This is a genomic window from Streptomyces sp. NPDC014995 (genome assembly GCF_043080745.1).
Classification (GTDB): Bacteria; Actinomycetota; Actinomycetes; order Streptomycetales; family Streptomycetaceae; genus Streptomyces.
In genome coordinates this window covers 57,091-172,433 of sequence record NZ_JBIBVX010000010.1, presented here as the reverse complement: position 1 = coordinate 172,433, position 115,343 = coordinate 57,091, and the positions used below count along the sequence as shown (strand labels likewise).

93 protein-coding genes and 2 pseudogenes (2 of these 95 only partly in view) are annotated in these 115,343 nt (G+C 73.7%); 51 read left to right on the top strand and 44 right to left on the bottom strand.

Going from position 1 to position 115,343, the window contains the following annotated elements:
• On the top strand, positions 1-482 hold the 3' end of the coding sequence (locus tag ACF1A1_RS21255; RefSeq protein ID WP_392001819.1) for an acyl-CoA synthetase. 1,072 nt of this gene lie to the left of the window's left edge; 482 of the gene's 1,554 nt are visible here — the last part of the coding sequence; its start codon lies beyond the left edge, outside the window; its stop codon occupies positions 480-482.
• Positions 483-485: 3 nt separating this feature from the next.
• Here the strand turns inward: ACF1A1_RS21255 and ACF1A1_RS21250 are convergent, their stop codons facing one another.
• Both ACF1A1_RS21250 and ACF1A1_RS21245 read right to left on the bottom strand, forming a co-directional pair.
• The gene (locus ACF1A1_RS21250) at positions 486-2,888 is read right to left on the bottom strand and encodes a penicillin acylase family protein (RefSeq protein ID WP_392001817.1); all 2,403 of its coding nucleotides are present in this window, start codon (positions 2,886-2,888) and stop codon (positions 486-488) included.
• A 96-nt stretch (positions 2,889-2,984) separates the two neighbouring features.
• Positions 2,985-3,341 (bottom strand): annotated as a pseudogene (locus tag ACF1A1_RS21245) (MarR family transcriptional regulator); the annotation flags it as partial.
• 322 nt (positions 3,342-3,663) lie between these two features.
• Between ACF1A1_RS21245 and ACF1A1_RS21240 the strand changes: the two are divergent.
• Positions 3,664-5,157, top strand: coding sequence for an acyl-CoA synthetase (locus ACF1A1_RS21240; protein WP_392001816.1), 1,494 nt, complete (start codon positions 3,664-3,666; stop codon positions 5,155-5,157).
• Positions 5,158-5,358: 201 nt separating this feature from the next.
• Here ACF1A1_RS21240 and ACF1A1_RS21235 read toward each other — a convergent pair whose 3' ends face one another.
• The 4 genes from ACF1A1_RS21235 to paaK form a co-directional block, all read right to left on the bottom strand.
• Complete coding sequence (locus tag ACF1A1_RS21235) at positions 5,359-5,835, bottom strand: carboxymuconolactone decarboxylase family protein (RefSeq protein WP_392001815.1); 477 nt, start codon at positions 5,833-5,835, stop codon at positions 5,359-5,361.
• Between the two features lie 214 nt (positions 5,836-6,049).
• Entirely contained in the window at positions 6,050-6,577 is a 528-nt protein-coding gene (locus ACF1A1_RS21230; RefSeq protein WP_392001814.1) for an aspartate carbamoyltransferase, read from the bottom strand.
• Positions 6,570-7,013, bottom strand: coding sequence for a MarR family winged helix-turn-helix transcriptional regulator (locus ACF1A1_RS21225; protein WP_392001813.1), 444 nt, complete (start codon positions 7,011-7,013; stop codon positions 6,570-6,572). Before ACF1A1_RS21225 ends, ACF1A1_RS21230 begins: the two co-directional genes overlap by 8 nt.
• 116 nt (positions 7,014-7,129) lie before the next feature.
• Positions 7,130-8,422 carry a phenylacetate--CoA ligase PaaK gene (gene paaK / locus ACF1A1_RS21220; protein WP_392001811.1) on the bottom strand — a complete coding sequence of 431 codons (1,293 nt, stop codon included), beginning with the start codon at positions 8,420-8,422 and terminating at the stop codon, positions 7,130-7,132.
• Positions 8,423-8,588: 166 nt separating this feature from the next.
• On the opposite strand from paaK, the gene ACF1A1_RS21215 reads away from it, so the two are divergent.
• Positions 8,589-9,467, top strand: coding sequence for an alpha/beta fold hydrolase (locus ACF1A1_RS21215; RefSeq protein WP_392001810.1), 879 nt, complete (start codon positions 8,589-8,591; stop codon positions 9,465-9,467).
• 380 nt (positions 9,468-9,847) lie between these two features.
• Here ACF1A1_RS21215 and ACF1A1_RS21210 read toward each other — a convergent pair whose 3' ends face one another.
• Entirely contained in the window at positions 9,848-11,470 is a 1,623-nt protein-coding gene (locus ACF1A1_RS21210) for an acyl-CoA synthetase (protein WP_392001808.1), read from the bottom strand.
• A gap of 177 nt (positions 11,471-11,647) precedes the next feature.
• Between ACF1A1_RS21210 and ACF1A1_RS21205 the strand changes: the two genes are divergently transcribed.
• The 7 genes from ACF1A1_RS21205 to ACF1A1_RS21175 all read left to right on the top strand — a co-directional run bounded on the left by ACF1A1_RS21205 (position 11,648) and on the right by ACF1A1_RS21175 (position 18,308).
• A complete protein-coding gene (locus ACF1A1_RS21205) occupies positions 11,648-12,448 on the top strand; it encodes a crotonase/enoyl-CoA hydratase family protein (RefSeq protein WP_392001807.1) in 801 nt (266 codons plus the stop codon).
• Positions 12,449-12,622: 174 nt separating this feature from the next.
• The gene (locus tag ACF1A1_RS21200) at positions 12,623-13,564 is read left to right on the top strand and encodes a Zn-ribbon domain-containing OB-fold protein (protein ID WP_392001806.1); all 942 of its coding nucleotides are present in this window, start codon (positions 12,623-12,625) and stop codon (positions 13,562-13,564) included.
• Positions 13,564-14,613, top strand: coding sequence for a thiolase domain-containing protein (locus ACF1A1_RS21195; protein WP_392001805.1), 1,050 nt, complete (start codon positions 13,564-13,566; stop codon positions 14,611-14,613). Before ACF1A1_RS21200 ends, ACF1A1_RS21195 begins: the two co-directional genes overlap by 1 nt.
• Entirely contained in the window at positions 14,610-15,776 is a 1,167-nt protein-coding gene (locus tag ACF1A1_RS21190; RefSeq protein WP_392001804.1) for a thiolase domain-containing protein, read from the top strand. Before ACF1A1_RS21195 ends, ACF1A1_RS21190 begins: the two co-directional genes overlap by 4 nt.
• Positions 15,777-15,858: 82 nt before the next feature.
• Positions 15,859-16,101, top strand: a complete 243-nt coding sequence (locus tag ACF1A1_RS21185) for a DUF397 domain-containing protein (RefSeq protein ID WP_392001803.1) — start codon at positions 15,859-15,861, stop codon at positions 16,099-16,101.
• Positions 16,102-16,255: 154 nt separating this feature from the next.
• Positions 16,256-17,161, top strand: a complete 906-nt coding sequence (locus ACF1A1_RS21180) for a universal stress protein (RefSeq protein WP_392001802.1) — start codon at positions 16,256-16,258, stop codon at positions 17,159-17,161.
• A gap of 649 nt (positions 17,162-17,810) precedes the next feature.
• The gene (locus tag ACF1A1_RS21175; protein ID WP_392001801.1) at positions 17,811-18,308 is read left to right on the top strand and encodes a hypothetical protein; all 498 of its coding nucleotides are present in this window, start codon (positions 17,811-17,813) and stop codon (positions 18,306-18,308) included.
• Positions 18,309-18,324: 16 nt separating this feature from the next.
• Here ACF1A1_RS21175 and ACF1A1_RS21170 read toward each other — a convergent pair whose 3' ends face one another.
• Complete coding sequence (locus ACF1A1_RS21170; RefSeq protein ID WP_392001799.1) at positions 18,325-20,289, bottom strand: N-acetylmuramoyl-L-alanine amidase; 1,965 nt, start codon at positions 20,287-20,289, stop codon at positions 18,325-18,327.
• Between the two features lie 280 nt (positions 20,290-20,569).
• The gene (locus tag ACF1A1_RS21165) at positions 20,570-21,709 is read right to left on the bottom strand and encodes an aminoglycoside phosphotransferase family protein (protein WP_392001798.1); all 1,140 of its coding nucleotides are present in this window, start codon (positions 21,707-21,709) and stop codon (positions 20,570-20,572) included.
• 232 nt (positions 21,710-21,941) lie between these two features.
• On the opposite strand from ACF1A1_RS21165, the gene ACF1A1_RS21160 reads away from it, so the two are divergent.
• Positions 21,942-23,441, top strand: a complete 1,500-nt coding sequence (locus ACF1A1_RS21160) for a hypothetical protein (RefSeq protein ID WP_392001796.1) — start codon at positions 21,942-21,944, stop codon at positions 23,439-23,441.
• Positions 23,442-23,520: 79 nt separating this feature from the next.
• Here the strand turns inward: ACF1A1_RS21160 and ACF1A1_RS21155 are convergent, their stop codons facing one another.
• Positions 23,521-24,936: a PP2C family protein-serine/threonine phosphatase gene (locus tag ACF1A1_RS21155; RefSeq protein ID WP_392001795.1), complete on the bottom strand. Its 1,416-nt coding sequence runs from the start codon at positions 24,934-24,936 to the stop codon at positions 23,521-23,523.
• A 419-nt stretch (positions 24,937-25,355) separates the two neighbouring features.
• Between ACF1A1_RS21155 and ACF1A1_RS21150 the strand changes: the two genes are divergently transcribed.
• Entirely contained in the window at positions 25,356-25,778 is a 423-nt protein-coding gene (locus tag ACF1A1_RS21150; RefSeq protein WP_392001794.1) for an SsgA family sporulation/cell division regulator, read from the top strand.
• A gap of 17 nt (positions 25,779-25,795) precedes the next feature.
• Here the strand turns inward: ACF1A1_RS21150 and ACF1A1_RS21145 are convergent, their stop codons facing one another.
• Both ACF1A1_RS21145 and ACF1A1_RS21140 read right to left on the bottom strand, forming a co-directional pair.
• Positions 25,796-26,809, bottom strand: coding sequence for a Gfo/Idh/MocA family protein (locus ACF1A1_RS21145; RefSeq protein WP_392001793.1), 1,014 nt, complete (start codon positions 26,807-26,809; stop codon positions 25,796-25,798).
• A gap of 73 nt (positions 26,810-26,882) precedes the next feature.
• Positions 26,883-27,977, bottom strand: a complete 1,095-nt coding sequence (locus ACF1A1_RS21140; RefSeq protein ID WP_392001792.1) for a chemotaxis protein — start codon at positions 27,975-27,977, stop codon at positions 26,883-26,885.
• A 310-nt stretch (positions 27,978-28,287) separates the two neighbouring features.
• On the opposite strand from ACF1A1_RS21140, the gene ACF1A1_RS21135 reads away from it, so the two are divergent.
• The 5 genes from ACF1A1_RS21135 to ACF1A1_RS21115 all read left to right on the top strand — a co-directional run bounded on the left by ACF1A1_RS21135 (position 28,288) and on the right by ACF1A1_RS21115 (position 49,287).
• Positions 28,288-30,054 (top strand): fatty acyl-AMP ligase, encoded by a 1,767-nt coding sequence (locus ACF1A1_RS21135; protein ID WP_392001791.1) that lies wholly within the window; start codon positions 28,288-28,290, stop codon positions 30,052-30,054.
• Between the two features lie 252 nt (positions 30,055-30,306).
• Positions 30,307-44,550 carry an SDR family NAD(P)-dependent oxidoreductase gene (locus ACF1A1_RS21130; protein WP_392001790.1) on the top strand — a complete coding sequence of 4,748 codons (14,244 nt, stop codon included), beginning with the start codon at positions 30,307-30,309 and terminating at the stop codon, positions 44,548-44,550.
• A gap of 60 nt (positions 44,551-44,610) precedes the next feature.
• Positions 44,611-47,310, top strand: a complete 2,700-nt coding sequence (locus tag ACF1A1_RS21125) for a thioester reductase domain-containing protein (protein ID WP_392001788.1) — start codon at positions 44,611-44,613, stop codon at positions 47,308-47,310.
• The gene (locus tag ACF1A1_RS21120) at positions 47,307-48,440 is read left to right on the top strand and encodes an alpha/beta hydrolase (protein ID WP_392001787.1); all 1,134 of its coding nucleotides are present in this window, start codon (positions 47,307-47,309) and stop codon (positions 48,438-48,440) included. Before ACF1A1_RS21125 ends, ACF1A1_RS21120 begins: the two co-directional genes overlap by 4 nt.
• 67 nt (positions 48,441-48,507) lie before the next feature.
• The gene (locus ACF1A1_RS21115; RefSeq protein WP_392001785.1) at positions 48,508-49,287 is read left to right on the top strand and encodes an alpha/beta fold hydrolase; all 780 of its coding nucleotides are present in this window, start codon (positions 48,508-48,510) and stop codon (positions 49,285-49,287) included.
• Here the strand turns inward: ACF1A1_RS21115 and ACF1A1_RS21110 are convergent.
• The gene (locus ACF1A1_RS21110) at positions 49,280-50,752 is read right to left on the bottom strand and encodes a glutamate synthase-related protein (RefSeq protein WP_392001784.1); all 1,473 of its coding nucleotides are present in this window, start codon (positions 50,750-50,752) and stop codon (positions 49,280-49,282) included. The two genes, ACF1A1_RS21115 and ACF1A1_RS21110, sit on opposite strands and share 8 nt — an antisense overlap.
• A complete protein-coding gene (locus tag ACF1A1_RS21105; RefSeq protein ID WP_392001782.1) occupies positions 50,753-52,351 on the bottom strand; it encodes an alpha/beta fold hydrolase in 1,599 nt (532 codons plus the stop codon).
• A gap of 294 nt (positions 52,352-52,645) precedes the next feature.
• Here ACF1A1_RS21105 and ACF1A1_RS21100 point away from each other — a divergent pair, with 294 nt between their 5' ends.
• Positions 52,646-53,305, top strand: a complete 660-nt coding sequence (locus ACF1A1_RS21100; protein WP_392001781.1) for a chaplin family protein — start codon at positions 52,646-52,648, stop codon at positions 53,303-53,305.
• Positions 53,306-53,357: 52 nt separating this feature from the next.
• On the opposite strand, the gene ACF1A1_RS21095 is transcribed toward ACF1A1_RS21100, so the two are convergent.
• A complete protein-coding gene (locus ACF1A1_RS21095; RefSeq protein ID WP_392001779.1) occupies positions 53,358-53,834 on the bottom strand; it encodes a nucleoside deaminase in 477 nt (158 codons plus the stop codon).
• A 244-nt stretch (positions 53,835-54,078) separates the two neighbouring features.
• On the opposite strand from ACF1A1_RS21095, the gene ACF1A1_RS21090 reads away from it, so the two are divergent.
• The gene (locus ACF1A1_RS21090) at positions 54,079-54,855 is read left to right on the top strand and encodes a GNAT family N-acetyltransferase (RefSeq protein ID WP_392001777.1); all 777 of its coding nucleotides are present in this window, start codon (positions 54,079-54,081) and stop codon (positions 54,853-54,855) included.
• 230 nt (positions 54,856-55,085) lie between these two features.
• Here ACF1A1_RS21090 and ACF1A1_RS21085 read toward each other — a convergent pair whose 3' ends face one another.
• Both ACF1A1_RS21085 and ACF1A1_RS21080 read right to left on the bottom strand, forming a co-directional pair.
• On the bottom strand, positions 55,086-55,526 hold the full coding sequence (locus tag ACF1A1_RS21085; protein ID WP_392001775.1) for an SPW repeat protein: 441 nt from the start codon (positions 55,524-55,526) through the stop codon (positions 55,086-55,088).
• A gap of 466 nt (positions 55,527-55,992) precedes the next feature.
• Positions 55,993-56,625 carry a sigma-70 family RNA polymerase sigma factor gene (locus ACF1A1_RS21080; protein ID WP_392001773.1) on the bottom strand — a complete coding sequence of 211 codons (633 nt, stop codon included), beginning with the start codon at positions 56,623-56,625 and terminating at the stop codon, positions 55,993-55,995.
• 134 nt (positions 56,626-56,759) lie between these two features.
• Between ACF1A1_RS21080 and ACF1A1_RS21075 the strand changes: the two genes are divergently transcribed.
• Positions 56,760-57,812 (top strand): MerR family transcriptional regulator, encoded by a 1,053-nt coding sequence (locus tag ACF1A1_RS21075; RefSeq protein ID WP_392001771.1) that lies wholly within the window; start codon positions 56,760-56,762, stop codon positions 57,810-57,812.
• Between the two features lie 182 nt (positions 57,813-57,994).
• Here ACF1A1_RS21075 and ACF1A1_RS21070 read toward each other — a convergent pair whose 3' ends face one another.
• On the bottom strand, positions 57,995-58,552 hold the full coding sequence (locus tag ACF1A1_RS21070) for a TetR/AcrR family transcriptional regulator (RefSeq protein ID WP_392001769.1): 558 nt from the start codon (positions 58,550-58,552) through the stop codon (positions 57,995-57,997).
• Positions 58,553-58,554: 2 nt separating this feature from the next.
• On the bottom strand, positions 58,555-59,250 hold the full coding sequence (locus ACF1A1_RS21065; protein ID WP_392001768.1) for a type 1 glutamine amidotransferase domain-containing protein: 696 nt from the start codon (positions 59,248-59,250) through the stop codon (positions 58,555-58,557).
• A gap of 152 nt (positions 59,251-59,402) precedes the next feature.
• On the opposite strand from ACF1A1_RS21065, the gene ACF1A1_RS21060 reads away from it, so the two are divergent.
• Both ACF1A1_RS21060 and ACF1A1_RS21055 read left to right on the top strand, forming a co-directional pair.
• The gene (locus ACF1A1_RS21060; RefSeq protein WP_392001766.1) at positions 59,403-60,311 is read left to right on the top strand and encodes a LysR family transcriptional regulator; all 909 of its coding nucleotides are present in this window, start codon (positions 59,403-59,405) and stop codon (positions 60,309-60,311) included.
• 89 nt (positions 60,312-60,400) lie between these two features.
• Positions 60,401-61,231: an SGNH/GDSL hydrolase family protein gene (locus ACF1A1_RS21055; RefSeq protein ID WP_392001765.1), complete on the top strand. Its 831-nt coding sequence runs from the start codon at positions 60,401-60,403 to the stop codon at positions 61,229-61,231.
• Between the two features lie 80 nt (positions 61,232-61,311).
• Here the strand turns inward: ACF1A1_RS21055 and ACF1A1_RS21050 are convergent, their stop codons facing one another.
• Together ACF1A1_RS21050 and ACF1A1_RS21045 are read right to left on the bottom strand one after the other, a co-directional pair.
• Positions 61,312-62,685 (bottom strand): cryptochrome/photolyase family protein, encoded by a 1,374-nt coding sequence (locus ACF1A1_RS21050; RefSeq protein WP_392001764.1) that lies wholly within the window; start codon positions 62,683-62,685, stop codon positions 61,312-61,314.
• Between the two features lie 313 nt (positions 62,686-62,998).
• Positions 62,999-64,519 carry an SDR family oxidoreductase gene (locus ACF1A1_RS21045; protein WP_392001762.1) on the bottom strand — a complete coding sequence of 507 codons (1,521 nt, stop codon included), beginning with the start codon at positions 64,517-64,519 and terminating at the stop codon, positions 62,999-63,001.
• A gap of 125 nt (positions 64,520-64,644) precedes the next feature.
• On the opposite strand from ACF1A1_RS21045, the gene ACF1A1_RS21040 reads away from it, so the two are divergent.
• The 4 genes and pseudogenes from ACF1A1_RS21040 to ACF1A1_RS21025 form a co-directional block, all read left to right on the top strand.
• A complete protein-coding gene (locus ACF1A1_RS21040) occupies positions 64,645-65,151 on the top strand; it encodes a MarR family winged helix-turn-helix transcriptional regulator (protein ID WP_392001760.1) in 507 nt (168 codons plus the stop codon).
• Positions 65,152-65,415: 264 nt separating this feature from the next.
• Positions 65,416-67,524 (top strand): MMPL family transporter, encoded by a 2,109-nt coding sequence (locus ACF1A1_RS21035; protein WP_392001759.1) that lies wholly within the window; start codon positions 65,416-65,418, stop codon positions 67,522-67,524.
• A 73-nt stretch (positions 67,525-67,597) separates the two neighbouring features.
• Positions 67,598-67,765, top strand: coding sequence for a hypothetical protein (locus ACF1A1_RS21030; RefSeq protein WP_392001758.1), 168 nt, complete (start codon positions 67,598-67,600; stop codon positions 67,763-67,765).
• A 34-nt stretch (positions 67,766-67,799) separates the two neighbouring features.
• A pseudogene (locus ACF1A1_RS21025) lies at positions 67,800-68,039 on the top strand (hypothetical protein); the annotation flags it as partial.
• Here ACF1A1_RS21025 and ACF1A1_RS21020 read toward each other — a convergent pair.
• Complete coding sequence (locus ACF1A1_RS21020; RefSeq protein WP_392001757.1) at positions 67,995-69,032, bottom strand: acyl-CoA dehydrogenase family protein; 1,038 nt, start codon at positions 69,030-69,032, stop codon at positions 67,995-67,997. The pseudogene ACF1A1_RS21025 and the gene ACF1A1_RS21020 sit on opposite strands and share 45 nt — an antisense overlap.
• Positions 69,033-69,443: 411 nt before the next feature.
• On the opposite strand from ACF1A1_RS21020, the gene ACF1A1_RS21015 reads away from it, so the two are divergent.
• From ACF1A1_RS21015 to ACF1A1_RS21000, 4 genes are all read left to right on the top strand, one after another.
• Positions 69,444-69,608 carry a hypothetical protein gene (locus ACF1A1_RS21015; RefSeq protein ID WP_392001756.1) on the top strand — a complete coding sequence of 55 codons (165 nt, stop codon included), beginning with the start codon at positions 69,444-69,446 and terminating at the stop codon, positions 69,606-69,608.
• Positions 69,605-70,171: an RNA polymerase sigma factor gene (locus tag ACF1A1_RS21010; RefSeq protein WP_392001754.1), complete on the top strand. Its 567-nt coding sequence runs from the start codon at positions 69,605-69,607 to the stop codon at positions 70,169-70,171. Before ACF1A1_RS21015 ends, ACF1A1_RS21010 begins: the two co-directional genes overlap by 4 nt.
• Positions 70,168-71,034 carry a hypothetical protein gene (locus ACF1A1_RS21005; protein WP_392001752.1) on the top strand — a complete coding sequence of 289 codons (867 nt, stop codon included), beginning with the start codon at positions 70,168-70,170 and terminating at the stop codon, positions 71,032-71,034. The genes ACF1A1_RS21010 and ACF1A1_RS21005 overlap by 4 nt, the downstream gene beginning before the upstream one ends.
• Before the next feature lie 331 nt (positions 71,035-71,365).
• Complete coding sequence (locus tag ACF1A1_RS21000) at positions 71,366-72,271, top strand: aldo/keto reductase (protein ID WP_392001751.1); 906 nt, start codon at positions 71,366-71,368, stop codon at positions 72,269-72,271.
• Positions 72,272-72,296: 25 nt separating this feature from the next.
• Here ACF1A1_RS21000 and ACF1A1_RS20995 read toward each other — a convergent pair whose 3' ends face one another.
• A complete protein-coding gene (locus ACF1A1_RS20995; RefSeq protein ID WP_392001749.1) occupies positions 72,297-72,755 on the bottom strand; it encodes a pyridoxamine 5'-phosphate oxidase family protein in 459 nt (152 codons plus the stop codon).
• Positions 72,756-73,103: 348 nt separating this feature from the next.
• Here ACF1A1_RS20995 and ACF1A1_RS20990 point away from each other — a divergent pair, with 348 nt between their 5' ends.
• Both ACF1A1_RS20990 and ACF1A1_RS20985 read left to right on the top strand, forming a co-directional pair.
• Entirely contained in the window at positions 73,104-73,499 is a 396-nt protein-coding gene (locus tag ACF1A1_RS20990; RefSeq protein WP_392001748.1) for a VOC family protein, read from the top strand.
• A gap of 54 nt (positions 73,500-73,553) precedes the next feature.
• Positions 73,554-74,624 (top strand): adenosine deaminase, encoded by a 1,071-nt coding sequence (locus tag ACF1A1_RS20985; RefSeq protein ID WP_392001746.1) that lies wholly within the window; start codon positions 73,554-73,556, stop codon positions 74,622-74,624.
• Here the strand turns inward: ACF1A1_RS20985 and ACF1A1_RS20980 are convergent.
• Positions 74,606-75,121, bottom strand: a complete 516-nt coding sequence (locus ACF1A1_RS20980; RefSeq protein ID WP_392001744.1) for a DUF664 domain-containing protein — start codon at positions 75,119-75,121, stop codon at positions 74,606-74,608. The genes ACF1A1_RS20985 and ACF1A1_RS20980 overlap by 19 nt on opposite strands.
• A gap of 51 nt (positions 75,122-75,172) precedes the next feature.
• Entirely contained in the window at positions 75,173-76,057 is an 885-nt protein-coding gene (locus ACF1A1_RS20975; RefSeq protein ID WP_392001743.1) for a LysR family transcriptional regulator, read from the bottom strand.
• Between the two features lie 125 nt (positions 76,058-76,182).
• Here ACF1A1_RS20975 and mgrA point away from each other — a divergent pair, with 125 nt between their 5' ends.
• A complete protein-coding gene (mgrA, locus tag ACF1A1_RS20970; protein WP_392001742.1) occupies positions 76,183-77,175 on the top strand; it encodes an L-glyceraldehyde 3-phosphate reductase in 993 nt (330 codons plus the stop codon).
• Between the two features lie 238 nt (positions 77,176-77,413).
• On the opposite strand, the gene ACF1A1_RS20965 is transcribed toward mgrA, so the two are convergent.
• Positions 77,414-77,797: a nuclear transport factor 2 family protein gene (locus tag ACF1A1_RS20965; protein WP_392001740.1), complete on the bottom strand. Its 384-nt coding sequence runs from the start codon at positions 77,795-77,797 to the stop codon at positions 77,414-77,416.
• Between the two features lie 305 nt (positions 77,798-78,102).
• On the opposite strand from ACF1A1_RS20965, the gene ACF1A1_RS20960 reads away from it, so the two are divergent.
• From ACF1A1_RS20960 to ACF1A1_RS20945, 4 genes are all read left to right on the top strand, one after another.
• Positions 78,103-78,513, top strand: coding sequence for a hypothetical protein (locus tag ACF1A1_RS20960; protein WP_392001738.1), 411 nt, complete (start codon positions 78,103-78,105; stop codon positions 78,511-78,513).
• A gap of 69 nt (positions 78,514-78,582) precedes the next feature.
• Complete coding sequence (locus ACF1A1_RS20955; protein WP_392001736.1) at positions 78,583-80,922, top strand: FHA domain-containing protein; 2,340 nt, start codon at positions 78,583-78,585, stop codon at positions 80,920-80,922.
• A 7-nt stretch (positions 80,923-80,929) separates the two neighbouring features.
• Complete coding sequence (locus ACF1A1_RS20950; protein WP_392001734.1) at positions 80,930-81,475, top strand: hypothetical protein; 546 nt, start codon at positions 80,930-80,932, stop codon at positions 81,473-81,475.
• On the top strand, positions 81,472-82,461 hold the full coding sequence (locus ACF1A1_RS20945) for a serine/threonine-protein kinase (protein ID WP_392001732.1): 990 nt from the start codon (positions 81,472-81,474) through the stop codon (positions 82,459-82,461). The genes ACF1A1_RS20950 and ACF1A1_RS20945 overlap by 4 nt, the downstream gene beginning before the upstream one ends.
• Before the next feature lie 97 nt (positions 82,462-82,558).
• On the opposite strand, the gene ACF1A1_RS20940 is transcribed toward ACF1A1_RS20945, so the two are convergent.
• On the bottom strand, positions 82,559-83,866 hold the full coding sequence (locus tag ACF1A1_RS20940; protein ID WP_392001730.1) for a streptophobe family protein: 1,308 nt from the start codon (positions 83,864-83,866) through the stop codon (positions 82,559-82,561).
• Between the two features lie 157 nt (positions 83,867-84,023).
• Between ACF1A1_RS20940 and ACF1A1_RS20935 the strand changes: the two genes are divergently transcribed.
• Both ACF1A1_RS20935 and ACF1A1_RS20930 read left to right on the top strand, forming a co-directional pair.
• Complete coding sequence (locus ACF1A1_RS20935; RefSeq protein ID WP_392001728.1) at positions 84,024-85,337, top strand: DUF6777 domain-containing protein; 1,314 nt, start codon at positions 84,024-84,026, stop codon at positions 85,335-85,337.
• 109 nt (positions 85,338-85,446) lie between these two features.
• Positions 85,447-85,902, top strand: coding sequence for an ATP-binding protein (locus ACF1A1_RS20930; protein WP_392001727.1), 456 nt, complete (start codon positions 85,447-85,449; stop codon positions 85,900-85,902).
• A 33-nt stretch (positions 85,903-85,935) separates the two neighbouring features.
• On the opposite strand, the gene ACF1A1_RS20925 is transcribed toward ACF1A1_RS20930, so the two are convergent.
• Positions 85,936-86,820: an RNA polymerase sigma factor SigF gene (locus ACF1A1_RS20925; protein ID WP_392001726.1), complete on the bottom strand. Its 885-nt coding sequence runs from the start codon at positions 86,818-86,820 to the stop codon at positions 85,936-85,938.
• A 575-nt stretch (positions 86,821-87,395) separates the two neighbouring features.
• On the opposite strand from ACF1A1_RS20925, the gene ACF1A1_RS20920 reads away from it, so the two are divergent.
• Positions 87,396-87,800, top strand: coding sequence for a helix-turn-helix domain-containing protein (locus ACF1A1_RS20920; protein ID WP_392001724.1), 405 nt, complete (start codon positions 87,396-87,398; stop codon positions 87,798-87,800).
• Positions 87,801-87,821: 21 nt separating this feature from the next.
• Here the strand turns inward: ACF1A1_RS20920 and ACF1A1_RS20915 are convergent, their stop codons facing one another.
• The gene (locus ACF1A1_RS20915) at positions 87,822-88,424 is read right to left on the bottom strand and encodes a ClpP family protease (RefSeq protein ID WP_392001723.1); all 603 of its coding nucleotides are present in this window, start codon (positions 88,422-88,424) and stop codon (positions 87,822-87,824) included.
• Position 88,425: 1 nt separating this feature from the next.
• Entirely contained in the window at positions 88,426-89,079 is a 654-nt protein-coding gene (locus ACF1A1_RS20910) for an ATP-dependent Clp protease proteolytic subunit (RefSeq protein WP_392001721.1), read from the bottom strand.
• Positions 89,080-89,348: 269 nt separating this feature from the next.
• On the opposite strand from ACF1A1_RS20910, the gene ACF1A1_RS20905 reads away from it, so the two are divergent.
• Positions 89,349-89,831, top strand: coding sequence for a VOC family protein (locus ACF1A1_RS20905; RefSeq protein WP_392001720.1), 483 nt, complete (start codon positions 89,349-89,351; stop codon positions 89,829-89,831).
• Positions 89,832-89,840: 9 nt separating this feature from the next.
• Here ACF1A1_RS20905 and ACF1A1_RS20900 read toward each other — a convergent pair whose 3' ends face one another.
• The 4 genes from ACF1A1_RS20900 to ACF1A1_RS20885 all read right to left on the bottom strand — a co-directional run bounded on the left by ACF1A1_RS20900 (position 89,841) and on the right by ACF1A1_RS20885 (position 94,283).
• Positions 89,841-90,734, bottom strand: a complete 894-nt coding sequence (locus tag ACF1A1_RS20900) for an aminoglycoside phosphotransferase family protein (RefSeq protein ID WP_392001718.1) — start codon at positions 90,732-90,734, stop codon at positions 89,841-89,843.
• A 96-nt stretch (positions 90,735-90,830) separates the two neighbouring features.
• Positions 90,831-91,709: a geranyl diphosphate 2-C-methyltransferase gene (locus tag ACF1A1_RS20895; protein WP_392001717.1), complete on the bottom strand. Its 879-nt coding sequence runs from the start codon at positions 91,707-91,709 to the stop codon at positions 90,831-90,833.
• 65 nt (positions 91,710-91,774) lie between these two features.
• Positions 91,775-92,827 carry a family 2 encapsulin nanocompartment cargo protein terpene cyclase gene (locus ACF1A1_RS20890; protein WP_392001715.1) on the bottom strand — a complete coding sequence of 351 codons (1,053 nt, stop codon included), beginning with the start codon at positions 92,825-92,827 and terminating at the stop codon, positions 91,775-91,777.
• Positions 92,828-92,843: 16 nt separating this feature from the next.
• Complete coding sequence (locus ACF1A1_RS20885) at positions 92,844-94,283, bottom strand: family 2B encapsulin nanocompartment shell protein (RefSeq protein WP_392001713.1); 1,440 nt, start codon at positions 94,281-94,283, stop codon at positions 92,844-92,846.
• A gap of 399 nt (positions 94,284-94,682) precedes the next feature.
• Here ACF1A1_RS20885 and ACF1A1_RS20880 point away from each other — a divergent pair, with 399 nt between their 5' ends.
• Together ACF1A1_RS20880 and ACF1A1_RS20875 are read left to right on the top strand one after the other, a co-directional pair.
• The gene (locus ACF1A1_RS20880; protein ID WP_392001711.1) at positions 94,683-95,480 is read left to right on the top strand and encodes a VOC family protein; all 798 of its coding nucleotides are present in this window, start codon (positions 94,683-94,685) and stop codon (positions 95,478-95,480) included.
• 40 nt (positions 95,481-95,520) lie between these two features.
• Positions 95,521-96,228, top strand: coding sequence for a ribonuclease H (locus tag ACF1A1_RS20875; RefSeq protein WP_392001709.1), 708 nt, complete (start codon positions 95,521-95,523; stop codon positions 96,226-96,228).
• A gap of 15 nt (positions 96,229-96,243) precedes the next feature.
• Here ACF1A1_RS20875 and ACF1A1_RS20870 read toward each other — a convergent pair whose 3' ends face one another.
• The 3 genes from ACF1A1_RS20870 to ACF1A1_RS20860 all read right to left on the bottom strand — a co-directional run bounded on the left by ACF1A1_RS20870 (position 96,244) and on the right by ACF1A1_RS20860 (position 98,059).
• The gene (locus tag ACF1A1_RS20870) at positions 96,244-96,696 is read right to left on the bottom strand and encodes an SRPBCC family protein (RefSeq protein WP_392001708.1); all 453 of its coding nucleotides are present in this window, start codon (positions 96,694-96,696) and stop codon (positions 96,244-96,246) included.
• A 74-nt stretch (positions 96,697-96,770) separates the two neighbouring features.
• Positions 96,771-97,595, bottom strand: a complete 825-nt coding sequence (locus ACF1A1_RS20865) for a tyrosinase family protein (RefSeq protein WP_392001706.1) — start codon at positions 97,593-97,595, stop codon at positions 96,771-96,773.
• Between the two features lie 32 nt (positions 97,596-97,627).
• A complete protein-coding gene (locus ACF1A1_RS20860; protein WP_392001704.1) occupies positions 97,628-98,059 on the bottom strand; it encodes a tyrosinase cofactor in 432 nt (143 codons plus the stop codon).
• Between the two features lie 355 nt (positions 98,060-98,414).
• On the opposite strand from ACF1A1_RS20860, the gene ACF1A1_RS20855 reads away from it, so the two are divergent.
• From ACF1A1_RS20855 to ACF1A1_RS20825, 7 genes are all read left to right on the top strand, one after another.
• Positions 98,415-99,626, top strand: a complete 1,212-nt coding sequence (locus ACF1A1_RS20855) for an FAD-dependent monooxygenase (protein ID WP_392001702.1) — start codon at positions 98,415-98,417, stop codon at positions 99,624-99,626.
• A 99-nt stretch (positions 99,627-99,725) separates the two neighbouring features.
• Complete coding sequence (locus ACF1A1_RS20850) at positions 99,726-101,222, top strand: MFS transporter (RefSeq protein ID WP_392001701.1); 1,497 nt, start codon at positions 99,726-99,728, stop codon at positions 101,220-101,222.
• Between the two features lie 86 nt (positions 101,223-101,308).
• The gene (locus tag ACF1A1_RS20845; protein ID WP_392002009.1) at positions 101,309-101,980 is read left to right on the top strand and encodes a TetR family transcriptional regulator; all 672 of its coding nucleotides are present in this window, start codon (positions 101,309-101,311) and stop codon (positions 101,978-101,980) included.
• A 220-nt stretch (positions 101,981-102,200) separates the two neighbouring features.
• Positions 102,201-103,565, top strand: coding sequence for an NB-ARC domain-containing protein (locus tag ACF1A1_RS20840; protein WP_392001700.1), 1,365 nt, complete (start codon positions 102,201-102,203; stop codon positions 103,563-103,565).
• Entirely contained in the window at positions 103,495-104,358 is an 864-nt protein-coding gene (locus ACF1A1_RS20835; protein ID WP_392001698.1) for a tetratricopeptide repeat protein, read from the top strand. The genes ACF1A1_RS20840 and ACF1A1_RS20835 overlap by 71 nt, the downstream gene beginning before the upstream one ends.
• Before the next feature lie 161 nt (positions 104,359-104,519).
• Complete coding sequence (locus ACF1A1_RS20830) at positions 104,520-105,503, top strand: aldo/keto reductase (RefSeq protein ID WP_392001696.1); 984 nt, start codon at positions 104,520-104,522, stop codon at positions 105,501-105,503.
• 161 nt (positions 105,504-105,664) lie between these two features.
• On the top strand, positions 105,665-106,090 hold the full coding sequence (locus ACF1A1_RS20825) for a DUF6328 family protein (protein WP_392002008.1): 426 nt from the start codon (positions 105,665-105,667) through the stop codon (positions 106,088-106,090).
• A 45-nt stretch (positions 106,091-106,135) separates the two neighbouring features.
• On the opposite strand, the gene ACF1A1_RS20820 is transcribed toward ACF1A1_RS20825, so the two are convergent.
• Entirely contained in the window at positions 106,136-107,182 is a 1,047-nt protein-coding gene (locus tag ACF1A1_RS20820; protein ID WP_392001694.1) for a hypothetical protein, read from the bottom strand.
• A 132-nt stretch (positions 107,183-107,314) separates the two neighbouring features.
• Complete coding sequence (locus ACF1A1_RS20815; protein ID WP_392001693.1) at positions 107,315-108,286, bottom strand: LLM class F420-dependent oxidoreductase; 972 nt, start codon at positions 108,284-108,286, stop codon at positions 107,315-107,317.
• Positions 108,287-108,381: 95 nt separating this feature from the next.
• Here ACF1A1_RS20815 and ACF1A1_RS20810 point away from each other — a divergent pair, with 95 nt between their 5' ends.
• Positions 108,382-109,827 carry a serine hydrolase domain-containing protein gene (locus tag ACF1A1_RS20810; RefSeq protein ID WP_392001691.1) on the top strand — a complete coding sequence of 482 codons (1,446 nt, stop codon included), beginning with the start codon at positions 108,382-108,384 and terminating at the stop codon, positions 109,825-109,827.
• 28 nt (positions 109,828-109,855) lie between these two features.
• On the opposite strand, the gene ACF1A1_RS20805 is transcribed toward ACF1A1_RS20810, so the two are convergent.
• From ACF1A1_RS20805 to ACF1A1_RS20785, 5 genes are all read right to left on the bottom strand, one after another.
• Complete coding sequence (locus ACF1A1_RS20805) at positions 109,856-111,517, bottom strand: serine/threonine protein kinase (protein ID WP_392001688.1); 1,662 nt, start codon at positions 111,515-111,517, stop codon at positions 109,856-109,858.
• A 334-nt stretch (positions 111,518-111,851) separates the two neighbouring features.
• Entirely contained in the window at positions 111,852-112,811 is a 960-nt protein-coding gene (locus tag ACF1A1_RS20800) for a threonine/serine dehydratase (RefSeq protein ID WP_392001686.1), read from the bottom strand.
• Positions 112,812-112,913: 102 nt separating this feature from the next.
• A complete protein-coding gene (locus ACF1A1_RS20795) occupies positions 112,914-113,996 on the bottom strand; it encodes a polyprenyl synthetase family protein (RefSeq protein ID WP_392001684.1) in 1,083 nt (360 codons plus the stop codon).
• On the bottom strand, positions 113,993-115,057 hold the full coding sequence (locus ACF1A1_RS20790) for a tetratricopeptide repeat protein (RefSeq protein WP_392001683.1): 1,065 nt from the start codon (positions 115,055-115,057) through the stop codon (positions 113,993-113,995). Before ACF1A1_RS20790 ends, ACF1A1_RS20795 begins: the two co-directional genes overlap by 4 nt.
• Positions 115,058-115,238: 181 nt before the next feature.
• Positions 115,239-115,343 carry the 3' portion of a CAP domain-containing protein gene (locus tag ACF1A1_RS20785; protein WP_392001681.1) on the bottom strand. 1,326 nt of this gene lie beyond the right edge of the window, so only the last 105 of its 1,431 coding nucleotides appear in the window; its start codon lies beyond the right edge, outside the window; its stop codon occupies positions 115,239-115,241.

The following is a 115,343-nucleotide window of genomic DNA, read 5'->3' as shown; positions in this document are numbered from 1 at the left end:
CCGTGTACATGAAGATGAGCACGGGCGGGTTCAGCTACCACAAGGACGAGAGCAAGACGCGGAAGAACCGCATCGGCGACTTCTTCACCGTCGGCGACCTCGGCCACCTCGACGAGGACGGCTACCTCTTCCTCCGTGACCGCAAGATCGACCTGATCATCTCCGGCGGTGTCAACATCTACCCGGCCGAGATCGAGTCCGCCCTGCTCGCCCACCCCGCCGTCGCCGACGCCGCCGCCTTCGGCATCCCGCACGACGACTGGGGCGAGGAGGTCAAGGCCGTCGTCGAACCGGCCCCCGGCCACGACGCCGGCCCCGGCCTCGCCGCCGCCCTCCTCGCCCACTGCGCCGACCGGCTGGCCGGCTACAAGCGGCCCAGGAGCATCGACTTCATCACCGAGATGCCCCGCGACCCCAACGGCAAGCTGTACAAGCGGCGGCTGCGGGAGCCGTACTGGGAGGGCCGCAGCCGGCCCGTGTGAGGGTCACCGGCGTTCACTCGCCCGCACCACCCTCAGCGCGGGCGACGCCAGGATGTCCTTCTCGCAGAACCGGGACGTCACCCACTTCTCCCCGGAGAACAACCGGGTCTGGTCGTCGAAGTGGGGGGAGCCGGGGTTCGAGGACTGCGAGTAGGCCAGCAGTGTCCGGGCCACCGGGCAGCGGCTGCCGTCCCAGCCGACGGCCTGGACGTAGCTGGAGCCGGTCGTCACCTCCGTGTAGCCGCCGCCCGCGGGGTTCCACACGGGCTCCACCTTGTTCCAGACGCCGAGTGACTCGGTGCCGCCCGGGACGGGGACGCGCCTGTCGTTCCGTACGACGAACTGGTGGTCGCCGAGCGGGGCGTCGAGCGGGATGCCGGCCGCGCGCAGCTCGGCGACCGCGTCCGCGAGGGCCGTGGTGAAGGCGGGGGCGTCCGTGTCGAGGGTGTTCGGGGTACGGACGGGGTCGGCCGCGGAGAAGGGCACCTTCCACTGCCGGGCCGCGGGGAACCTGCGCCAGAACCGGTCGAAGAGCAGTGCGCCCCGGCTGCCGGTGTCGGCTCTGCGGTCCCACGCCGCCAGCACCCCGCACGCCTCGCTCACGTCGACCACCCGGCCGCCGGTGCCGGTCGCCGTCCCGCCCGGCAGGCCGGCGCATGCCGCCGCCGCGTCCGCCGCGGCCAGACCGGCGGCGGGAACGCGGTTGGCGAACTGCTGCCGTTGCAGGTCCCGCACGGTCAGGCCACCCCGCCGGGCCAGCGCCGACACGTCCTCGATCGCACCCCTGGTGCGCAGCGAGCGCGCGGTGCCGATCGTGCCGAACACCCGCTCGTAGCCCGTCAGGGGCCGGTCGGCGTTGGCCAGCCAGGCGCTGTCGTTGGAGTTCTCCGCGTACGGGGCGTCCTGGAGGGTGGGCAGGTGGGCGGGTCCGAAGATGCCGGGTTCGACCGCGTCGGGGTCGCGGCCGAGGGCGCAGTCGCCGCGGGAGCCGTCGAGGACCGCCACCCCGGAGGCGGGATAGGTGGCCTCGCCGAGCGGGGTGGAGCAGCGCCGGGCCAGCGCGTCGGTGATGCGGGGCAGTACCTGGGACTGGGTGAACAGGGTGTGGCCACCGGAGTCCGCGGCGATCGTGTTCACCCAGGGCAGCCCCTGGGTGCGGCGGAGGGAGGCGAGAACGTCGGCCGTGCCACGGGCCTCGCCGAAGCCCAGCGAGGTGTCGGAGGCGCGGAGGTTGGTGGCGTTCGGGTCGTTGAGGGCGTACGCCGTCGTGGTCGTCCAGGGCAGGGCCAGGGTGGGGCCCAGGGCGGTGACGACCGGGCCGTGGCGCGTCCACCACTGGGTGCGGGTCACCGGGCTGCCGTCCCGCACCGCGACGGTGACGGTCCGCTTCGTCATGCGCTCCGGCCTGCCGTCCACCAGGTACACCGTCGGGTCGGCCGGGTCCAGCGTGAGCTGGTGCAGGCTGAGGGGGACGCCGGTGGCGACGGTGTGGCTCCAGGCGACGTGGGCGTTGTGACCGATGGACACGGTCGCCGTGCCGAGCAGGGCGGCGCCCGAGACGTTCAGCCTGCCCGGGATGGTCTGCTGCGACTGCCAGAAGCGGCGGCCGCCCTGCCAGGGGTAGTGCGGGTTGCCGAGCAGCAGACCCCGGCCGTTCGCCGTGGTGGCGCCGGCGAAGGCGACCGCGTTGGAGCCCATGCCGGCGGAGTCGGCGGCGAAGAGTTCGGCGGCGGCGCGGGCGGTGGCCCGGGCGTCGACCGACGTGCGGGAGGGCGTGGTGGGCGGCTGGGCGGCGGTGATGCCGTCGACGGCCCGGCCCTGGCCGCCGAGGACGGCGAGCGCGTAGCCCCGCGCGGCCACGTCGAGCGTGGTGACCGGCCGCACCCAGGCGGCTCCCTCGCAGGCGGGGTCGGTGATCCGGTTCTGCCGCAGCCAGGCGTTGTACCCGGCCGCGAAGCCCCGCATCAGCTCCTTGGCGGTACGGCTGGGGCCTGCGGGCGCCGGCCGCGCGAGCAGCTTCTCCACCGTGCCCGCCTCCCGCACCCCGCGGAAGTACAGGTCGCTGGAGAGGTTCCCGGTGGCCGAGGAGAGCGAGAAGTCGGACGCGGCGTCGGGCCCGAAGAACCGCGACCGCTCACCGCGCACGGTCACGAAACCGTCGGCGAGCGTGCACACCTGGTCGGCGGCCTGCGCCCAGCCGGTGCCGAAGCCGAGGTCCGCGTAGTCCTTCGCGAGGATGTGCGGAATGCCGTACTCGGTGTAGCGGATGACGGCGGACAGACCGCCGGCGGAGGGGTGGTCCCGGTGGGCCGGCTGGTCCTGGTACCCGGTCGCGGGAGGGGTGCCCGTGGCGGCGGTCAGCAGGGCGACGGCGGCGACGACGAGTCGTCTCAGACGGGTGCGCATCGTGCCTCCCAACATCGTCGGGGAACGAGCGGCCGAGCGTACCAGCGGGTATGTCCCGCGTCATGGGCCCCGGTCGGGGTTGAGCGGGATCCGGACTCACTCCCGTTCCGCGTCCACCGCGGCCTCGTACGCGAGCAACGTGTCGACGACCAGCCGTCGCTGAGCGGGCGTCAGCGGGGCGAGGGCGCTGCGCCAGGCCGCCGCTCCCGGGGCGAGCCAGGCCGAGATCGCCGGCTCGTGGTCGGCCGCGACCGCGACGATCCGGCGGCGCCGGTCCCGCTCGTTCTCCCGCCTCTCCAGGATGCCCTTCCGGCTCAGGTCGCCGATCAGCAGGCTCACCGTGGTCGGGGCGACCTCGAGGCGGGCGGCCAGTTCGTTGACGGTCATCGTCCCGTCGAACAGCAGCTACGCCAGCAGGGAGAGGTGGCGCGGAGCCAGGGAGAGGGAGCGCAGGAGTCGACCTGATCGGGCTGCCGAGGCACCGGCGGGGCGTCGGCGGCCTCCCGACGGACAGGGTCGCCCCGTCGGTCACCCTCAGCATGCGCGAGGCCGCCTGCCCACCACCTGCCGCAGGTCCCCGACGCCCCCGCCCGGCTGATCGGCGCCACGGCCGACGCGGTGGCGGCGGTGCTCGGGGAGAAGATCCGCGAGGAGACGATCGTGACCGTCGTCGGGTCCCGGACGGACGCCACGGAGTGGCCGGCGCGGTGGCCTGACGGTCCGGCCGGGGCGGTCGACTTGACCCGCCCCGGCCGCCGTCCGAGGATCATGCGTCATGACGCCCGGACACGGCAGCACAGTCGACGGGGTGCTGCGGCGCAGCGCCCGCCGCACCCCGGCACGCGTCGCGGTCGAGTACCGCGACCGCACCTGGACCTACGAGGAACTCGACGAGGCCGTCTCGCGCGCCGCGAGCGCCCTGCTCGGCCAGGGGCTCGCCCCCGGCGACCGGGTCGGCGCCTACGGCCACAACTCGGACGCCTACCTCATCGCGTTCCTCGCCTGCGCCCGCGCCGGCCTGGTGCACGTCCCCGTCAACCAGAACCTCACCGGCGACGACCTCGCGTACATCGTCGGCCAGTCGGGCAGCGCCCTCGTCCTGACCGACCCCGACCTGGCGGGCCGACTCCCCGACGGCGTACGCGCGTTGCCGCTGCGTGACACCGACGACTCGCTCCTCGCCCGGCTGGCCACGGCTCCTGCGTACGACGGCCCCGAGCCGCGCAGCGAGGACCTGGTCCAACTCCTCTACACCTCGGGCACGACGGCCCTGCCCAAGGGCGCGATGATGACCCACCGCGCCCTGGTGCACGAGTACCTGAGCGCGATCACCGCCCTCGATCTGAGCGCCGGGGACCGCCCCGCGCACTCGCTGCCGCTGTACCACTCGGCGCAGATGCACGTGTTCCTGCTGCCGTACCTCGCCGTCGGCGCCACGAACCTCATCCTGGACGCACCCGACGGCGACCGGCTGTTCGACCTGATCGAGGCGGACCGGGTCGACAGCGTCTTCGCCCCGCCCACCGTGTGGATCGGCCTGGCCAACCGCCCCGACTTCGCCACCCGCGACCTCAGCGGGCTGCGCAAGGCGTACTACGGGGCGTCCGTCATGCCGGTCCCGGTCCTGGAACGCCTGCGCGAACGCCTCCCGAAGCTGGCCTTCTACAACTGCTTCGGCCAGAGTGAGATCGGCCCGCTCGCCACCGTCCTGGCCCCCGACGAGCACAAGGGCCGCATGGACTCCTGCGGCCGTACGGTCCTGTTCGTGGACGCCCGGGTCGTCGACGAGAACGGCGAGGACGTCCCCGACGGCACACCCGGTGAAATCGTCTACCGCTCCCCGCAGTTGTGCGAGGGGTACTGGGACAAGCCCGAGGAGACCGCGGAGGCCTTCCGCGACGGCTGGTTCCACTCCGGCGACCTCGCCGTCCGCGACGCCCACGGCTACTTCACCATCGTCGACCGGGTGAAGGACGTCATCAACTCCGGTGGTGTGCTGGTCGCCTCCCGCCAGGTCGAGGACGCCCTCTACACCCACGAGGCCGTCGCCGAGGCGGCGGTCATCGGTCTGCCCGACGAGAAGTGGATCGAGGTGGTCACCGCGGTCGTCGTCCCCCGCGGCGAGGTCACGGAGGCCGAACTCGTCGCCCACGCCCGCGACACGCTCGCCGCCTTCAAGGCACCGAAGAAGGTGCTGTTCGTGGACGCGCTGCCGCGCAACGCCAGCGGCAAGATCCTCAAGCGGGAACTGCGGGAGCGGTTCGCCTGAACCGACGGAACGGAACGCCGGGGCCGCGAGGTCGAGGACCCGCCCCTCTGCGGAGCCGACGCGGCGACACGGACGGGCCCGGTCGGGGCCCGTCGGTGACGGACCGCCGGACGGACCGGAGCGACGCCCCGGGCTGCGGCGAGCGGTGTCCGGGGCTGCCGGTGGCCGATGACGCCGGCGGGCCCGGTCGGCTGCGCTCCGTCATCCGAACTGGCCGGGCCGGTAGTCGCCGGCGGGCTGCTGGACGATGACGTTCAGCCGGTTGACGGCGTTGATGAGGGCGATGAGCGACACCAGGGCGCCGAGCTGCTCCTCGTCGTAGTGCTTGGCGGCGTTCGCCCAGGCCTCGTCCGTGACCCCGCCGGCCCCGTCGGCGATGCGGGTGCCCTGCTCCGTCACCTCCAGGGCGGCGCGCTCGGCATCGGTGAACACCGTGGCCTCCCGCCAGGCCGCGACCAGGTTGAGGCGCGCCGAGGTCTCCCCGGCGTGCGCGGCGTCCTTGCTGTGCATGTCGGTGCAGAAGCCGCAGCCGTTGATCTGGCTGGCCCGGAGCATCACCAGGTCCTTCGTCGCGGTCGGCAGCGTCGAGTCGGTGACGATCACCTTGCTCGCGGAGGCGATGTGCCTGAGGGCCTTGGCCGCGAGCGGGCTGCCCAGGAGGTTCAAGCGGGCTTCCATGGTGTTCTCCCTGCCGTCGTCGGTGGATACACCTGAGTGACGGGACAGCCGGGGGAGATGTGACGGGGACGGAGGTGACGCACGCCGCGTTGTGCTCGTGGGCGCCGAGGCGGGGCGGCGGTCCGGTCACCGGCCCGCCGCCCTTGCGTCTTGCCTTCCGGGATCGGCGGCCCCGGGACGCACTGCCCTTCCCGCCGGACGTTCCCCGTGCGCGTCAATGGCCGGACTCGGCGTGCGCGCCGTGGTCGCCGAGCTGGGCCTCGAACCAGTGGTGCAGGGCGTCGACCAAAGCGGAATCCCGGGTGGTGTAGGTCAGGGTGGCCCCGTCGGGCCGGTCCTCGTAGTGCACCTCGATACGGTCGTGACCGTCCCGCAGTTCGGCGAGGCCGGGCATGCCGGTGCCGTGGATCCGGGCGGGGTCGGCGAAGTCCCCCCGGCCGAACGCCTCGGCCTCCTTGCGCAAATGAGCGCGTATCAGGTCGATCTGCTCGGTGTCGCCGCGCCGGTCGGCCACGACGTCCTGGGTGCCCCCCGTCGCCGTGGGGGTGAAGCGGTGGGTGGTCTGCTCGAGGTCGAAGGGCATCACGGTTCTGCCCCGCTCGGCCACCAGCTCCTGCCGCTCGGCCCGGCCCCCGCCCGGGTCCTTCGGTGAGCCGCCGGCCACCAGGGCGACAGCCGTCACCGCGCCGGCGGCCATCAAGCCCGCGCCCGCCATCACGGCCCGGCGACTGCTGCTATTCATCGAGTGCCTCCACCATCACCTCGAGGGCGTGGAGCACGCCCGCTCTCTCGTGGGCCGGGATCGCACCGAGCAGCCGTGAGAACCGCTCCCGCCGTGCTTCGGCCAGCTTCTGCGCAGCTCGCCGCCCCGCAGGGGTGAGCCGCAGGACGACGCCGCGTCCGTCGCCGGGGGCCGGAGCGCGTTCCACCCAGTCACGGGCGGACAGCTGTCCGACCAGCCGGCTCACGGTGCTCTTCTGCAGCCGCAGCCGACGGGTGAGTTCGACCTGCCGCAGCTCACCCTCCTGCGCCAGCTCGCTCAGGGCATGTGCCTCGGAGACCGAGATCGGCCGGCCGCAGGGGGTGGTTTCCGGTTGGTGCAGCCCGAAGGCGCGGACGAAGCTCCCCAGTGCCTCCTGGAGAACGGCCGGGTCATCAGCCCGTTGATCCCTGGACATGGTTCGACCGTACAACCAGATGGTTCGACGGTGCAACCAGATGGGCGGCAGATGGTTCGAACCTGCAACCAGGTTCGCCGTCCCATGGTGCTCGGTGCGCCGCTTCGTGGCCGGGCTCAGCGCGGTCGCAGGTCCACGATCCGCCGGATCTTCCCCACCGACCGCTCCAGCGCCTCCGGCTCCACGATCTCCACGCCGACCGAGACCCCGATGCCCTCCTTCACGGCCGCCGCGATGGAGCGCTCGGCCGCCTCCCGGGCCCCGGGGCCCGCGTCGGGGCGGGCCTCCGCCCGTACCGTCAGGGCGTCGAGGCGGCCCTCGCGGGTGAGCCGCAGCTGGAAGTGCGGGGCGACGCCGGGGGTGCGCAGCACGATCTCCTCGATCTGGGTGGGGAAGAGGTTCACCCCGCGCAGGATGACCATGTCGTCGCTGCGGCCGGTCACCTTCCGCATCCGGCGGAACACCCGCGCCGTACCCGGCAGCAGCCGCGTCAGGTCCCTCGTCCGGTAGCGGACCACGGGCATGGCCTCCTTGGTGAGCGAGGTGAAGACCAGTTCACCCTCCTCGCCGTCCGGCAGGACCTCGCCGGTGATCGGGTCGACGACCTCCGGATAGAAGTGGTCCTCCCAGATGTGCAGCCCGTCCTTCGTCTCCACGCACTCCTGGGCGACCCCCGGGCCGATCACCTCCGACAGCCCGTATATGTCGACGGCGTCGATCGCGAACCGCTCCTCGATCTCCCGGCGCATCTCCTCCGTCCACGGCTCGGCACCGAAGACGCCCACGCGCAGGGAGGTGCCGCGCGGATCGACGCCCTGCCGCTCGAACTCGTCGAGCAGGGTGAGCATGTAGGAGGGGGTCACCATGATGACGCCGGGCTCGAGGTCCCGGATCAGCCGGACCTGGCGGGACGTCATACCGCCGGACGCGGGGATCACCGTACAGCCGAGCCGTTCGGCGCCGTAGTGGGCGCCCAGGCCGCCCGTGAACAGGCCGTACCCGTACGCCACATGGACCGTGTCACCGGGACGGCCGCCCGCCGCCCGCAGCGAGCGGGCCACCAGGTCCGCCCACAGCGACAGGTCGTTGTCCGTGTAGCCGACGACCGTGGGGCGTCCGGTGGTGCCGCTGGAGGCGTGGATGCGGCGGACGCGCTCGCGGTCGACGGCGAACATGCCGTAGGGGTAGTGCTCGCGCAGGTCCGCCTTGGTGGTGAAGGGGAAGCGGGACAGGTCGGCGAGGTCGCGGCAGTCGTCCGGGTGGACGCCCGCCTTGTCGAAGGCCTCGCGGTAGAAGGGGACGTGGGCGTACGCGTGCCGCAGCGAGGCCCGCAGACGCTTTCGTTGCAGGGCGCGCAGCGCGTCCACGTCGAGCCGTTCGCCCTCGTCCAGCAAGTCCCGCGCAGCCATCACGGACGTCTCTCCCTCGCCACCGCGCCCACCGGGCGACCGATCATTCGGTCGACTTCGTCACGGTCAATGATCCAGGCCGACGGGGGGTCGGCAAGAGGGCGTGCATTCCGCACCGCCGAGAACTCCCTTGCGGCCGGGCGCGGGCCGCCCCGAGGATCGGCCCATGCCAAGCTTCTTCACCGCACCCGACGGAACCCGGCTGGCCCACCATGCCCGGGGCGAGGGCGACCCCCTCGTCGTCCTGCCCGGCGGACCCATGCAGGCCTCCGTCTACCTCGGGGACCTGGGCGGACTCACCGCCCACCGCCGGCTGGTCCTTCCCGACCCGCGCGGCACCGGCGACTCCGCGATCCCGGCGGACCCGGCGACGTACCGGTGCGACCGGCAGATCGAGGACGTGGAGGCACTCCGCGTCCACCTCGGGCTGGAGCGGATGGACCTCCTCGCGCACTCGGCGGGCGGCAGTCTGGCGATGCTGTACGCGGCACGGTATCCCCACCGGGTGGCGCGGCTCGTCCTCGTCACCGTCATCCCGTGGGCCCTGGGCCGGCCGGCCACCGGCGAGGACCGGCTGGCGGCCGCGCGCCTGCGCGAGGACGAGCCGTGGTTCGCGGCCGCCTTCCCGGTGTTCGAGGCATGGCTGACGGGGGCGCGGGAGGCCGGGGACGACGACTTCGCGGTCTTCGGCGGCTTCTTCTACGGCCGCTGGGACGACACCGCCCGCGCCCACGCGGCCGCCATGGACGAGCAGGCCAACGCGGAGGCGGAAGAGCGCTTCCACGGGCCCGGCGCCTACGACCCGCCCGCCCTCCGGGCAGCCCTCGGCCACGTCACCGCCCCGGTCCTCGTCCTCGCCGGTGAGGTGGACGGCGGGCCCCGCCCCGAACTCGCCCGCAGCGCCGCCGACGCCTTCCCGAACGCGGAGTTCGATGTCCAGCCCGGCGCCGGCCACTACCCGTGGCTGGACGACCCCGAGTGGTTCGTCCGCCGCACCGTCGCGTTCCTGGACGGTGCCGACTCCCCTCCGCCGTCGGCGGGGTAGGGTGCGGCGGCCGGTGGCCCGCGCGCACCGCGCCGACGCGGACGCCGCACCACGCACGGTCGGGGTGAACGGCATCCCCTCGTCCGGGCGGCCGGAACGCGGACACCCGGAACGCGGAGACCCGGAACGCGGACACCCGGAACGCGGAGACCCGGAACCCGGAACCCGGAGACCCGCGGCACCATCCGCGAACACCGTCCCGGCAGGGACCCGCTCGTCGGCGAGGGACCGAGCGGCGGTCTCCGGGTGGCCCCGTGGCCTTCCCCGTTCCCCGCCCCTTCCCCCGTTCGGCCCGCCCCTTCCCCGGTTCGGCCCACTCCTTCGCCGGCGACCGAAACGGATCCGGGTCACCGCCACTCGCTCGAAGCGACGGCCGGGGGTCAGTCGTCCGCCGTCACCGCCGCCGCCACCGCCACCTCCCGCGCCCACCGGTAGTCCGCCTTCCCGCTCGGCGACCGGCGGATGGCCTCCGTGACGACCAACTGGCGCGGGATCTTGTACCCGGCGAGACGACCGCGGCAGTGGCTCTGGATGTCCTCCAGGGAAGGCCGCGCCGCACCCGTGCGCACCTGCACCACGGCCGCCACATGGTTGCCCCACGTCGGATCCGGCACCCCGGCCACCAGGGCGTCGTACACGTCCGGATGCGCCTTCAGCGCCTGCTCGACCTCCTCGGGGTACACCTTCTCGCCGCCGGTGTTGATGCACTGCGAGCCTCGGCCGAGGACGATGACGACACCGTCCCCGTCCACCGTGGCCATGTCGCCCAGGAGCACCCAGCGCTCGCCGTCCTTCTCGAAGAACGTCTCGGCCGTCTTCACCGGGTCGTTGTAGTAGCCGAGCGGGACGTGACCGTGCTGGGCGACGCGGCCCACCTCGCCCGCCGCGACCGGCTCGTGGGTCACCGGATCCACCACGCGGGTACGGGAGTTGACGCGGACGCGGAAGCCGCGATCGGGTCCGGCGTCGTCCGTCGCCGTGCCGTTGAAGCCGGACTCCGAGGAGCCGAAGTTGTTCAGCAGCATCGCGTTCGGCAGCAGGGCCCGGAACTGCCGCCGGACCGTGTCCGACATGATCGCCCCCGATGAGGAGACGCTGAAGACGGACGAGCAGTCCGTGCCCTTCAGCGGGCCCCGGAGCGCGTCGATCAGCGGCCGCAGCATCGCGTCGCCCACCAGGGAGATGCTGGTGACCTTCTCCCTCTCGATCGTCCGCAGCACCTCCTCCGGCACGAACTTGCGGTGGATCACGACCCGTTGGCCGAAGTGGAAACCGATGAACGCGGTCAGGGTGGAGGTGCCGTGCATCAGAGGGGGAGTGGGGAAGAAGGTGATCCCCGACCCGCCGGCCGCCACCCGCTCCGCGACCTCCTCCGGCTTCTTCACCGGCTCCCCGGTCGGCGCCCCGCCGCCCAGCCCGGCGAAGAACAGGTCCTCCTGGCGCCACATCACGCCCTTGGGCAACCCGGTCGTGCCGCCGGTGTAGATGATGAACTGGTCGTCCCCCGAGCGCGCCGGGAACCCGCGCTGCGGGGAGCCGCTCGCCTCCGCCTCCGTGAAGGAGACGGCCGTGACCCCCTCGGCGTCCGCTCCCACCCGGATCAGGTGCCGCAGCGCCGGCGCCTGCGGCAGCGCTCCCGCCACCCGGTCCGTGAACTCCGCGTCGAAGACCAGGGCGACCAGGTCGGCGTCCCGGTAGAGGTAGACCAACTCCTCCTCCACATAACGGTAGTTGACGTTCACCGGCACGATCCGCGCCTTGAGGCAGCCGAGCACCGTCTGGAGGTACTCGACGCCGTTGTAGAGGTGGAGCCCGAGGTGCTCGCCGGGGCGGACGCCGCTGTCGAGGAGGTGGTGGCCGATGCGGTTGGCCGCCGCGTCCAGCTCCGCGTACGTCAGACGGCGCTCCGCACCCGTACCGGGATGGTCGACGTACACGAGCGCCTCGCGGTCCGGCACCACGTCGACGACCGACTCGAACAGGTCGGCAAGGTTGTACTCCACCGCTCCTCCTGACCTCGGACGGCCTGGCTCCCTGACGGTTCGCCGGTCATCAGAGCAAAGGGCGCCCCAAGTGTGAAGGGCTCGCGGCCAAGAAATCTGACTACCTGTCAGAAAACCCTTGAAGTGCCTCCTCGCCTCCTGCAACCTGTTCTCGTTCTGTCAGAGGGGAGATGGGCGATGGGTGGCACCGAACACCTCACCGTGCGGCGCGAAGGCGCCACACTCGTGCTCACGCTCAACAGGCCGGAGGCGAGGAACGCGCTCTCGCTCGGGATGCTCGTCGGCCTCCACGACGGCTGGGTGGAGGCCGACGAGGACGACGCGATCCGCTCGATCGTGCTCACCGGCGCCGGCGGCGCGTTCTGCGCCGGCATGGACCTCAAGGCCCTCGCCGGGAAGGGCATGGAGGGGGAGCGGCACCGCGACCGGCTCAAGGCCGACCCCGACCTGCACTGGAAGGCGATGCTGCGCCACCACCGCCCCCGCAAGCCCGTGATCGCCGCCGTCGAGGGGCACTGCGTCGCGGGCGGCACCGAAATGCTCCAGGGCACCGACATCCGCGTCGCGGGGGAGTCCGCCACCTTCGGCCTCTTCGAGGTCAGGCGCGGCCTGTTCCCGATCGGCGGCTCCACGGTCCGCCTGCAACGCCAGATCCCGCGCACCCACGCCCTGGAGATGCTGCTCACCGGACGGCCGTACAGCGCCCGCGAGGCGGCCGGCGTCGGCCTGATCGGACACGTCGTCCCGGACGGCACCGCGCTGGAGAAGGCCCTGGAGATCGCCGAACGCGTCAACGCCTGCGGGCCGTTGGCCGTCGAGGCCGTCAAGGCGTCGGTGTACGAGAGCGCGGAGATGACGGAGACCGACGGCCTCACCGCGGAACTGCAACGCGGCTGGCCGATCTTCGACACCGCCGACGCCAAGGAGGGCGCCCGCGCCTTCGCCGAGAAAAGGCCCCCCGTCTACCGGCGCGCGTGACGCCGGGCCGGAGGGGTGGACCGGACCGTGCGGGCCGTGAACGGCCGGTCGCGCCCGCGCGGCGGAGCCGCGGAAGTCACGGCCCCGCGCCCCTGGGCGACGCGACCACCCGTCCTTGTCCAGCCACCGTCCGGCCGACGCACACGCGCGGTCCCCGAAGGAGGCAAGCCCCCGATGCCCGATGTCCTCAAGGCCCCCCTCGTCGTCGAGTTCCCCTTCACCCGCTCCCTCGGCCCCGTGCAGAGCGCCTTCCTGACCGGCCTGCGCGAACGCGTCGTCCTCGGCGTGCGCACCACCGACGGCCGCACCCTCGTTCCGCCCGTCGAGTACGACCCCGTCACCGCCGAGGAGATCGGCGACCTCGTCGAGGTCGCCCCCACCGGCACGGTCACCACCTGGGCCTGGAACCACGCCCCCCGCCGCGGCCAGCCCCTCACCACCCCCTTCGCCTGGGTCCTGGTCCGCCTCGACGGCGCCGACACCGCCCTCCTGCACGCCCTGGACGCCCCCGGCCCCGAAGCCGTCCGCACCGGGATGCGGGTCCGCGTCCGCTGGTCAGAGGAACGCACCGGCGCCATCACCGACATCGCCTGCTTCGAGCCGTACGACGGCGAACCGCAGCAACCGACCGGCCACACCGGCGCGTTCGAGGACGACGTCACCGGCATCGTCGCCCCCGCCCGCCTCGACTACACCTACTCCCCGGGCCGCGCCCAGTCCGCCTACATCACCGCGCTGTCCGAGCGGCGCACGGTCGGCGAACGCTGCCCGTCCTGCCGCAAGGTCTACGTCCCACCCCGCGGCGCCTGCCCCACCTGCGGCGTCCCCACCGCCGAACAAGTAGAGGTGGGCCCGCGCGGCACCGTCACCACCTTCTGCATCGTCAACATCAAGGCGAAGAACCTCGACATCGAAGTCCCCTACGTCTACGCCCACATCGCCCTCGACGGCGCCGACCTCGCCCTGCACGGACGCATCGGCGGCATCCCCTACGACCAGGTGCGGATGGGCCTGCGGGTGGAGCCCGTGTGGACGCCGGGCGCCCGCCACCCCGACCACTACCGGCCGACCGGCGAACCCGACGCGGACTACGACACCTACAAGGAGCTGCTCTGATGACCCGGGACATCGCCGTCGTGGCCTTCGCGCAGACCGACGTCCTGCGCACCACCGACGAGCTCTCCGAGGTCGAGATGCTCATGCCGGTCCTGCACGAGGTCCTGGCGCGGACCGGCCTGAAGACCGCCGACATCGACTTCACCTGCTCCGGCTCCAGCGACTACCTCGCCGGCCGGGCCTTCTCCTTCACCCTGGCCCTCGACGGCGTCGGAGCCTGGCCGCCGATCTCGGAGTCCCACGTCGAGATGGACGGGGCGTGGGCCCTGTACGAGGCCTGGACCAAGCTGCTCACCGGCGACGCGGACACGGCGCTCGTCTACGCCTACGGCAAGTCCTCACCCGGCTCGGTCCGCGACGTCCTCACCCGTCAGCTCGACCCCTACTACCTCGCCCCCCTGTGGCCCGACTCCGTCGCCCTCGCCGCCCTCCAGGCCCAGGCCCTCATCGACGCGGGCGACGCCGACGAGCCGGCCCTCGCCGCGATCGCCACCCGCAACAGGACGGCGGCCACCGCCAACTCCCACGCCCAGCTCCGGGGGCCGACCCCACACGGTGAGTACGCCGTACGGCCGCTGCGCACCGGCGACTGCCCGCCCATCGGCGACGGAGCCGCCGCCGTGATCCTCGCGGCCGGGGAGCGGGCCCGCGAGCTGTGCGCACGCCCCGCCTGGATCAGGGGCGTCGACCACCGCATCGAGGCGCACGGACTCGGCGTACGCGACCTCACCGACTCGCCCTCCGCCCGCCTCGCCGCGGAGCGGGCCGGAGCCTTCGAACGCCCCGTCGACACCGCCGAGTTGCACGCCCCGTTCACCGCGCAGGAGGTCGTCCTGCGCAAGGCGCTGAAGCTCGGCGACGGCGTACGGGTCAACCCGTCGGGCGGCGCCCTCGCCGCCCACCCGATGATGGCCGCCGGACTCGTCCGCATCGGCGAGGCCGCCGCCCGCATCCACCGGGGCGAGTCCGACCGCGCCCTCGCCCACGCCACGTCCGGCCCGTGCCTGCAACAGAACCTGGTCGCCGTACTCGAAGGGGATCCGCGATGAGCAAGGAGCCCGTGGCCGTCGTCGGGATCGGCCAGACCAAGCACGTGGCCGCCCGGCGGGACGTGTCGATCGCCGGGCTGGTGCGCGAGGCCGCCCGACGCGCCCTCGACGACGCCGAGTTGACGTGGGCGGACATCGACGCCGTGGTCATCGGCAAGGCACCCGACTTCTTCGAGGGCGTCATGATGCCCGAGCTGTACCTCGCCGACGCCCTCGGCGCGGTCGGCAAGCCCATGCTGCGCGTGCACACGGCGGGCTCGGTCGGCGGATCCACCGCGCTCGTCGCCGCCAACCTGGTCGCCGCCCGCGTCCACCGCGCCGTACTGACGCTGGCCTTCGAAAAGCAGTCCGAGTCCAACGCCATGTGGGGCCTGTCCCTGCCGATCCCCTTCCAGCAGCCCCTGCTGGCCGGAGCCGGCGGGTTCTTCGCGCCGCACGTGCGCGCGTACATGCGGCGCAGCGGCGCACCCGACACCATCGGCTCGCTCGTCGCGTACAAGGACCGCCGCAACGCCCTCAAGAACCCCTACGCCCACCTGCACGAGCACGACATCACCCTGGAGAAGGTCCAGGCCTCACCCATGCTCTGGGACCCCATCCGCTACTCCGAGACCTGCCCCTCCTCCGACGGCGCCTGCGCCATGGTCCTCACCGACCGGGCCGGGGCGGCCCGTTCCCCGCGCCCGCCCGCCTGGATGCTCGGCGGCGCCATGCGCAGCGAACCGACGCTGTTCGCCGGGAAGGACTTCGTCTCCCCGCAGGCCGGCAAGGACTGCGCGGCCGACGTGTACCGGCAGGCCGGCATCGCCGACCCGCGCCGCGACATCGACGCCGTCGAGATGTACGTGCCGTTCTCCTGGTACGAACCCATGTGGCTGGAGAACCTCGGCTTCGCCGCCGAGGGCGAGGGCTGGAAACTCACCGAGTCCGGGGCGACCGAACTCGACGGCGACCTGCCCGTCAACATGTCGGGCGGCGTGCTGTCCACCAACCCCATCGGCGCCTCCGGCATGATCCGCTTCGCGGAGGCGGCCCTCCAGGTGCGCGGCCAGGCCGGGGAACACCAGGTGGACGGCGCCGGCAAGGTCCTCGGACACGCCTATGGCGGCGGCTCGCAGTTCTTCTCCATGTGGCTCGTGGGAGCGCGGCCACCCGAGTCCTGAAAGGTCCCGCTCACGTGCTCTGTCCGCGTCCGTGACCGATCGCTAGGCTGGCCGCGGACGACGAACCGGGAGGAGCACGGACGTGGCCGAGAGCACCATCCAGCAGCAGCCCTTCGCGGGCTGGGACAAGCCGGAGCTGGACCTCAGCAAGGCGGAATGGCAGTCCAGCAGCAGGGGCCTGGGGGATGTCCAGATCGCCTTCGTCGAGGGATTCGTCGCGATGCGCAACAGCGGCCGCCCCGAGAGCCCTTCCCTGATCTTCACGCCCGCGGAGTGGGGTGCCTTCGTGTCCGGCGCGCGGGAAGGGGAGTTCGACCTGACCTGACGCCCCGCGCAGCCGCCGGAACCGCCGCGGCGGGCCGAACCGGCGGTGTTCTCCCTGATTTTCCGGACACGCGACTTCGGGGACCCGGCCGGGGCGGCAGCCTGAGCCAGGCTGGCCCCAGCAGGACGAAGGTCGTATTCCGGAGGTGAGGACCATGAGCACCCTGCCGGTCGTCGCGGCGGTCGACGGTTCCGAGGACAGCTGGCGCGCCCTCGACTGGGCCCTGGACGCCGCGCGCAGGCGCGGGGCACCGCTGCGGGTGGCGCACGTACGCCAGTACGCCGCCTGGGTCCAGCCCGGCGCCCCCGTCGTCGTACCCCCGCCGCCGGACGAGGACCCGGTGCTCGCCGACGCCCGCGCCCGGCTGGCGGGGAGCGCGGGGACGACGGTCCTGGAGTACGTCGGCCTGGACGGCGCTCCGGGCGCCCTGCTGCCCGAACTGGGCGCGGAGGCCGAACTGCTCGTCCTCGGCTCCCGGGGACGCGGCGGCTTCACCCGCCTGCTGCTGGGCTCCAACGGCCTGACCGCCGCGCGGGACGCCGAGTGCCCGGTCGTGGTCGTACCCCGGCCCGGCCGCGAGGTCGACGGCCCGCGGCCCGCGCCCGCGCCCGGGCCCCGCGTGGTCGTGGGCCTCAAGGTGGACGGGCCCGACGAGGCCACCCTGGACTTCGCCTTCACCGAGGCCGCCCTGCGCGACGCCCGCCTCCAGGTGGTCGCCGCCTACCCCTGGCCCCTGCAGACCTGGGCCGCGCCCGGCGAGCTGATCGCGCCGGACGTCGACCAGGAAGCCGTCGAGCACGAGACGCGCACCCTCGCCGAGGGCTTCCTCGCCGCGCACCGGGAACGCCACCCCGGTGTGGGCGTCGAGGTCCGGCCGGCCTCCGGCGACGCGGCCGGCCATCTCGTCGCGGCCTCGAAGGACGCCGCCCTGGTCGTCGTGGGCCGCCACCGCCGCCGGCTGCTGGCCCCCGCCCGCATGCTGGGCTCCGTCACGCACGCCGTCCTGCTGCACGCGGCGAGCCCGGTGGCGGTCGTGCCACCCGCGCCCGGGGAGGAGTGAGCGGGCGGCTCCTCGATGCCGAGGCTCCCTCCTGTCCTCAGGCGCGCGGGACGCGAGACCCCGGCGACTCCCGCCTCACCCCCTACCCGGCACCGACCCTCCGGCACGACGGTCACGGCCGGCTCGCCGACGACCTGACCGACCCCGCCGGCCTCACCCCCTGGGTCCGCGCCCGCCCCGACGACGTCCCGGACGCCACCGGGTACAACCGCCGACGACACCGCCCGCGCCGACGTCCCCGACACGTGTGCCCCGTCCCGCCCTCTTCGCCCGCCCCTTCGCCCCGGCGAGCCCGCACCCACACCGTCCCCGCCCCGCGAGGGCCCGAGGACACCGGCGCCCAGCCGAACGGCGGCCCGTGCGCAACGGCGGCGACGTCACGGCCGCCCTCGCGCAGGCCGCCGGTCCTCCCGACGGGCCCCGGCCGGCCCCGGCTGCGCGCCCGCCACACCCCCGCTGCGTCCGCGCCTTCCGCAGGGACCACCACCCCCGCCGGGAGCGGTGCGGGAGTGGTGCACGCCGTCCCGCGGCAACCGCGTCCGGGGCCCGCCACCACGAGCGGCACCAGCCGGTCTCCTGGCCGCCGCACGGCGGGAGGATGGGGGCGCCCGCACGTCGCCGGGCGCCCCCGGACACGTACCATGGCGGCATGTCGTTCCTCCGCCGCCGCAGCGCCACACCCGCCGGGCCCGACTTCGACGTTCTGGCCATGGACCCGGGCGACTGGCCCGGCAATCTCGGCGCCGGCCTGCTGCCCGCCCCCGACGGAACCTGCCAGGGCGTCTTCCTGCGCTACGACCTCTTCGGCGGCCGAGGCCCCGCGATGATCATCGGCAACCTTCCCGAGGGTTCCCCGGCCCGCGAGACCGAGGAGGGCCAGGTGCCCTTCGAGGTCGCCCAGCTGCTGCTCGCGCTGGAGAACGACGAGGAGGTCACCGTCGTCGGCACCGAGGACATGCCGGTGATGCAGGGCGACAACCTCCTGATCGTGCGCCGCCTCAAGCTCTCCGAGAGCCGCATCTCCTGCGTGCAGTTCGACCGCAGCGACAACGTCCTGGTGACCATCGCCGCCTGGGACCGCCCCATCACGGACGACCTGTACGCCCTGCTGAAGCCGCTCCCGGCGGAGCTTTTCCAGCAGGGCTGAGCCGGCCGGCCCGGGTCTACGAGGCCGACACGCGTACGTCCGCCGCCCGGACGAACGCCACCCGGTGCCCGTATTGGACCTGGTAGTACAGGTCCTTGCCGACCACGACCTTGTGCGCGTCGGTGGCGAAGGTGACCGCGTGGTAGTACTCGCCCGGCACCTGGTCACCGACCACGTACTTCTGCCCCTTCGGCAGCCGGTACGGCAGCGGTGAGACCGCCTGCGCCGGGACGCCCGCCGGATAGGCCGACGCCTCCGGATAGGCGCGCCCGTAGAGGGGGACGCTGTCCACGCCGTCCTTCGGGGTGATCACACGGCCGGACGTGCGCACGGCCGTCGGCTGCTTCGCCGGGTTCCGGAACCAGGCCTTCTGGCCCAGGTACCAGATGGCCGTCCAGTCGCCCCACTGGCCGGCGACCGCGTACTGCTGGCCGGTGGAGACCCGCGACGAGATGTCGTTCACGCCCGTGGTCGGCGTCGTGCCCAGTCCGACGTCCTTGATCAGGGCGGAGGTCTCCGAGTGGTCGGAGTACAGCCGCACCGCGCCGGAGCCGTGCGCCGCGCACGGCTCACCCCTGGCCACGCAGTCCGTGTACACCGGCTGGTTGGCCGCGTAGTCCGGCAGGATCGTCACCAGCCCGCCGCTCTTGCCGGCCGTGGCCTCGAAGGGACGGCCCAGCAGCTCGAAGTAGTGCCGCCAGTCCCAGTACGGGCCGGGGTCCGTGTGCATTCCCGGCACGGTCCCCGCCGTCGGGCCGGGCACGTTGTCGTGGCCCAGGATGTGCTGCCGGTCCAGCGGGATGCCGTACTTCGCCGCCAGGTACGTCACCAGACGCGCCGACGACCGGTACATCGCCTCCGTGTACCAGGAGTCCGGGAAGGCGAGGAAGCCCTCGTGCTCCAGGCCGATCGACTTGGCGTTGACGTACCAGTTGCCCGCGTGCCACGCCACGTCCTTCGCCTTCACGTGCTGCGCGATGTGGCCGTCGGTGGAGCGCAGCGAGTAGTTCCAGGAGACGTAGGCGGGGTCCTGGACCAGGTTGACGACGCCTTCCCAGCCGCCCTCGGTGTCGTGCACGACGATGTACCTGATGGACTGGGACGCCGGGCGGTCGCCCAGGTCGTGGTTGCCGTAGTCGTTGTCGCCGAACTGCGCGTAGGGCGCCGGGATCCACTCGCAGGAGACGGTCGGCGGGCACTCGGTTCCCGCCGCGGAGGCCACGCGCAGACCGATGTGCCGCAACTGGGTCGTGTCGGCCGTCAGGCCGGACCGCGCGGGCAGGACGACCCGCTGCCCGGCGTCCGTGGTGCGCTCGACGCCGGTGCGGATCACGTCGTAGACGTCGTTGGCGTAGGCGGCGCCCGTCGCGGTGTCGTCGGCGCCCGAGAAGCGCGCCACCGCGCCATACCACTCCGCCGGATCGGTGCTCAGCGGCTCGCCCAGGTCGCGCTGGGCTGCGGCGAGCAGCGCGGCGCCGCCGGCCACGTTGGCCGCGGGGTCCGTGCGCAGCTTCTCGGGGCTCAGGCCGGTCAGCTCCGCCGCCTGGAGGAGCGTGGTCAGACGGGACGGGATCTCCGCGTCCTCCGGGAGCGCCGTCTCGGGGTGCCGGGGCGGGCGGGCGTCGTCACCGCGGGAGTCCTCCGTGCCCCCGCTGTGGTGCGGGGCCGTGGTGAGGGCGGTGCGGGCGTCGGTGAGGTGCATCGGGCCGTAGCCGCCGCTCACGCTCGGCGCTCCGCCGTGCGCGTCCCAGCGGGACTGGAGGTAGGAGACGCCCAGCAGCACGCTCTGCGGCACGCGGTACTCGGCGGCCGCGGCGGCGAACGCCCCCTGGAGGCCGGCCGCGGAGCCGCTCGTCGCGCCCGTGGACGGCGCGGCGCCGAACAGCGGCAGCAGGAGAGCCGCCGACGCGACGGCGCCGACGGCTCTGCGGGTGCGGGCAGGACCGGGGAGAGATCTGGGGTGGGTGACGGATCCTCGCAATGCGGCCTCCTGGGACGAACGAGCGGGGCGGGGCGTGCGGGGCCGGGCGTGAGGCTGTGGTACCCGGTTGCCGACGATCCGTCAATCATGCCCAGGCAGAGGGGCCTTCCCATGTCAACAGGGGTCCGGCGAGTTTCGTGGCGGCGGCCTTCCGGCCCGCGCGGCGTCAGCGGAGTACACCAATGGGCGACCCCCGGGCGGTGAGCGTGCCGCGGGCCCGGCGGACGGACGAAGGTCCGCGGTGCGCCGTCGCTCCGGCGTACCGCGGACCTCCCTCCCCTCAGCGAGTGCCGACCGCTGCCCGCACGGCACGGCGGGCCATCTGGCAGTCGTCGTGCAGCCGCCGCAGCAGCAGCCGCTGCTCCTCGCCGGACGGCGCGGCACCCGGGTGGGCGGCCCCCGGAGCCGTCGGGGCCGTGTCGTGCATCGAACGCTGCACGGCCGTCTCGTAGGTGCGGATCTCCCGGGTCAGCACCAGCATCAGGTTCACCAGGAACGCGTCACGCGAGGCCGGGCCCGCCGACTGCGCGATCTGGCTGATCTGACGGCGCTCCGCCGGCGCGTCGCCCAGCAGCGACCACAGCGTCGCCAGGTCGTAGCCCGGCAGGTACCACCCCGCGTGCTCCCAGTCCACCAGCACTGGACCGGCCGGTGACACAAGGATGTTCGACAGGAGGGCGTCGCCGTGGCAGAACTGGCCCATGCCCTGGCGTCCCGCGGCGGCCGCGATGCCGCGCAGCAGCTTCTGCAGGTCGCCCAGGTCCCGGTCGGTGAGCAGTCCCAGCTCGTGGTAGCGGGAGATCCGGGCCGCGTAGTCCAGCGGCGCGTCGAACGTGCCCGCCGGCGGCCGCCAGGCGTTGAGCCGGCAGATCGCGCCGAGCGCCGCCCTGATGTCGGCGCGCGGCGGGGCTTCGGCCGGGTGCCGCTGCAGGGCCGCCACCCGTCCCGGCATCCGTTCGACGACGAGTGTGCAGTTGTCGGGGTCCGCCGCGATCAGCCTCGGCACTCTGACGGGGGGGCGGTGCCGGACGAACGTGCGGTACGCGGCTATCTCGTGCCGGATCCGCTCGGACCAGACGGGGGAGTGGTCCAGTAAACACTTCGCGACGGCCGTGCTGCGTCCCGTCGTGCCGACCAGGAGCACGGAGCGGCCGCTGCGGCGCAGCACCTGCACCGGGGCGAACTCCGGGCAGATCCGGTGCACCGACGCGATCGCCGTGCGCAGCTGGGCGCCCTGGGGGCCGGACAAGTCGAGTCTCCCGCTGAGCGGTTGCGTTCCGACCCCCGCGGGACGCCGGCCGCGGCCCGCGCCGAGCGCGGGGGCCGCCGACCGCGTGGGGTCGAGGTAGGGGCCGCCGCCGCCCGGACGGGTGTGCAGCGACCGGGGCGGGGCGGACACGGAGGACGATGCTGCGTACATGGGCGAGACAGATCCCTTCGTGTGCCTGCGACGTCAAGCGCTGCCCGGCCCGGCCTCCCGGGTGCACCCTGGGGAATGTCCCTCGGCGACCGGGTCGGGGTGGCGCGTTCCTACCTGACACCCCTGGCCCAGTGGCACACCATCTGGCGGACCCTGGCGAAACCCTGGCGAATAGTCCCTCGGCAACTTTCACCGGGCTACTGTCAAGTCAGCCGAGAACCTGGGGGCTTACGTGAGCGGACAACCCAACACCCGGCTCGCGGACCTGTTCGGCCTGGCCGGCTGGTCCAAGGGCGAACTCGCGAGGCTGGTCAACCGGCAGGCGGCGGCCATGGGCCACCCCCAGCTGGCGACGGACACCTCCCGGGTGCGGCGGTGGATCGACATGGGAGAGATCCCGCGCGATCCGGTGCCGCGGGTGCTGGCGGCTCTGTTCACCGAGCGACTCGGCCGTGTCGTGACCATCGAGGACCTCGGTCTGGTCCGGCACGGGCGTACGGGGAAACGGCAGGGCGGCGGGAGCGCGGAACCTCCCGACGGCGTGCCGTGGGCGCCCGAACGGACCGCCGCGGTCCTCACCGAATTCACGGGAATGGACCTCATGCTCAACCGACGCGGCTTGGTGGGCGCGGGTGCCGCGCTCGCCGCGGGATCAGCACTCAGCAGCGCCATGCACGACTGGCTGCACACCGACCCCACCCTCTCCGCCGACGCTCCCGTCATCGACCATCCCCTCCTGCACGCCGACTCCGCCGGGTTCGACCGCTACGAGGCCGCCCCCATCGGGACGGAGGAGGTCGACGAACTGGAGCGCTCGGTCGAGGTGTTCCGAGCCTGGGACGCCGCCCGTGGCGGCGGGCTCCAGCGCAAGGCCGTGGTGGGCCAGCTCAACGAGGTGGGCGGCATCCTCGCCTACCATCACCCCTCACATCTCCAGCGGCGCCTGTGGGGCGTCGCCGCCAACCTCGCGGTCCTCGCGGGCTGGATGTCGCACGACGTCGGCCTGGAGCCCACGGCCCAGAAGTACTTCGTCATCGCCGCCCATGCCGCGAGAGAGGGCGGTGACCGGCCGCGGGCCGGGGAGGCACTCTCCCGGGCGGCCCGTCAGATGGTGCACCTCGGCCGGCCCGACGACGCCCTCGACCTGATGAAACTCGCCCAGTCGGGCTCCGGCGACGAGGTGCTGCCGCGGACCCGGGCGATGTTCCACACCATCGAGGCCTGGGCGCAGGCGTCGATGGGCAGGGGGCAGGCCATGCGCCGCACCCTGGGCCGGGCGGAGGACCTGTTCGTCTCCGACAAGGGCGACGTGGAACCGCCGTCCTGGATGCAGACCTTCAAGGACGAGGACCTGTACGGCATGCAGGCCCTGGCCTACCGCACCCTGGCCGAGTTCGAGCCCGGGGCGGCCGTGCACGCCCAGTACTACGCGGAGAAGGCCCTGGCGCTGCGCGTCGACGGGCGGGAACGGTCGAAGATCTTCGACCATCTGTCCATGGCGTCGGCCTGCTTCATCGCGGACGACCCCGAACAGGCGGACCGGTACGCCCGGCTGGCCCTGATGTCCATGGGGTCGAACTCCTCCCGCCGCACCTGGGACCGGCTGCGCCAGATGTACCGGCTCACCGCGGAGTACTCCAACTATCCGAGGATCAACGAGCTGCGGGAGGAGATCCGGCAGGCACTGCCGAAGCCGAAGGGAGGGCGGGGCGGGAACACCGCTCAGGCGTAGGTCCCTTGGTACGGGTCAGTCAGGCGTGGGCCCGGTGACGCCCGCCGGTCGGTGGGGCCGGTGAGGCGGTCTGCGTGCGTCACGGCATCACCCGGGCGACGAGCACACACGCGTCGTCCGCGCGGTCGCTCGTGCCGAACTCCTCCACGACCACCCGCACGCACTCCTGTGCGGTGTGCGCCGCGTCGAAGCGCGGGGCCAGGTCCAGCAGGGGAGCCGACTCGGCCGGGTCGGCCGGTTCGCCGTCGCGGGGCACCAGGGCGTCGGTGTGCAGCAGGAGCAGGTCGCCCGCCCGGAGGGTCTCCTCGGCCTGTCCGTAGACGGCGCCCGAGGTGGCACCGAGGAGGACGCCGTCCGGTGCGTGGAGCCGGCGTCCCGTCCCGTCGCGGAAGAGCAGCGGGGCGGGGTGTCCGGCCTGCGCCCACATCAGGGTGCGGGTCCGAGCCAGGTAGCGGCAGCAGACGGCGCCGGCGAGGGCGGGCTGGGCGCCCGCGTCCAGTAACTGGTTGAGCCAGGACATCAGCTGGGCCGGCTGGGTGCCGGCCATGGCCATGCCGCGCAGGGCGCCCAGTGTCATGGCCATGGTGGAGGTGACGGCCGGGCCGTGACCGGTGAGGCCGCCGACGCTCAACAGCGTGTCGCCGCCGGAGAGTTCGAGCGCGTCGTACCAGTCGCCGCCGATCGGTGAACTCGTGCGGGCGGGCAGATGACATGCGGCGATGTCGAGGTGGCGGGGGCCCTGGTGCGGGAGCCGCAGGGAGCCGCGCCGGGGTGGCAGCACGGCTTCCTGCAGCTCGACCGCGAGCCGGTGCTCGGTCTGTGCCCGGTACCGGTGGCGTTGCAGCGAGTCACGGGTCTCGCGCACCGCGCGCCGGCTGCGGCGCAGTTCGCTGACGTCGCGCAGCACGGCCCACATGGAGGCGGTGCTCCCGTCGGCGTCGAGCACGGGCTCGCCCATCATGTGCACGGTCCGGACCCCGCCGTCCGGCCGTACGACCTGGAACTCCCCGTCGATGGGCCGGGCGTCGACGAGACAGTCGGTGACCATCGCGGTGAGCTTCGGTCGGTCCTCCTCGACCACGAGCGAGGGCAGTTCGTCGAGGGTGAGCGCGGGTGCGGCCGGGTCGCGGCCGAGGAGCTGGTACAGCTCCGCGGACCAGACGGCCTCGTCCGTCAGCAGGTTCCACTCCGCGCTGCCGACCCGGCCGAGCAGCGCTCCGGGCGGGGCAGGGGGCGGAGCGGGCGCGTCCTGAGCCGCGGGCGGGCCGTCCCGCAGTTCGGCCAAGTGTGCGTGCAGGTCGTTGAGTTGGCGGAGCGCCAAGTCGTAGAGCGCGCGCTGCCAGCGTCCCCGCGGGTCCGTTCCGTCGTCCTGCGCGTCCCGTCGTACGGCGTCCACCTCGCCCGTGAGCCGGCGCGTCTGCGTGATCAGCGCGTCGACCGAGCCGCGTCCTGGCGGCTGGGCGGCTGGGCGGTCCGCAGAGAGATGGGACGGCATGACGCACTCCGATGCGGGGGACGGGACGACCAAAGGGCGACGGAAGGGCCGTTACGACTGTTGCACAGCCCGCGACGCCGTGTAAGGGATTTGGCAACACACGATACGGTGATGCGTCTGGCATATGCCACAGTCTTCACGGGGGCATTGCGCGGTGCGAATGACGTACGCCGGGAGGTCGGGCAAGTCGTAGGCGGTGTACGCGACTTGGGGGATTTCGGGGGACGCGCGACGGGGTTCATCCGGGTGTTCGACGGCTGTGTGTTCCATGGTGCGGCGCTCCTCGGGGTGCGACCGTGTACTCGTGACGCAGCTCACACCAATTCACGACCGCTTTTGCGTAATGCGAACGGCTCCTGCGAGGTCCTACAAGCAAGCACGCCGAAACGGCCGACCTCTCACCGCTGCGGAGACCGAGCATGGACCTCGCCCACGTCACCGTCCGACAGCCCGCCCGTGCCGACCTCATCACCACGGGGGAGCGGGAGCTCCCGGTGTCCGCCACGCTCCGCTACACCTCAGACGACCCACTCGCCGTGCACCTCGACTTCCCACCCGAGGCCTGCCTGCGGGGCGAGGCCGTCACCTGGACCTTCGGCCGCGCGCTGCTGGAGGAGGGGCTGCGCGGACCGGCCGGGAGCGGTGACGTGCAGCTCTGGCCGTGCGGGCGGACCCGTACGGTCATGGAACTGCACTCCCCGCTCGGGCTGGCCCTGCTCCAGTTCGACACGGCCGCCCTGCGCCGTTTCCTGCTGCGCAGTTACGCGGTGGTCGAGGCGGGGCGGGAGGACGTCGGCGCCGAGGTCGACCGGGGGCTGAACGCTCTCCTCGGCAACGTCTGAGCGCGCCGCCCCCGGCGTCAGCGGTACAGGTCCGGGCGCGGAGCGAGGTCGACGGCCACGCGCGTGCCGTCGTCCAGCGCCCGGACCCCGGCCTCGGCGACGACGGAGGCCGCGTAGCCGTCCCAGGCGCTCGGGCCGGTGACGCCGCCCCGGCGGGTGGCGTCGACCCACGCCTGCACCTCACGGTCGTAGGCGTCGACGAACCGGACCAGGTAGTCGCGGGGCACGTCGGTACCGGCGCGGCCGTGCGCGGTCAGCAGCATGCCGTGGTCGTCGCCGATGCGCGCGCTGCCCGCCTCGCACACGGCCTCGCACCGCACCTGGTAGCCGAAGCCGCAGTTGACGAAGACCTCCACGTCGACCAGGGCTCCGCCGTCCGTCTCGAAGATCACGAACTGCGGGTCGAGCAGACCCTGCGGCGCGCCGGACGAGGGGCGCGGCCGCACCACCGTGACCGCGGTCGGCTCCTGGCCCAGCAGCCAGCGGGCCGCGTCGATCTCGTGCGACACCGAGCTGTCGATCAGCATGGCGCTGGTGAAGCCCGGGGGTGAGGAGACGTTGCGGTGGGTGCAGTGCAGCATCAGCGGCCGGCCGAGCCGCCCGTCGTCCAGCAGTGCCTTCAGCCTGCGGTACTCGGTGTCGTAGCGCCGCATGAAGCCGATCTGCGTGAGCCGCCGTCCCAGCCGGGCCTCCGCCTCCAGTACGCGCAGCGCGCCGGCGGAGTCCGGCACCATGGGCTTCTCGCACAGCACCGGCAGACCGCGGGCGAAGGCCGCGAGCAGTGCCTCCTCGTGCGCGGGACCGGGCGAGGCGATCAGTACGGCCTCGACGCCGGGGGCGTCCAGGGCGGCCTCCACCTCCGTGTGGACCGAGACCCCCTCGATCCCGGCGACGGCCTCCTCGGCGCGGGCGGGGTCGAGGTCGGCCACGGCGGCGACCCTGGCCCCGCTCACCACGCGATCGAGGCGTCGTATGTGGTCGGCGCCCATGTGTCCGGCGCCCAGTACCGCCACGCCCAGCAGGTCGGCCACGTGTCCTCTCCCTCCCGGCCGGTGATCACGCCGTAGCGTACGCCGCCGGGGGGGAACGCCGGACAAGGCCGCCTCAGTAGCGCAGCACCCCCGCGATGCCGGCCGCCTCGCCCAGGCTGCCGTCCGGGACGAAGCGCACCTCGGCGCCCGTCTCCAGGCACTGCTCGACGATCTCGTCGACGATGTCGTCGCGGGCGTCCAGGTCGTCGCTCGCGGCCGGGACCAGGTGGTCGCCGTCGTCGCGTACCGCCACACGGTAGTTCTCCTCGACCGCCAGCAGCCGGATCCGGCCCTCGCGGGCGCTCTGCCAGACCTCGTCGACGCCGGCCGCGAAGGTCCGGTGGCCGCGGGCCGACTCCAGCTCCCGGGCCACGGCGTCGGTGTCCCGGCGGGACTCCGCGTCGTGCAGCGGGCGCACGGCCTGCCACACCGCCTCGGGGGTGGCATGGGTGAGGCCGCCGCGCGGGATGTGCACCGCGTCCCGGGTGACGCCGCCGAACTCGTCCAGCAGGGAGAGCGCGGCCTGCTCGCCGGTGACGTACAGCGGGCGCGGGTCCTCGCGCAGCAGCCGGGCCATGGCGGTCTCGGCGTCGCGCAGGAAGTGGCGGGTGCCCTCGTCGCGGAAGGTGCTCGGCAGGTCGCCGATGCGTTCCATGCGCTCGGCGTCGAAGTTCTCCCGGCTCCTGACCAGCGGGAAGCCGCCGGTGTGCGCCTCGGTGACCCGCTCGGCGCCGCCGTTCCACAGCGTGACGCGGTCGGGGGAGACCGACAGTACCCAGAACGGCCGCTCGGCGGCCTGCGCGGAGACCAGGTTGCGGGTGAGGAAGGTGTCGGAGAGGACGACGCGTTCGGGTACGGGGCGGGCCAGCGACCACACCTGGTGCTCGCCCGGCGCGGCGAAGATCACCAGGCCGTCCTCGGTGTGTGTCAGGTCGACCTCGGCCAGTGCCCGGTCGAGCTGCTCGGCGACGTCGACGCGCCGCTCGCGGGTGACCGACGGGTCGGCCTCCAGCTGTTTCTTGGCCTCGGTCACGGCATTGCGCAGTCGCACCCGGTCCTGGGCGTTGCCGGGTTCGCGGCGGTGTGTCGGGGTCAGCACGGACACCGCGGGATAGGGGCGCGGACGGCGCAGTTCGGAGAGGGTCGCGGGGCTGAGTGCGTGCTCCATATCAGCACGATAGGTCCGATTCGTTCCCGGGGCATGGCGTGCCCCGGGAACGCACATGCTTTAGAGTTCCAGATTCGTGCGGCTGTCCGTTCGACGGTGCCAACTCTGCTCGGCTACGCAGGGTTTACCCGAGTTCGACTCTCCGCACCGGCGGGCTTGTTAGGGTGTTACTCGTCGGTAGCAAATCCGGTGAGGGGATGGGGCCCGGTGGCGGAGCCGGGTGGGTCTCGCGTGTCCGAGTGGACGCGGGCGGTTGAATCTCGAACTCCAGTTCCCTCGCCTTGACTCCAGACAGGTGAGACTCCTCAACATGGCTCGTACCCTGGTCGATCTGCTCACCACGCACGCCACGCACCAGCCCGGCCGGATCGCCTACCGCTACCTCGTCACGGGGGATCCGGACGGAGAGGTCCAGGAGATCTCCTACGCCCGCCTCGCCACCCGCTCCCGTGCCATCGCCGCCTGGCTCCAGGACCGCGGGCTCGCCGGGTCCCGCGCGATGCTCCTCTACCCGCCGGGCCCGGAGTTCGTCTGCGCGTTCCTCGGCTGCCTCGCCGCCGGCGTCGTCGCCGTACCGGGCGTTCCCCCGCAGGGCCGCGCCGACAACCACCGGGCCCTGACCCGGATGAGACGCCTGATCGCCGACGCGGACGCCAAGGTCGTCCTGGGCGGCCGCGAGGTGGTCGCCGCGCTCGGCACGATGGCCGATCAGCTCCCCCAACTCGCCGAGATCACCTGCCTCGCCACCGAGGACGTGACCGACGAGGCCGCCGCGTCCTGGCGCGAACCCGACCTCACCGCCGACTCCGTCGCCTTCCTCCAGTACACGTCCGGCTCCACCTCGGCCCCGCGCGGCGTGGTGATCACCCACGGCAACCTGCTCGACAACGAGCGGGTCATCACCGAACGCATGGGCCACACCCCGGACGTGATCGAGGAGTACGGTCACGAACTGATCGTCAGCTGGCTGCCCGTGTACCACGACATGGGGCTCGTCGGTCCGGTGCTGAACACGGTCCACCTCGGTCTCACCACCACCCTCTTCTCCCCGCTGCACTTCCTGCAACGGCCCGACCGCTGGCTGCGGGCCGTCAGCCGCTACCGCCCGCACACCAGCGGCGGCCCCAACTTCGCCTACGAACTGTGTCTGAAGCACGCCACCCCCGAACTCGTCGACGACCTCGACCTCGGCTCGTGGAAGGTGGCCTTCAACGGCGCCGAACCGGTGCGGGCCGCCACCCTGCGGCGCTTCACCGACACCTTCGCCCCCGCCGGCTTCCGCCGTGAGGCCTTCTATCCCTGCTACGGGCTGGCCGAGGCCACCGTCATGGTCACCGGCGGCACGGTGGGCACGCCCCCCGTCCTCCTGGAGCCGGACGGCGGCGCCGCAGAGGTCGCCGACGCCGCCGCGGTCGGCTGCGGGCGGCCCGGCGAGGGCATGACCGTCGTCGTCGCCGACCCGGAGCGGCAGCGGGAACTGCCCGAGGGCGAGATCGGCGAGATCTGGGTGTCGGGCACGAGCGTCGCCAAGGGCTACTGGCGCAACGCCCTCGCCACCCGCGAGTCCTTCCGTGCCACCCTGCCCGGCCACGAGGGACGCTTCCTGCGCACCGGCGACCTCGGCTTCCTGCGCGGCGGCGAACTGTTCGTCACCGGCCGCCTGAAGGACCTGATGGTCATCGACGGCCGCAACCACTACCCGCAGGACCTGGAACTCTCCGCCGAGATGTCCCACCCCGCACTGCGCCCCGGCTGCACCGCCGCCTTCTCCGTGGACGGCGGCATGGACAGCGCTGTGGACGGCGTCGTGGACGGCGGCCTCGGCGGTGAACGGCCCGTCCTCGTCGCCGAGGTGGACCCCGGCGCCGCCGGCGAGGGCGAGGGCGAGGGCGAGAAGATCATCGATCTGGTCCGGGGCGCCATCGGCGAGGCCCACGGCCTGTCCGTGTACGACGTGGTCCTGGTCCACCCCGGCACGATCCCCAAGACCTCCAGCGGCAAGATCCAGCGCCGCGCCACCCGCGCGGCCTACCTCGACGGCACCCTGTCGGTGGTGGGCGCACCCGCCGCAGGGTGACAACGGCCGCCGCCGGCCCACCCGTTCGGGCCGACGGCGTCCTTCCCCGGACCGCCGTGTCCGACCCTTCTCTCCGGCCGCGCCTTCCACGGCGTACGGCATCCGCCGCGCACCCAGTTCACGAGGACTCCTTTCCAGATGCCTGCGAACGCGTCTCAGCCCCAGACGACCGAGCCGTCCGTGACGACCGCCGAGGATGTGACGACTGCGGATGTGACCGCTGCGGAGGATGTGACCGCTGCGGAGGATGCGATGGCCGTCGAGGGGGTGACGGGTGTCGAGGGGGTGACGGGCGTCGAGGACATGGTGACCGTGGAGGGTGTGCGTGCCTGGCTGGTGGCGGCCGTGGCCACGGCGGCCGGTTTGGACCCGCAGGCCGTCGACCCGCACCGTCCGATCGCCGAATTCGGGCTGGGATCACGCCAGTTGGTGGCTCTAGGCGTGGAACTCGGGGAGCGGACCGGCCGTACGCCGGAACCCTCCCTGGTCTTCAACCACCCCACGATCGCGGCGCTCGCCGACGCCCTCTTCGAGGAACGGCCCGCCGAGCGGGCGCCCCGACGGCAGGGTCCCGTCGGCGACGACGACATCGCCGTCATCTCCATGGCCTGTCGCTTCCCCGGCGGAGCCGACGACCCCGAGGCGCTGTGGCGGCTCCTCGACGCCGGGCAGGACGTCATCTCGGAGGTACCGGCGGGGCGTTGGGACACCCAGGGTCTCCTCGACCCCGACCCGGAGGCCACCGGCAAGGCCTACACCCTGCGTGGCGGCTTCCTCGACGGCATCGACCGCTTCGACGCCGCCTTCTTCGGCGTCTCCCCGCGCGAGGCCGCCGCCATGGACCCGCAGCAGCGGCTCCTGCTCCAGACCGCCTGGGAGACCCTCGAACACGCCGGCATCGTCCCGGACACCCTCAACGGCAGCTCCACGGGCGTCTACGTCGGCCTCTACGACAGCGGATACCTCGGCGCCGCCTCCCTCGGGCAGCTCGACGGGCACGTCGGCACCGGCTCGGCCGCGAGCGTGGCCTCCGGGCGGATCGCCTACACGCTCGGCCTTCAGGGACCCGCGGTCACCGTCGACACCGCCTGCTCCTCCTCGCTGGTCGCCCTGCACCTGGCGGCGCGGGCGCTCGTGGCCGGGGAGTGCGACCTCGCCCTGGCGGGCGGCGCGACCCTGCTGGTGACGCCGCGCGGGCACGTCGAGTTCAGCCGGTTGCGCGGACTGTCGCCGTCGGGGCGGTGCCGTCCGTTCTCCGCCGACGCGGACGGTGTGGTCTGGGCGGAGGGCTGCGGTCTGGTGCTGCTCAAGCGGCTGGGCGACGCGCGGCGGGACGGCGACCGGGTCCTCGCCGTCGTCAAGGGCTCGGCCCTCAACCAGGACGGCCGCAGCCAGGGGCTGAGCGCGCCCAACGGGCTCGCGCAGGAGCGGGTGCTGCGGGCCGCCCTGGACGCCGCCGGGCTGCGCCCGCAGGACATCGACTACGTCGAGGCCCACGGCACCGGCACCCGGCTCGGCGACCCGATCGAGGGCAACGCGCTCGCCGCCGTCTTCGGTCCCGGCCGCCCCGCCGAGCGGCCCCTCGGCATCGGCTCGCTGAAGTCGAACATCGGACACACCCAGGCCGCGGCGGGCATCGGCGGGGTCATCAAGACGGTGCTGGCCCTGCGCCACGAGCGGATCCCGGCCTCGCTGCACGCCGAGACGCCCACCGAGCACATCGGCTGGGACGGGAGCGGGCTGCGCGTGGTCACCGGCGCGCAGGCCTGGCCGCACCGCGCGGACCGCGTCCGGCGGGCCGGTGTGAGCGCCTTCGGGATCAGTGGTACGAACGCGCATGTGGTGCTGGAGGAGGCGCCCCGGGAGGAAGCGGGCCGCCGGGAGGAGGAGGCGGCGCCCTATGGCCGGGGGCACGGCGCGGGCCGGTCTCTGGCGGCCGGCAGGGGGCAGTCCTGGATGACCGGTGAGGGGCGGATCCTCGCGCCCGGTGGGGAACAGTCCTTGGTTCCCGGTGGAAGGCAGCCCTTGGTGGCTGGTGCGGGGCAGCCTGCGGTGGCCGACGCGGGACAGCCCTCGGTGGCTGGTGCGGGGCAGTTTGCGGTGGCCGACGCGGGACAGCCCTTGGTGGCTGATGCGGGACGGGACCTCGTGCCAGGCCCGGGAGAGTCCCTGGAGCCCGGTACGGAGCAGCTTCTCGTGCCCGGCGCGGAAGAGTCTCTCCAACCCGGCGCGGGAGAATTCCTCCTGGCCGGTCCGGGGCAGCCTCTCGTGCCCGGCGTGGAGGAGTCTCTCCAACCCGGCGCGGGAGAATCCCTCCTGCCGGGTCCGGGGCAGCCTCTCGTGCCCGGCGCGCGGCAGCCCCTGGTCGTCGGTGTGGTGGGCGTCGAGCCGCCGGGGCAGTTGCTCTTCCCGCTCTCCGCCCGCGGCCTTCCCGCCCTGCGGGGGCAGGCCGAACGGCTCGCCGTGGCCCTGCGGGAGCGCCCGGAGACGCCCCTGCCCGCCGTCGCGGCGACGCTCGCCCACCACCGCACCCACTTCGAGCACCGGGCCGTCGTCCAGGCGGCCGACCACGACGAACTCCTCGCCGCGCTCGCCGCGTTGGCCGGCGGACAGCCCGACCCCGACCGCACCACCGGCCCTCACCCGGCCCTCCCCACCGGCAAGGTGGCCTTCGTCTTCCCCGGCCAGGGCGCCCAGTGGCCCGGAATGGCCCGCGACCTGCTCGCGCACGACCCGGTGTTCGCGGACGAGCTCGACCGCTGCGACGCCGCCCTGCGCCCCTTCACCGAGTGGTCCGTCGCCGCCCTGCTGCGCGGCGACGCCGGCGCACCCTCACTCGACCGCGTCGACGTCGTCCAGCCGGCCCTGTTCGCGGTGATGGTGTCCCTGGCCGCCGTGTGGCGGGCCCGGGGCGTCCGCCCGGACGCGGTGATCGGGCACAGCCAGGGCGAGGTCGCCGCGGCCTGCGTCGCCGGGGCCCTCAGCCTCAACGACGCGGCCGCCGTGGTCGCCCTGCGCAGCCAGGCCCTGACCGCGCTGTCCGGCACCGGCACCATGGCCGTCGTCGCGCTGCCCCACACCGAGGTCGATGCGCGCCTCGCCGGCCTGAGCGGCCGGGTGTCCGTCGCCGCCGTCAACAGCGGCCGCTCCACGGTCGTCGCGGGCGAGGTGGAGCCGCTCCGGGCGCTCCTCGACGAACTGGACCGCGCGCAGGTGTTCGTCCGCCGGCTCGACGTCGACTACGCCTCGCACAGCGCCCAGGTGGAACCCGTCCGCACGGAGATCCTCGACGAACTCGACGGCGTGACCACGTACCCGACGTCCGTCGCCTGGTACTCCACCGTCACCGGTGAACCGGTCACCGAGGAGCTGGCGGCCGACTACTGGTACACCAACCTCCGCGAGCCGGTCCGCTTCGCGCCGACCGTGGCCCGCATGGCGGCCGACGGCTACCGCTTCTTCGTCGAACTCGGCCCCCACCCCTCCCTGTCGACCGCCCTGCGCACGATCGGCGAGGAGACCGGCCGGGACCTCGTGGCCGTCGCCTCGCTGCGCCGCGACGCGGACGGGCGCGCCTGCCTGGACCGGGCCGCGGCCGAACTCCACGTCCACGGGCGGGGCATCGCCTGGCACCGTCTGCTTCCCGCGACGTCCCCGGCCGAACTGCCCACGTACGCCTGGGACACGCAGCCGTACTGGACCGAACCCGAGGGCGCCACCGGCGGTGCCGGGCTGCTCGACCGCGCCGCGCACCCGCTGCTCGGCATCGAGCTCCGGTCGGCGGACGAGACCCGCTGGACCTTCCGCAACGAGTGGTCCCCGGCCACCGCCGACTGGCTGCCCGACCACGCCGTGTTCGGCCGTACCGTCGTCTCCGGCACCACCCTGCTCGAACTCTGCCGCGCCGCCCTCGCCGAGGCCCGGCCCGACGGATCCGCCGACGTCACCGGCCTGCTCCTGCTCGCCCCCCTCACCCTGCCCGCCTCCGGCACGGTCGAGGTGTCCGTGGAGGTGGTCGCCGACGGTCCCGCGGCGGAGGTCACCGTGCACAGCCGCCCGCGCGGCCAGGAGGCCTCGGGCTGGACCCTGCACGCCACCGCCTCCGGCTCCGGGCCGGCCGCGGAGCAGGCGGGCCGGCCCCCGGCCTGGCCCGAGGGCGCCGCCCCGGCCTGGACGCCGGACGCGTACGAGCGTCTGTCGGGGATCGGCCTCGGCTACGGACCCGCCTTCCGGGGCGTACGGGAGGCGGTGCCGACGGGGGACGGGGAACTGCTCGCCCGGCTGTCGCTGCCGTCCGCCGCCCGTGACGCGGCCGACCCCTACCCCGTCCACCCGGCGCTGCTGGACGCCGCGCTGCACGTCGCCGCCGCGCTCGACGCCTCCGACGACCGGGTGCTGCTGCCCGTCGCGGTGGGCCGCTGCACCCTGCCGCCGGGCGGAGCCACGGACCTGACCGCCTCCGTCCGCCGGACGGGAGCGACGGCCACCGACCTCACCCTCGACGTCACCCTGTGGGACGCCGACGGCTTCCCGGCCGGCCGCCTGGAGGACGTACGGCTCCGGGCGGCCACGCCGGCGGACCTGAGCGGCGGTTCGCGGAACGCGCGGCACCTGTACGAGGTGGCGTGGACGGCGGTGGACCCGACGGCGGACGCCCCGCGGGGTACGTGGGCCGTCGTCGGTGACCCGGACGCCGTGCGCGAACTGGAGGCGGCCGGGATCCGGGTGAGCGACACGGACGCCGACGTCGTCGTACGGTTCTGGCCGCGACCCGCGCCCGACGCCGATCCCGTCGCTGCGGCAGGGGAGTTGGCGGCGACCGGCCTGGCCGAGCTTCAGGCGCTCGTCGCCGCGCCGCCCGGGCGGGCGCCAGCCCGGACCGTCTGGGTGACGCGGGGCGCGGTCGCCGCCGGTGAGGGGGACGCCGTCGCGGGGCTCGCCCAGTCCGTGCTGTGGGGGCTGGCCCGCAGCGCGCGTTCCGAGCATCCGGACCTCGGGCTGACCCTGCTGGACCTCGGCGGCACCGACTGCGCGGACGCCCTCCGGGGCACCCTGGCATTGGTGGACGAGCCGGAACTCGCCCACCGCTTTGGCCGGTTGCTCGCCCCCCGGCTGATCCGCGCCCGGGCCACGGACAGCGGGACCCTGCCCACCGAGGGCACCGTCCTGATCACCGGCGGCCTGGGTGCCGTCGGCCGCCACATCGCCCGCCTGCTCGCCGAGCGAGGCGTCCCCCGACTGCTCCTGATGTCCCGTCAGGGACCTGCTGATCCACGAGCCGCGGGAACCGTCGCCGAACTGACCGCCCTCGGAGCCGAGGCCCACGTGGTCGCCTGCGACGTGGCGGACGCCGACGCCCTGGCCGGTGTCCTCGCCGACGCCGGGACGCCCCTGCGCGGAGTGGTCCACTGCGCCGGCGTCCTGGACGACGGGGTGATCGCCGAGCTGACCCCCGAGCGGCTAGCGCGGGTGCTGCGGCCCAAGGCCGACGGCGCCGCCCATCTGCACCGGCTCACCGCCGGGCAGCCGCTCGAGATGTTCCTGCTGGTCTCCTCGGCCGCGGGCGTCCTCGGCACCGCGGGCCAGGCCGACTACGCGGCCGCCAACGTCTTCCTCGACCAGCTCGCCCACCACCGGCGCGCCCAAGGTTTGCCCGGCACCTCCGTCTCCTTCGGCGCCTGGGCCGGTGAGGGCCTCGCCGCCGAGCACGCCGACCTGGCGCGCATGGCCCGCCTCGGCCACCGTGCCCTCACCCCCGGCCAGGGCCGCGACCTGGTGGAGCTCTCCCTGCGGCGCGGCACGCCCCACCTGGTCGCCTGCGCCCTCGACCTGCCGCGGCTGCGCGAGACGGTGGCCGACGGGGGAGGGGCCGCGCTGTGGCGCTCGCTGCTGCCCGCGCCCCGCACCACCGGCCGGGGCGGCGGTCTCGCCGCCCGGCTGGCCGCGCTGCCCGAGACCGAGCGCGCCGACCGCGTCCTCGCCCTCGTCCGCGAGGAGGCCTCCCGCGCCCTCGGTCTGCGCTCGGCGGAGTCCGTGCGGCCCGACCAGCCGCTGCGCGAGCTCGGCATGGACTCGGTGACCGCGGTCGAACTGCGCAACCGCCTCGCCGCCCGCCTCGCCGTCAAGCTCCCCGCCACCCTGCTGTTCGACCACCCCACCCCGGCCGGGCTCGCCCGCCACCTGCTCGGCACCGCGCTCGACGGCGGGACGCCCCGGGCGGCCGGCGTGCGACCGGCCCGCGCCACCGCACCGGCCGACGAGCCGATCGCCGTCGTGGCGATGGCCTGCCGGCTGCCCGGTGGCGTGAACGACCCGGACGACCTCTGGCGGCTCGTCGCGGACGGGCGGGACGCCGTCGGCCCCTTCCCGGCCGGACGCTGGGACGTGGAGTCCCTCTACGACCCCGACCCGGACGCCCCCGGCAAGTCCTACGCCCGGCACGGCGGCTTCCTCGACGACATCGAGTCCTTCGACGCGGGCTTCTTCGGCATCACCCCGAAGGAGGCCGCCGCCATGGACCCGCAGCAGCGGCTGCTGCTGGAGACGGCGTGGGAGGCGCTGGAGCGCGCCGGCATCGTGCCCACCGACCTCGCCGGCAGCACCACCGGCGTGTACGTCGGCATGTTCGGCAGCGACTACCTGGCCGGCACCCGCCTCGACCAGCTCGACGGATACGTCGGCACCGGCTCCGCGCTCAGCGTGGCCTCCGGCCGGCTCGCGTACACGCTCGGCCTGCACGGTCCCGCGCTCACCGTCGACACCGCCTGCTCGTCGTCCCTGGTCGCCACCCACCTCGCCGTCCAGGCCCTGCGGTCGGGCGAGTGCGACCTCGCGCTCGCCGGCGGGGTCACCCTGATGGTGACCCCGCAGACGTTCGTGGAGTTCAGCCGGCTGCGCGGGCTGTCCGCCACCGGCCGCTGCCGGTCCTTCTCCGACGACGCCGACGGCGCGATCTGGGCCGAGGGCGCGGGCATGCTCGTCCTGAAGCGGCTCGGCGACGCGCGGCGCGACGGCGACGAGGTGCTCGCGGTGCTGCGCGGCACGGCCGTCAACCAGGACGGCCGCAGCCAGGGCCTGTCCGCCCCGAACGGCCCCGCCCAGGAACAGGTCGTCCGGCGCGCCCTGGAACAGTCCGGGCTCGCGCCCGCCGACATCGACCACGTCGAGGCGCACGGCACCGGCACCACCCTCGGCGACCCGATCGAGGCGAACGCCCTGTCCGCGGTCTTCGGCGCCACCCGCCCCCCGGGCCGACCGCTCCACCTGGGCTCCCTGAAGTCCAACATCGGCCACACCCAGGCCGCTTCGGGCGTCGCCGGACTGATCAAGGTGGTGCAGTCGCTGCGCCACCGGACCCTCCCGGCCACCCTGCACGCGGACACCCCGAGCCGCCACGTCGACTGGGACGACAGCGGACTGCGGCTGCTGCACGAGGCACGGCCCTGGCCGGTGACGGGCGAGCGGATCCGGCGCGCCGGGGTGAGCGCCTTCGGCATCAGCGGCACCAACGCGCACGTGATCGTGGAGGAGGCGCCCGCGGCCGAGCCCCGGCCGGCGGCCGAAGTCACCGACGGCAAACGGCTGTTCGTGCTGTCCGGGCGCAGCGAGGCCGCCGTCCGCGGGCAGGCCGCGCGGCTGGCCGCCCACCTGACCGAGGACACCGCCCTGCCGGACCTCGCCCACACCCTCGCCCACCACCGCGGCCACTTCGAGCGGCGCGCGGCCGTCGTGGCCGGGGACCGGCACGAACTGCGCGCTCACCTCGACGCGTTGGCGTCCGGCCGGGCGCCCCTGGCCGCGCCCCGCGAGGAGCCGACCGGCAAGGTCGCCTTCGTGTTCGCCGGGCACGGCGGCCAATGGCCCGGCATGGGACTGGAGTCGCTCGCCGACTCCGAGGCGTTCCGGGAGGAGCTGACCGCGATCGACGAGGCCGTGCGGCGGCACGTCGGCTGGTCCGTGCTCAACGTCCTGCGCGCGCCAGAGGAGTTCTCCCCGCTGGAGCGCACCGAGTACCTCCAGCCGACGCTGTTCGCGGTCAACGCGGCACTGGCCGCCGCCTGGCGCGCACTCGGTGTCACCCCGGACGCCGTGGTCGGCCACAGCCTGGGCGAGATCGCCGCCGCCTACCACGCGGGCGCCCTCACCCTCGACGAGGCCGTGACCGTGGTGACCGGGCGCGCCCACGCCGTCGTCCCGCACGTCGGACACGGCGCCATGGTCGCCGTCGACCTCCCGCACACCGAGGTCCGGGAGTCGCTCGCGCCGTACGTGGGACGGCTGTTCGTCGGAGCGGTCAACAGCGCCGGCTCCACCGCTGTCTCCGGCGACACCGACGCCCTCGCCGAGCTGGGCCGCCGGCTTAAGGAGCGGGGCGTCACCGTCCGCCGGCTGTCGACGCCGTTCGCCTCGCACAGCCCGCTCATGGAACCGCTGCGCGAGGAACTCCTCGACCGCTTCTCCGGCGTGCGGGGCACACGGACGGACATTCCGCTGTACTCGGCGGTGCTGGCCGAACCCGTCGACGGGGAACGCCTCGACGCCGCGTACTGGTACGCCAACCTCCGGCAACCCGTCCGCTTCGCCGACACCGTCCGCCGGATGCTGGACGACGGCTACCGCCACTTCGTCGAGCTGAGCCCCCACCCCTCGCTCACCGCCGCCATCGAGGCCGTCGCCGCCGAGGCGGGCGTCGACGCCGTCGCCGTCGGCTCGCTGCGCCGCCGGCAGGACGGCCACGCCCTCCTGCTGCGCCGGGTCGGCGAGCTCTACACCGCCGGCCGCGCACCCGACTGGGCGACGCTGTTCCCGCAGGGCCGCCGTCTCGACCTGCCCACCTACGCCTTCGCCCGCGAACGCCACTGGCTCGCCCCCGCCCCGGCCACCTCGTCCGGCGCCTCCCCGCTGCTCGGCACACACGTCGAGGCCAGCGACGAACCCGGCCGGCACCTCTTCCAGACCGACCTCGACCCGCGCGACGGCCGCTTCGCGCACCTCACCGACCACAGGGTCAGCGGCGAGATCTGGCTGCCGGGCGCCGCCTTCCTGGACATGGCCCTGGCGGCCGCGGCCACCGTGGGCGACGACGGCGAGGTGCGCCTGGCGGACGTGCGGTTCGTCCAGCCGTTGCGCCTCGACGAGAACGGTCCGGTGCGGTTGCAGCTCGTGCTGCGGCCGGCCGGGGAGGACGGCACGCGGGAGTTCACCGTCTCCTCGGCGGCCGTCGGCGGCGGCCGGCGCTGGGAACGTCACGTCGACGGCCGCGTCGTCACCGACCGCGCACCCGTCCCCGGACCGCGCCTGGACGACATACGCCGGAGCTGCCCGGAGGCGATCGAACCGGCGGCCTTCTACGCCCGGCTGGGCGCCCTCGGCATCGAGTACGGGCCCGCCTTCCGCAACCTGGAGTCGGGTCACCGCGGTGCCACCGCCGCCGTCGGCCGGCTCGCCGAGCGGCCCGCCGCCGGACACCACGTCCACCCCGCCGTCCTCGACGCCGCCTTCCACACGGCCGCCCTGCCCGCGGACGCGCCCGACGGACGGGCGTTCGTGCCCGCCGGGTTCGGCCGGGTCCGCCGCACCGGACGCCGTACCGCGCCCGTCTGGGCGAGCTGCGAGCTGCGGTCGCTGACCGGCGACACCGCCACCGTCGACCTACGGCTGTGGGACGCCGACGAACAACTCCTCCTGGAGATCGAGGAGTTCCGGCTCACCGCCCTCTCCCCACTGGACGGCGCCCTCTACGAGACCCGCTGGCAGCCCCGCCCGGCCGCCCAGGAACCGCCCGCCGACGGCAGCTGGCTCATCCTCGCCGACGGGACCGGGACCGCCGAGGACCTCGTCGCCCGCCTCGACTCCGCCTCGATACCGCACGTCGTCGCACGCAGGGGAGCGCGGTTCGCCGCCGAGGGTCCCGGGCGGTACGTCCTCGACCCCGCCGGTCCCGGCCAGCCGGCCCGCCTGCTCGACGAGGCGTATCCCGACGCCCTGCCCGCCCGCGTCGTCCTGCTCACCGCGCTCGACGCCCCGGCCGTCGCCGACGAGCCGACCGCCACGGAGGCGGCCCGGCTGTGCTGCCTGAGCGCGCTGCACCTGGTGCGCGCGCTCGCCGACCGCCCGCGCGGCCGTGCCCCGCGCCTGTTCGTCGTCACCCGGGGCAGCCAGGCCGCCGGGGACAGTGAGCAGGTCGTGAACCCGCAGCAGGCCCTCGCCTGGGGATTCGGCCTCGCTGTCGCGCAGGAGCACCCCGAGCTGTCGGCCACGCTCGTCGACCTGCCGCCCACCGGCGGCGCCGACGCCCTGTGGACGCAGCTGCGGCACGCCGACGACGAACGCCTCGTCGCGCTGCGCGAGTCGGGCCGTCTCGTCCCGCGCCTGGCCCGCACCCGCCCCGACGGCGACGGCGAGGACGGCACCACCCCCGACGGCGTCCACCTCGTCACGGGCGGCCTCGGCGGCCTCGGCCGCGTCGCCGCCGAGCGGCTCGTGCGGCGCGGCGCCCGCCGCCTGGCCCTGATGAACCGGGGCACACCCGACCCGGACGCCCTGCGCTGGATCCGGGGCCTGGAGGAGCGCGGGGTCACCGTGCACCTCGCCCGCGCCGACGTGGCCGACCGCGACGGCCTGACGGCCGCCCTGGACGCCGTACGACGGGAAGCCGGACCCATCACCGGGATCGTGCACGCGGCCGGTGTCCTCGACGACGCGACCGTGGCCAACCTGACCGACGAGCGGGTCCTGCGGGTCCTCGCGCCCAAGGTGCTGGGCACCGCCCTGCTCACCGAACTCGCCCCGGAAGCCCGGAACCTGGTCCTGTTCGCCTCGGCGGCCGGTCTGCTCGGCTCGCCCGGACAGAGCCCCTACTCGGCGGCGAACGCCTTCCTCGACGCCTGGGCCCACCACCTCTCCCGCGCCGGGCGACGGGCGCTGAGCCTCGACTGGGGTGCCTGGTCCGGCGTGGGCATGGTCGCCGCGTCCGGTACCCGGGCCGCCGAGACCGGACGCTCGGGACTGGTCGCCTTCTCCCCGCAGGAGGGCGGCGAGCTGTTCGACCGCGTCCTGGGCACCTCCCGCCGCCAACTCGCCCCGATGGCCCTGGACCGGCAACTGCTCGCCCTCGCCCCGGACGCGGTCCGCACCCGCCCGCTCCTCGCCGACCTCCTCCCCGCCCCCACCGGCACCGGCGACGCGGACGGCCTGGCCAAGAAGGTGCTCGCCGCCACCACCGACGAGGACCGCCTCACCTGGCTGGAGGCGTATGTCCGCGCCCGCGTCGGCGAGGTCTCCGGCGGCGTCGTGGACCCGTCCGCGAGCACCGCGCTCAAGGAACTGGGCCTCGATTCCCTGATGCTGGTGCGGCTGCGCAACTCCTTCGCCCGCGAACTGGGCGTCGAACTGCCCACCGCCGAGATGTTCGCCGCCGCAGACATCCACGGCCTGGCCCGGACCCTGGCCGCCGCCCTGCCCGAAGGAGCGGTGGAACGCACGGCGGCGGAGCAGCCGCCCGCCGGCCCGGCCGGGGACGTACCGGAGACCGAGACGCACCCCGCCCCCCGCGACGTCGTACGCCTGCTGCGCAGCGCCCGCCCGGACATGCCGCAGGCCGCCCACGCCGTCGGTCTCGCCGTACGCCTCGCCACGCCGACCGACCGCGCGACGCTCACCGGCATCGTCACCCGCCTCGCCGCACGGCACGCCGCCCTGCGGACGGCCGTCGTGACCGGGGCCGAGGGGCGGGAGCTGAAGGTCGTCCGGGAGCCGGGGGAGCCGTTGCTGCGCTGGACGGCCGTGAGCGCGGAGCCCGACGCGGCCGAGCGGCTCCGGCAGCTGCTGGAACCGCCGTTCGACCTCGCGACCGCGCCCCTGTGGCGGTTCGAGCTGCTGGACGCGGGAGCGCAGGGACAGATCCTGCTCTTCGGCGCCCACCACGCGGTCGGCGACCTGCAGTCCCTGCTGCTCGTGGCGGGCGGGATCGACGCCGGACTCTCCGGCGCCCCGCTCGGCGGCGACCTCACCAACCGGGACGTCCACCTCTTGATCGAGGCCCAGCAGACCGGTACCCGGCAGACCGGTGCCCGGCAGACCGGTACTCGGCAGACCGGTACTCGGCGGAGCGGCGCCCCGCGGACCGGTGAGGGCACGGCGGCCGACGAGTGGCGCGAGGCCTTCGCCGGCGCCGAGCGGCTCGACCTCACGCTGACGAGCCCCCGTCCGGCCGAGCGGTCGTACCGCGCCGGCAGTGTCACCCTCCCGCTGCCCGACGGGCTCGTGGAACGCGTGTCGGCGGCCGCGAGCCGGCTCGCCGTCACTCCCGCCGCCTTCTGCCTCGGCACCCTCACCGTGCTGCTGGCGCGGAAGCGCGAGAAGGAACGGTTCGCGCTCGCCGTACCGGTGGACACCCGCATCCACGCCGACGCCTTCGACGCGGTGGGCTTCTTCGGCGTACCGGTGCCGTTCCCGGCCGAGGCGCGGGCCGCCGAACCGGTGGCGGACGTGCTGCGCCGCACCGACGGCCGGATGGAACGGCTGCTGACCAAGGGCGCGATGTTCTCGGACGTCCTGCCCACACTGGCCCGTCAGGGGCTGCACCGGACGAACGCGCCGCTGGTGGAGGTGTACTTCAACTACGTCCGCCACGCGGGCCGCCTCCAGCGGCTCGACGTCCTGCCGGCCGGGACGGGCTACTCCGACCTCGACCTGATGATCACCATGACCCCCGACGCGGGCCGGATCCGGCTCGACCACAGCCTCGACATCCTGGACGGACGGGCCACGGCCGGGCTGGGGGAGGAGTTCGTGCGGCTGCTGGGGGAGGTGGCGGACGATGCGTCGGTCCCGGTGGGTACGGCGCCGGTGTCCGCCGGGTCGCCGCCCGTGCGTACGGCCGCGGTGTCCGGCGAGCCGCCCCGCTCCCGTTCGCGTTCCCTCGCCCTCGCCGCCACCTTCGCCCTCGGCCACCTCCCGCTGATGTGCGAGACGGCCCTCGAGGACGGTCCGCACGGCGCCACGACGGTCGCCGAGGCCCCCTACCACCAGGTCCTCGCCGCCCTGCGCGATCCCTCGGGCGTCTTCGCCGACCCGGCGACGGCGGTGGCGGTCGTCCTCCTGCGCGCCCAGGACCTGGAACGGTTCGGCCCGGTGGACGACGCCCTCCTCGCCGAACTGCGCACGGAGTACCCGGCCGCGCTGCGTGCTCTCGCCGAACGGACCCGCAGACCGCTCGTCGTCGGCTTCCTGCCGTCCGCCCGCCCCGGCGAGCGCCTCACGAGGTGGGAGCGCGCAGTCGCCGACGAGCTGACCGGCCTGCCGGGCATCGCGGTGCTCGGACCCGACGACTGGACCCGCCACCACGTCGTCGAGGACCGCTTCGACGAGCGCACCGAGCGCCTCGCCCATCTCCCCTTCACCCCGCCGTTCCAGGCGGCGGTGGCCCTGTCCCTCGCCGACGTCGTGCGGGCGGTGCTGCGGCCCGCGCCGAAGGTGATCGCGGTCGACGGCGACGAGACGCTGTGGAGCGGGGTGGCCGGGGAACTCGGTCCCGAGGCCGTGGACCTGTCCGGGCCGCGGGCCGCGCTCGCGCGCCGGCTGCTGCGGTGGCGGGAGGCCGGGGCGCTGCTGGCGCTCGTCAGCAACAACGACGAGGAGACCGTCCGCGCCGTCCTCGACCGGCCCGACAGCCTCCTCAAGCCCGGGCACTTCAGCGTGCTCTCCGCCGCCTGGGAGCCGAAGCCGACCCGCCTGCGGGAGGCGGCCCGCACCCTCCACCTCGGTCCGGACAGCTTCCTGTTCCTGGACGACAACCCCGCCGAGATCGGCAGGATGCGTGCGGAGCTGCCCCAGGTGCTGTCGGTGACCTGCCCGCCGGAGGCCGAACTGGAGGAGTTCCTGCGCCGGTTGTGGCCGCTGGTCCCCGCCGCGGCCACGGCCGAGGACGCGCTGCGGGCCCGCTTCTACGACGAGGAGCGGGAGCGGGACGCCGTCCGCGAACAGGCCGGATTCGAGCAGTTCCTCGACCGGCTGGAACTCGAGGTCGACATCCGTGCCCTGGGGGAGGACGACGTGCCGCGGGCCGAGCAACTCGTGCGCCGTACCAACCAGTTCACCCTCCGCGCCCGGTCGGCCGACGGCGGCGACCTCGAGCGGTGGCGGCAGCGCGGGGGCGAGGTGTGGACGGCCGCCGCCCGGGACCGCTTCGGCGACTACGGCCAGATCGGCCTGCTCGCCGTCCGCGCCGACGGCGACCGACTCGACGTCCTGGCCTGGCTGATGAGCTGCCGTGCCCTCGGACGAGGCGTCGAGGAGCGGCTGTTGGGCTGGCTCGCGGACCGCGCCGAAGAACTGGGCTGTGCCAAGGTCCGGTTGACGGCCGAGCGTACCCCGCGCAACGCTCCGGCCCGCCGGATCGTGGCCGCGCTCGGCGGGGGAGACCAGGACGACGAACGGCTGGAGACCGTGGCCACACCGGAACACCTGCGGGCGTTCCGCTCCTGGGAGCGGTGACGACCGCGGGCTGTGGCACCGCGGTGGAGGAAAGGACCGTGCACACCATGAAGGGCTCTGATGCGTGACATGAACGAGGACGCGGGCGCGAACGCCGGGCAGCGGGCGACCGCCGAGGCGATCGAGCGGGGCGGGAGCGGGCTCAGCGTGACCGAGCTGCTGGCCAGGGTCCTGCCGGCCGGGGAGCCGACGGTGTCCGGGCCGGAGCCCGCGCCCGCCCGAGACCTGGACCCGGAGCCCCACCATGACGCGGCCGGGGCCCCCGAAGCCGCCGTCCCGGACGTGCACGCCCCGGCCACGGCCCCCGAAGCCGCCGTCCCGGACGTGCACGCCCTCGCCGCCACCATCGCCGCCGCGGCCGCCCACTACCTCCCCGAGGGCCGACTCGACCCGGACACCGACTTCTTCGACGCCGGGGGCAGCTCCGTGCACGCCGTCGAACTCGCGGCGGAGCTGGAGCGCGAGCTGGGCATGGAGCTGGACCTCGACGACGTGTTCGCCGACGCACGGCCCATCAGCCTGGCCCGGCGCCAACTGAAGACCACCGGCCACAAGCCCGCCCCGGCGGCCGGTCCGGCCACCACCGCCTCGCGCACTCCGTCCGCGTCCCCGGGTGCCTTCCTGCCCACCACGGCCGTCCCGGCCGCCGCCGCGCCCGCGGCGGCCATCACCGCCCCGCAGGCTCCGTCGGCGTCCGCGTCCCCGGGTGCCTTCCTGCCCACCACGGCCGTCCCGGCCGCCACCGCGCCCGCGGCGGCCACCACAGCCCCGCAGACGTCGTCCGCGCCCCCGCCCCCGGGCGCCCTCCCGACCACCGCCGGCCCCCACCCTGCCCCCGCCCCCGGCGCATCCCCCATCCCGTCCCCGCGCCCTCCGCAACCGAGCGTCACCCTCCCCCTCCCCGACTCCGGGAACGCCCCCCGCACCACCGCCCGCCCCGAGGACCTCGACCAGATCCTGGCCGACCTCGCCCTCGCCGACCGTCTCCCCTTCGTCCACTCGCCCGAGCCGCTGCCGCCCCGCCGGATCCTGCTCACCGGCGCGACCGGCTTCCTCGGCAGCCACATGCTGCTCGACCTGCTCCGGCACAGCGACGCCCACGTCCACTGCCTGGTCCGCGGCGCCGACGAGGAGGCGGCGACCGCCCGGCTGGCCGAGCAGTTGCGTGGCTACGGGCTGCCGTGGAACGCCGAGGTCCGCCGCCGGGTCACCGTCCTCCCCGGCGACATCCGCAGCCCCCGCCTCGGCCTGTCCGAGGAGCTGTGGCACACCCTCGCCCACGAACTGGACAGCATCGTGGGCGTGGCCGCGGCCGTGGACTTCCTGCGCGGTTACCGGTCGCTGCGGGCGAGCAACGTCCTCGGCACCCTCACCCTGGCCGAACTCGCCACCACCGGACGGCCGAAGCCGCTGCACCACATCTCCTCGATCGCGGTGTTCAACGAGGTCGGCATCGCCTCCATGGGCGAGAACGACCCGTTCGCCCACGCCGACCGGCTCGTCGCGGGCTACGACCAGTCCAAGTGGGCCGCCGAGGTCGCCCTGCGCCGCGCCCGCGACCACGGCCTGATCGTCTCCGCCCTGCGTCCCGGCGGCATCAGCGGCCACACCAGGACCGGCGCCCACAACCCCCGCGACCTCAGCAGCGGCCTGATCTCGGCGTTCGGCCGCTTCCGCACCGTCCCCGCGTTCCGCCACCTCAACGCCGCCCCCGTCGACTGGGTCAGCCGGGTCGCCGTGGCCGTCGTCTGCGAACCCGACGCCTGGGGCTTCGACTACCACCTCACCGGCGTCCCCAACACCCTCGACGACGTGGTCCGCCACATGGCCTTCGGCGGCATGCACGTCCGCGTCCAGGACTGGGACGAGTGGCGCGCCGACGCCCTCGCCCGCCTGGAGGCCGATCCGGTCCCCGAACTCGCCTTCCTCACCCGCGTGTTGCGGAGCCCCACCGCCCTGAAACTGTGCGAGGCCACCCTCACCGGCCCGGCCGCCACCGCCGAACGCACCGACGCCCTCGTCGACGCCCTCGGCCTGCCGGCCGCCGCCCGCTACGACGCGCGGGCCCAGCTGAAGACGTTCGAGAAGCTCGCCGGCGACGGACTCGCCCGGCTGCCGCGCAAGGACGACCAGCCGTACCTGTGGTTCTCCGAGAAGACCGAGGGCAGCGTGCGCACGGTCGACGACGGAACCGACGCCCCCTGCTCGATGGCCCTCACCCTCTCCCTCGCGAGCATGTACCAACTGGTGAGGGAACGCCGTGTGGACGTCACCGGCGAGGTCACCTGCCCGGCGATCCACGCCGAGCCCCTCACCGTCGTCCACGGCGACGTCTGGGTCCGCCCCGAGGAGGGCATCCCGCAGCGGCACGGCCTCGAGCACCAACTCCTGCGCTACCGGCTCCGGCTGCGTGACACCGACGGCGGGCTCTGGTGGCTGGAGGGCCACAAGTACGCCCGCGCGCGCCGCGACCTGTGGCGCCAGACCCGTACCCTCACGGTCGAACTCGGCCCCGAGGGCGAACCGGCCACCCTGACCGGCGAGGTCGTCGTCCCCGCCGACTCCTACGTCCGCGACCAGATCGACGGCATCCGGGTCGCCCCGCACCTCACGAGTCAGGAGAAGCGCGCCGCCAAGCTGACCTGGCTGGCCTGGTTCGGCCTGGAGATGGGCCGCGGCCTGCTCGGCCCCTTCGCCCGGGCCGCCGCGGACCTGCTCGACCTGCGCCGCACCCCGAACCTCACGGAGCACCACCGATGATCTTCAGGACGACCCCAGCCCCCCGCAGGCCGCTCCGCAGGGTCAGGACCACCGCCGTCCCGCGCCCCCTGCGCCACCGCCTGGACCCGGCCCGCGTCGAGGAGATCCCCCTCCACGCGCCCGACGGCGTCCGCCTCGGCCTCACCCGCGTCGACACCGGCGAGAGCGGCCGTCCCGCCGTCCTCCTCCTGCACGGCCACACCGCGTCCGCCGACATGTTCCTGCTCCCCGAGACCCGCAACCTCGTCGACGCCCTCCTCGACGACGGCTACGAGCCCTGGCTGCTGGACTGGCGGGGCAGCTGCCGGCTGCCGTACAACGAGACCGGACAGCGGTACACGTACGACGACGTGGCGCTGTACGACATCCCCGCCGCCGTCACCCGCGTCCGCGAACGCGTCGGCGACCGCCCCCTGTTCGTGGTCGCCCACTGCGTGGGCTCCCTCACCCTGTCCCTGTCGATGACCGCCGGACTCGTCCCGGGCCTCGCGGGCGTGGTCTCCCAGGGCGTGTTCCTCACGCCGAAGCTCGCCGGGCGCACCTCCCTGCGCATGTCCGTGGCCGGGGAACTGCTGAGGACGCGGATCGACCACATCCCGGTCGACTTCCGCAAGGTCGGCCTGTGGTCCAGGTACACGCCCCTGTTCGCCCTCGCCTCCCGCGGGGCGAGCTGCCCGGACCCCACCTGCCAGATCCTGCACAACTCGGCGTGGGGCACCGGTGCCTCCCTCTTCGTGCACGAGAACCTGTCCGAGGCCACCCACGACCGGCTCGCCGAGCTGCTCGGCCCGGCGCCGCTGTGGATCCTGCCCCACCTGCGCCGCATCGAGCTCGCCCGCAGCGTGGTCCGCTGGCACGACACCGACCACCGCTACCGGGCCCTGCCGCCCAACGCGCTCGACGCGGCCGCCCGTATCGACACGCCCGTCCTGCTGCTCGCCGGCAGCGAGAACGGTCTGTGGCTCGACTCCCAGAAGCTCTGCCACGCCGTCCTCGCCCACCGTCAGCCCCAGCTCGACGTCCGCTACACCGAGATACCGGGCTACGGCCACCTGGACACCTTCCTCGGCCGGGGCGCCGCCCTCGACGTCTTCGGCCACATCCTGGACTTCCTGGGCGAACGACGGTGACGGCGGCCCCGGCGGCCGGTTAACGTACCGGGCAGTAACCAGACGGCACGCACCGCAGGAGGCACCCATGCCGCAGCTCGAAGTCGACGGCGCGACACTGACGTACGACGACGAGGGCCCGCGCGACGGCGGCGGGGTACCCCTGGTGTTCGTCCACGGCTGGACGGCGAACCGGCACCGCTGGGACCACCAGGTGGCCCACTTCTCCCAAAGACGCAGGGTGATCCGGCTCGACCTGCGCGGGCACGGGGAGAGCCGTGGGGCGGGCGTGAAGACCGTCGACGCGCTGGCCGAGGACGTGCTCGCCCTCCTCGACCACCTGAAGATCGAGCGGTTCGTCCTCGTCGGCCACTCGATGGGCGGGATGATCTCGCAGACCATCGCCCTCGCCCACCCGGAGCGCGTCGAGCGGATGGTGCTGGTGAACTCCATCGGCCGCATGGCCTACAGCCGGGGCAGGGGCCTGCTGATGGCCGTCTCCACCCTCGTCCCCTTCAAACTGTTCGTCGCCGCCAACATCCAGCGCGCCTTCGCCCCCGGCTATCCGCGCGAGGAGATCCGCCAGTACGTGAAGTCCTCCGCGGACACCCCGCGCGAGGTGGTCATGACGCTGTACGGCGCCATGCGCGCCTTCGACGTGCTGGACCGGGTGGGGGAGATCCGCACCCCGACCCTGATGATCCACGGCTACCACGACATCCAGCTGCCGGTGCGGCAGATGCTCCGGATGGCCAAGGCCTATCCCGACGCCACCGTCCGCATCCTCGACGCGGGCCACGAACTGCCCGTGGAGAAGCCCGCCGAGCTGACGGCCGCGATCGACGCCTTCGTGACCCCGGCTAACTGAAGCCGTCCGGGTCCGCCGCCTTCCAGTCCGCCGCCCACGACTCCGGCGGCCCCGCGAGCAGCGCGCCCGGCTCCAGCCACTCGTACAGCTCCGCGTACGAGCGGACCGTCGTCGGCCCCGTCCGCCGCACCAGGTGGGCGGGGGTGAGCCCGCCCGGCTCCGGCACGCCCATCGCCGCCATGATCCGGACGGCGTCGCGGACCGTGGCCCGCTGGTAGTGGTGGACCCGCCGGGACCTGTCGTCCACATCCAGGGCGCGCGCCCGCAGCGGGTCCTGGGTGGTGACGCCGGCCGGGCAGGTGCCGGTGTGGCAGCGCCGGGCCTCGACACAGCCGAGCGCGAGCATCATCGCGCGGGCCGCGTTGGTGTAGTCGGCGCCCTGGACGAGGCGTGCGACGATGTCCGGGCCCGTGGCCACCCTCCCGCTCGCCCCGATCCGGATGCGCTCCCTCAGACCGGCGCCCACCAGCGCGTTGTGCACCGTGATCAGCCCTTCGGTGAGCGGCACGCCCAGCCGTCCCGCGGACGGCGCCGGTGCCGCACCCGTCCCGCCCTCCGCCCCGTCCACGACCACGAAGTCCGGCGTCACGCCCTCCGCCACCATCGCCCTGCACAGCGCGAGGAACTCCCGCCGCGACCCGACGCACAGCTTGAAGCCGACCGGCTTGCCGCCCGCCAGCTCCCGCATCCGGGCGAGGAACAGCACCAGTTCCCGCGGGGTGGAGAACACCCGGTGGCGCGGCGGCGACACCACCGTCTCGCCCGCCGGCACCCCGCGCTCGCGTGCGACCGCGGCGCTGACCTTCACCCCCGGCAGCTCGCCGCCGCCCCCGGGCGCGGCCCCCTGCGAGAGCTTGAGCGACACGCACCTCACCTCCGGCAGCGCCGCCTTGTCCGCGAACTCCCGCGCGTCGAAACCGCCGTCGTCGGTCCGGCAGCCGAAGTACCCCGTCCCGATCTCCCAGACGAGGTCCGCGCCCCCGCGCAGGTGGTACTCCGACAACCCGCCCTCCCCGGTGTCCTGCGCGAAACGCCCCAGCCGCGCCCCGCGGCCGAGCGCGAGGACCGCGCGCGGCGACAGCGCCCCGAGGCTCATCGCGGACACGTTCAGCAGCGCCATGTCGTACGGCTGCCGGCAGTCCGGCCCGCCCACCCGCACCACCGGCGGCTCCTCGGGCGGCTCGACCGGGCGCAGGGACGGCACCAGGAACTCGTGGCCGTCCGCGTACACGTCCACGTCCCCGGCGCGCTCCCGGACGACGGCGCGCCCGCCCCCCAGGCGACCGGCCAGGGGATGGGCGCGCAGCACCGCGTCCCGGCGCTGCACCAGGTCCCGGCAGCCCAGACCGGTCAGCGCCAGCAGCGGCCCGGCCGCGCACCACCACCAGGCGGACAGGGCGTACGAGGCGACCGTCGCTCCGGCCGCGCCGAGGGCGACGAGCAGCAGGGAGAGGTAGCGGCGCACTCAGCGCTCCTCGTCCGCCCCGCAGGAACTGCCGCTCGGCGGCAGGGAGCCGTACAGCAGGAAGTCGTCGACCTTGCGGTGCACGCACTTCGACGAGCCGTACCCGGTGTGCCCCTGGCTCCGGTTGTCGAGCACCACGGCCGACGGCCCGAGCCGCTCCGCCGTCTCCACGGTCCAGCGGTACGGCGTCGCCGGGTCGCCCCGGGTTCCGATGAGCAGCATCTTCGGCGTGTCGAGGTCCTTCACCCGCTCGCGGATGTAGTCGGTGCCCTTGGGGCGGCCGTAGCACATCAGGACCTGGATGAGCCGGTAGCGGCCGAAGACCGGCGACGCCTCCTCGTAGGCGGTGCGCAGCCGCTTCAGGTCGGCGGTGACCTGCTCGGCGGTGGGGCGGTCGGGGTCGTCCGCGCAGTTGATCGCCATCAGCGCCGCCGGCAGGTTGTCGAGCGGGATGTCCTCCTCGTCCACCAGGCCCCCGGTGGGATCGCCGCCGCCCGGGTCGCGAAACGGCAGCGCCAGCCCGCCGGTCGCGAACGCCATGACCCCGCTGGTGTCCCCGTGCTCGACGAGCTGCGCCAGCGCCCGCTCCAGGGACGGCCACAGTTCCTTGCTGTACAGCCCCTGCCCGATGGCGCCCACGAGGTCCTGCCCGGTGAACTCGTCGCCGAAGTCCGTCGCCACCGGGTCCTCGTCCAGCGAGCGGACGAGCCGTACGACCTCCTCCCGGGCCTTGCGCGGATCCTGCCCGAACGGGCAGGCGATGTCGTCGGTGCACCAGTCGACGAAGTCCTCCAGCGCCACCTGCTGCCCCCGGGCGCTCGCGATGCCCTGCTCGGCCAGCGGCTCGGTGAGCGTGTCGACGCCGTCCAGGACGAGCCGGCCCACCCGGTCGGGGAACTGGGCGGCGTACACCGCGCCGAGCCGGGTGCCGTAGGAGAACCCCAGGAAGTTGAGCTTGCTGTCGCCGAGCGCCTCGCGCATCACGTCCAGGTCCCGGGCCGCGTTGACGGTGCCTATGTGCGGCAGGACGGGCCCGGAGTGCTCGGCGCACGCGGCGGCGGCCTTCTTCAACCGGTCCAGCAGCACCCGTGGGTCGGTGACGTCGGCCGGGGTGTCGCCGAGGGCGGCGAACGCGTCGTCCTCGCCGTCCCCGCAACTGACCGGCGAGGACCGGCCGACGCCCCGCGGGTCGAAGGCCACCACGTCGTAGCCGTCGGTGAGGTCCATGAAGTCCTTGCCGCCGTAGGCGAGCTCGGGGACGCCCGGGCCGCCGGGCCCGCCGAAGTTGAGCAGCACCGAGCCGCGCTTCTCGCCGGTGGCCCGGTAGCGGGCGAGCGCCAGGTCCAGGGAGCCGGCCTTCGGGTGCGCGTAGTCGACGGGGACGGTCACCTTCCCGCATTGCAGATCGTCGGGCATCCCGTCGCCCTCGCACGCCTTCCAGGTGACCTTCTGCTCGTAGAACCGCGACAGACCGGGGTCGCGGTCACCGTCCGTGTCCGCGGTCACCGTCGGCAGTCCCGCGCCCAGCAGGGTCAGTACGGCAACCGCGGCGAGCGCACAGCGCCGCGGCCGGAGCCGCTTCGACAGCTTGGCCAGCATCAGTGCCTCCAGGGGCGCCCCACAGCGGACCGGGAACCGGCGCCCTCGCCCACGATAGGCGGGCCGTGGAGGGGCCGCCTCCGGACGGGCGGGACCACTTCGCGGCCGCTACGCCGCGCACCGCCCAGGGCCAGGGGAGGAGGCGTCGCGTGTTCGACACGGCGACGCTCGATGGGGTGAAAGCCCCAATAGGCATAACTCGGACGCTTCAGCCGCGTTCTACGGGGTGCGGGCGAGCGCCCGCGACCATGTCTGGAAGGCAGGGACCCCATGAAACGGGTTACCCGAAACGGTGTGATCGCCGTCGCCGCCGTCTCCGGCGCGATGGCCATGACGATGCCCGCGTTCGCCGACTGCGCGGCGAACGCGTCCCCGGCCGCCGCGCCCGGGCTGATCTCCGGCAACGGCGTCCAGCAGCCGGTGCTTCCCCCGGTGGATCTGTCCGGGGACACCGTGAACCTGGTGGGCGTGCTCAACTCCGCCGCGGGCACCACCTTCGCCGACGAGGGCTCCGTCGCCGCGTCCGGGGAGTCCGTCGGCGGGGCGAAGACGTCCGGCGAGGTGGCGGGCCGGCAGGACGCCGTCTCCGACAACGGCGTCCAGGCGCCGGTCGACCTCGGCGTGATCGTCGGCGGCAGCGTGAACCTCGTCGGCATCGGGAACCCGGCGATCGGCAACGGGTCCGTGAACACCTCGGACGAGGCCGAACCCCCGGCCGAGCCCGAGCCCCCGACGCGGCACACGCCGCCCGCCGCCTCCCGCCCGGAGCCGACGGTCCCGGCGGCCGTGCCGCCCGCCCCCGCGGCCCCGGCGGCGCAGGCCCCGACCGAGACGGCCGTCTCCCTCGCCGACACGGGAACCGACGCCACCGTCCCCACCCTCGTCGGCGGCGCGGCCCTGGTGCTCGGCGGCGCGATCCTCTACCGCCGCTTCCGGCCGGGCGCGGAGCGCTGATCCGCCGCGAAAACGCGGTCCTCACCGGGCGGGCGGCTTCCCGAGCCCGCCCTCAGGCTCCGTGGAACCGCCGATGGAGCCCCCGCACCTCCTCCGCGAGTTCGGTGACCGGCCCCTCCACGGTCACCCCGGGTGCGATCTCCTGGACCGGCAGGGTCCGTACCGGTGGCGCCGGTACGCCCCACTCGGTCAGCCAGGCGGCGAGTTGGGCGGAGGAGGCGACGTACACGATGCGGCCGAGGCCCACCCAGGCGTGGGCGGCCGCACACATCGGGCAGTGCTCGCCGGATGTGTAGACGGTGGCCGCCGCCCGCTCCTCGGGCGAGAGCCGGGCCGCCGACCAGCGGGTCGGCTCGAACTCGGGGTGGCGGGTGCGGTCACCCCACGCCACGCGGTTGTGGTCCTCGGCGAGGACCGTGCCGTCCGCGCCGACCAGCACCGAGCCGAACGGTTCGCCCCCGACGCGCAGCGCCTCGGCGGCGAGCTCGACGCAGCGGCGCAGATACGGGAGTTCGTCGGCGTTCACCATGGTGTGCGGCCTCCTCCGGGCGGTCGGTCTTCGGCGTTCAGCCCAGGACCGCCCGCGAAGCACCGGGAAGGCGTGCCGCCGGCCGCCCGCCACCGCGGCGAGGACCAGGGCGACGAGGGGGTACGGCTCCCGGGCGGCCGTGCGTCTTCGGGAACGCGGACTCCCCGTGGCCCCGGGAACGCGGACTCCCCGTGGCCCCGGGAAATGCGTTGAGACGGGCGGGCGGGGGTGTTGGAGTGGGCGCATGGATCACACCGCCGTACTCGCCCTCCACGACCGAGACATGCGCCGAGGCGCACGCCCCGACGGCCCCGACGCCCGCATCGAACGCACCGGGAGCGTGACCCGCCAGGTCGCCTCCGCGCAGGGCTGGAACGGCGTCGTCTGGTCCGACCTCGACACGACCGACGTCGACACGGTGATCGCCGAACAGATCGCCCACTACACCACACTCGGTCACGGGTTCGAATGGAAGGTCTACGGGCACGACCGCCCCGCCGACCTCGGACGGCGGCTCACGGCGGCCGGGTTCACGCCCGAAGCCGAGGAGACGCTGATGATCGGCGAGACCCGGGACCTGCTGTTCGACGCCGAACTGCCCGACGGCGTGCGGATCGTCCCCGTCACCGACCCGGCCGGCGTCGACCTGGTGACCGACGTGCACGAGAGGGCGTTCGGCACGGACGCCTCACGGCTGCGCCACCAGATGCTGGCCCGCCTCACCGCCGACCCCGACACGGTCGTCGCCGTCGTGGCCCTCGCCGGGGACGAACCGGTGAGCTCGGCGCGGATGGAACTGGTGCCCGGAACACGGTTCGCCGGGCTCTGGGGCGGCGGCACCGTCGAGGGCTGGCGCGGCCGCGGCATCTACCGTGCCCTGGTCGCCCACCGTGCCCGCGCCGCCGCCGACCGCGGCTACCGCTACCTCCAGGTCGACGCCTCCGACCAGAGCCGCCCCATCCTCGAGCGGCTCGGCTTCGCGGCGCTGAGCACGACCACGCCGTACGTGTACGTGCCCTGACCGCCTCTTCCCGCCCGGTCCCGTCACACCGCGCCTTCGCACGGTCAGGGCCTTCACACCCACCGCGGCCAGACCGATCCGGATCAGCCACCCGACCCGGTCCACGCCCCCGGTGTCGGCCACGCCGAAGCGGTCGCGAGCTGCGGCGCGGCCCGGTCGACCCGCTCGCGCGGGCCGGCCGGGCCGCCTTTCCCCGTGCCGGGAGTGGAGTCGGCCGTTGCCGGGGGCGGCTACGGCCTGGGGACGCTCTTCGCCGCCGTACCGGCGCACACCAGCCCGAGGATCAGGGCGAGGGCGCCGATGATGACGTTGTTGACGATGACACCGGCGTCGGGGCTGTCTCCGACGACCCACGGGGCGATGATCATCCAGATGCCCAGCGCGCACATGGCCCAGCTGAGGCCGTACATGCGGGCCGGAGCCGCGGTGAATCCGAGTGCCAGCAGGCCGATCGCTATGCCGACGACCAGGTTGTGGGCCACGAGTGCGGGCTGGCTGGCGGTGTAGTGGAGTATCCACGGGGACACGGCGCAGTACAGACCGAGCAGGAACACCGGTCCGTCCACGAGCGCCACATCGCGACCCCCGAGCACGCGGTCGTACCGCGACCGCATCTCGGAAGCATCGGGGTGAGTCGACATATCGCCCCTGGTGGGCGAGACGTTGGCCATGGCTCGTCTCCTTTTGACTTGCAGGCCGACCGCGTCTGGTGCGGTGTGCGGTGAGCGCCGCGCATGTTTATTCTGCGCTTATTTGGTCTTTATGTGTAGAGCTGGGACGGGGTGACCGCTATGTCATGACCCCGGCGGCGCCACGGAGGAAAACCCCGCGCGGTCCCCGCCCGGGCTCGCCCCCGGAGAGCACCGAACCTCCCCGGGGGCGAGGGGGGAGCGGGGCCGCGCTCCCCCCGCGGCGCGGGGCCACGCTCCCCCCGCGGCGCCCGAGGGAGAGGGCTGCCGCGGGAAGGGCTTCCGCCGCTGGAGGGGCTCCGGATGCGGGGATCGGCGGTGGGATGCGGGAATCCGCGGCGGATGGGGAGATCCGCGGCGGATGGGCGGATCCGCGGCGGGCGCGGCGCCCTCTGTGCAGCGTTTCCGCGTCGAAAGGGTCCTCGAACGGCGTCCCGCACCGGAGTGCTCAGTGGGGTGTTCCGGGCTCCAGTCGGCGGCGCAGCTGGTGCATGCCGCGCCGGGCGTGGCTCTTGACCGTGCCCAGGGGCCAGCCGGTGCGCGCCGCGATCTGGGTCTGGGTCAGGTCCTCGTAGAAGGCCAGCCGCAGCACCTGCCGCTGGGGCGCCGGCAGTCTGGCGAGTTCGCCGCTCAGCAGGACGCGGTCGAGGACGGTCTCCGGGCGGTCGCGCCCGGGGTCGGCGAGGGTGAGCACGGACCCGGCCGTGGCGACCAGGTCCCGGCGGCGGGTGCGGGCGGCGAGGGCATCGGCGATCTTGCGCCGGGTGATGCCGACGATCCAGCCGCCGACCGTGCCGCGTTCGGGCCGGTAGCCCGCGCGACCGCGCCAGACGCCGAGGAACACCTGCTGGGTGACGTCCTCGGCCTCCTTCGCGTCGCCCAGGGAGCGCCGGGCCAGCGTGTGCACCAGCGCCGACCAGCGCCGGTAGGCGGCGGTCAGGCACGCCTCGTCACCCGCGACCAGGCCGCGCGCCAGTTCCTCGTCGGACGGGTCGGCCTCGTCGGGGAGGCCGGCCTCGGCGGACGCGCCTTCGGCGGTGGCGACGGCGGGCGGGGCCTGGGCGCTGGACGGCAGGCTCATGGCGGCTCCTCACGTCGGGCGGCCTGGTCGGGGGCCGGTGCGGACGTCGTCCGGGGTGTCCCCCGTGCCGTCATCGTGCGAGCCTCGCCGCCGACGCCTCAACCCGCGTCGTTTCCGCGTCGTATCGTCGGGTCATGAGCGAGTTCCCGAGCCCGGAGTATCCCGGTCTGACGACCGGTGCCCTGGCCCGTCGGCTGGGTGTGGCGCCCACGACGCTGCGTTCCTGGGACCGCAGGTACGGCATCGGACCCGAGGTCCGTGCCGATGGACGGCACCGTCGCTGGCGGCCGGGCGATGTGGCCGTGCTGGAGGCGATGTGCCGGCTGACGGCGGCCGGTGTGCCGCCCGCCGAGGCCGCGTGGGCCGCGCGGGAGGCGCGGGAGGCGCGGGAGGCGGCCGGTCGAGGAGCCGAGGCGCGCTCCCTGGCGCGGACCGAGGCCGCGCCGGACGGTGTCGCGCCGGCCGACGTCGGCCGGTCCCGGGCGGCCGGCGCGCTCCCCCTCGGGGGCGCTGTGCGCCAGGAGTGCCGGGGGCTCGCCCGCGCCGCCGTACGGCTCGACGCGTCGGCCGTCGAGGAGCAACTGGGCGCGGCCGTCGAACAGTACGGGCTGACCGTCGCCTGGCAGGAGGTGATGGTGCCGACCCTGCACGCCGTGGGCCGCAAGTGGGCGTCGTCAGGCGACCGGTACGTCGAGGTCGAGCACCTGCTGTCCTGGCACGTCTCCACCGCCCTGCGCCGCGCCACCGGCCGACCCGCGCCGGCGGAGGGGGCGGGCGTCACGGGGCCGGTGGTGCTGGCCTGCCTGCCCGGCGAGCAGCACACCCTGCCGTTGGAGGCGCTCAACGCCGGACTGAGTCGGCTCGGGCTCCCGACCCGCATGTTCGGCGCCGCCGTACCCGCGGAGGCGCTGACGGCCGCCGTCCGGCGCCTCGGACCGGCCGCGGTGGTCCTGTGGGCCCAGGCCCGCTCCACGGCGAGTCCGGCGCTGGCCCGGCACATCGCCGACACGCGATGGGGCGTGCACGGCGCACGGCGCGGGCCGACCGTCGTGCTCGGCGGTCCGGGCTGGGCGGGGCGCGCCGCGCAGGGGATGCCGCGGCCGACCGGACTCCGTGAGGCCCTGGAGATGTTGTCCCGTGCGCAGGCGCCCGCACCGGCGGCGGACGGCCCACAGACGTTCGTCTGAGGACCTCCCGGCGTGAGCGCTGATCCCGACGTCCCGGCGTGAGCGCTGATCCCGACGTCCCGGCGTGAGCGCTGATCCGCGATGCCGGCGCGGCCGGTCGAACGGCCCCGTGCGAGCTGGTCGAACGGCCCCGTGCGTGAGCGGGTCCGAGGCCCCCACGCACCGCGCGCGACGTCCCGGCGTCAGCGGCGTTCCTCGCCGAGCAGTCCCGACACCAGCGCGTCGGCCGCCGGAGCGAGCAGCCGTCGGGCGCCCGGCACGTCCTCCAGGCCCACGACCAGCGCCAGGCAGACGTCCGCCGCCTCGGCCGCGCCGACGCCGTCCGCCGTGCCGGCCTCGGTGAACACGCCGACCAGCAGGCCCCGCAGGTCCGCACCGAACGTGGCGCACAGGGAGCCGAAGCGGCGGTCCTTCTCGTCGAGCAGTTCGGCAGTGTGCGGGGAGTCCCCGGCGAGCCGCAGGGCGAGATCGAGCTTGGCGGCCAGGACGCCCCGCACGCGCTCGGAGTACGGGACGTCCCGCGCGGCGGCGGCTCGCCGGGCCCGCTCCAGGGCCCGTTCGTGCAGCCGGGCGGCGAGCCGCTGGAAGGCGTCGTCCTTGTTGCGGACGTACTGGTAGACCGCCGACCGGGAGACGCCCATCGTCGAGGCGATGTCGTCCATCGTGGTACGCCGCACGCCGTACCGGGTGAGGCATTCGTACGTGGCGTCCAGGACCTCGGGGAGCCGGTCGGCGCCCACGGTCAGCCCAGCTTCTTCAGCAGCTCGGCGGCGAGCGGCTCCGAGGAGGCCGGGTTCTGGCCGGTGACGAGGTTGCGGTCCACGATCACGTGCGGCGCCCACGGCTCGCCGACCCGCACGTCGACGCCGGCCTCGGTCAGCCGGTCCTGGAGCAGCCACTTGGCCTTCTCCCCCAGACCGGCCTGGAGTTCCTCGGCGTTGGTGAAGGCGGCGACCCGGTAGCCCGCGAAGGCGTTGGAGCCGTCCTCCCGCACGGCGGCCAGCAGAGCGGCGGGGCCGTGGCAGACCACACCGAGCGGCTTGCCCGACTCCAGCGTCCGGACCAGGACCCGGCCGGAGGTGGCGTCGACGGCCAGGTCCTCCATCGGGCCGTGCCCGCCGGGGTAGAAGACGGCCGCGTAGTCGTCGAGGTCCACGTCCTCCAGGCGGACCGGGTGCTGGAGCTCGGACATGGCCGCGAGCCCCGCGGCGATCCGGTCGGCACCTTCCTGTCCGCCGTTGACCTCGGCGGCGAGGCTGCCCTTGTCGACCGGCGGGACGACGCCGCCGGGCGTCGCCACGACGACCTCGTGCCCGGCCGCCCGGAACGCCTGGTAGGGGGCGACGGCCTCTTCGGCCCAGAAGCCGGTGGCGTGCCGGGTGCCGTCGGCGAGCGTCCAGTGGTCGGCGCCGGTCATCACGAAAAGGATCTTGGCCATGTGTGTCTCCGAGGTGTCGTTCCCGACGCTCCGGATGCGGAACGTCAGCCTGTCGTGTCTCCGAAACTAGGCCCGCCAACCCATAGGGCACCAATGCCGATTTCCATGGCAGACATTGGAAACGTAATGGGGGCCCGGGAATACTGGGGCCGGTGGAGCACACCCATCACCTGGACCTCAACCTGCTGCGCACCTTCCTCGCGGTGTACCGCTCGGGCTCGTTCACCGGCGCCGCGCAGCTGCTCGGCCTGTCCCAGCCGACCGTGACGACGCAGATGCGCACCCTGGAGCGGCAGGCGGGCCGCGAGCTGTTCGAGCGGCTCCCGCGCGGCGTCGCCCCCACGGCCGTCGCCGACGCACTCGCGGCCCGGGTCGCCGCCCCCCTCGACGAACTGGCGGCGGTGGCCGGACCGGACCCGGCGGTGGCCGGCCGGGCCGACCCGGTGCACCTCGCCGGGCCCGCCGAGCTGCTGTGCGTCCGTGTCCTGCCCGCCCTGGCGCCGCTGGTGGCCGACGGGGTACGGCTGCGCGTGGCGACCGGTCTGACCGAGCCGCTCCTCGACGAACTGCGGGCCGGCCGGCACGACCTCGTCATCGCCACGACCCGTCCGCGCGGCCGCGCCCTGGTCTCCGCGCCCCTGACGGACGAGGAGTTCGTGCTGGTCGCCGCACCGGTGTGGGCCGAGCGGCTCGGGGACCGGCCGGCCGCCGATCTGCCCGCGGCGCTCCAGTCGGTGCCGCTGGTCACCTACGCGGAGGACCTGCCGATCGCCCGCCGCTACTGGCGGCACGTCTTCGGCCGGCGGCTGTCGAGCCCCGCCGCGGTGACCGTGCCCGACCTGCGCGGGGTGCTGGCGGCGGTCGTCGCCGGGGCGGGCTTCACGGTGCTGCCCCGGTACCTCTGTCTCCCCGAACTAACCTCGGGCGCCCTCGTCGCCCTGCACGAACCGGACGACCCGCCGATCAACACCGGCTTCCTCGTGCAGCGGCCCGGTGCCGTGGAGAACCCCGACGTCACCCGCGTGCGGGACCTGTTGCTGGGCGCCGGGCGCACGTGGTGAGGCGATGGCCCGATCTCTTGGACACCTACCTGAGTAGTAAAAAAAGTGAGTATGCTGGCGCGGTCGAGTCGGCGAACAGGGGGCTGTCCATGTCCAGCACGAGCACGGAGATCCGGTACACGCGGTACGTGGCCCTCGGCGACAGCCAGACCGAAGGGCTCGGCGACGGCGACGACGGCACCGGCCTGCGCGGCTGGGCGGACCGCCTCGCCGAGCACCTGGCGCGCCAGGAACCGGGCCTGCGCTACGCCAATCTGGCCGTCCGCGGCCGGCTCGCCGGCCAGGTCCGCGCCGAGCAGCTGGCCCCCTCCCTCGCCCTGCGGCCCGACCTGGCCACCGTGGTCGCCGGCGTCAACGACCTGCTGCGGCCCCGCTTCGACGCCGACGAGGTCGCCGGACACCTGGAGGCCGTGTTCGCCGCACTCACCGCGCAGGGCGCCCGCGTCGCCACCGTGACCTTCCCCGACGTCGCCCGCCTCGTCCCGCTCGCCCGTCCCCTCGTCCCTCGCGTCCTCGCCCTCAACGCCCGCATCCGGGAGGCGGCCGGCCGGCACGGCGTCGTCGTGGCCGAGGCATACGGCCATGACGTGGCCACCGATCCACGCCTGTGGAGCCCCGACCGGCTGCACGCCTCCCCGCTCGGCCACGCCCGGATCGCCGCCGCCGTCGCGCACGCCCTCGGCCTGCCCGGCAGCGACGACTCCTGGACCCACCCCCTGCCCGCCCCGCGGTCCCCGGCCCCGGCCGGATGGCGCGCCGGACCCGGCGAACTGCGCTGGGCCGCCGCCTTCCTGGGGCCCTGGCTCGGCCGTCGCCTGCGGGGCCGCTCCTCCGGGGACGGCCGCACGGCCAAACGGCCGGACCTGCTGCCCGTCGGCGAACGGCCCGGATGGACCACCGCGGACGCCTCTCCCGTCTGAGGCCCGCGGCCGCATCCGCGCCGGCCGGGGGCCGTCCGGCCGCGACGGGAACGGTCGGCGGGGATGGCCACGGGCGCTCCTCAGTCGTACGAGCGCGCCCGCCTGAACCGGGCCAGCCCCTCGGACAGTTCGACGAGCGGATCCGGGTAGTCGATCGCCGCACGGTCCAGGCCCCGCAGCTTCCACGGCTCGTGCACCGCCGGACCCTCGATCCCCGCCAGTTCGGGCACCCAGCGCCGCACGTACGTCCCGTCCGGGTCGTACCGCCTGGCCTGCGTCACGGGGTTGAGGACCCGGTTGGGCCGGGTGTCGGTGCCGGTTCCCGCGACCCACTGCCAGTTGAGCTGGTTGTTGGCCATGTCCCCGTCCACCAGGAAGTCCAGGAAGTGCCGGGCGCCGATCCGCCAGTCGACGTACAGCGTCTTGGTGAGGAAGCTCGCGGTCAGCAGCCGGCCCCGGTTGGGCATCCAGCCCTCGTGGCGCAACTGCCGCATCGCCGCGTCCACGACCGGATATCCGGTACGGCCCGCCCGCCACGCCTCGATGTCCGCACCGGCCGTCCGCTCCGTACGCCAGAGGTCCTGCCGCGAGCGGTAGTCGGCGCGGGCCGCGCCCGGGCGGGCCGCCAGCAGCTGACGGTGGAAGTCGCGCCAGGCGAGCTGCCGTACGAACGCATCGGCACCCGGGCCGCCCACCGCGCGCGCCCGCTGCACGAGTTCGACGGGGGAGAGGGTGCCGAAGTGCAGGTGGGGGGAGAGCCGGGAGGTCGCGTCGCCGGCCAGGTCGTCGTGCCGGTCCTCGTACGGGGCCAGCCCGCCGCGCAGCCAGGCGGTCAGCCGCCCGCGCCCCTCCGTCTCGCCGCCCGGGGCCAATCCCTCCGACACGCCCCTGTACGACGGCAACTCCTCCGAGCCGACGCCGTCCGGCACGCGGACGGTGCGGGGCGCACCGAACACGTCCCGCGGCCGCTGCTCCGACCAGCGCCGGAAGTACGGCGTGAACACGGCGAAGTGATCGGAGGCGGACGGGGTGACCGTGCCGGGCGCGACGACGGTCGTCACTGCGTCATGGACGTGCAGGCGCACTCCCTCGGCCTCCAGGGCCCGCCGCAGCCGCTCCTCGCGGCCCTGCGCGTACGCGCTCACGTCCGCCGACAGATGCACCTCGTCGGCGCCCGCTTCGCCGGCCACCCGGCACACCTCCCCCACGAGGTCACCGGAACGGACGACGAGCCGCCCGCCCCGCTCCCGCAGCCCCGAGTCGAGGTCCCGCAGACAGTCGGAGAGGAACGCCAGCCGGTTGGGTACGGCGAACCCGGCGCCGTCGACGGCCCGGTCCCGCACGAACAGCGGCACCACCTCCCGGGTGCCCGGGGTGCCCTCCAGGGCCGCGTGCAACGGCGGATGATCGTGCAGGCGCAGGTCGGAGGTGAACAGGACGACCGAGACGTTCATGACGCTGGCTCCGGATGAGGTGAGGGGGTGGTCCACCGGGTACTTCCGCGACGGCGGGGCCCGCGGATGCGCGACGGTCACCTCTTGGGGATCCGGGGCGGGGGTCGCGCTGTGGGGCTTGGGTGACCGATGGGACCTTGGGGACGGGGGCTTCGGTGACGGGTGGGGCTTCGGGGACCTGCGTCGCGCTGTGGCGCGTGCGCCGGGCGTCGCGCTGCGGGACTTGGGCCACGGAGGTTGCGCTGGCGGGGCTCGCGCCGGGGCGTCGCGCTTCGGGACTGGGTTACGGGCGGCGGCTGCCGCGCCACGGGGCTCAGGCGACGGCCGCGGCACGGCGGGACTCCGCCGCCGCGGCCCGGGCGATGTTGCGGGCCATGCCGCCGAACACCACGGCGTGGAAGGGGGAGACACCCCACCAGTACGCCTGGCCGAGCAGCCCGCGCGGGTGGAACAGGGCGCGCTGGCGGTAGCGGGTGCGGCCGGCGCCGTCCGTCTCCGCGTACATCTCCAGCCACGCCAGGCCCGGCAGCCGCATCTCCGCCCGCAGTCGCAGCAGACTCCCCGGCTCGATCTCCTCGACCCGCCAGAAGTCCAGCGAGTCGCCGACCCGCAGTCGCGCCGCGTCCCGCCGGCCCCGGCGCAGCCCCACCCCGCCCACCAGCCGGTCCAGCCATCCGCGCACCGCCCAGGCGAGCGGGAAGGAGTACCAGCCGTTGTCGCCGCCGATGCCCTCGATCACCCGCCAGAGGGCCTCGCGCGAGGCGTCCACGGGAAGGTCGCGGCAGTCGGTGTACAGGCTTCCGCCGGCCCAGTCGGGGTCGGTCGGCAGCGGGTCGCTGGGAGCGCCGGGGAGGGAGGCCGAGGACCAGCGGGTGGTGACCTGCGCGTCGCGCACCCGTTGCAGGGCCAGCCGTACCGCCTCGTCGAAGCCGACGGGGTGGCCCGGCGGATCCGGCACGTACCGTGCGATGTCGTGCTCGCGGCAGACCACCTCGTGCCGCAGCGACTCGGTCAGCGGCCGTGCGATGGAGGCCGGCACGGGCGTGACCAGGCCGACCCAGTGGCTGGACAGGCCGGGGCTGAGCACCGGCACGGGAAGGATGAGCCGGCGCGGCAGACCGGCCACGGCGGCGTAGCGGATCATCATCTCGCGGTACGTCAGGACGTCCGGCCCGCCGATGTCGAAGGCCCGGTTGACGTCGGCGGGCATCCCGGCGCTGCCGACGAGGGCGCGCAGCACGTCCCGCACCGCGACGGGCTGGATCCGGGTGCGCACCCAGCTCGGCGTGACCATGACCGGCAGGCGCTCGGTGAGATAGCGCAGCATCTCGAACGAGGCCGAGCCGGAGCCGAGGACCACCGCCGCCCGCAGGACCGTGGTGGGGACGCCGGAGGCGAGCAGGATGCGACCGACCTCCGCGCGTGAGCGCAGATGCGGCGACAGCTCCCGCTCGGGCACGCCGGCCGGGGTGAGGCCGCCGAGATACACGACGCGGCGCACACCGGCGTCGCGGGCCCGCTCCCCGAAGATCCGCGCGGCCCGCCGGTCGGTCTCCTCGAAGTCCTCGCCCGCGCCCAGCGCGTGCACCAGGTAGTAGGCGACGTCGACGCCGCGCATCGCCTCCGCGAGCGACGCGGCGTCCGTCACGTCCCCGCGCACCACCTCGGCCTCGCCGGCCCACGGGTGATCGCGCAGCCGCTCGGGGGAGCGGGCCAGGCAGCGCACCCGGTGTCCCGCGGCGAGCAACTCCGGGACGAGCCGGCCCCCGATGTACCCCGTGGCACCGGTCACCAGGCAGAGCGGGGCCGGTGTGTCGTGGCCGTTCGCGGTCATGAGTCCTCGGGTCCTTCGTGTCGACGGCCCCCGGGTATCGCTTCCCCGCGGGGGCGGCTCGTGGATGCGCCGACCGCGTCCGGGCGCACGATCGGGTGATCGTGTGCGGCGGCTAGGCTGATCGCGTGGCCAGAGCGAACGACCGTGAGCACCGCGCCGGGGAAGACCGGCCCGACGCCTCCGCGGCACCGACCGACCTGCACGCCTTCGCCGTCCGGCTGCGCCGGATGAACGGCGAGATCAACCGGCTGGTGCACGGGTTCGCGGCCGACCACGGACTGCACGCCACGGACGTCCAGGCACTCGCCGCGATCCTCGACGCCGACGAGCCGATGACCCCGAAACGCCTGCGCGAACACCTCGGGCTCACCTCCGGCGCCGTCACCGCCTGCGTGGACCGGCTGGAGCGCGCGGGACACATCCGCCGGGTGCGGGAGAGCGCCGACCGCCGGGTGGTCCACCTGTACTACGCGGCCGACGCCCGATCGGCCGCCCGCACCTACTTCCGGCCGCTGGCCGAGGCGACGGAGGCCGCCCGGTCCCGCTTCAGCGAGGACGAGCTGACGGTGGTGCTGCGTTTCCTCACGGCGATGAGCGAGGAACTCTCGGGGATCACGCCCCCCGCCCGCTGACAACGGGCCGGGTCCCCCGCATCCGGGGACCGGCCGCCCGCGGAAGAACAGGCACCGTCTACCATCGCCTAAAACAAACTCAATGATTGAGATTGTTTATGATCGAGACACCCGTCGCTCGTCACGAGCCCTCGTCGACCGTCGACCGTCGCCGGAGTCCTCTGTCGACCGTCGCCACGAGTCCTCCTCGACCGTCGCCACGAGTCCTCCTCGACGCGTCGTCGGGATGCCCCGTCGAGCGACCTGCCTTCCGCTTGGAGAACGATGTCCGTCACCCCTCGACGCGCCCGCTGGCTCGTCCCCCTCCTCCTCGTCGCCGTATGGCTCGGCGTCGGCGGCGTCCTCGGCCCCTACGCCGGACGCCTGGGCGAGGTCGCCACCAACGACCAGGCGGCCTTCCTGCCGCGCAGCGCCGAGTCGACCGAGGTCATCGCCGCGCAGCGGGCCTTCCGTCAGGACGAGACGCTGCCCGCGATCGTCGTGTGGACCAGGGACCGGGACACCAGCCTCCGCGACCGGCGCGCGGCCGCCGACCGGGCGCTCGCCGCCCTCTCCGACGCCCCCGGCGTCGCGGGCCGGGCCTCGCCCGCGCTGCTCTCCGAGGACGGGAAGGCCATCGAGGGCGTGGTACCCCTGCGCCCCGGCCTCGGTGACGAACTCGCCCCGGCCCTCGGCCACATCCGCGCCACCGCCGAGCGCGTCCCCGGCACCACGGTCCACCTGGCCGGTCCGGCCGCGAGCCAGGCGGACCTGTCCGACGCCTTCGCCGGCATCGACGGCCTGCTGCTCGCCGTCGCCCTGGTCACCGTCCTCGTCATCCTGCTGCTCGTCTACCGCAGCGTGCTGCTCCCCCTGGTGATCATCCTCGGCGCGGTCTTCGCCCTCGGCCTCGCCTGCGCCGTCGTCTACGTCCTCGCCGACCACGACGTGGTCCACGTCGACGGACAGGTCCAGGGCATCCTCTCCATCCTGGTGATCGGCGCGGCCACCGACTACGCCCTGCTGCTCACCGCCCGCTTCCGCGAGGAACTCGCCTCCCGCACGGACCGGTTCGCGGCCGCCCGGGCCGCACTGCGGCGGTCCTGGGGCGCCATCGTGGCCAGCGCCGCGACGGTCGCCCTGGGGCTCCTCGCCCTGCTGCTCAGCGACCTGACCAACAACCGGGCCCTGGGACCGGTCGGAGCCATCGGCATCGCCGCCGCCGTCGTCAGCGCCCTGACCTTCCTGCCCGCCGTCCTGGTCGTCCTCGGCCGCGCCGCGTACTGGCCCGCCAAACCCCGACCCGCCGGCCCGAACACCGCCGGAGCGGGTGTCTGGCGCCGGGTCGCGGACGTGGTCGACCAGGCGCCCCGCACCGTGTGGGCGGTGTCGCTGGCGGCGCTGCTCGCCTGCGCCGCGTTCGCGCCCACCCTCACCGCCAAGGGCGTACCGCTCGACGAGACCTTCGTCGACGACGCCCCGTCCGTGGCCGCACAGCGGACGCTCGCCCGGCACTTCCCCGGCGGCTCCGGGAACCCGACGGTGGTCATCGCCGACGCCGACCGGGCGGCGCGGGTGGTGGCGACGGCCCGGAAGACCGCGGGCGTCGCCTCCGCCGCGCCGGTGGGAGCGTCCGGACGGCCCGGCGGCGAGCCGCTCGTCGTCGACGGCCGGGTCCGCGTCGACGTCACCCTGAGCACGGCGGCCGACAGCGACGCGGCCAAGGACACCGTGGCGCGGCTGCGCACCGCCCTGCACGCGGTGCCCGGCGCGGAGGCCCTGGTCGGCGGCTACACCGCACAGCAGTACGACACCCTGCGCACGGCGGAACGGGACCGCACCCTGATCGTGCCGGTCGTCCTCGCGATCATCTTCCTGATCCTGACCGTGCTGCTGCGCTCCCTGCTGATGCCCGCCCTGCTCGTGGCGACCGTCGCCCTGAACTTCCTCGCCACCCTGGGCGTTTCGAGTCTCGTCTTCCGGCACGTCCTCGGCTTCACCGGCACCGATCCGTCGGTGCCGCTGTACGGCTTCGTCTTCCTGGTGGCGCTGGGCGTCGACTACAACATCTTCCTGATGTCCCGGGTCCGCGAGGAGTCCCTGCGGCACGGCGTGCGCGAGGGCGTCCTGCGCGGCCTGGTCACCACGGGCGGCGTCATCACCTCGGCCGGCGTGGTCCTCGCGGCCACCTTCGCCGCACTCGGCGTGATCCCGCTGGCCTTCCTCGCACAGATCGCCTTCATCGTCGCCTTCGGCGTGCTGCTCGACACGCTCGTGGTGCGCTCGCTGCTGGTGCCCGCCCTCGTGCGGGACATCGGGCGACGGGCGTGGTGGCCGGGACGGCTCAGCCGCGGCGGTGCCCCGGCCGGTGAGGACCGGGCCGGACGAACGTGAACATGCTCGGGGGGATCCAGGGCAGGCGCAGAAGGAGGAAGTTGTCCGTTCGAGACGGGAGGTGTCTGCCGCTATGGGCGCGAAGGTGTTGGAGCGTTTTCCTGCGGGAGCTCCGCGCGGATCGTGGCCGGCGGAGGAGTACGCGGCACGACGACGGGCGGAGGGAGAGCCCGCGACCGTCGTGATGGACCTGGAGTCCGACGCCTTCCTCGTCGTGGTGCCGACGGGCGACGAGGACTGACGGCAGCGGGGACCGGCCTGGTGACGGGGACTCAGCTGGAAGCCACGAGGAGGTCGCCGAGCGGATCGAGGAGTACGCGGCGCTGGGCATCGAGGAGTTCGTGATGTCGGGCTATCCGCATCTGGGGGAGGCGTACTGGTACGCGCACCGGCACGGCCGCGCACCGGCACGGCCGCGCACCGGCACGGGCGCACATTGGCACGGCCGCGCACCGGCACGGCCGCGCTTCCTAGGGCAAACCGCCCGCGAGCGCGTTCAGATGTGCCGTTCGTGACTCGGGGGTCTGGCCCTGGACCAGGAGGAACAGGGCCTCCCTCGCCAGACGCTGGGCCCGGCTCGACAGCAGCATCGAGCGTCCGCCGCCCGCCACCACCGCCGCCGTGGTGGCCGCCCGCAGCACCTCGTACGCCTCGGTCCGCCGGGCCAGCCGCTCCTCCAGGAACTCGTGCGGCACCGGATGATCGGCCAGGGCGTAGGCCTCGCGGCGGACCTCGGTCAGGCGGGCCCGCAGCGGAGCCGCCGTGTCCTCGTCCAGCAGGGCCAGGGCCGACTCCGTGATGCCGAAGACCGCCGGGCCGGCGCTCACCGTCTTGACGCGGTCCGCCGCCGCCCACCGCTCGTACGGTGTCCGCAGGACCACCGCCTCCTCGGGGAGCCAGAAGCCGTCCAGGTCCAGGGACACCGTCCGGGAGGCGGTGAGGGCCGCCAGACGCATCGGCTGCGACGCGCGCAGGCCCGGCTGCTCGCGGGCCTCGGCGAACGCGAAGAGGGCCTCGCCGGCGTCGGTGACCCCGGCGAGGAGCATGACGTCGTTCAGGCCCCACCCCGTGTACCAGGGCACCGTCCCGTCGAAGCGCCGGCCGCCCCGCTCCCGGGTCACCCGGACGGGAGTGCGCGGGTACGCCCGCAGATGGGCGTAGGCCACCCCGGACAGCAGCTCGCCGCGGGCCAGCGGGGCCAGCAGGCGGTCGCGCACCGGGCCCTCGCTCCGGGCCAGCGTCAGCACCGGCGTGTGGTGCTGCGTCTGCACGAACCAGGTCGAGCAGCACGCCCCGGCCAGGATCTCCGCCGTCTCGCGCACCACCGCGGCGGGGGCCGCCGCCCCGCCGTACTCCGTCGGCGCGTTCACGCCCAGCAGGCCCGAGCGCCGGATCTCGGTGAGGTGGCTCGCCGGCACGCCCTCCTGGTCGACGCGTTCGGCGTGGGGTGCCAGAAGGTCGTCGGCGAGGCGGCGGGCGCGGGTGACGAGGGGGTGCGGTGCGGTCATGGGGAGGATTCTCCCCGGGCCGTGTCGCGGGGTGTCGATCAGACGCTGGACGCGTCGTCCCGCGTGTGAGGCGAAAGCCGTCCGGCGGTGCGCCACCGCGAGACGGTGCCCGGCAAGCCGCGCGCTGCGCCGCGCTGCTCGGGCGGCTGACGGCTGAGAGCTGACGGCTGAGAGCTGACAGCTGACGGAAGTGGACATGAGCGGACGCAAGTAGTCCACCAAGTGGCAACAAAGGTACGGCTATTAGTCCGGAACGGCACGGTCCGTAGTCCGAAACGGCCAATTCCCTTGGACTTTCGAATCCGGCATGCACGAAACGCCACCCCCGGACGCCGTGGAGGCAGAAGGTGTAACCGTCGCCTTCCGGGGCTCGTGAGCCTCGAACAGCCAGCGGAGAGGACCGAAGGGTCCGTGAACGACCAGTTCGAACAGCTCGTCCGGGACGTGGCGTTGTCCCTGCTCGCCCTCCGGGTCTTCGGACCCGGTGCCATCGCCCTCGCGCGCCGGTTCGTCGCCGCACTCGTGCGGGTGGGGGTCCGTGAGATGGACCACCGGCTCCCGGGAGGCGATCGGTGACCCAGGAGGAGTTGCGCCCCGCAGGAAAGCCCCGGGCGCCGGAGAAGCTGCCCCTGGACTTCAGCGCCTTCCACCAGATGCACCGTCCGCGTTACGTCCGCGAGGCCCAGCGCTGTCTGGGCTCCCGGGCGGACGCGGAGGAGGCCGTCGACGAGGCGTTCGTCCAACTCGCCGAGGACTGGCCGCAGATACTGCGCACCGAGAACCCCGCCGCCTACGCCTGGCGGGTGATGAAGAACCGCGTCATCGACCACGCCCGGGCCCGCGGCCGGCGCGCCACTCTCATGGACACCGCGGTCTTCGAGACGGTGACCCTGCAGGGCGCCGAGGACGCCTTCGAGGTCATCGAGCAGAACCTGCGGCTGTTCCACGCGATCTCCGCCCTCCCCGAGCGGCAGCGGGACGTGATCCGCCTGCGCTACTGCGAGGGTTACAGCACCGCCGACGTGGCGTTCCACCTGGGCATCACCGAGGCCGGGGTGCGCTCCACCGAGCGCTACGCCAAGCGCCGCCTGCGGGAGATATACGTATCGTGCGCCGAGGAGGAGACGGAGCGGTCATGACCTTCGACACCGTGAGCGACATCGACACCCTGCTGGCCGGGGCGCGCCTCGTGCCCACGGCGCCCTACAGCCGCTCGGACATCGAGGCCGCCGAGGCCCGTATCGCCGCCCGGGTCGCGGCGCGCGGTGCGGACGAGCCCCGGGCGCGCGTCCGCCCCCAGCGTGCGGTGGCGGCCCGGCGCCCTCCGAGGGTCCACCCGGCAGCCCGGGACCTGAGGGCGCTGTGCGAGGCGATGCTGACCAGCACCGGCGTCCTGCACGGCCTCGGCAATTTCCTCGGCAGCGCACTGCCCGAGCCCTCCGGCGCGCGGATCCTCGGCGGCATCCTCCACCTGGCCGGCTGCGAGGACAGCGCCCGCTTCTGGTGGCAGTACGGCGCCGGGGCCTCCGACACCGTCTCCTCGTACTGCCTCTACCTCCACCACCGGTCGCTGGGGGAGGACGAGGAGGCCGACTGGTGGCTGCGCCACACGGAGATCACCCCCGCCACCCTGAACAGGGAGGCCACCGAAGTGGAGATCGCCACGGCGCTGCACGTGCTCAGCGGCCTGCGGCGCGGCCGGCGGGGGCTGCCCAAGGCGTTGCGGGCACTGGTGGAGTACGTGCCGGCCGTGGTCGGCTTCGTCGACGACGACCTGGACCTGCCCCTCCCGGACGGCGATCTCGCCGACATCGTGGAGGAGGTCGTCGCCCATGGCACCCCCGCCGCCGGGGAGCGCCGGCGCGCCAGGGACGGCGCCCTGCCCGAACGCCGGGAGCCGACCGTGCACACCGTGTCCTCGCCCACCCCCCGGGCAGCCCGCCACTGGAGCCGCGACGTCCAGGAGGCACTGCGCAAGTGCGAGGAGACCGTGGCGTGTTGAGGGGCCTGCCCCGGTCGGGACCCGGGCCTGCGGTGGTCCCGTCCTGGGCCTGCGGTGCTTCCGTCCTGGGCCTGCGGTGCTCCCGTTTCGGTCCGGCGCCGAGCCCGCGCCGGGACTGCACCCGGACCCGAGTCGGCCTGCGCCGGTCCCGCGTCGGGTCCCGCGTGGGGTCCCCGTCGGGTCCGCGTAGGGACCGCGTCGGTCCGACCCTGGCCGCACCGGGGCCGTGCACACCGTGTCGTCGCCAAGCCCCGGACAGCTCGCCCAGCCCCACCCGAGGCCCCACCCCAGCCCACCCGAGGCCCCCACCCCCCCATGGCAGACTCCACCGATGACCTCCGAATCGATCACCGCGGCCGCCTCCGGCAGCTGGAAGCTCGGCGACCTGACCGTCAGCCGTGTCGGCTTCGGCGCGATGCGGCTGACGGGCAGCGCCGCCTTCCACCTCGGGACACCGAGCGACCGGGACCGTTCGATCGCCGTCCTGCGCAAGGCGATCGACCTCGGCGTCAACCACGTCGACACCGCCGCCTTCTACTTCTCCTCCCTCCGCTCCGCCAACGAACTGATCAACAGCGCGCTGTCCCCGTACCCGGACGACCTGCTGATCGCCACGAAGGTCGGCCCCTTCCGCGACTACGCGGGGGAGTGGGGCACCTCGGCCCGCCCGGAGGACCTGCGCGGCCACGTCGAGGAAAACCTGCGCCAGCTCGGCCGCGACCACCTCGACCTCGTCTACCTGCGCCGCATGCGCCAGGACTCGATCACGGAGCACTTCGGCGCCCTCGCCGAGCTGCGGGAGGCCGGCCTCGTCCGCCACCTCGGCATCTCCGACGTCGAACCCCGCCACCTCGCCGAGGCCCAGGCCATCGCGCCGGTGGTGAGCGTCCAGAACCGCTACGGCCTGGGCGACCGACCGCCGGCCACCGAGGAACTCCTCCGCGTCTGCGGTGAACAGGGCATCGCCTTCGTGCCGTTCTACGCCATCGCCGGCGAGAGCGGTCCCCAGGGCGCGACGACCGCCCACGCCGACGAGGTCCTGGCGGTGGCCCGCGCCCACGGAGCGAGCCCCGCCCAGGTGAGACTCGCCTGGAGCCTGGCCCAGGGCCCGCACGTCCTCGCCATTCCCGGCACGGGCAACCCCGACCACCTCGTCGAGAACGTGGCGGCCGGGGCGCTGCGGCTCGCAGACGAGGAACTGGCGAGACTGGACGGCGCCCGGCGGCAGGCCGGTTGAGGGGGCACGAGCGCAGGCCGGGCCGTCAGACGACCCACACCCCGTCCCGCATGACATGCCGCCCCGGCATCTCGTGCACCTCCCGCCACGCCTGCACCACGCGCGGCCGCACCCTGAAGTAGCCGTAGGGCGCGTGTTCCTCGCGGGGATCCCAGCCCGTCCTCGCGCGGAACGCGTCGGCCGCGTCCGCCGGCACCTCGCGCGCCGTGAAGGTCTCCGCCGCACCGTCGATCAGGACGACGTCCCGGGTGGACCCGAACGCCAGCCGCGCCCGCCGCCCGTCCCGGAGATTGCGGCCCGTGGGGTTGGTGAGCCGGGTCGACAGCCACAGGTGCTCGCCGTACCAGACGAACCACAGGGCGACGAGGCACGGCACTCCGGCGGGGTCCGCCGTGGCGACCCAGACGTCGAGCTCCTCCTCCAGCCGGTTCAGGACGTCCCGCTTGCGCTGCTCGGGGCCGCGAGGCGGCTCGGTGATCTCCATGGCCGCGACGCTAGCCCGCGGGCACCCCGCCCCGCGTCGGCCCGCAGTCCCACCCGTTCTCGGTCTCTCGTCCTGGTCCGTGCCGTCCGGATCAACCCCGAGGCCGCGGGGCTTGCACGCACATCTGCCGCGGCGTCGTCGTTGCCGTCGGTCGCCGACGCTCCGCGTCGACGCCCTCCTCCGCCTGCGGTCGCACGCACCGAGCCCCGGCTCACCGGCGCCGACGGGACACCGTCGATTCCCCGCGACCTGATCCGAACGACAGGCCCCAGGTCGCGCGCAGCGACTGGCGTCCGTCAGGTTTTACGTATAACCTCTCCCGCTGATCAGCCCTCCCGAAAGGCCCCGATGACCCGCATCGCCCTGGTCACCCTCGTCGTGGACGACTACGACGAGGCGATCCGCTTCTACACCGACGCCCTCGGCTTCCGGCTCGTCGAGGACGAGCCGCGCCCGGACGGTTCGCGCTGGGTCGTCGTGCGCCCGGGCGCCCGCCAGGACGGCACCGGACTGCTCCTCGCCCGCGCCAAGGACGACGTCCAGCGCGCCCGGGTCGGCGACCAGACCGGCGGCCGTGTCGGGTTCTTCCTGCACACCGACGACTTCGCCGGTGATCACACCCGGATGCTCGCCGCCGGCGTGACCTTCCTGGAAGAGCCCCGCCACGAGCCGTACGGCTCCGTCGCCGTCTTCCAGGACCTGTACGGAAACCGCTGGGACCTGCTCCAGCCCGCCCAGCGCTGATCCGGACCCCCCGAGAGAACGAACACCCCGCAGAAAGCCGGAGAACGACCGCCCATGACCGCGCCCCGCATCGACACCGAGACCCTCCGCCGACTCCCCAAGGCCGTCCTGCACGACCACCTCGACGGCGGCCTGCGCCCCGCCACCGTCGTCGAGCTCGCGGACGCGATCGGCCACACCCTGCCCACCAGCGACCCCGACGAGCTGGCCGCCTGGTACTTCGAGGCCGCCAATTCGGGCGACCTGGTCCGTTACATAGCCACCTTCGAGCACACCCTCGCCGTCATGCAGAGCCGCGAGGGCCTGCTGCGCACCGCCGAGGAGTACGTCCTCGACCTGGCCGCGGACGGCGTGGTCTACGGCGAGGTGCGCTACGCCCCCGAGCTGATGCTGAACGGCGGGCTGACCCTGGCCGAGGTCGTCGAGACCGTCCAGGAGGGCCTCGCCGCCGGCATGGCGAAGGCGGCCGCGGCCGGTACCCCCGTCCGGGTCGGCACCCTGCTCTGCGGCATGCGCATGTTCGACCGCACCCGGGCCACCGCCGACCTGGCGGTCGCCTTCCGGGACGCGGGTGTCGTCGGCTTCGACATCGCCGGCGCCGAGGACGGCTTCCCGCCCGCCGACCACCTGGACGCCTTCGAGCACCTGCGCCGCGAGAACGTGCCGTTCACCATCCACGCCGGCGAGGCCCACGGTCTGCCCAGCATCCACCAGGCGCTCCAGGTGTGCGGCGCCCAGCGCATCGGCCACGGCGTGCGCATCACCGACGACATCGTCGACGGCAAGCTCGGCCGCCTGGCGGGCTGGGTCCGCGACCGCCGTGTCGCCCTGGAGATGTGCCCGACCTCCAACCTCCAGACCGGCGCCGCCACCTCCATCGCCGAGCACCCGATCACCGCGCTGAAGGACCTCGGCTTCCGGGTCACCCTCAACACCGACAACCGGCTGGTCTCCGGCACGACGATGACCCGCGAGATGTCCCTGCTGGTCGAGGAGGCGGGCTGGACGGTCGAGGATCTGCGCACCGTCACCGTGAACGCCCTGAAGAGCGCGTTCATCCCGTTCGACGAGCGCAAGGCCCTCATCGAGGACGTCGTCCAGCCGGGTTACGCGGCCGCGCTCTGAAGCAGCCCGCGCACATAGGCGGCCTGTCCGACGTGCTGGAGATCGTCGGACAGGACGCTGACCAGCCGTACGCCCAGACTGACCGGCGGATCCCAGCGCTCGTCCACGATGCGCTCCAGCTCCGCCGCCGTCACCCCGCGCAGCGCCTCCAGGGTTTGGGCGTGCACGGCGTCGTAGTAGCCGGTGAGCAGGTCGGCCTCGGCGACCCGCACCTTGGCGACCTTGGCCGCGCTGTGCCCGTAGCCGGTGTCGCTGCGCGGCAGGTCCAGGCCGAACCGTTTCTGCCAGTCCTGCGAGAGCCACACCTGGTCGAGCCCGAAGGCGTCCGCGACGTGGTCGTCCTGGACCCGGGTGAGATGCCACACCAGCCAGGCGATGGAGTTGGTCTCGGCGGTGGGGCGGGCGTTGAGGTCGTCGGGGTCCAGGCCCCCGACGGCGGCGCGGACTTCTTCCTGGATGCGGTTGTACCCGTCGATGAGGATGTCCTTCGCGTGCATACGTCCACCATGGCGCACCCTCCGCCCGGGCGCCGCTTCTCGGCCGGACCCTTACCCGGCCTCCGCGTCCAGCAGCCCCATCAGCGCCCGGGCCGCCGGGCTGGTGGCCTGCGGCGGCGGCAGCAGGGCGACGGTCTCGTACACCACCTCGCCCGTGCCCTTGAGGGGCAGCGCGGTGAGCGCCTCCCGCTTGTGCCGGAAGTGGCGCGGTACGACCGCGATGCCGAGGTTCTCGTCCACCAGGTCCAGCAGACTGTGCACGTCGTTGACCTCCAGCGCCACCGTACGGCGGGCGCCCGCCGCGGCGAAGGCCGCGTCGGTGGCCCGGCGCGGGCCCCAGTCCGGGTGGAAGTCGACGAACACCTCGTCGGCGACGTCCGCCGGAGTGAGCGCGGCCGCGGCCTCGGCGAGGCGGTGGTCGGGGTGGCACAGCACGTACATCGGCTCACCGGCCAGCGGCGCGGACCGCAACTGGTCGCTGTCCGCCTGGGTGCGGTAGGCGAAGGCCAGGTCGAGGCGCCCGGCCGCCACCTCCTCGGCGAGCGCGCCCGAGCCCCACTGCCTGAGCCGGATCTCCACGTCCGGGTGCCGCCGTCGGAACGCGGCCAGCAGCCCCGCCACGTGCACCCCCGCGATGCACTGCTCGGTGCCCACCGAAAGGGTGCCCCGCACCACACCCTGCACGGCGGCCACCGCCTCGTGGGCCGCCCGCACCTGCGCCAGGATCCGCTCGGCCTCCGCCAGGAGCGCCCGGCCGGCCTCCGTCAGCGTCACCCGGCGGGTCGTCCGCACGAACAGCGGCGCCCGCAGCTCCCGTTCCAGGGAACGGATCGACGCCGACAGGCCCGACTGGGAGACCATCAGGCGTTCGGCGGCCCGGGTGAAGTGCTGGTCCTCGGCGACCGCGACGAAGTGCTGGAGGTGGCGCAGTTCCATGATTGAGAAGCCTAGCCGCTGAATTCCATCGGATTCTTCTGTTGGACCACTACCCGCAGGTCCCGCCAGAGTGGGGAGCGGTTCCCGTGAACCGGTCCTCCGAGCCAACCTTCCATGGAGTCGCGTTGTACACCGCACACCCCGACCGCTACGCGGACATGCCCTACCGGCGCACCGGACGCAGCGGCCTGAAGCTTCCCGCGCTCTCGCTCGGACTGTGGCACAACTTCGGCCCGGACCGCCCGGTCGAGACCCAGCGGGCCATCCTGCGCCGCGCCTTCGACCTGGGCGTCACCCACTTCGACCTCGCCAACAACTACGGCCCGCCACCCGGCGCGGCCGAGTCCGCGCTCGGCGGGTTCCTGAAGGCGGACTTCGCGCCGTACCGCGACGAGCTGGTCATCTCCACGAAGGCCGGCTACCTGATGTGGCCCGGCCCGTACGGCGAATGGGGTTCGCGCAAGTACGTGCTGTCCTCGCTGGACCAGAGCCTGAAGCGGATGGGCCTGGACTACGTCGACATCTTCTACTCGCACCGCCCCGACCCGGAGACTCCCCTGGAGGAGACGATGGGCGCCCTGCACTCCGCGGTGCAGCAGGGCAAGGCGCTGTACGTCGGCGTCTCGAACTACTCGGCCGAGCAGACGCGCGAGGCCGCCCGCATCCTCGGCGAGCTGGGCACCCCGCTCCTCATCCACCAGCCGCGCTACTCGATGCTCGACCGCCGCCCCGAGAGCGAGGGGCTGCTCGACGCCCTGGACGAGCTCGAGGTCGGTTCCATCGTCTTCTCCCCGCTGGAGCAGGGCCTGCTCACCGCCCGCTACCTCGACGGCATCCCCGAGGACTCGCGCGCGGCGAGCGACAGCCCCTTCCTGAACTCCGACGCCCTCACCGAGGACCTCGTCGGCAAGCTGCGCGCCCTCGACGAGATCGCCAGGTCCCGCGGCCAGTCGCTGGCCCAGCTCGCCCTCGCCTGGGTGCTGCGCGGCGGCCGCGTCACCTCCGCGCTGGTCGGCGCCAGCAGCGCCCGGCAGATCGAGGACAGCGTCGGTGCCCTGGACAACCTCGACTTCGACGCGGACGAGCTGGACCGGATCGACGCGGTGATCAAGGGGTGAGCCGTTCCGTCGGGTGAACGGTGACGGAGTCGCCCTCCCGTTTCCCGACGGCTTTGCTTCCATCGGCCCCGACGGGGGGATTGCGGGCGACACGGTTCAGCCGCCCTGTCCGGGCTCTCGCGCGGGACCGCGGTGAATTCCGCGTCCGCTTTCCGCCGGTGGTCATGGTGCCCGCCACTCGCGGCGATCTCTCCGGTTATTCCCCGGACGGACCGCCGCGAGCGGCGGAATTCGTCGTTCACACTCCGGCCGGCACCCGGTCCAGGAATCCGAGAACCGAGGTGATCAGGCCCTCGGCGTCGAGGGTGATCACGTCGAAGCCGGCCACCGGCGCCGTCCCGTCGCTCTCGCTCACCAGCTCCCAGGAGAAACGGGCCGTGTCGTGGTGCCCGTCGACGGCGCCGGTGAGCCGGAAGGCGAAGCCGGGGAACCGGGCGTGGGCCGCCGCGACGACGGCCACGATCCCCTCGTGTCCCCGGACGTCGCTGAGGGGGTCGGTGTAGCTGCCCTGCGGGGCCCAGGCGGCGGCGACCGCCCTGGCCCGCGCCTCCGGCACGCGGGCGTTCCAGGCCTCGAAGTAGCGGGTGACGGCGCTCTCGTAACGGTCGGTCTGCGCGGACATGGAAATCGGCCCCCATGAGGTCGTCCGTACTGGTCGGGAACCGGATCGATACCTTGCCGACCCGGTGCGTCCACCCTGCCCGCGTCCGCCGCACGGGTCGATTACCCGTCGGGTAATGGCGGCGATGAGCCCCGCCCGCTGAATTTCGGCCATGAGCGGCGATGAATATGCCAAGAGACTGGCCAAAAAGTCATGGTGACAGTGTTTCAGCAGTCAACATACTCGAATGTCAGGGGCAGTTCATCCCACAGGAGTCGCACGGAAAGCGAGGCCGCACCGGCAAGCGAGCGACGGGGGAGAAGGACGTGCACGACGAATTCCTGTGCCATGTCACCGCGTACGGCGTCTGCGACGGCCGGCGCATCGGCGTACCGCTGGGCACCTACCGTGCTCCGACGCTGGCGCTCGCGCTGTGGTGGCTGCGGGACCGGGCCTCCTGGATCGCCGAGCGGCTCGATCCGCGGCCCGACGGGGGTCACTTCCCGCCCAACGCCCTCGTGCCGGTCGCCGACACCGCGCCGGACGTGCCCGGCGTCCTGCGCGCCTGGTGTGCCGACGTGGAGCAGCAGGAACTGGTCGCCGACGAACTGGCCGGGGGGCGTCTGGTGCGGATCGCCGCCAGCGACGAGACCACCGAGTACGAACTCCTCGCCGAGTCCGTCGACGCCCTGCGGATGCAGCGGACCATCCCGGCGCTCGTCCTCCCCGTCGGCTGACCCGTGACGGAGGGGCGCCACCGTCGCCTCGATGGGACGCACAGGGGTGCGAATCGATAGAATTCCGGCATGGCGGAGCGGCCGGTCGTCTCGACTGCGCCCGAACTCGTGGTGGAGACCGAGACGGGCTCCACGGTGATGACCCCGAGCCAGGCCTACCGCGTCGGCCGGGACCCGCTCAGCGACATCTTCCTCGACGACGCCCGGGTCTCCTGGCACCACGCGGTGCTGCGGCCCGACGGCGACCACTGGACCCTCGAGGACGAGCACAGCACCAACGGCACCTACGCCGACGGCCGGCGCGTCCGCGAGTGGGGCGTCGGACCCGGCAGCGTGATCCGCTTCGGCAGCCCGGACGACGGCCCGTGTGCCGTCCTGAGCGGCCGCCCCCCGCCGGCGCCGGAGCGCCCGTCCGCGGTGGCGAACCCCGCGGTGACCGGAGCGTTCCGGCAGCCCACCACCGTCCGCCCCCTGCCCACCCGCACCGTCCGCATCGGCCGCGCCCCCGACAACGACCTGGTCATCGACGACCTCGTCGTCTCACGCCGGCACGCCGAACTGCGCGCCCTGCCCGACGGCACCTACGAGATCGCGGACCTGGGCAGCCACAACGGCACCTATCTCAACGGCCTGCCCGTCACCACCGCCGCGCTCGGCCCCGGTGACGTCGTCGGCATCGGACACTCGGCGTTCTGCCTGGTCGGCGACGAACTCCAGGAGTACGTCGACACCGGCGAGATCTCCCTGGACGTGCAGGGCCTCACGGTCGCCGTCGACCACGGCCGCAAGGTCCTCCTCGACCACGTGTCCTTCCCGGTGGGGGAGAAGTGCCTGCTCGCCGTCGTCGGACCGAGCGGCGCCGGCAAGTCGACCCTGCTCAACGCCCTCACCGGCCAGCGCCCCGCCGACCACGGCACGGTCGTCTACGACGGCCGCGACCTCTACCGCGACTACGCCGAACTGCGCCAGCGCATCGGACTCGTCCCGCAGGACGACATCCTGCACGCCCAGCTGACCGTGCGCAGCGCCCTCTCCTACGCCGCCGAACTGCGCTTCCCCCAGGACACCGCCAAGGCCGAGCGCCGCCGCCGGGTCGAGGAGGTCATCCGTGAACTGGGCCTTCAGCAGGGCGCCGACCAGCCCGTGCACACCCTCTCCGGCGGCCAGCGCAAACGCGTCAGCGTCGCCCTGGAACTGCTGACCAAGCCGTCCCTGCTCTTCCTCGACGAGCCGACCTCGGGCCTGGACCCCGGGATGGACCGCTCGGTGATGCACATGCTGCGCGGCCTCGCCGACGACGGCCGCACCGTCATCGTCGTCACCCACAGTGTCCTCAGCCTCGACGCCTGCGACCGGCTCCTCGTCCTGGCACCCGGCGGCAAGGTCGCCTACTACGGACCGCCCGGCGACGCCCTCGCCTTCTTCGGGTTCGCGCAGTGGCCCGAGGCCTTCGAGGCCTTCGAGCGGGACCGGGACCGCGACTGGGCGGAGGAGTACACCGGCTCGCCGTTCCACCGGCGGTACGTCGTCAACTCCAGCGCCCAGCCGCCGCTGCCCCGCGAGGGCCCGGTGATCATGCTGCCGCCGGCCCGGCCCCGCAGCCGCGGTGCCCAGCTCGGCACCCTGGTCCGCCGCTACACGGCCGCGCTCGGCGCCGACCGCACCTTCCTGGCCATCATGATCGCCCTGCCGTTCGTGATGGGCGCCATGGCGCGCGCCCTCGCCGGCAGCGCGCTCACCCGGGACACCGCGATGAACGCGCTGCTGATCCTGTGCGTCGGCGGCGTCCTCACCGGAGCCGCCAACGCCGTGCGCGAACTCGTCAAGGAACGGGTGATCTACCAGCGCGAGCGGGCCGTCGGCCTGTCCAGATCGGCGTACCTGATGTCGAAGGTCGTCGTCCTGGGCACCGTGACCGTCGTCCAGGCGGTCGTCCTGACGCTCGTCGCCCTGCTCGGCGTCGACCTCCACGCACCCGGAGGCGACGGCGTGCTGATGCCGCCGCTGGCCGAGATCACCATCGCCGTCGCCCTGCTGTCCTTCACCGCGATGATGCTGGGCCTGCTGGTCTCCGCGCTGGTGCGCAAGGAGGAGGTGACGATGCCGCTGCTGGTGCTGCTCGCCATCGTCCAGGTGGTCTTCTGCGGCGCGCTGTTGTCCCTGGACGGCGTGCCCGGCCTGGAGCAGCTGGCCTGGCTCGTGCCCTCGCGCTGGGCGTTCGGCGCGATGGCCGGCACCCTCGACCTGGCCCGGATCGTGCCCGGCGACCTGACCGCGGACCCCCTGTTCGCGCACACGGCGGGCGTGTGGCTGCTCGACGTGGGCATGCTCGTGGTGCTCTCGGCGGTCTTCGGATACGTCGTCGCCCGCCTGCTGCGCCGCCACGAACCCGCCGTGATGCGGAAGTAGGCCCACGATGACGACCCCCGGCTTCCGGCCCACGCACGTCGTCCCCCAGGAGGGCATGCCCGCCTGGGAGGCCCCCGACCCCGCCCACCCCACCGTCCCCCTCGACCCGCTGCTGCCCGTCCGCCTCGTCGAACGGCGCGGCGACTGGGGACACGTGCTGTGCGCCAACGGCTGGTCGGCCTGGGTGGACGGCCGGTACCTGGTCGCCGTACCCCAGGACCCGCCCCTCGCCGACGGCTCCCTCACCACCGTCACCGACCCACGCCCCCTCCTCGGCAGCGCCGAACAGGCCCTCGCCCGCTACCGGGCGGCCGTCGAGGAACTCGCGGGCGGCGGACTCGACGGCGAGACCTTCCACCGCCGCACCCGGGGCCTGCGCATCGGCATCGTCGTCGACGGCGAGTCCATGTGGCTCTACGACCCCGCCAAGGGGTGCTGGGTGTACGGCGACGGCACCCGCCTGAACACCTACGCGGCCGACGACCCTCCCACCACGACCCAGGACGCCGGGCACGCCTCCACCCGCGACGGCGCCGCCGAGGGTGAACCGTGACGGCCGGCGAGACGGGCCTGTCCTCCGGCCGGCCCTCCGAACTGATCGGCCGGCAGGTCGCGGGGTACCGCATCGAGGACGAGATCGGCCGCGGCGGCATGGCCGTCGTCTACCGCGCCCGCGACCTGCGCCTGGACCGGACCGTCGCCCTCAAGCTGCTCGCCCCGGAACTGGCCCGCAACGACACCTTCCGCAAGCGCTTCACCCACGAGTCCCGGGTGGCCGCCGCGATCGACCACCCGCACATCGTGCCGATCTTCGAGGCCGGCGAGACCGACGGCGTCCTCTACATCGCCATGCGCTATGTCGCCGGCAGCGACCTGCGCCATCTCCTCGACAGCCGGGGGGCCCTGCCGCTGCCGACCGCCGTCCGCATCGCCGCGCAGGTGGCCTCCGCCCTCGACGCCGCCCACGAGCACGGACTGGTCCACCGGGACGTCAAACCCGGCAACATCCTCGTCGCCCGCGGCACCGACAGCTACCACCCCGAGCACGTCTACCTCACCGACTTCGGCCTGACGAAGAAGTCGCTGTCCCTGACCGGCTTCACCAGGGTCGGCCAGTTCGTCGGCACCCTCGACTACGTCGCGCCCGAACAGATCTCCGGCCGCCCGGTCGACGACCGCTGCGACGTCTACGGCCTCGCCTGCGTCGTCTACGAGACCCTCGCGGGGCGCCCGCCGTTCCGCCGCGAGGACGACATGGCCCTGCTCTGGGCCCACCAGTACGACGATCCGCCCCCGCTCACCGAGGCCCGCCCCGACCTGCCCCCGCGCGTCGACGCGGTCTTCGCCCAGGCCCTCGCCAAGACCCCCGACGCCCGCCACGCCACCTGCCTCGCCTTCGTCGCCGACCTGAGGGCGGCCGCATCGGGCGGCCCCCGTGCGGCGCATCCGCCGACGGAGGTGAACCTCAAGGTCGCGGGGGAGGGGCGACCGAAGCCGCCACCGGGATGGGCGGCGCCGGTGTTCGGGCGGCGCGAGTAGGGCGTGTCTCTTCCGGTCACCGGGACCGATCACCACCGTTCGGGCGGCGGCGCCCTGGGCGGGCGACGCCGGTGAAACCGTCCGGGCCCGAGCCGCCTCACCGCGCCCTGTCGCCGGCTCTCCCCTGCCCGGACGCCCTGTCGTCGACCCTGCCGTGCCCCGCCGTGCCCCGGGCCAGCAACCCGCCCAGGAAGCCGGTGACCAGCCCCCACAGCGCCGCGAGACCCAGCGCCGTCCACAGCACGGGACGCAGGAACAGGTCCCCGGACAGACCGGCGCCGTCCAGGTCGCTGATGCCGAAGACGGACAGGCCGTAGTGCGCGGAGACACGGCCGACCAGGCAGATCATCAGCACCGTGAGCACCAGTGCGACGGCCAAGCGCACAGCGTGCCGCCAGGCGGGTGTCCGGGCCGGAGAACGGGCCGCCATCACGAAGGCCGCCGCCAGCAGCAGTACGGCGTCCACGGCCACGAGCCACCACACGCGGCCGTCCCGGTCGGCGAGGGTGCCCAGGTTCAGCGTGGCGGTGCCCGAGCCGCGCAGCACCTCGTCCAGGAGGTGCGGCATCGGCAGCCCGAACGGTCCCTCCACCCGGCCCTCCCAGGTGGCGCCCAGACCGATGGTGAACGCGAGCCAGACCAGGTTGGGCAGGCCCAGCAGCACCACCGCGAGGGTCTCGGCGGCATGGCCGCGCGTCACCGCGGCCCCCAGGGCGATGAGCACGCCGAGGACGACGCAGGCCAGGAGCAGCAGCACCATGGTGTGCGCGGCCGGCCGCACCGACTCCTGGAAGCGCAGCAGCCGGGCCGGCAGCGGCGCCCCCTGCGAGACCAGCAGCGCCAGCGCCAGCACACCGGCCAGCCACAGCAGCCCGAACACGAGGGTGAGCGGCACGCTGGTGGTGAAGCCGGCCCTCGGGCTGACGCCGAACACGTCGCCCAGGTCGCTCAGCGTGTCGTCGCCCAGGGAGATCGCGAAGGTCTGCCGCGCGGCGAAGGACAGGGCGAGCAGTGCCGCCAGCCACACCACGGCGACACGGGCCGCCCAGCCGGCCAGTTCGGCCGCCCCGGCGACCGCCCGGTGGCGCAGCGGCCGCAGGAAACCGGCCGAGGTCACCAGGGCCCCGGCGAGCGTGACGGACAACGGGATCACGGTCAGCCCCGCCCGCGTGTCGGCCAGTCCGCCGGCGTCCCCGGAGAGTTCGACCGTGCCGCCGACGGCCGTGACGACGGTTGCCGCCACCACCCGCGGGAACGCGCCGTCGGGCAGGTCAGCGGCGCCGGCCCCCCACAGGCCCAGCGCGGCCACCACACCCATGGTGATCAGCCCCGCCAGGGCCGTGACGACCGCCTGCGGCCAGCCGTGGCGGGCGACTGCCCGGTCGGAGGGGGTGCGCGGACTCACCCTGCCACGCTAAGCAGCGCCCGCCCCGCGCGCCTGCCGGGAGGGCCGTCCGCGTCCGCTTGCGAGTGAGGCCCGACCCGGGCACACAATGGTGATGTTGTGGACAAGCGGTGCACATGGCAGAAAAGTGCCGCGAAGAACCACGTCGGGAGTGCTCGTGAGCGTCGAACCGCCGTCGTCCGGCCGCCCCACAGGACCGCCCTCCGGCCCGCTGTCGGGCCGCTCCCGGCCACCCTCCGGCCCGCCCTCGCAGCCGCCCGGCGGCACCTCGGGCGGCACACCGACGGGCGGTACGCCCGAGCCCCGTGGGCCCTGGTGGAAGTCCGTGCAACGCGTCGCCCTGCTCACCACCGCCCTCGTGATCGCGGTGGCTCTCGCCCTCGTCCTGACCCGCACCGACGGCGGTGGCGGCGGTGGCGCAGGCGGCGACGGCCGGGACGGCGAGGTCTTCCTCCAGGCCGCGGGCAAGACCGGCCCCGACCCCTTCACCGACAACACCGCCACCACACCCTCCGTCCCGCCCACCACCTCCGCCCCGCCGACCACCTCGGAGCCCGCGAACGTCGTCCGGGGCGTCGACGGCGACGCCGGCGGACTGTACGGCGGCACCCGCAACGCCACCGCCTGCGACGTCGAGAAACAGATCAGGTTCCTCCAGGAGGCACCCGCCAAGAACGGGGCCTTCGCCTCCGTCGCCGGCATCGAGCCCTCCCAGGTCCCCGCCTACCTGCGCTCCCTCACGCCCGTCCAGCTGCGCATGGACACCCGGGTGACCAACCACGGCTACCGTGACGGCGCCGCCACCCCGTACCAGGCCGTCCTCCAGTCCGGCACGGCCGTCCTCGTCGACGCACGCGGCGTGCCGCGGGTGCGCTGCGCCTGCGGCAACCCGCTGACCCCGCCGGTCGCCCAGCGGACCCAGCCGAAGCTCGTCGGCGACTCCTGGCCGTCGTACCGGCCGTCCAACGTCGTCGTGGTCACCCCGTCGAGGACCGTGGTCGAGGTCTTCGTGCTCTACGACCCCCGGCACGAGCGCTGGTTCGCCCGCCCCCGTGGCGACACGGGCGAGAAGGACCGTCCCGCCAAGCCTCCGGCGAAGCCGCCGCTGCCGTCCGCGAGCGTCTCCCTGCCGAGCTCGCCGTCGGACTCACCAAGCCCGTCGCGCCCGTCGAGTCCGTCGAGCCCGTCAAGTCCGTCGCGTCCCTCCAGCCCGCCGAGCCCGCCGAGCTCACCGCCGAGCCCGTCCGCGAGTCCGTCGCCGCCCACGAGCCCCGGCTCGCCGCCCCCGGAACGGGAATCGCCCGCCGATTCCCCGTCCCCGCCGCCCCCGCCGCCCCCGCTGACGAGCCGGCCGGAGAGGGAGGAACCTCCGTCGCCGCCGCAGGCCCCGACGTCGGAGGAGGACACGACCACCCAGTCGGCGCCCGCCTCGGAGTTCCCGGAATCCCCCGGCGGCTCTCCCGCCGTGTGAGGCAGCCCATGGCCGTGGTGTCGAAGGCGGGGGGACTGCGCGGCCCGGCACGGGGTACGAGCACAGGTGCAGCAGCGTCCGGCCAGTCCGGCCTCCGAGAGAGAAACGCATGACCGAGCACCTGGACGGGTCAGTGATACCGACTGGTTTCGACGTACCCGTGGAACCGCTACGGCGAGCGGCGCACTACACCGGTGAACCCGGTTCCATCGCCGAGGCACGCACCTTCGCCACGTACTTCGTCGATCAGCTCAGGACGGAGTGGAACGCCAGCGTCGACGAGCGCATGTGCGGCGAGGTCCTGCTGGTCGTCAGCGAACTGGTCACCAACGCCGACCGGCACAGCAACGGCCCGTACATCCTGGAGCTGGAGGGCACGGACGCCTCGGTGACGGTGTCCGTCTACGACAGCAGCGACGCGCTGCCCCTGCGGTTCCCCAAGGACCCCCGGCGCATCGGCCGGCACGGTCTGGAGATCGTGCACGCGCTCGCGACGGAGGTCACCGCCGAGCGCGTGCCGGTCGGCAAGCGCGTCCGCGCCGTGCTCGGCTTCGTGGCGAAGTGAGCCGTGGGGCGTGGCGGCCCCACGGCTCACGGCTCAGGCGCAGCCCAGTTCGCCCAGCATCCCCTGGCGCAGCCGCGTGATGATCCGCTTGATCAGGCGGGAGACGTGCATCTGGGAGCAGCCGAGCCGCTCGCCGATCTCCGCCTGTGTGGCTTCCTCCACGAACCGCATGTGGATGATCTGCCGGTCGCGCTCACTGAGCTCCGCCATCAGGGGGGCGAGCGAATGGAAGTCCTCGACGAGCCGCAGCCCGTCCTCCTCCACCCCGATGAAGTCGGCCAGGACCGCCTCGCCGCGGTCGGGGCCGTCGCCGGTGAGCGCGGCGTCGAGCGAGGAGGAGTTGTAGCCGTTGGAGGCGATCTGCGCCTCGATCACCTCGTTCTCGGCGAGGTTCATCAGCGTGGCCAGCTCCGCGACCGTCGGCTCCCGGTCCAGCCGGCTGGCGAGTTCGTCGCGGGCCTTGGCCAGCTCGACGCGCAGCTCCTGAAGCCGCCGCGGCACGTGCACCGCCCACGTCGTGTCCCGGAAGAAGCGCTTGATCTCGCCGACGATGTAGGGCAGCGCGAACGAGGTGAACTCCACCTCGCGCGAGATCTCGAACCGGTCGATGGCCTTGATCAGGCCGATCATCCCGGTCTGGACGATGTCCTCCATGTCGTCGCCGCGGCCGCGGAACCGTCCGGCCGCGAACCGCACCAGCGACATGTTCATCTCGATGAGGGTGTTGCGCGCGTACTGGTACTCGTGCGTGCCTTCCTCGAGTTCCGTCAGCCGCTGGAAGAACTGACGGGACAGCTCACGTGCGTCGCGGGGGGCCACGCGCTTCGGGTCCTCGACTCCCGGCAGCGGTGCGCCACCCGTGCTGGTCCCGGCGCTGTCCTCGACGACCTGTGCCTCCGACCCGATCACGGCGTGCATTACCTCTCCCACGAAAGTCACGGTTGGACGTCTGCTGTACCCGGTCCGTGAGCGGACCGAGTGCCCGCAAGCCCGCTCACGAGGCGGATACCCCGAGTTCGCCGTCACATGCCCAGAGTATTCCGAGCGGCCGGAACACGGTGCGCCGGGGGGAGGGGGCCGGGTGGGGGGAGGGGCGGAGAAACGGTGGCGGAACCGGTGGGGGGAGGGGCGGAGAACCGGTGGCGGAAGCGGCCCCGGGCGGCCAGTGCCCCTTCATGACCGACACGGATCCCGCCCCCACCCCCCATCCGGACCGGTGCTTCGGGCAGTGGGGGCATGTTCGTCCGACCGGAGGACGCCCCCGGTGGCGAGGGCGGCTTCGCCGGGGAACGGGACACGCTCGTCGGATGCCGCCGCGGCCGGGCACCTCACCCTGGAGAACGTGTTCCGCGGATCGGCGGCGCGTCTTCCCTGACCAGGCGTCACCCGGGGAGCAGCGATCACCCTCCGCCCCGGCCGAGCCGAGCGCGGATTTTCCTCAGGGCGGAACACCGGGCCCTTCCCGTGGCCGCCCGCGCTCCTAGGCTGGGAGGGTGAGCAACCAAGCGCCGAACCAAGCCCGCGTGATCCCGTTGCGCCCCTCGGCCGAGCGCCCGGGAACCGCCCGCCCCGCCGACCGTCCGCCCGCCCCCAGGGAGCCTCTCTGGCGTGATCTGGTCGGCGACGTCCTGCGCCGCGAACGCCAGGCGCAGGAGCGTACGTTGAAGGACGTCGCCGACGCCGCCCGCATCTCCATGCCGTACCTGTCCGAGGTGGAGCGCGGCCGCAAGGAGGCGTCGTCCGAGGTCCTCGCGGCCGCCGCCCACGCCCTCGGCCTGAGCCTCGGCGACCTGCTGGCGCGCGCCCAGGGCGAGCTCGTCCGGGTGACCAGCCGGCACGCCGGCGCGCGCCGCACGCCCACGACCTCGTCGTACAACGGACTCTGCCTGGCCGCCTGACGCCCCGCGCGGGCCGGCGGCTCAGATCCGCGCGGGACGCCGGCTCAGCACCTCGTCGGCCAGGCCGTACGCCACGGCCTCCGGCGCGGTGAACACCTTGTCGCGGTCCATGTCCGCGCGCAGCGTCGCGGGGTCGTGAGGGGTGTGCCGGGCCAGCACCTCCTCCACCTGGGCGCGGATCCGCACCATCTCCTTGGCCTTCAGGGCCAGGTCGGAGACCACGCCCCGGGTGCCCCCGCTGGCCGGCTGGCCGAGCAGCACGCGCGCGTGCTCCAGCACGACCCGCCGCCCGGGATCCCCGCCGGCCAGCAGCACGGCGGCAGTCGAGGCCGCCTGCCCCACGCAGACCGTCGCGATCGGAGCCTGCACGAACGTCATCGTGTCGTAGATCGCCATCAGCGAAGTGAACGAGCCACCGGGCGAGTTGATGTAGATCGCGATCTCCCTCTCCGGTGCCGCCGACTCCAGATGGAGGAGTTGCGCGATGACGACGTTGGCGACCCCGTCGTCGATCTCGGTGCCGAGGAAGATGATGCGCTCCGACAGCAGCCGGCTGAACACGTCGTACGACCGCTCGCCCTGCGGGGTCCGCTCGACGACGTTCGGAATCGTGTACGTCCCCATGTCACAGCCCCATCCGTCGCCCGGAGGCGGCCGGGCGGACGTCGGCCAGCGACTCCACGACCCGGTCCACCATGCCGTACTCCTTGGCCTCCTCGGCCGTGAACCAGCGGTCGCGGTCGCCGTCCCGGGAGATGGTCTCCGGGCTCTGACCGGTGTGCTCGGCGGTGATCCGCTCGATGGTCCGCTTGGTGAACTCCAGGTTCTCGGCCTGGATCTCGATGTCGGCCGTGGTGCCGCCGATCCCGGCCGACGGCTGGTGCATCATGATCCGCGCGTTCGGCAGCGCGTACCGCTTGCCGGGCGCGCCGACGCCGAGCAGGAACTGGCCCATGCTGGCCGCGAATCCCATGGCGAGCGTCGAGACGTCGTTCGGGATCAGCCGCATCGTGTCGTAGATGGCGAGGCCCGCGTGGACCGACCCGCCCGGGCTGTTGATGTACAGGGCGATGTCGGTGCGCGGGTCCTCCGCGGACAGGATCAGCAGCTGTGCGCACACCCGGTTCGCGGAGACCTCGTCGACCTGGGTGCCGAGGAGGACGATCCGCTGGCCGAGCAGTTGGGCCGCGAGGTGGTCGTCGAAGCGGGAGGGAGGGGTGTCGCCCTCCTCGGCCCGGGGCAGCAGGCCCGGCGCGAGGCCGGAGGTGAGTGGGGGCATGGGCGCTCCTTGTCGAGGCGGGACGCGGCGTCGCTCACCGCGCTCCCTCCACCATCGGCCCCTGTCCGGCCCCGCGGTGGGATTCCCTGCCCTCGGCAGATTCGCCGAGGGCAGAGCGCTCACCAGGTGCGCCCACTCCCGGATGCCGGTTCGGTCCGGTGTCAGGGCCATCCGAATGGATCTCCGCCGTGGGCGATGAGTTCCGGGGCGCGCGCCGGTCGACACTGATGACCGCGTTCCACGCTCGCGTTTGCGCCCCAGGAGGAACCATGACCACCGACGGATTCACCACCTGCCTCTGGTTCGACGGCCAGGCGGAGGAGGCCGCCCACTTCTACGTGTCGGTCTTCAAGAACTCCAGCGTCGGCGACGTCGCCCGCTACACGGAGGCCGGACCGGGCCCCGCCGGCTCCGTGGTCACCGTGGACTTCACGGCGAACGGCCAGAAGTTCGTCGCGCTGAACGGCGGCCCGCAGTTCACCTTCAACGAGGCGATCTCCTTCCAGATCGACTGCGCCGACCAGGAGGAGGTCGACCACTACTGGAACAAGCTCACCGAGGGCGGCGGCCGGCCCGGCCCCTGCGGCTGGCTCAAGGACAAGTACGGAGTGTCCTGGCAGGTCGTCCCCCGCGTGCTCATCGAGATGGTCACCGACCCCGACCAGAAGAAGGCCGCCCGCGCCACCAAGGCCATGCTCTCCATGGGCAAGCTCGACATCGCCGCCCTGCGGAAGGCCTACGACGGGCGGTAGCGCCCTCCGTCACCAGCCCGGCTCGGCCAGGATCTCCTTGATCACATGCCGGGAGTTCTCCGCGAGCGGCGGATTGGTCTCCCAGTAGAACGGCAGCGCGATCAACGCGATCGACAGCGCCCAGCCCCGGCCGCGCGCCCACTCGGCGTCGTCCGCGCCCACCGTCTCCCGGAAGAGGGCGCGGGCCGACGCCGGCAGCAGGTTCCAGGCCACGATGAGGTCGACGGCCGGGTCGCCCACGCCCACGCTGCCGAAGTCGATCACCGCTGTGAGCCTGCCGTCCTCGACCAGCACGTTCATCGGCGACAGATCGCCGTGCGCCCACACCGGCGGCGCCGTACGGCCCGGAACGCGCAGCGCCTCCTCCCACAGGGCGGTCACCGCGTCGGTGTCGATCCGTCCCTCCAACTGGGCGATGGCCGAGCGGGTGAACGGGTCCCGCTCCGCCAAGGGCACACCCCGGTGACACCGCGGCCCGTCCAGCGCGTCGAGCCCGCGCAGCTCGACGACGAACGCCCCCAGGTCCGCCGCCAGTTCCGCGGGCCTCGCCACGGCACCCGCCACCGGGTTACGGCCCTCCAGCCACCGGTAGACGGACCACGGCCAGGGGTACCCCTCGCCGGGCCGGCCCCGCTCCAGCGGCACGGGCGCGGCGACGGACAGCCGAGGGCCCAGCCGGGCCAGCCAGTGCTGCTCGTGGGCCACGCTCTCCACGGCGCCGGGGTGCCGGGGCAGCCGCACCACCTTGTCGCCCCCGAGCCGGAACATCGCGTTCTCCGTCCCGGCGGACGCCAGCCGCTCCACCGGCAGCGACGCCCACCGCGGGAACTGCGCGGCGACCATCCGCCGCACCAGCGGGACGTCGACGTCGACCTCGTCCGGACGCATCTTCACGGCACACATGCGGCCCATTCCAGGTACTCGACGCGCCCGCTGTCCAACGAATTCGGGGCGCGCTCGGCCCGGGCCCGCGACCGGCTCGGTGATCGCCCGTGCCCCTCAGACGCGGTCGGCGGCGATCAGCAGGTACTGGAAGCTGCCGTTCCTGTAGGCGGTCAGGAACGTCTCCTCGATGCCGGTGGCCAGGTGGTCGGCCCGGCTGCGCAGCTCCCAGTAGGGGAGCGCGATGTCGGTGAGGTCCTCCACGTGCACCGGGACGAGCCGATGGCGGGCCAGCGCGCGGAAGTACGCGGAGCGCGGATGGATGTCGCAGATGTAATGGGCGTTGATGAGCGACACCTCGCGCGAGGCCTGACCGTAGGTGTCGTTGTAGCAGCCGGTGATCACCACGTACCGGCCGCCGCGGCGCAGCAGCCGGGCGTGCTCGGCGAACAGCAGGTCCAGCTCGACGTACATGGTGGACTCGTTGTTCCACGACGCGGTGTACGCGCCGGTCGGCAGGCCGGTGTCGAGCATGTTGCGATGGTGGTAGCGCACCTTGTGGTCGATGCCCCGCCGGCGGGCCTGGTCGTTCGCGAACTCGGCCTGCTTCGCGGAGATCGTCACGCCGTCCGCGTGGCAGCCGTAGCGCAGGTGCGCCACCACGCTGCCACCGCCTCGCCCGCATCCGGCGTCGAAGACCCGGTCGGCGGGGGAGAGGGGGCCGAGCCGTGTGGCGAGGAGTTCGGCCTGGGCGTGTTCCAGCCGGTGCAGCTCCGCGGTGATCCGCTCGCGCCGCAGGTCGGGGTCGGGCTCGTCGAGCACGGACCAGTCGGCGTCACCGACGCCGTAGTGGTGGTGGTAGAGGTCGTCGATCCTGCCGAGTTCGAGGTTGACCGGGTTCTCCTCGGCGTTCCAGTAGTCCGCGACGCGGTTCTGGTACGTGGACTGGGTCGGCACCGGTGCGGTCCTGGTGCCGGCGTCGTGGGCTGTGGTCAACGGTGGCTCCTCCGTGGTGCTGGGCATGACGGTCTGTCGGAGAGTGGGTGCCAGAGGGTCGGTGCTCACCAGTAGTCGGGCAGGTGGTAGCGGTGGGAGTTGGTGGCGTGCCACTCGTGGTTGCCGGCCACCCAGTCGGACAGGCCTCGGACGTAGCGCTCGACCAGGGGGGAGGTCGCGGCGAGCAGGGCGGCCTCCTCCTCGAACGTCTCCATGATCCGGTTGTGGATCTCGACGGACCTGAGGTAGGCGGTCTTCAGTCCGCACCGCTCGTTGGCGGCGACGACCTGCGGCAGGTTGAGGTGGGCCGGGTCGCCGGCCAGCTCCTTGGTGAAGGAGTACAGGTCGTTGACGATGGTGGTGGCGTTGCAGGCGAGCGCCGTGACCCGCTGGATCTCCGGGCGGGCGTAGAGGGCCGCGGGCAGTTCGTAGCCGTCGACCGCGTCGACGATCGACAGACACGGACGAAAGTTGTTGAACTGCCGCATCACCAGGTACTCCCACACGCGCGGCACATGGCGGGTCTCCGCCCAGGCCGCCTCGGCGAGGTAGCCCAGGTGCAGCCGGGCGATGTCGTGCACGAACCGGTCGGTCTGACTGGGCGTGGCGAGGACGGCGTAGTCCTTCAGGGCCCAGTGGTACGAGCGCAGCGGCCCGTCGGCCCGCACCCCGCGGCGCCACTCCTCCTCCAGCTCGGGCGTGCCGTGGTACGGGTCGAGCGCGGACTGGGCCATGACCAGCCGTCCGCCGAGGCCGCTGCGGGAGGCGCCCCGGCCCTCGTCCTCCTCGCAGTAGCAGCTGTCGACGCAGTTCTCGGCCAGCAGCAGCTTGCCGGCCACGGTCAGCCGCTCGAGATCGGCCGCGCCCGGATGCTGGAGCACCACGGCCCGCCCGAACTGGAACCCCGCGAAGTCGCCCCGCCAGGCCGCCGGGAACAGGTCGAGGCCGCGCGCCCAGACCTCCAGCCTGCGGTCGACCTCCGCGGCCTTAACCGGGTCGGCCGGGCCGACGGACCGGTACCGCAGCCCGGGGATCGCCCCGCCTCGCCTCGTCCGCACACCGCGGGCGGGGCTGGGCGGCCCCGGCAGCGCGCTCCCGGTGTTCGGCGGCGTGCTCATCGCGAACTCCCCGCGGTCACTCGGCCGTCCGGCCGATCTGCACGTTCTCCAGGATTCCGGCCGCGTCGGGGACGAGGACGGCCATCGAGTAGTAGGCGGTCACCAGGTAGCGGATGATCGAGTTGGCGTCGATGCCCATGAACCGCACGTTCAGGCCGGGCTGGAACTCCTCGGGGATGCCCGTCTGGTACAGGCCGACGACGCCCTGGTCGGCCTCGCCGGTGCGCAGCGCGATGATGCTGCTGGTGTGCTGCGGGCTGATCGGGATCTTGTTGCAGGGGAAGACGGGCACTCCGCGCCAGGCGGGAATCTCGTGCCCTTCGACGGTCGCCGTGCCCGGCACCAGACCGCGCCGGTTGCACTGCCGGAAGAAGGCCGCGATGGCTTTGGGATGGGCGAGGAAGAGCTTGGTTTTCCGCCGCATCGACAGCAGTTCGTCCATGTCGTCGGGGGTCGGCGGGCCGGTGAGGGTGCTCACGCGCTGCCCGTAGTCGGTGTTGTGCAGCAGCCCGAACTCACGGTTGTTGACGAGCTCCCACTCCTGCCGCTCGCGGATCTCCTCGATCGTCAGCCGCAGTTGCTGCTCGGTCTGGTCCATGGGGTGGTTGTAGAGGTCGGCGACGCGGGTGTGGACGCGCAGCACGGTCTGGGTGAGGGACAACTCGTACTCGCGGGGCGAGAGGTCGTAGTCGACGAAACCGGCCGACAGCGTCGGCTCGCCGGTGTGGCCGGCCTGCACCGGCACATCGGCCTCGCCCTTGCGGTTCATCGGCAGCCGCTGCCGTCGGACGTAGTCCTCGAGGTGCGCCGCGAGGGACGGCACCCGCCCCAGGAACTCGCGCAGCACGTCCCAGGGGAGTGCCAGCACGACGCCCGAGGTCTCCGCGCGCACCGAGCTGAGCCACAGCGGGTCGTCCTGCCCCACGGCCTCGTCGCCGAGCTGGTCCCCGCCGGAGACGACCCCGATGATCTCCTCGTCCCCGTACTCGCCGGTGGTGAAGCGGGTGAACCGGCCGTGGGCGACGAGGTAGGCCTCCGTCACGGGCTGACCGGCCTGGAAGAGGACCTGCCCGGCCCGGACCTCCCGCACCCCGAAGCGGCCGGCGATCTCGCGGAGGACGTCGATGTCGGGGTAGCCGCGCAGGACCGGCAGCTCGGTGAGGGTCTCCGGGACGACCCGGACGTCGTCCGCGCCGTTCTGCTCGAACTGCACCCGGCCCCGGCCGATCCGTAGCTGGAGACGCCGGTTGACGCGGTAGGTGCCGCCCCTGACGTCCACCCAGGGCAGCATCCGCAGCAGCCAGCGCGAGCTGATGGCCTGCATCTGGGGTTCGGTCTTGGTGGTGGTGGCGAGCCGGCGCGCCGCCCGGGTGCCGAGGCTGGTGAGCGGACGGCCGGCCGGATCGGGTGCGGGTTCGTCGGTGGCGGGACCGGTGGCGCTGTCCGGTGTGGACACATTCCCTCCCAGGAGCGGTGCACAGGGGTGAGCGGAAGAGTCGGTGCGGATCGCGGATCGCGGATCGCGGATCGCGGATCGCGGATCGCGGATCGCGGATCGGGTCGGAGATGCGCGGGAACAGCCAAGCACCCTGCGTGACGGTCGGGATACGGCGCGAGAGGGGCGGTTTCCGCGCTGCCGACGCACAAACCTGTCGGCTGAGGCGCAGGACAGCCCCAGTGCGCGTCCGCTGTCGCCGGGTGCTCCCGCACGCCCGTGGGGCAGCCGTGGAAACGGGGATCCATCACCCTCCGTAACGGCTCGGGGGTGGGGAGGGAGCGTTCGGCGCGCGGGGCGGGCCACGGGTGACTAGCGTGAGGAACCGGACAATCCATCATCGTCGGAAGGGCCGCCGTCATGGCCGTGCAACCTGAGGGAGCCCCGTGTTGGGCCGACGCGATGTTCAGCGACATCGAGGGGGCGAAGACCTTCTACGGCGACGTCCTCGGCTGGACCTTCGGCGAGTCGTCGCCGGAGTACGGCAACTACACCCTGGCCTACGCGGACGGCAAGGCGGTCGCCGCCGTCGTCCCTCCCATGCCCGGCCAGGAGGGCCCGTCCGCCTGGTGCCTGTACCTGGCCTCCGGGGACACCGCCGCCACCGCCGCGAGGATCCGTGAGAACGGCGGCGACATCCTGATGGAGCCGATGCCGGTCGCCGACTTCGGCACCATGTGCCTGGCCCGCGAGCCCAGCGGCGCGGTGTTCGGCGTGTGGCAGGCCGGTACCCGCGAGGGGTTCGAGGCGATGGGCACCCCCGGCGCCTACGCCTGGGCCGAGGTCTTCACCCGCGAGCCCGGGAAGGCCGACACGTTCTTCGCCGCCGTCTTCGGCTACGGGCAGAAGCAGATGGAGGACGAGGCGGTCGACTTCCGCCTCTACGACCTGGGCGACCGCGCCCTGCTGGGCCGGATGACGATGACGGACGACTTCCCGCCCGAGGTCCCCTCCTACATCAACGTGTACTTCACCGTGCCCGACTGCGACGACGCCGTCGCCAAGGCCACCAAGCTCGGCGCCACCCTGCGGTTCGGGCCGATGGGCACCCCGTTCGGCCGGTTCGCCGCCCTCACCGACCCGCAGGGCGCGAACTTCTCGGTGATCGACGTCACCACCACCGAGGGCGAGATGCCGAAGACCACCGACGTCTCCTAACCCCTTCCCGGTCCGTGCCGAGCGCGCCGTCGGGCATGGCATGATCGTGTGCATGCGTGAACGTGTGGTGGCCGCGTGCGACGGGGCTTCGAAGGGAAACCCGGGACCGGCCGGCTGGGCCTGGGTGATCTCCGACGACAGCGAGGCCCCGGCCCGCTGGGAGGCCGGACCGCTCGGCAGGGCCACCAACAACGTCGCCGAACTCACCGCGCTGGAGCGCCTGTTGGCGGCCGTCGACCCGGACGTGCCGCTCGAGATCCGCATGGACTCGCAGTACGCGATGAAGGCCGTCACCACCTGGCTGCCCGGCTGGAAGCGCAACGGCTGGAAGACCTCCGCCGGCAAGCCGGTCGCCAACCAGGAGCTGGTCGTGCGCATCGACGAGCTGCTCGACGGCCGCACGGTCGACTTCCGTTACGTACCCGCCCACCAGGTCGACGGCGACCGGCTCAACGACTTCGCCGACCGGGCCGCCAGCCAGGCGGCGAGCGTCCAGCAGCCCGCGGGCAGCGCCCTCGGCTCACCCGAGCCGCCGCCCTCGCCCGACACTCCGCCGGCCGCGGGCGCACGACGCCGGACCGCCGGGGGCACGTCGCCCCGACGGTCCGGTGGTTCGTCGGCCCGCACGATCAAGGCAAAGTTCCCCGGCCGCTGTGTGTGCGGACGCCCGTACGCGGCCGGGGAGCCGATCGCCAAGAACGATCAGGGCTGGGGCCACCCGGAGTGCCGTACGGCGGCCGCCGGGTGACCGTGGCGGCGCCGGTCAGGTGACCACGCCGCGCCAGCCGCCGGTCTCGCGGCCGCGCTCCTCGATGAACTCCTTGAAGCGCTTGAGGTCTCCCTTGGTCTGCCGCTTCACGAATCCCAGCTTGTCGGCGACGGTCTCCGTGATGCCCTCCGGCTCGAAGTCCATCTGGAGCATCACCTTGGTGTGGTCGTCGTCGAGGCGGTGGAAGGTCACCACGCCCGACTGCCGGGCCTCACCGGCGACCGTCGTCCAGGCGACCCGCTCGTCCGGGATCTGCTCGGTGATCTCGGCGTCGAACTCGCGGTGCACGCCGTTCACGTCCGTGACCCAGTGCGTGAGCGTGTCGGTGCGCTGCTCGATGCGCTCCACCCCGCTCATGAACTCGGGGAACGTCTCGAACTGCGTCCACTGGTTGTAGGCCGTGTGCACGGGGACCTCGACCTCAATGGATTCCTCGACCTGCGTCACGGTCGTCTCCTCCTTCGCTCTGTTCGGGTACGCCGCTCGGGTACCCCTGACCTGCGCGGCGAACCGCGCCCCCGTCAGTCGGTGTCGAAGGTGTAGTGCGCGGTGTGGTCGAGGAGGGCGGCCGGGGTCGTGTCGTTCCAGGGCTTCATGGTCTCGTCGAGGTCGACCACGTTCGGCGTCCCCGCGGCCGGGAGGTACGCGGACCCCGGGTGCCGCCGCTGCCACTCGGCCCACAGCTTGTCGATGTAGGCGTGATGCAGCCAGAACACCGGGTCGTTGGGCGAGACCCCGGTGGCCATCTGACCGCCGACCCAGACGTGGACCCGGTTGTGCAGGTTGACGCCCCGCCACCCCTCCAGATGGTTGCGGAAGCCGTCCGAGGCGCTGTTCCAGGGCGCCATGTCGTACGTCGCCATCGCCAGCACCGACTCCACCTCGGCCCGTGTCGGCAGCTCGCGGACGCTCGCGCCCAGCGCCCGCCGCAGATACGTCCGCCCGTCGACGCGCACACTGATCGGCCAGTTCCCGGTGGACGCGGCGAACGGCCCGTCCATCACCCGGCCGTCCAGGCTGCGCCCGGTGCCGCCCAGGAAGTCCGGCGCCCACAGCGCGGACCGCGTGGTCCGGTCCACGGACCAGTCCCAGTACGGCAGTGCCACCGAGGCGTCCACCGACTGCAGGGCCCGCTCGAACTCCAGCAGGAATCTGCGGTGCCAGGGCAGGAAGGACGGCGAACGGTGGCCGGTGCGCTCGCCGTTGTCGGTGTCGCCGAGGATGAAAGCGTTGTGCGTGGTGACGAAGGCGTCGTAGCGGCCGCTGCGCTTGAGTTCGAGGACGGCGGCGACGAAGCGCCGCTTCTCGTCGGCGGTGAGGGAAGCCTGGTTCTTGCGGACGGTCATGTGCGGATGCTCCAGGTGTGCGTGTACGGGGGTCAGTTGGCGGCGGGGAAGGGCAGCAGCCGGGCGCCCCGCAGCTCGTCGACCGCTGCGCGGGCGGCGGCCCGCGGGGTGGGTACCGGGTCGTAGTGACTCACCACGCTGATCCAGCTGCCGTCGGCATTGCGCATGACGTGCAGTTCCACGCCGTCGACGAACACGGCGTATCCGGTGCCCTGGTGACCGCCCGCGTTGTGGCCGTCCCCGTGGTGACCACCGCCGTGATGACCGCCACCGGCCGTCGGTCGGCCCTGTATTCGGCGGCCCTTGTAGACCTCGTCGAAGGGGGCGGGGGAGCCGCCGGGGGGAGCGGGGGAGGGGTGGTGGTCGTCGGCCCGGGCGGCGGGGGCGGCGACGGCCTGGGTGCCGGCGGCCGTGGCGAGGGCGGCCGCGGCGGTGAGCGCACGACGACGGCTGAGTTCCGGCATGCGGGACCTCCTGGGGGTTCGTTCGGTTGACGACCCCGCATGCCTATCGGCCGGTGGAAGAACGGGAGAAATCCCGAAGAAGTGGTTGGCTGTGATCCGGACAATTAATTACATGTCGTGCAATCTTTAACGAAGATGATCTTGCCGCTCCGGAGGTCCGGGGAGCCCGGAACGGGCAATTCCTTTCCGTGGGAGCGGTCCTTTCGGTGGCTTTTCGCGCGGTGCCGCCGTGTCGGTGCTGTGACTCACGTGGAGAAAGTGACGAAATCGGGGCTGCGGACCGACTTCGACCGGCTCTGCCGACTACTACCCTCCGTGCTCAATTGTCCACTCTTCGTCACATTTAGGGGTGTGCGTGAAAGTCGCCTGCGTCGGCGGCGGGCCCGCCGGCCTGTATCTCTCGATCCTGCTCAAACGGCAGGACCCCTCCCACGACATCACCGTCTACGAGCGCAATCCGGAGGGCTCGACCTACGGCTGGGGCGTCACCTACTGGCGCGGCCTCCTCGACCAACTCCACGCGCGCGACCCCGAGTCCGCGCGGGCCGTCGAGGACAGCTCCGTCCGCTGGAACCAGGGCGTCGCGCACGTACGGGACCTGTCGACCCGCCGGCCCGGCGACGTCGGCCACGGCATCGGCCGGCACAGGCTGCTCGAGATCCTCGCCGACCGCGCCCGCGCCCTCGGCGTACGCCTGGAGTTCGAGCACGGCGTCACCGCCGAGGACCCGCCCGACGCCGACCTCCTCGTGGCGGCCGACGGCGTCCACAGCGCCCTGCGCTCCCACCACGCCGGACACTTCGGCACCGACCTCACGGCGGGCCGCAACCCCTACGTCTGGCTCGGCACCACCCAGGTCTTCGACTCCTTCACCTTCGCGTTCGTGGAGACCGACCACGGGTGGATCTGGTGCTACGGCTACCCCTTCAGCTCCGAGCGGAGCACCTGCGTCATCGAGTGCGCCCCCGAGACCTTCGCCGGACTCGGCCTGGACCGGGCGAGCGAGGCCGACGGGCTCGCCCACCTGGAGAAGCTCTTCGCGCACGTCCTCGACGGCCGTCCCCTGATCGGCCGCGCGTCCGCCGACGGCGGCGCCCAGTGGCTGACCTTCCGCACCCTCACCAACCGCACCTGGTACCGCGACCGCCTCGTCCTCCTCGGCGACGCCGCCCACACCACCCACTACTCCATCGGCGCCGGCACCACCCTCGCCCTGGAGGACGCCTTCGCGCTGGCCGACGCCCTGCGGGAGTGCGCCGACCTGCCGCGCGCCCTCGCACGCTACGAACGCGAACGCAAGGCGGCCCTCCTCTCCCCGCAGAGCGCCGCCCGCTTCAGCGCCCAGTGGTACGAGAACCTGACCCGGTACATCGACCTGCCCCCGGAGCGGATGTTCGCCCTGCTCGGCCAGCGCCACTCGCCCCTGCTGCCGTACGTCCCGCCCCAGCTCTACTACCGGCTCGACCGGGCGGCGGGACAGCTCGAGGCGCTGCGCCGGGTCAAACGCTGGCTCGGTCCGAAGCTCGCGCGGACCGCGCACGCGCGGGCCCTGACCTCACGCGAGTAACCCGTACGGACGCCGAGGGTTTGGGTGAATGGCAATTCACCGTTAGGGTGAATTGCCATTCACCCTCCTTTTCTCCCCCGCTCGGCCGCTGGAGTGCCCATGGCGTCACCCGCTCCGATACCCCCTCCCACACGCGCCCCGAGCAGGCGCGCCGGTGGCCTGCGGGCCCGCCTCGCCATCCCGGTCCTGGCGTACTGCGGCACCCTCATGGCCGTCATGCAGACCGTCGTCGTACCGCTGCTGCCCGATCTGCCCCGCCTGACCGGCGCCTCGGCGGGGGCGGTCTCCTGGACGGTGACGGCGTCCCTGTTGTCCGGCGCCGTCCTCACCCCCGTCCTCGGCCGCGCCGGGGACATGTACGGCAAGCGGCGGGTCCTGCTGCTCTCGTTCGGCCTGATGGCCCTCGGTTCGGTGATCTGCGCCCTGACCTCCGAGATCGGTGTACTGATCACGGCCCGCGTCCTCCAGGGCGCGGCCTACTCCGTCGTCCCGCTGTCGATCAGCATCCTGCGCGACGAACTCCCGCCGCAGCGCCGGGGATCGGCGGTGGCACTGATGAGCTCCACGGTCGGGATCGGCGCCGCGCTCGGGCTGCCGGCCGCGGCGCTGGTCGTGCAGTACGCCAACTGGCACGTGATGTTCTGGGTGACCGCCGTCCTCGGGATGACCGGTGTCGCGCTGATCCGGTGGGCGGTGCCGGAGTCGCCGGTGCGCCGGCCCGGGCGGTTCGACGTCACGGGCGCGACGGGACTGGCGGCCGGGCTGATCTGCCTGCTCCTGGCGGTGTCCCAGGGTGGCCAGTGGGGCTGGGGGAGCGTCCCGGTCCTGAGCCTGTTCCTCGGCGCCGTCGTCGTCCTGACCCTGTGGGGGAGGCGGCAACTGCGCACCCCCGAGCCCCTGGTGGACCTGCGGCTGGTGTCGCGCCCCCGCGTCGGCCTCTCCCACGTGGCCGCGCTCCTCACGGGCTTCGCCTTCTACGCGAACTCGCTGGTGACCGCCCAGCTGGTCCAGGCGCCCGAGGCCAGCGGCTACGGACTCGGACTCTCCATCGCCCAGACCGGCCTGTGCCTGCTGCCGGGCGGCATCAGCATGCTGCTCTTCTCCCCGCTCTCCGCCCGTATCTCCGAGGTCCGCGGCCCCCGTGTCACCCTCGCCCTCGGCGCCGCCGTCATCGCCGCCGGATACGCCGTGCGCATCGCCGACAGCCACGAACTCTGGATGATCATGGTGGGGGCCGCGGTGGTGGCGATCGGGACCACCCTCGCCTACTCGGCGCTGCCCGCGCTGATCCTGCGGGCGGCCCCGGCCGACCAGACCGCCTCCGCGAACGGTGTCAACGTCCTCATGCGCACGATCGGGCAGGCCACCTCCAGCGCCGTCGTCGCCGCGGTCCTCGTGCACCACACCGGCCTCGTCGGCGGTACACCGGTGCCGACGCTCCACGGCTACCTGCTGGCGTTCGGCGTCGCGGGCGCGGTGGCCCTGGCGGCGTGCGCGGTGGCGCTGACGATCCCCGGCGGCCCCGAGCCCGAGGGCCCACGGCGGGCCGATGCCCGGACCCGGTCCGTCGAGGACGGAGCGAGGGAGGGAGCATGAGTGCCGTGAGTACCCCACCCGGCACCCCTCCGTCCCCGGCCGAGGGAAACGACGGCATGGCGAAGGACGGCATGGCGAACGACGGCATGGCGAAGCCCGCCACCGCGAACAGCGGCACGGCGAAGGACGCCACGGCGAAGGACGCCACGGCGAAGGACGCCACCGCCATAGGCGCCACCGCGCGGCCCGCCACCGCTCAGGGTGCCGGGCCCGGCCGCCGTGACGCCGAGGCGACCAAGGAGGCCATACTGCGCGCCGCCCGGCACCTCCTGGCCCGCCACGCGCACGCCGACATCACCCTCAAGGCCGTCGCGGAACGCGCCGGGGTGAGCGCCCCGCTGGTGCTGAAGTACTTCGGCAACAAGGACGCCCTCTTCGCGCGTGTGATGTCCTTCGAGGAGGACGCCGACGCCCTGCTGGACGCCCCGCTGGAGGAACTGGGCGGCCACATGGTCCGGCACGTGCTGCTGAGCCAGCGCGAGCGCGGTGCCGACCCCCTGCTGCGGATCGCGTTCGCTCCGCTGCACGGCGAGCACGGCGACATCCTGCGCGCCAACTTCCGCGCCCAGGTCACCGAACGCCTCGCCGCCCGCCTCACCGGCCCCGACGCGGGCCTGCGCGCCGAACTCGCCGTCGCCACCCTGCTCGGCCTCGGCGTGATGTTCGGCATCGCCCGCGGCCCCGAACTGCGGGAGACCCCGGTCGAGCAGATCACCGACCGTTACGGGCCGACGGTGCAGGCCCACCTCACGCCGTAGGCCGTGTGCGCACGACGTACGAGGCTCGACGCACGACGCACGGCGCACGACCCACGACGCACCGACCGCCTTCCCCGCACGCGTGCGCTGACTGCCCTGCCTCGGGCCGAGGCCCTGCCGGAAACGCCGAAACCCGTCCCGTGACGACCCGTCATGCCCTACCGTGAAGCGCCCTGAAACCGCCCGCGCCGGGCCTGTGCCACCGGGAAGGGAGGAGCGGGTGGAGCCAGGAGGAGCAGGAGAGGACAGCACCGCCGCCCCTCACCGGTACCGCGATCACATCGACTTCCGGGGCGGACAGTTCCACGGCCCGGTGGCGGTCTACAACGGTTGCGACCATACGCCGGCCACCGCGCTGTCCGATCTGCCCGCGCCCCCGGCGGGGTTCACCGGCCGGGACCGTGAACTCACCGCGCTGCTCGGCGGACTGCGTCCGCCCGACGGCACACCGGCCCCCAGGACCCCCGCCCTGTGGTCCGTGACCGGACTGGGCGGCATCGGCAAGACGGCACTCGCGCTCCAGGCGGCGCACATCGCGCAGGGCAACGGCTGGTTCACCGGCGGCGCCCTCTTCCTCGACCTCGCGGGATACGACGACACCCCGCGCACGCCCGCACAGGCCGTCACATCACTGCTGCACGCCCTCGGAGTCGGCGGCATCCAACTGCCCTCGGACGAAGTCGACCAGTACCGCCTCTACCGCAGCCGTCTCGCCCTCCTCGCCGACCAGGGCAAGCGGGTGCTGCTGGTGTTCGACAATGTCTGCGAGCCCGGCCAGTTGCCGCTGCTCCTGCCGGGCGGCGACGCCCACCGGGTCGTCTTCACCTCGCGGGAGTCGCACGAGTCCCTGCCCGCCCGTGAGCTGGTCCTGAGCCCGCTGCGCCCCGAGGAATCGGCCGCGCTCATCGAGGGGGCGCTGCGTCTGCGCGAGGTCGAGGACGACCGGCCGCAGCGAGAGGCGGATGCGGTCCGTGAACTGACGCGGCTGTGCGGGCACCTGCCCCTGGCCCTGCAGATCGCGGCCGCCCTGTTGCGTCACCGCAGGTCACGCGGCCGCGTGGCCTCACTCGTCGAAGAGCTGCGGACACGCACCGACCGTGCGGCCACCCTCTCCAGCCGGGGCGTGGACCAGTACGGCAGACCGCTGGCCCTGTCCCCGGTCCTCGAGGCGTCCGTGCGTCGCCTCGCCCCGGACCGGGCCCGTGCGCTGTGCCTCCTGGCGCAGGTCCCCTGCGTGGACTACGGCACGGACACCGCGGCGGTCGCCACCGGCCTCGGGAAGCCGGCGGCACTCGACATCCTGGAGGATCTGGCCCAGGCCCACCTGGTGACCCTGGAACAGCCGCGTGACGAGTCGCCCGTGCGCTGGCACATGCACGATCTCGTACGCGGGCCACGCCACCACCCGCGCCGCGTCCGACACCCGTCTCACCGCGGCGGGGCGGGAGGCCCGCGCGCGATTACGGCACCACTACCGCGCGCAGGCCGCACGGTTCGACCTTCTGCACCGCCCGGTGCCGGCCCGTGCCCCCCAGGCTGCCGCGATCGCCCGCAGGAGTGCCGCGCTGGCCTGGTTCGACAGTGAGCACGCCAACCTCGTGGCCGCCGTGCAGTGGCCGGACGAGGACGACCCGGAGGCCGGTGTCGGCCTCGCGCTGCACCTGGCCGAGTACCTGCGCTGGCGCCGCTTCTTCGAGGACTGGGTCGCCGTCAGCCAGACCGCCCGTGCTCTCACCCGGCGGATGAGGGACGAGCGAGCCGAGGCAACCGTCTGCAATCACCTCGGCAACGCACTCCTGCGGGCCGAACGCCCCGTCGAGGCCGTCGAGCCGCTCACCCACGCGGCCGAGCTGTTCCGTCGCGTCGCGGACCCGACCGGAGAAGGCCTGGCCTGGAACAACCTCGGGCTGGCCCAGCGCCGGTCCGGACAGCTCGAGCCGGCCCTGGCCACGCACGTCCGAGCCCGAGACCGCTTCCGAGCCCTCGGCGACCGGTGGAACGAAGGACGCGCCTGGCACAACCTCGGTCTCGCCCTCGACGCGGCGGGCCGCCACCCCGAGGCCGCCGCCGCGTTCCGCCGCGCCTGCGTGCTGCACCGGGAGACGGACCGCATCTTCCACGGGGACTCGCTCAACAGCCTCGGCTGCGCCCTGCACGCGGAAGGCCGAGCGGAGGAGTCCGTCACCGCCTTCCGGGCGTCGCTGCGCATCCGCCAGGAGTACGACAACTGGTATGCCACCGTGCTCACGGCGAACAACCTGGCCCGCGCCCTGGAGAACACCGGCCGGCAGGAGGAGGCGGCGGACGCCCGGGCCCAGGCCGCCGAGGCGTGTGCCCGGGCGGGAACGACCGAGGCCGTCTACGGACACCACCATTGACAGGGCTCGCTGAACGATCAGTCACGGGCTCACGCCAGGGGCCGTTGGACCCGGGCCGGGGAACTGTCGAACATCGTCACTCCCGCGGGTGAAAGATGCACAGGTGGCGGTAAGGAACGGCCGGTTCCGCGCGGGGCCGGGACGAATGACAGACTGACGCCATGGACGAGCGCGCATTCGGTAGGTCTGGTCAACACGCATCCGTCGTCGGTCTCGGCACCTGGCAGCTGGGTGCCGACTGGGGCGACGTCGACGACAAGGAAGCCCTGGCGGTTCTGGAGGCGGCGGCCGAGTCGGGGGTGACCTTCTTCGACACCGCCGACGTGTACGGCGACGGACGCAGCGAACAGACCATCGCCACGTTCCTGAGCGGCCGCCCCGACCTGCACGTGCTGGTCGCCACCAAGATGGGCCGCCGCGTCGAGCAGATCCCCGAGAACTACGTCCTGGACAACTTCCGCGCCTGGAACGACCGCTCCCGCCGCAACCTCGGCGTCGACCGCATCGACCTCGTGCAGCTGCACTGCCCGCCCACCCCCGTCTACTCCAGCGACGAGGTGTTCGACGCCCTCGACACCCTGGTGGAGGAGGAGCGCATCGCCCACTACGGCGTCAGCGTGGAGACCTGCGCCGAGGCCCTCACCGCGATCGCCCGGCCGGGCGTGGCCAGCGTGCAGATCATCCTCAACCCCTTCCGCATGAAGCCCCTGTACGAGGTGCTTCCCGCGGCCCGGGAGGCCGGCGTCGGCATCATCGCCCGCGTCCCGCTCGCCTCCGGCCTGCTGTCCGGCAAGTACACCAAGGACACCGTCTTCCCGGAGAACGACCACCGCACCTACAACCGGCACGGCGAGTCCTTCGACCAGGGCGAGACCTTCTCCGGCGTCGACTACGCCACCGGCGTCGAGGCCGCCGCCGAGTTCTCCGCCCTCGCCCCCGAGGGGTACACCCCGGCCCAGCTGGCACTGCGCTGGATCATCCAGCAGCCCGGCGTCACCACCGTGATCCCCGGCGCCCGCTCACCCGAGCAGGCCCGCGCCAACGCGGCCGCCGCCAGGCTGCCGGACCTCTCCGACGAGACGCTGACGGCGATCGGGAACCTGTACGAGCAAAGGATCAAGGAGCAGGTCGAGGGACGCTGGTAGCCGGACCCCGGCGGCGGGGAAGAAAACGCCGCTCACGGGGTACTCGCCGGGAGAGAAGACCGAACAGTCACTCGAACCGGGGAGGACAGGTGGCAGGCACGGCAGCGGCGGCCGAACGGCGCAGAGGTCGCAACGAGACCGAGGAGGAGCGCGCGGACCGCATGTGGGGGGAGCTGATCCAGGAGGTCCGCGTCGCCCAGACGGGTGTCCAGATCCTCTTCGGCTTCCTCCTCACGGTCGTGTTCACCCCCCGGTACGCGGACCTCGACACAGCGGACCAGGGCATCTACATCATGACCGTCGTCCTGGGCGCCTGCGCGACCGGCGCCCTCATCGGCCCCGTCTCCCTGCACCGGCTGGTCTCCGGGCGGCGGGTGAAACCGCAGGCGGTCAGGTGGGCCTCCCGGATGACCTTCATCGGACTGGTGCTGCTGCTCGCCACCATGACCTCGGCCCTCCTGCTCATCCTGCGGGTGGCCACACACGACGACTACGTTCCCTATCTGGTCGCCGCGGTGGTCGTCTGGTACCTGGTGTTCTGGTTCGGGGTGCCGCTGTGGACCCGGCACCGCTACACGGCGCGCTGACGTCGGTGACGCCGGGCGCGCTCAGCGCGCCGCGCGGGTCCCCGCTCAGTCCGCCCCGCGTGTGCCCCGCAGCGCCGTGATGCAGCTGCCGATGGCCTGCCGGAGCTCCTCCAACTGCTGGACCATGTCGTCCTCGTAGAAGTCCTGGGCGTCGTCGAAGGTCAGTTCCTCGAACGCCTTCGTCGCCTTCTGGAGGCTGCTGTAGAACTTCGTGCGCCGCTCCTGGACCCGCAGCTCGGGATCGGCCTCCACGGTCTCCACGACGAGGCTCTTCAGCGTGTCGTACGCCTCGGTCGCCCACTCGCCGGCGTCCTCGCCCTCGTCCAGCTCGTCGATGAGCGACAGGTGCCGCTCGGCCTCCCGGCGCAGCTCGGCGGGCGCGTCGACGGTCTGCCCGGCCGGGGTCCTGATCCGCCCGGACTCGGCGATCTGGCGGACGTAGCCGATCCGGTCGGCCGAGCGGCTCTCGCTGGCGACGGCCTTCTTCAGGTCGTCGGTGCGCACGACGTCGCGGGCCAGCTCGGTCTGGAGTTCCGGGTCCTCCTTGACGCGGTCCAGGAGGGCGGCGCGGGCCGCGCGGGCGGTCGAGGGGTCGGCGAGGATCGCGGCGCGCAGGGCGGTGGGGTTCTCCGCGACCTCCAGCGCCTTCGTCGGCCGGATGCCCTCCGCCTCGGCGGCCTCGGCGATCGCCGCCCCGCGCTCGGAGGCGGCGCTGGAACGGGAGGCGTAGTACGCCAGCCACACGTCCGCGTCCGGCAGCTCCACCTCCTGGCCCGGCGCCAGCTCCTCGAAGTGCGGGACGAGACCGTCGTCGGCGGCCCGGTCCCACGCCTTGTAGTAGCGCATGACGCGCTCGGGGGAGCAGTCGGCGAGCCCGGCGAACTCCTTCGCCGACACCTTCGGCGTCTCGTCCGCGCCCTGCCCGCCCGGCCGGACGCTGCGCGCCACCATCAGCCCGAAGGCCCACCCGCCGGTCCGCGCGTACACGCCGAACTCGCGCGCGTCGCGCGCCACGAGGTCGGACAGGGGAGCGGGGGCTCCCTCGGCGGACGTCTCGGTGGACGTCTCGGACGGGTCGATCGCCAGGGACACGGACGACTCTCCTCTGCGGACTGCGGTGGGTGGCCGAAGGCCGGCACCGCGCGAGTGCGGACCGGCGCCGGCAGCCTATCGGCGCCCCTGGCGACACCGTGACAGACCCGCGTGCGGTGCGGCGCGCGCCCGTCAGCCGAGGGCGTCCCGCAGCGCGGGCAGCAGCGTCTTCTCCGACCAGTCCAGAAACGCCGGCTGGGAGTCGCCGCCGATCTGCACCAGGGCGATCTCCGTGAACCCGGCCTCGGCGTACGGCCGTACGGCCTCGACGAAGTCGTCCGGGTCGTCGCCGCAGGGGATCGAGGAGGCCACGTCGCCGGGTGTCACGAACTGGGTCGCCGACTCGAAGGAGTCCGGGTGCGGCAGTTCGGAGTTCACCTTCCAGCCGCTGCCGAACCAGCGGAACTGCGCGTGCGCCCGCTTCACGGCCGTGTCCCGGTCGGCGTCGTAACAGACCGGGAGCTGTCCCACGCGCGGCTTACCCGTCCCGCCGTGCCGGTCGAACGCCTCCAGCAGACCGGACTTGGGCTCGGTGGCGATCACCAGATCGGCGAGCCGTCCCGCGAGCTTGCAGGACTGCTCCCCGGAGACGGCGACACCGATCGGCGGCGGCTCGTCGGGCAGGTCCCACAGCCGCGCCGACTCCACGTCGAAGTGCGTGCCGTGCCGGGTCACATGGCCGCCCTCGAAGAGCGCGCGGATGATCTCCACGGCCTCCTCGAGCATCTCGTGCCGTACGTCCACGGCGGGCCAACCGCCGCCCACCACGTGCTCGTTGAGGTTCTCCCCGGAGCCCAGCCCCAGCCGGAAGCGGCCCTCGGACAGCAACTGCAGCGTCGCCGCCTTCTGCGCGACGATCGCCGGGTGGTAGCGCATGGTCGGACACGTCACGTACGTCATGAGGGGGATGCGGGACGTCGCCTGCGCGGCGGCTCCCAGCACGCTCCACGCGTACGGCGCGTGGCCCTGCGAACGCAGCCACGGGAAGTAGTGGTCCGACGTCACCGAGAAGTCGAAACCCACCTCCTCGGCCCGCACCACATGGTCGACCAGTTCACGAGGGCCGGCCTGTTCGGTCATCATCGTGTATCCGATTCGTACCATGCGCCCCGAGTCCCCGACGGGCCGGAGCGGAAACCGGCCACGGTGGCGGACGAAACGGGGCGATGGCCCCGCGGCCCGCGGGGCAGGATGCGGGCATGAGCGTGCGTCCGCTGCCTTCGAGCCTCCCGTCCGCCCAGGGCGTCGACGCCTGCGGCGTCCTCGCTCTCCTCGACGCCGTCGACGCGGCCGAGCACATCGAGCCGCACAGCCTGATGATCCTGCGGCACGGCCGGGTCGTCGCCGCCGGCTGGTGGGCGCCGTACACGCCCGACCGCCTCCACCTGCTGTACTCGATCAGCAAGAGCTTCACGTCCACGGCCGCCGGGTTCGCCGTCGCCGAAGGGCTGATCGGGCTCGACGACCCGGTGATCTCGTACTTCCCGGAGTTCGAGGCCGACATCACCGACCCGCGCAGCCGGGCGATGCGGGTGCGGCACCTGGCGTCGATGGCGAGCGGGCACGAGGCCGAGACCCTCGAGCGGGCGCGTGCGCTCGACCCGGACGAACTCGTCCGCGGTTTCCTGCTGCTGCCGCCGGACCGCGACCCGGGCACGGTCTTCGCCTACAACCAGCCCGCCACCTACACCCTCGCCGCGATCCTCCAGCGCGTCACCGGCCAGTCGCTCACCACGTACCTGCGGCCACGCCTGCTGGACCCGCTCGGCATCGGCGAGGTCGCCTGGCTGACCGACCGGCACGGCCGCGAGCTGGGCTTCAGCGGCCTGCACGGCACCACGGACGCCGTCGCCCGGCTCGGTCAGCTGTATCTGCGCGAGGGCGTCTGGGCGGGGAAGCGGCTGCTGACGCGGGAGTGGATCACCGAGGCGACCCGCGCGCACGTCCCGACGGCGGGGGCCATGGGAGACACCGACCGGCAGGACTGGCACGAGGGATACGGCTTCCAGTTCTGGCGGTCCCGGCACGGCTACCGCGGCGACGGGGCCTACGGCCAGTACTGCCTCGTCCTGCCCGAGCAGGACGCCGTCGTCGCCATGACCGGGGCGACCGCCGACATGCAGGGCGTGCTCAACCTCGTCTGGCAGCACCTGCTGCCGGCCTTCCGGTCGCGGCCGCTGACCGGCCGGGAGGCCGCCGACGCGGCCCTCGCCGACCGCCTGACCCGTCTCGCCCTGCCACCGGCCGCCGGCAAGTCCGCGCCACCGGAGCGGGCGGGGGAGTGGTCGGCCGCGGAGTTCGCTCCGTACGGCGGTGTCCGCGCCGACCGGCCGAGCCTGACCGGCGCCGCCGTCACGGCGGACGCGCACGGCTGGACGCTGACCCTCGTCGAGGAGGACCACCGGCTTGATCTGCGCCCGGGTTCCGGCGGCTGGAACGTGGCCGAGGAGCCGGTGCCCACCGCGGTGAGCGGCGGCTGGACCGACGGCGACACCCTCGCCGTGGACATCTTGTTCCTGGAGACCCCGCACCGTCTGCGCGTGACGTGCTCCCTCACCGGGGGGACGTTCACCGCGCGCTGGGCCACCGAGCCGCTGCACGGCGGGCCGCTGCGCACCCTGCGCGCGCCGCGCCGGGCGGTCTGAGCCCGGCCGGTCCGTCCGGACCGATCGGTCAGTCCGAGCCGGGCCGGAAGGTCTCCAGGATGGTGTCCAGGGCCTGCCGGTTGTCGGCCTTCTTCCAGTCCGCGGCGGGTGTCGTCCAGCGCAGCGAGAAGCCGCGGTGCCCGCCGAGCAGGAGCCCGCGGCCGAAGGTGCGCACGCTGGTGCCGTCGTCGTCGACGAGCCACTCCATGTCGGCCGCCTCGTACCCCTGGTACGTCGTCGCCTCGATCGCGCCGACGCGCCGGAAACCGTACAGCTGCCGCAGGCCGGGCTCGACGGTGTCGCGCCAGACGGCCACCGGGTCCGGGCCGACGCGTTCGCTGTACGTCACCGCGAGGCTGCGCGGATCGCCGTCGGCCCCGAAGGTGACGCGGTAGGCGAGGTCGGAGGGGCGCGAGGTGTCCAGCCGCTTCCAGCCCTCGGGGAGGGCGACGGAGAAGCCCTCGGGCGCGCGGTAGAGGCGGTAGCCGGCCGGCAGGGCGCCGGCGTCGGCCGTCGGGGAGGGGGTCGGCGAGGGGGGCGGCGAGGCGGCCGCGGGGGGTGACGGGGTGGCGGACGAGGGGGTGGACGCGGTCGGGGTCGGTGCCGGGGCCGGGGTGTCCGGGACTCTGTCACCCACGTCGTCGCCGGGCGGCGTCGGGGACGCGGAGGGGCGGGCCTGCGCGCCGCCGGACGACGTCTCCTCGGTGCCCGGCAGCCGGCCGGTCGCGGCGAGGGCGGCGACCGCGACCGTGACGACGGCCAGCGCCGTCCCGGCGGCCACGGCCCGGCCGCTCCACCGCGGACCGACGAGCCGGGCGAGGGCGTACGTCCGCCGTATCCGGGGCGCGGCCATCGCGTGCGGATCCTCGTCGAGGACGCGGGTGAGGGCCTGGCGCACCACCGGCCGGGTCAGCCGCTCCCGCGAGTCCTTGCGCAGCAGCCCCTGCACGGTCGGGCCCAGGGGCCCGGAGCGCAGCGGCGTCCGCAGCGGCAGCCGGTCCACGCCTTTCAGCGTCGTCTCGGGCCGGTCCCGGTCCCGGTACGGCGGCCGCCCCTCGACCATCGTGTAGAGCAACGCGCCCAGCGCCCACAGGTCGGCCGCCGGCCCGATCCGCTCGTCGCGCGCCTGCTCGGGAGAGGCGTACGCGGGTGCCGCCACGCGCGGCGCGAGGGTCGCGCCCGCCAGGCCGAACCCGGTCACGACGACCGGCCCGCGCGCCCGCACGAACACCTGGCCCGGACTCAGCTCGCCATGGGTGATGCCCTCCCCGTGCGCGGCCTCCAGCACGTCGAGCATCTCCAGCCCGATCGCGGCCGTCCGGGCGGGGCTGAAAGCACCCTTCTGCTCCAGGAGCTGGCCCAGGGGCAGCCCGTCGATCCACTCGGTGACGGTCCACAGGGCGCCCTCGTCCGCCACGGCGTCGAGGACCGCGGCGACCCGGCCGGGGCACACCTGGGCCATCGTCTCCGACATGCGCAGCACGCGGTCCGCGGCCTGCCCCGCCTCCTCCGCGCTCTGCCCGACGGGCAGCCCGATCCGGGTCACCAGACAGGGCCGCGTGTCCGCCCCGTCCGCGGCGTACTCGGCGTACCAGCTGACGCGGTTCGTCTCCCGGTGGACGACGTCGAGGAGCCGGTACCGCCCGGCGACCAGCTCGTGCCTGGAGACGTGCGCCTTGACCATGGTCATCCCTCGCTGAACCCCGGAGCTCTCCTTTCGCAGTGGTACGGCTGGAGTGAGGGGATCCGTTCAAAGGAACCGCAACTCCGGCACGATTCCTGTCCTTCATTCAAAAACGGCGAGCATATGTGCGAGAAAAAGAAATTACTTCGGGCGGTCCAGCGGTGTAACCAGCGGTAAACGGTCACCGGCGCGCTCGAACGAGCCCTCGCCCCGCGCCCCGTCCATTTCGCGGCGAGGACCGTCCCGAGATTTTCCTTTCCGGCCGGGAAGGCGGCGCAGTTCCCGGCACGGATCCGGCCCAGTTCCCGGCACGGATCCGGCCCAGTTCCCGGAACCGAGCTCAGCGCAGTCCGAATCGTTCGGCCCAGGAGGACATGTCCGTCGTCGTCGCATTGCCCCCGCAGACCACCAGCCCCAGCCGGGCGCCGTCACCCACCCGTTCCACGACCCGCCGGGCCGCCGGAAGGAGGCAGCCGGCGGCCGGCTCGGTCCACACCTTGGCGTGCTCGGCGAGTTCGGTGCAGCCCCGCACGGCCTCCCGGTCCGGCACCACGAGCACCTCGGTCACCAGGGCGGAGACATGGTCGTACGTCAACTGCGCGACAGCGGGCGCGCTGAGGGTGGTGGAGATGGACGACAGCTCCACCGGCACCGGCCCGCCCGCCGCCAGCGCCGCGGACATCGCCTCCGCGCCCTCGGTCTCCACACCCCAGATCCGCACGTCCGGCCGACGGGCCCGCAGGGCGGCCGCGACACCGGAGATCAGCCCACCACCCCCGACGCTGACCAGCACGTCCGTCACCTCGTCGGCGTCGTCGGCGAACTCCAGCCCCACCGTGCCCTGACCGGCCACGACCACCGGATCGTCGAACGGGTGGACGAGGGTCAGCCCTTCGTCCCGCAACCGGGTCACGAGGGAGAACGCGCTGTCCATGCCGTCGGTCAACCGCACCGACGCGCCCGCCTCCTCGGCGGTCTCGACGGCCCGGGCGGGCGCCGAACGCGGCATCACCACCGTGGCCTTGACGTCGAGGGCGGCGGCCATGACCGCCACGGCGATCCCGTGGTTCCCGCCGCTCACCGCCACCACCCCGGCCGCCCGCTCCGCCTCACCGAGCGAGAGCAGCTTCGCCGTCGCCCCGCGCGCCTTGAAGGAGCCGGTGCGTTGCAGCAACTCCAGCTTGACGGTGACGGGGACGCCGAGCAGCGCGGACAGCCCGGGGCTGGGAAGGGTCGGGGTGCGGACCACGTGCCCGGCGATCCGCTCCGCCGCGGCTTCGATGTCCGAAATGCCGATCAAGACAACCACCTTTCTCCGCGCCGCTCCCGGCGCACCTTCGGCACCCTGTCGTGCGGCACGGACAAGGTCAACAGGGAGTGGACGCCGCAGACGCCGACGCTGTCACAGGTCGCGCCGCACCAGGAACTCCAGCAGCGTCCGCAGGTCGTCCGCGGCCCGCGCGCGCAGCGGCGCGCCGGCGAGCGCCGACTCCACGGCGGCCACCTGCCGGCGCGCCTCGGCGAGCGCCGCCGCACGGCCACCGGCCTCCTCGATCAGCGCGGCCGTCTCGGCGGGGTCACCCCCGGCCTCCAGGAGCAGGGCCAGCCGGCGTGCGGCAGGCACCGGGGACTCCAGGGCTGCCAGCACCGGGAACGTCTTCTTGCGCTCGCGCAGATCACCGTGGACGGGCTTGCCGGTGACGGCCGGATCGCCCCAGATCCCCAGCATGTCGTCGACCACCTGGAAGGCGATCCCGAGGTGCCGTCCGGCTCGGTCCAGCGCGGTGACCGTCTCCGGGGGCGCGCCGCCGAGCACGGCGCCCAGCGCGGCCGCGCAGCCCAGCAGGGCACCCGTCTTGCCCTCTGCCATCGCCCGGTAGGCGTCGGGACCCACCCGGTCGGGACCCGACCAGGGGCGGGCGGCGAACAGCAGGTCGTCGGCCTGCCCGTGCACCAGATCCGTGAGCGCCGCCGACAGCAGCCGTACGCCCGCCGCGCCTCCCGGGGTCGCGGCGAGCGTCTCGACGGCCAGCGCGAACAGGGCGTCGCCCGCGAGCACCGCCGGTCCCGTCCCGTACGCCTTCCAGACGGTGGGGCGGCGGCGCCGGGTCGGGTCGCCGTCCATGATGTCGTCGTGGAGCAGCGAGAAGGTGTGCACCAGCTCCACCGCCACCGCCGCGGCGACCCCGGCCCGCGCGGGCGCCCCGGCCGCCTCGGCACCGAGCACCGCGAGGGCCTGCCGCAGCCCCTTCCCGCCGGACGCGACGACGGGCGCCCCGCCGACCTCGCACCAGCCGAAGGAGTAGGCGGCCATCTCACCCACCCAGGGGTGCAGCCCTTCGACGGCCTCGACGAGGGCGGGGCGCACCAGCGCACGGCAGCAGTCGAGGATGCCGGCGGCGGACGCCGGTGCCCGGCCCGGCCCCGTGGGCGACGCGCCCGCCGGGACGGCCGACGTGGCGACCGTCGTGGAGAACCCCGTCACCGTACGGCCTCCGCACCCGCGCCGCCGGACGCGTCGACGCCGATGCCCAGCTCCTCGTGGGCCCGCGCCACCATCTCCCGCGCGTGCCGCAGCCCTATCCGCTCCAGCTCCCTCGCCAGGTCGGCCAGTTCCGCGGCCGTCTCCGCGCGGTCGCGGCCCAGGCGGGCCAGGGACTTGGCCAGACCGAGCCGGGCGAGCGCCTCCCCGCGCGGCTCGCTCATCGCGGCGAACTCCGCGAGCGCCTGCTCGTAGAGCTCCCGCGCCTCGGCGTAACGGCCCGCCCGGTACAGGACGTTGCCGCGCATCTTGTGGTTGTAGGCGAGCGCGCTGGAGAGGTTCATCGCGCGACACGTCGTCTCCGCCTCCGACAGCAGGGCGAGGGCCCGCTCGGTGTCCCCGTCGCGCACGGAGACGATGTCGGCCAGCCCGCGCAGCGCCCACGCGTGCCCGCGCCGGTCGTCGGCGCGCCCGGCGATCTCGGCCGCCTCCTCGAACAGCGCGTACGCCGTGTCGTAGGCACCGGAGTTGCGGTGCATCTGCGCGATGCCCTCCAGCGCCCACACCGTGTGCCGTGCCTCGCCGCGCCTGCGGGCCTCGGCCAGCAACTGCTCGTGCAGCCTGCCGACGGCGTCGTAGTCGCCCTGGATACGGCCGGTCTCGGCGAGTCCGGCCAGCGAGTAGCCGCGGACGACGACGTCCCCGCCCCGCTCGCCGAGTTCGGCCGCGAGGCCGAGCAGTCGCCGGGCCAGGGGGAAGGCGCCCCGCTGCCGGGCCAGGGTGCCGCCGCTCCACAGCGCCCAGGCCATCGCCGCGACGTCCCCGGCGTCGCGGGCCGCGCGGTAACTGGCCTTCCAGGCCGAGTCCGCCTCCCGCACCTGCCCGAGCCGCCGGTGCGCCTCGGCCACCGCGAGCCCGGAGCGGGCCGCCTCGGCGCGCTCCCCGGCACGCTCGGCCGCCTTCAACTGCTCGGTGCCGACGGCCAGGACGTCGACGAGGGAGGAGTTCACGGAGAGGGCGGTGAGGGCGCCCTGGTACTCGGGGGCGAATGCCTTGCCGTACATCGGTTCCTTTCGACACTGCGTATGCGCGGTGTGTATACACAGTGTGTATAGTGCGCCGGGCATCACCCCGGCCGGGTCGGGCCGCCGGGGTGGCGTCATCTGTTGTCGCCGGTCAAGATGCGGGCGCGGCCAGCGGGGTTGCCTCCTGAGGCGTAGATCACCTCGGGAAGCCGACGGGGCGTCAGGCGCCGAAGAGCTGCGTCCAGTACGTGCCCGCGGGGCCGCCGCCCGCGAAGCCGACGCCGATGTGGGTGAAGGCGGGCTTGAGGATGTTGGCGCGGTGCCC

Bases quoted from the DNA above. Each gene is read 5' to 3' on its own strand.
- ACF1A1_RS20850 (WP_392001701.1), top strand. From the start codon at position 99,726: ATGGCGTCACCCGCTCCGATACCCCCTCCCACACGCGCCCCGAGCAGG.
- ACF1A1_RS21190 (WP_392001804.1), top strand. From the start codon at position 14,610: ATGAGCAAGGAGCCCGTGGCCGTCGTCGGGATCGGCCAGACCAAGCAC.
- ACF1A1_RS21095 (WP_392001779.1), bottom strand. From the start codon at position 53,834: ATGGTGAACGCCGACGAACTCCCGTATCTGCGCCGCTGCGTCGAGCTC.
- ACF1A1_RS21250 (WP_392001817.1), bottom strand. From the start codon at position 2,888: ATGCGCACCCGTCTGAGACGACTCGTCGTCGCCGCCGTCGCCCTGCTG.
- ACF1A1_RS21105 (WP_392001782.1), bottom strand. From the start codon at position 52,351: ATGCTGGCCAAGCTGTCGAAGCGGCTCCGGCCGCGGCGCTGTGCGCTC.
- ACF1A1_RS21175 (WP_392001801.1), top strand. From the start codon at position 17,811: ATGTCGTTCCTCCGCCGCCGCAGCGCCACACCCGCCGGGCCCGACTTC.
- ACF1A1_RS20880 (WP_392001711.1), top strand. From the start codon at position 94,683: ATGGCCGTGCAACCTGAGGGAGCCCCGTGTTGGGCCGACGCGATGTTC.
- ACF1A1_RS20805 (WP_392001688.1), bottom strand. From the start codon at position 111,517: ATGACCATGGTCAAGGCGCACGTCTCCAGGCACGAGCTGGTCGCCGGG.
- ACF1A1_RS21090 (WP_392001777.1), top strand. From the start codon at position 54,079: ATGGATCACACCGCCGTACTCGCCCTCCACGACCGAGACATGCGCCGA.
- ACF1A1_RS20825 (WP_392002008.1), top strand. From the start codon at position 105,665: ATGTGGGGGGAGCTGATCCAGGAGGTCCGCGTCGCCCAGACGGGTGTC.
- ACF1A1_RS20845 (WP_392002009.1), top strand. From the start codon at position 101,309: ATGGCGAAGCCCGCCACCGCGAACAGCGGCACGGCGAAGGACGCCACG.
- ACF1A1_RS21180 (WP_392001802.1), top strand. From the start codon at position 16,256: ATGAGCACCCTGCCGGTCGTCGCGGCGGTCGACGGTTCCGAGGACAGC.
- ACF1A1_RS20925 (WP_392001726.1), bottom strand. From the start codon at position 86,820: ATGCACGCCGTGATCGGGTCGGAGGCACAGGTCGTCGAGGACAGCGCC.
- ACF1A1_RS21130 (WP_392001790.1), top strand. From the start codon at position 30,307: ATGGCCGTCGAGGGGGTGACGGGTGTCGAGGGGGTGACGGGCGTCGAG.
- ACF1A1_RS21035 (WP_392001759.1), top strand. From the start codon at position 65,416: ATGTCCGTCACCCCTCGACGCGCCCGCTGGCTCGTCCCCCTCCTCCTC.
- ACF1A1_RS20830 (WP_392001696.1), top strand. From the start codon at position 104,520: ATGGACGAGCGCGCATTCGGTAGGTCTGGTCAACACGCATCCGTCGTC.
- ACF1A1_RS20905 (WP_392001720.1), top strand. From the start codon at position 89,349: ATGACCACCGACGGATTCACCACCTGCCTCTGGTTCGACGGCCAGGCG.
- ACF1A1_RS20890 (WP_392001715.1), bottom strand. From the start codon at position 92,827: ATGAGCACGCCGCCGAACACCGGGAGCGCGCTGCCGGGGCCGCCCAGC.
- ACF1A1_RS20910 (WP_392001721.1), bottom strand. From the start codon at position 89,079: ATGCCCCCACTCACCTCCGGCCTCGCGCCGGGCCTGCTGCCCCGGGCC.
- ACF1A1_RS20995 (WP_392001749.1), bottom strand. From the start codon at position 72,755: ATGGAGATCACCGAGCCGCCTCGCGGCCCCGAGCAGCGCAAGCGGGAC.
- ACF1A1_RS20975 (WP_392001743.1), bottom strand. From the start codon at position 76,057: ATGGAACTGCGCCACCTCCAGCACTTCGTCGCGGTCGCCGAGGACCAG.
- ACF1A1_RS21115 (WP_392001785.1), top strand. From the start codon at position 48,508: ATGCCGCAGCTCGAAGTCGACGGCGCGACACTGACGTACGACGACGAG.
- ACF1A1_RS20790 (WP_392001683.1), bottom strand. From the start codon at position 115,057: ATGTACGGCAAGGCATTCGCCCCCGAGTACCAGGGCGCCCTCACCGCC.
- ACF1A1_RS21230 (WP_392001814.1), bottom strand. From the start codon at position 6,577: ATGAATAGCAGCAGTCGCCGGGCCGTGATGGCGGGCGCGGGCTTGATG.
- ACF1A1_RS21080 (WP_392001773.1), bottom strand. From the start codon at position 56,625: ATGAGCCTGCCGTCCAGCGCCCAGGCCCCGCCCGCCGTCGCCACCGCC.
- ACF1A1_RS21075 (WP_392001771.1), top strand. From the start codon at position 56,760: ATGAGCGAGTTCCCGAGCCCGGAGTATCCCGGTCTGACGACCGGTGCC.
- ACF1A1_RS21155 (WP_392001795.1), bottom strand. From the start codon at position 24,936: ATGCCGTCCCATCTCTCTGCGGACCGCCCAGCCGCCCAGCCGCCAGGA.
- ACF1A1_RS20915 (WP_392001723.1), bottom strand. From the start codon at position 88,424: ATGGGGACGTACACGATTCCGAACGTCGTCGAGCGGACCCCGCAGGGC.
- ACF1A1_RS20900 (WP_392001718.1), bottom strand. From the start codon at position 90,734: ATGTGTGCCGTGAAGATGCGTCCGGACGAGGTCGACGTCGACGTCCCG.
- ACF1A1_RS21165 (WP_392001798.1), bottom strand. From the start codon at position 21,709: ATGTACGCAGCATCGTCCTCCGTGTCCGCCCCGCCCCGGTCGCTGCAC.
- ACF1A1_RS21240 (WP_392001816.1), top strand. From the start codon at position 3,664: ATGACGCCCGGACACGGCAGCACAGTCGACGGGGTGCTGCGGCGCAGC.
- ACF1A1_RS21005 (WP_392001752.1), top strand. From the start codon at position 70,168: ATGACCTTCGACACCGTGAGCGACATCGACACCCTGCTGGCCGGGGCG.
- ACF1A1_RS20990 (WP_392001748.1), top strand. From the start codon at position 73,104: ATGACCCGCATCGCCCTGGTCACCCTCGTCGTGGACGACTACGACGAG.
- ACF1A1_RS21205 (WP_392001807.1), top strand. From the start codon at position 11,648: ATGGGTGGCACCGAACACCTCACCGTGCGGCGCGAAGGCGCCACACTC.
- ACF1A1_RS21215 (WP_392001810.1), top strand. From the start codon at position 8,589: ATGCCAAGCTTCTTCACCGCACCCGACGGAACCCGGCTGGCCCACCAT.
- ACF1A1_RS20865 (WP_392001706.1), bottom strand. From the start codon at position 97,595: ATGACCGTCCGCAAGAACCAGGCTTCCCTCACCGCCGACGAGAAGCGG.
- ACF1A1_RS21045 (WP_392001762.1), bottom strand. From the start codon at position 64,519: ATGACCGCGAACGGCCACGACACACCGGCCCCGCTCTGCCTGGTGACC.
- ACF1A1_RS21020 (WP_392001757.1), bottom strand. From the start codon at position 69,032: ATGACCGCACCGCACCCCCTCGTCACCCGCGCCCGCCGCCTCGCCGAC.
- ACF1A1_RS21050 (WP_392001764.1), bottom strand. From the start codon at position 62,685: ATGAACGTCTCGGTCGTCCTGTTCACCTCCGACCTGCGCCTGCACGAT.
- ACF1A1_RS21135 (WP_392001791.1), top strand. From the start codon at position 28,288: ATGGCTCGTACCCTGGTCGATCTGCTCACCACGCACGCCACGCACCAG.
- ACF1A1_RS21065 (WP_392001768.1), bottom strand. From the start codon at position 59,250: ATGGCCAAGATCCTTTTCGTGATGACCGGCGCCGACCACTGGACGCTC.
- ACF1A1_RS21000 (WP_392001751.1), top strand. From the start codon at position 71,366: ATGACCTCCGAATCGATCACCGCGGCCGCCTCCGGCAGCTGGAAGCTC.
- ACF1A1_RS21125 (WP_392001788.1), top strand. From the start codon at position 44,611: ATGCGTGACATGAACGAGGACGCGGGCGCGAACGCCGGGCAGCGGGCG.
- ACF1A1_RS21195 (WP_392001805.1), top strand. From the start codon at position 13,564: ATGACCCGGGACATCGCCGTCGTGGCCTTCGCGCAGACCGACGTCCTG.
- ACF1A1_RS21055 (WP_392001765.1), top strand. From the start codon at position 60,401: ATGTCCAGCACGAGCACGGAGATCCGGTACACGCGGTACGTGGCCCTC.
- ACF1A1_RS20860 (WP_392001704.1), bottom strand. From the start codon at position 98,059: ATGCCGGAACTCAGCCGTCGTCGTGCGCTCACCGCCGCGGCCGCCCTC.
- ACF1A1_RS20985 (WP_392001746.1), top strand. From the start codon at position 73,554: ATGACCGCGCCCCGCATCGACACCGAGACCCTCCGCCGACTCCCCAAG.
- ACF1A1_RS20930 (WP_392001727.1), top strand. From the start codon at position 85,447: ATGACCGAGCACCTGGACGGGTCAGTGATACCGACTGGTTTCGACGTA.
- ACF1A1_RS20980 (WP_392001744.1), bottom strand. From the start codon at position 75,121: ATGCACGCGAAGGACATCCTCATCGACGGGTACAACCGCATCCAGGAA.
- ACF1A1_RS21030 (WP_392001758.1), top strand. From the start codon at position 67,598: ATGGGCGCGAAGGTGTTGGAGCGTTTTCCTGCGGGAGCTCCGCGCGGA.
- ACF1A1_RS21200 (WP_392001806.1), top strand. From the start codon at position 12,623: ATGCCCGATGTCCTCAAGGCCCCCCTCGTCGTCGAGTTCCCCTTCACC.
- ACF1A1_RS21085 (WP_392001775.1), bottom strand. From the start codon at position 55,526: ATGGCCAACGTCTCGCCCACCAGGGGCGATATGTCGACTCACCCCGAT.
- ACF1A1_RS21120 (WP_392001787.1), top strand. From the start codon at position 47,307: ATGATCTTCAGGACGACCCCAGCCCCCCGCAGGCCGCTCCGCAGGGTC.
- ACF1A1_RS21140 (WP_392001792.1), bottom strand. From the start codon at position 27,977: ATGGAGCACGCACTCAGCCCCGCGACCCTCTCCGAACTGCGCCGTCCG.
- ACF1A1_RS20810 (WP_392001691.1), top strand. From the start codon at position 108,382: ATGAGCGTGCGTCCGCTGCCTTCGAGCCTCCCGTCCGCCCAGGGCGTC.
- ACF1A1_RS21235 (WP_392001815.1), bottom strand. From the start codon at position 5,835: ATGGAAGCCCGCTTGAACCTCCTGGGCAGCCCGCTCGCGGCCAAGGCC.
- ACF1A1_RS20875 (WP_392001709.1), top strand. From the start codon at position 95,521: ATGATCGTGTGCATGCGTGAACGTGTGGTGGCCGCGTGCGACGGGGCT.
- ACF1A1_RS21225 (WP_392001813.1), bottom strand. From the start codon at position 7,013: ATGTCCAGGGATCAACGGGCTGATGACCCGGCCGTTCTCCAGGAGGCA.
- ACF1A1_RS20955 (WP_392001736.1), top strand. From the start codon at position 78,583: ATGGCGGAGCGGCCGGTCGTCTCGACTGCGCCCGAACTCGTGGTGGAG.
- ACF1A1_RS20950 (WP_392001734.1), top strand. From the start codon at position 80,930: ATGACGACCCCCGGCTTCCGGCCCACGCACGTCGTCCCCCAGGAGGGC.
- ACF1A1_RS21150 (WP_392001794.1), top strand. From the start codon at position 25,356: ATGGACCTCGCCCACGTCACCGTCCGACAGCCCGCCCGTGCCGACCTC.
- paaK (WP_392001811.1), bottom strand. From the start codon at position 8,422: ATGGCTGCGCGGGACTTGCTGGACGAGGGCGAACGGCTCGACGTGGAC.
- ACF1A1_RS20965 (WP_392001740.1), bottom strand. From the start codon at position 77,797: ATGTCCGCGCAGACCGACCGTTACGAGAGCGCCGTCACCCGCTACTTC.
- ACF1A1_RS20815 (WP_392001693.1), bottom strand. From the start codon at position 108,286: ATGGTACGAATCGGATACACGATGATGACCGAACAGGCCGGCCCTCGT.